Raw genomic sequence first — 98,358 nt, forward strand, 5'->3', positions numbered from 1 at the left:
GGGGCCTGTGGTCATCTACACCTCGGATGACGGCCCGTGGCGGGGGTCTTTGTTCCCGCACGACACCAAGGCCCCGAGGGATTTGTAACACCACCGACCGGCTAATGCGATGCCGGCCTTCTGTTTCCGCACCGGCCCCCGACGGGGGGCGGAGAGTGCGGGGATCGCGGATGCGTGACCGTGTGACCACCTTCCGTTCCGGGGCCTGCGGTACCCGGGCGGACCGTTCTCGCCCGGGCGATCCTGATGGCGTACGCCTCCTTCTCTCTTCCTGCTGCTGAACCTCTTGGTACTGCTGGTACTGCTGGTACTGCGGAACTGCGTACTGCCGGCGGCCCTGACGAGGCCACCCGCCCGGCGGTCAGCGAGGGGACCCCGGTACCTGCTCCGGCCCCGCCACTCCACCGCCGTGCACAACCTCTGTCCTGCATGCGGGCAGTTCGTGTCTGCCACGCCTCACTGACTTCCTGGCTACAACAGACACGTTAAACCCATCCCTGCCGCATGTCTACAGCAGCCATGACAGATTTCGGTCCGTACGAGTGACAGCTTGTACGCCGGTACCGTCCCCGGACCCGCCTGGGTCACGGCTGTCGCCGGATCGCGCTGAGGTCGAACTCCAGCACCACCTTGGGGCTGACCAGGGCACCGGTCGCGGCGTTCCAGTTCACGCCCCAGTCGTTGCGGTCGATGGTGGCGCCGCCCTTGAGGGCGACCCGGAGGTTGCCCTGGGGATCGCTGCCGTCGCCGGTCACCTCGACGTCCACGGTGACCGGGGCGGTCACGCCGCGGATGTCCAGGTCGCCGGTGACCTTGTAGTGGGTCTGGTCGACCTGTTCCACCTCGGTCGAGGCGAAGGTGATGGCCGGGTGGTGTGCGGCGGCGAGGAACTTGCCGCGCAGCATGTCGTCGCGCTGCGGGTTGCCGGTCCGGATGCTCTCCGCCCGGATCACGAGCCGTGCGCCGGACCTCGACGGGTGATCGCCGTCCAGTCGCGCACCGCCCTCGAACTCGTCGAACCGTCCGCGCACCCTGGTGGCCAGCGTGTGCCGGGCGACGAACCCGATGCGGGTGCGGGCGGTGTCGAGGACGTAGTCGCCGGTCAGGTCACTGAGGCTGGTGGTGGCTGTCATGCTCGGTCCCTCCTGTCTTCGCGCGCCGGTTCGGGGCGTAGGGGTACGGGTCCGCCGGTCACGCGAACTGGCCGGGCCGGTAGTCGCCCGCGGGCCGCTGGGCGATGACGTTCAGGCGGTTGAGGGCGTTGATCAGGGCGATGACCGACACCAGGGCGGCGAGCTGGTCCTCGTCGTAGTGCTTGGCCGCGTTCGCCCAGACCTCGTCGGGGACGCCGCCGGCGGCGTCGGCGACGCGGGTGCCCTGCTCGGCCAGCTCCAGGGCGGCGCGCTCGGCGTCGCTGTACACCGTGGCCTCCCGCCAAACGGCCACCAGGTTGACGCGCTGCGGGGTCTCCCCGGCGTGCACGGCGTCCTTGGTGTGCATGTCGACGCAGAAGCCGCAGCCGTTGATCTGGCTGACGCGGAGCAGCACCAGTTCCCGTGTCGCCGGCGGCAGCGCCGAGTCCGCGAGCGCCCTGCCCGCCGAGACGATGTGCTTCAGGAACGTGGCCGAGCCCGGGTGGGCGAAGAAGTCGAGACGGGCGGTCATGGTGATCTCCCTTTTTTGCCGCGTAGCCGTTTCACCCCGTGGCGACGGGGTGTGCGGGACCGTGCCGGTCCTGGCAGTACGACGAGGCAGCCCCGCGGAATGTGAGGTGACGCCCCCGCCTCACATTCCGGAGGGCTGTCTCGTCGTACTGGTGACGGCGGACGCGGCCAAAGGAGCGGCAACACCATGAAGACCCAGTCGGAGCCAGGAGACGGACCGCTCGATCCGGGCCTGGGCGCGGTCATGAGCGAGCGGCGCCGGCTGATGAATCTCGCGTACCGGCTGCTCGGCTCGCTGACCGACGCCGAGGACGTCGTGCAGGAGACGTACACCCGCTGGTACGCCATGTCCCCGGAGCAGCAGAAGGCCGTCGAAGCCCCCGGCGGCTGGCTGACGAAGGTCGCGAGCCGCATCTGCCTCGACCAGCTCGGCTCGGCCCGGGCCCGGCGCGAGCGCTACGTGGGCGAGTGGGTCCCGGAGCCGCTGCCGGACGCCGCGGAGTGGGCCGACGGTCGGCCCGGCGGCAGGGCCGCCGACCCGGCCGACCACGTCACGCTCGACGAGTCGATCACCATGGCCTTCCTCGTCGTGCTCGACTCGATGACCCCCGCCGAACGTGTCGCGTTCGTCCTGCACGACGTGTTCCGCTACCCCTTCACCGAAGTGGCGGAGATCGTCGGCCGTACGCCGGCGGCCTGCCGACAGCTGGCCACCTCGGCCCGCCGCCGCCTGCGCGCGTCGCGGGCTCCGGCGACTCCGGCGACTCCGGCCGCCCAGCGCGCCCGTGTCGTCCGGGACTTCCGGCAGGCCTGGGACGCCAAGGACATCGACGCCCTCATCGGCCTCCTCGACCCCGGGGTGTCGGCGATCAGCGACGGCGGCGGCCGCGTCAGGGCGGCGCTCGCCCCGGTCGAAGGCGGTGAACGGGTCGCGCACTACCTCGTCGAGCTCGCCGAGCGGGCGCCCGGCCTGGTGCTTCTGGAGCGTACGGTCAACGGCCGGCCCGGTCTGGTGCTGCGGCTGGAGGATGCCACCGTGGCGGTGATGTCGTTCGACGTCAGCGGTGACCGGATCACCCGCATCTGGGGGGTGCGGAACCCCGAGAAGCTCCGGCCCTGGACCGGGTTCTAGGGGGGTGCCGTTCGGATCAGGCCGCCCGGGCAACGGTGCCGTGCGACAGACCCCGCGACCCCGGCAAAATCCGAACGGCACCCCCTAGGACCGCCCGTAGTCCGCGAGGGCCGGTGCCAGCAGGTCGAAGGCGCGCGGTGCCTCCCGTGCCAGGACCTCCGCGATCTCCGGATTGGTGTGCCCGGCCAGCGTCAGTTCCTGGATGCGGGTGAACAGGACGCGGTGGACTCCGCCCAGCAGGGCCGCGGCCGTGCGGGGCGTGATGTCGTCGGGTGGGGTGGCCGTCGATTCGGCCAGGACCGCGGCCAGCGCGTCCTCCCGCCGGTCGTGGAGGCCGCGCAGGCAGGCGGTGAGGGTGGGGCTGTCGGCGATCATGCGGGTGAAGGCCGGGCCGGCGAAGCCCGCGACGGGGTCCTGGGCCTCCACGGCCGCCAGGAAGGCGCCGCGCAGGGCCGTCAGCGGGGTCTCGCCCGGCTCGCGCGCGGCGACCGTGCCGGCCAGGGCGGCGACGAACTCCTCCTGGTGGTCGAGGGCCAGGTCCTCCTTGTGCGGGAAGTAGTTCGTCACCGTCTTCTTGGCGACGCGGGCGGCGTCGGCGATCTCGGCGATGGTCGTGCGCTCGAAGCCCCGCTCGATGAAGAGCCTGGTCGCCCGGTCGGAGATCAGCTGCCGTGTCTCGCGCTTCTTGGTCTCACGGAGGCCCAGCGCCGCCGGTGTGTTCGGATCCATGAGGGAATCTTACCTCCGTTGTACTTTTATGTTGACAGTCAGAGTAGCTCGTGCGTAAAGTTACTCCCGATGAATGAATTAATCGAGGGGAAGGGCACCGGCGACGGCGCCGTCATCTACGTACACGGGGGCGGGTTCGCCCACACCGCGCCGGAGGCCGAGCGAGCCCTCGCCCGCCGGCTGTCGCGGGCCACCGGCCGTCCCGTACTGCGGGTGGACTACCGGCTGGCGCCCGCCCATCCGTACCCGGCGGCCCTGGAGGACGTCCTCGCCGCCTGGCGGAGTGTGCTGGCGCGGGGGGTTCCGGCCGAGCGCGTGGCGTTCTTCGGCGAGTCGGCCGGGGGGACGCTCGTCCTGTCCGCCCTGTTGGAGATCGAGCGGACCGGCGGGCCCCGGCCCGGCGCCGCGGTCGTCGTCTCACCCGTCACCGACCTGGCACTCACCAGCACCTCCCTGACGGCCAACGACGGCAAGGACGTCATCGACCGGACCGTCCTCACGTCCGTCTGCGCCCAGTACCTCGCGGGCGCGGACCCCCAGGAGGCGCCGCAGTCACCGCTGTACGGCGATCTGCGCGGACTGCCGCCGCTGCTCGTCGCGGCCGGCGGGGACGAGGTGCTGCTGGACGACGCCCGCCGGTTCGCGCGGGCCGCTGAGGCCGCCGGGGTGAGCGTGCGCCTGCGCGTCCACGAGGGCATGAAGCACGCCTTCCACCTCTCCGAGGAGGACGGCGCCGCGCTGTTCGAGGAGGCCGGACAGCTGCTCGCCGACCTCGCCGACCTCGGCGACGGAGCCGGCACCAGCACCACGGGGACCGGCACCGGGGCTGGTCCCGTACGGGAGTTCAGCGTCGGCGGCCCGGACGCCGGCCCCTACGCCCTCGCCGAAGGGCCGGACGGCGCCCTCTGGTTCACCCTCGTCCACCGGGGCGCCGTGGCCCGCCGGGATCCGGGCGACGGGAGCGTCACCGTCCACCCGGTCGGTGCCGGGCCGACGGTGATCGCGCCGGGCCCGGACGGGGCGATGTGGTTCACCGAGTACCAGGCGCACCGCATCGGCCGGATCGCCCCCGACGGCTCCTACTCCTCGTTCGCGCCCCTGACCGCCGAGGGCGGGCCGTTCGGGATCACCGCCGGCCCGGACGGTGCCATGTGGTTCACGCTCTCGGCGGCCGACCGCGTCGGCCGCGTCACCATGGACGGCGTCGTCACCGAGTTCCCGGCGCCCGGTGCCTTCCCGTCCGCGATCACCGTCGGCCCGGACGGGGCCCTGTGGTGCACCCTCAACCAGCAGAACGCCGTCGGCCGGATCGCCACGGACGGCCACGGCGCCGTCCACCCCCTGCCGACCGGGGGCGCCGCTCCGGTGGGCATCGCCGCGGGGCCCGACGGGGCGCTGTGGTTCACCGAGATCGGGGCCGGGCGGATCGGCCGGATCACCGTGGACGGCGAGATCACCGAGTACCCGCTGCCCGACCCCGCGGCCCGGCCGCACGCGGTCACGGCCGGCCCCGACGGCGCGCTGTGGTTCACCGAGTGGGGCAGCGGGCGGGTCGGCCGGATCACCGTCGACGGCCGCGTCACCTCGTACGCGCTCTCCCGCCCCGACAGCGAACCGCACGGCATCACCCAGCACGGCGGCGCCCTGTGGTGCGCCCTGGAAACCGGCTCCCTGGCCAGAATCGAGGTCCCCGCATGACCGGCCCCGGTGCGATTCCCGACCCCGGCGTCCTCCACCCGCTCGCCCAGCATCCGCGGGTCGTCCTCCTCAAGCCGCTCGTCACCGACGAACGCATCCAGGTCGGCGACTTCACCTACTACGACGATCCCGACGACGCCACCGCCTTCGAGACCCGCAACGTGCTCTACGCCTACGGTCCGGAGAAGCTGGTCATCGGCAAGTACTGCGCGATCGCCTCCGGCACCCGCTTCCTGATGGCCGGGGCGGAGCACCCGACCATGGGCGTGTCGACGTTCCCGTTCACCATGTTCGGCGGCGCCTGGGCCGAGGCCACCCTCGACCTCGTCACCGGCATGCCCAGCCGTGGCGACACGGTCGTCGGCAACGACGTGTGGTTCGGCTACGGCGCCACCGTCATGCCCGGCGTGCGCATCGGGGACGGGGCGATCGTCGCCGCGGGCTCGGTGGTCACCGGGGACGTTCCGCCGTACACGATCGTCGGCGGCAATCCGGCCCGGCCCATCCGCGCCCGGTACGACGCCGAGGACATCGCGCGGCTCCAGCGGGCCGCGTGGTGGGACTGGCCGGTCGAGCTGGTCACCCGCCACGCCCGGACGATCATGTCGGGCAGCCCGGCCGACATCGAGACCATCGCCACGAAGGAGAACCTCGCTTGACCGACCGGACGCACCTCCCCGCCTCCAGCACGCCCGCCTCCAACACCCCCGCCCCCAGCGCCCCCTCCTCCAGCACCCCCGCCTTCGACGCCGCCGCCGAGTTCGACCGGCAGGTCCGCACGCTCACCGCGCTCGGCTACCCGGCGTTCTCCGGGCGCACTCCGGAGCAGTTCGCCGAGCTGGTGGCGCCGCTGCGCGCCGAGGCCGTGACCCACACCGGTGACCCGGGCCGGGAGTACGACCCCGCAGGCACGGGCCGGGTGCCCTTCGTCCTGGTCGTCACCCGCGCACTCGCCCCCATCGAGCAGGCCATGCCGCTGACCACCCTGCACGGCGGCCGGCTGCCCGGGTTCGTCGACCGCACCTTCGAGCCCGGCTCCCTGGAGCGGTTCGTCGCCACCGAGGAGGCCGCGCCGCCCGGCCGCGACGGTGTCCACCTGCTGTTCGACGTCGAGCGCGGGGAGGAGTTCTGCGGAGTCGTCCCCCACGACGCGATGGCCGCCGTCGCCGGGCGGGGCCGAAGCCTGCTCACCATCGAGGAGGGCGTCGCGCTGATGACGCACACGCCGCAGATCCTGGTCAAGAACAAGTGCTTCTCGCTGGGCGGTTCACGCTGCGGTGACCGCCGGGTCCCGGCGATCTGGATCAGCCAGAAGGCCCCGAAACTCGGCTGGTGCTGGGAGGGCAACCCGCACACCTGGCTCGGGATGGCGTCCGCCGGGACGCGCCGCGCCTGAGCCGGGCCGGGGGCCGCCCTTTCGGGCCGTCACGGGCGGGCCGCTCCTGCTCCGTCGTGGTCCTGGTACCGCAGCAGCAGCATCGCCGCGTCGTCGTGGTGCGGCCCCGCCGCGTGCCGTACCAGGTCCTCGCGGAGGGCGTCCAGGGCGCGGTGGACGTCGGGGTCCTTCAAGAGGTGGGCGCGTTCGGCGAGCGGGTAGAAGCCGCCCTCCTCGTCCCGGGCCTCCGTGACGCCGTCGGTGTAGAGGAGCAGCTGGTCGCCGGGGGTGAAGGGCACCGGGTACGGCTCCGGGCCGGGGCCGCCGTGTACGGCCAGCCCCAGCGGGAGGGCGTAGGCCGGCGGCTCCGGGAAGTCGGCGGTGCCGTCGCGGTGGACGACCATCGGGGCCGGGTGGCCGTAGTTGAGGAGGACGACCCGGTGGTCGTGGCCGATCTCGGCGAGGATCGCGGTCACGAACTTCTCGTCCTCCAGCTCGCGGGCGACGCTGCGTTCGAGCCGCTCGCCGAGCCCGACCAGGTCCTTCTCGTCGTAGGCCGCCTCCCGGAAGGCGCCGAGGACCCTGGCCGCGGTCTCCACCGCGGCCAGTCCCTTGCCCTGCACGTCGCCCACGATCACCCGGACGCCGTGCGGGGAGGCCACCACCTCGTACAGGTCCCCGCCGATCCGTGCCTCGGCGAGCGCCGAGGTGTACGAGACGGCCGCGTGCAGCGGGCCCGCGGTCAGTGGCACCGGGCGCAGCAGAACCCGCTGGGCCGCTTCCGCGATCGACCGCACGCTGGCCAGCTCCGCCTCCCGGCGCGTACGCATCACGGCCGCCGCGATGCCGACGCCGGTCACCCCGGTCACGGAGGCCATGGCGGTGTAGCCGCGGGGGCGGTCGAAGAGCCCGTTGTACAGGCCGAGGCTGACGCAGAGCAGCAGCGCGACCAGTCCGATCACGGCCGTGCGCCGCCAGCCGCCGACCAGACCGGCGAACGCCGGGCCCAGCGACACCAGGGGCAGGAGCCCCACCCCCGGGCCGGCCGTGACGTCCACGACGGCGACCACGGCCATGGCCGCCACAGGCATCCAGGACAGCGCCCTGGAACTGGCCGGCGGCTTCTTCACGGTCATGACTACTCCGGTGTCGCAGCGCTCAGGAGTCGCCTTCTCCCTGTTCTCAGGCGCCCCTCCCAGTCTCTTAGACTATGCAAGGGTTTGCTCGCGCAGGTGTTCCGGAGCAGTCCTTAACCCAATCGAGGCCGAGAGTCCGGTGCGGTGCGGTCCGGTGCGGTCCGCCGCAGTCCGGCCCGGTCCGGTCCGGCCCGGTCCGCGGGATCACGCCGCTCCTGCCACCCGCCTCGGCAGCAGGCCTCCGTCGGCCGCGCCCCGTCGGCTCGCCGCCGTCAGCGTGAGTGTCACCGCGAGCGATGCGGCCGCCATCACGGTCATCGCCGTCGCCGGGGAGCTGAACTGGGCCACCGTGCCCGCCAGGGCGGCGGCGACCCCCTGCATCGTGAGCATCCCGGCGGAGTGCAGCCCGAGGGCGTGTCCGGACAGTTCGCCGGGGGTCAGGGCGACCAGGCGCTCCTGCTGCACCAGGCTCGCGCCGAAGCCGACGGAGGCCAGGCCGACCAGCACGGCCGTCAGCGGCAGCGGCGGGCGCAGGAAGAGGACGAGGTAGGGGGCGGCCAGCAGCACCAGCAGCGGCACGCCGAGGCGCGGGCGCAGCCCCGCCGGCAGCAGGCGGCCGATCGCCACGTCCCCGGCCAGCATGCCCAGCGCGGCGCAGGCGAACAGCGTGCCCGCGGCGCGGGGGTCGTAGGAGACGTACAGCGATTCGCAGCCGACGACGAGGCCGTTGGGGATCCACAGCGCGAGGTAGACGTGCCGTCGCGGTGCGGAGGACCACAGCCGGGCGTTGGTGCGCCAGGTGGCGGCCACGGAGGGGCGGCCGGTGACGCGTGGCGGGCGGCGGGTCAGCCGGAGGGCGAGGCCGGCCGCGGTGCCGTACAGGACGGCCGCGAGCAGCAGGCACAGCCGCGGTGACAGCAGGGTCACCAGGACGCCGCCGGCCGCGTATCCGGCGATCTGCATGACGCCGCTCATCATGTTGAAGAGCGAACGCCCCGTCAGGTACCCGTTCTCGCCGCCCTTGGAGAGGATCTCGTTCAGCAGGCCCCAGCGGACTCCGCCGCCGAGCGAGGCGATCAGCCCCTCGGCGAGGACGATGGCGAACATCGCCCAGACCGGCAGGCCGGGCAGCGCGAGGGCCGCGGTGGCGGCGGCGAAGGCGAGCGAGAGGCCCGCCAGCGTCGCGCGCGGGGCCAGCCGGTCGGCGCCGGAGAGGAAGAACGTGGCGCCCAGCACCTGTGCCAGCGAGGGGCCGAACATGCTCACCGCGGACAGCAGCGGCGAGTCGGTCGCCCGCAACACCAGTGTGCCGAGCGCCAGTCCGCTCACCGTCTGGGCGGCGATGCCGGCCGAGGAGGAGAGGAAGAGAGGGCTGAACTCCGGGGTGCGGAAGAGGTCCGCGTAGCTTTTGCGGCTCGTGTCTGGCATGCGGGGAGTCTGCGGCGGCACGGAGAGCCGCCGTTATCGTTTCGCGCGGACGCGAAAGGTGACGGGGAAGAGCCGAGGGGGTGGGGCGGTATGGGCTGGTGGCAGCTCAGCGCCGACACGCTCGCCCGCAGCCGATTCGTCCTCTCGCCGCTCGCCGAGACCTTCGCCTGTCTGAAGCTGCTGCACGCCGACGTGGCCGGGCATCCGGGCGAGCGGGCCTGGCTGGACGCCCACCTGCCCGCCTACCGGCGTCGGCTGGCGGGCGATCCGGTGACCGCGCTGCTCGTCCGCTCGGGGATCGCCCGGGAGTGGATCGCCGACTTCCTCACCCCCGCCCCGCGCGAGGGCGAGACCTTCGAGGAGGGCGTCGCCAGGGTACGGGCGGCCCGGCCCGGCGAGGCCAGGGCGGATCTCCGCGTCTCCCTCGCCGGGACGCTCCCCGCCGCACTGGACCGCGACGACCTGCCCGAACGCGCCGCCGCGCTACTGGAGTACGTCTGGGACGAGGCCGTACGGCCGGACTGGGACCGGCGCCGCCGTGTCCTGGAGGCCGATGTCGTCGCGCGGATCGCGCAGGTGAGCCGGGGAGGCTGGGCGGCCGCGCTGGACACCCTGCGGCCGGGCACGCGCTGGCTCGGTGACAGCCGGCTCCAGATCAACCTGAACGCGTATCCGCCGCGCGAGCTCTCCGGGGCGGAGCTGGTCCTCGTACCGATCACCCCGCAGCGGCACGGCTGGGTGTCGTGGGAGGAGGCGGAGCGGTACGCGGTGGTCTATCCGTGCGCCGGTGTCCTCGCGGACGGCGGCGCACGGGCCGTGCCCGCGGCCCTGGGCGCGCTGCTCGGGCCGGCCCGGGCGGGCGTGCTGGTGCTGCTCGGCTCCCCGATGAGCACCAGTCAGCTGGTCGGGGTGACCGGGCAGGGCCTCGGTTCGGTCGGACGGCATCTGCGGGTGCTGCTGGACGCGGGGCTGGTGGAGCGGCGGCGGGCGGGCCGGTCGGTGCTGTACTCGCGGACGGCGGCCGGGGAGGTGCTCGTCGAGGCGGGCGAACGAGGGGGATGACACGGCCGGGAGGGGACGCGGCCGGGAGGGAATGCTGCCGGAGCGGGTAGGCGGGACGCGGGCCGGAGCGGGTAGGCGGGACGCGGGCCGGAGCAGGTGGGCGGGACGCGGGCCGGAGCAGGTAGGCAGGACGCGGGCCGGAGCAGGTAGGCAGGACGCGGGCCGGAGCAGGTAGGCGGGACGCGGGCCGGAGCAGGTGGGCGGGACGCGGGCCGGAGCGGGTAGGCGGGACGCGGGCCGGAGCGGGTAGGCGCGGGGCTAGCATCCGTTCATGACGACCTCCGAAAAGAACGCGCAGCACCACGACGGCCTCCCCCTCGACGTCGAGATCGGCGCCCTCCAGGGCGGGTCCGCCGACCTCGCCCAGTACGCGGGCCGGGTCGTACTGGTGGTCAACGTGGCTTCCAAGTGCGGGCTCACCCCGCAGTACGCCGGTCTGGAGCGGCTGCACGAGCGGTACGCGGAGCGGGGCTTCACCGTGCTCGGCGTGCCCTGCAACCAGTTCATGGGCCAGGAGCCGGGCAGCGCCGACGAGATCGCCGAGTTCTGCTCGGCGACGTACGGCGTCACCTTCCCGATGACCGAGAAGGCGGAGGTCAACGGGGAGGGCCGGCATCCGCTGTACGACCGGCTGACCGGCTTCGCCGATGCCGGCGGGCACAGCGGGGACATCCGCTGGAACTTCGAGAAGTTCCTGATCGGGCGGGACGGCAAGGTCGCCGCGAGGTTCTCGCCGCAGACCGAGCCGGAGTCGGCCGAGGTCGTGGCGGCCGTGGAGGAACGGCTGGCGGGCTGATCGGACGGGTCCGGGCCGGCTGGTTGACCTTGCCCCTGGGGCAGGCACGAGCGTCGTCGTCGCCGGGCGGAAGGGCCGCCCGGTGACGGAGGATGACGACGTGGACGATGCACGCGACGACGAGTTGCTGGCCATCGGGGCGTTCGCCGCGCGGGCCCGGCTGTCGGCCAAGGCACTCAGGCTGTACGACCGTATGGGCCTGCTGGTGCCCGACCATGTGGACGAGGTCACCGGTTACCGCTACTACCGCACCCGCCAGACCGAACGCGCCCGGCTCGTGGCCCTGCTGCGCCAGCTGGACATGCCGCTCGTGAAGGTCGCGGAGGTGGTACGGGCGGACGGGCCCGGGGCCGCGGGTCTGCTCGACGCCTACTGGGCGGGAGTGGAGGCCCGGGTGGCCGGGCAGCGGACGCTCGCCGAGTACCTCCGTGGACGTCTTTCGGGGAGGAGCTCCGAGGTGTACGGAAAGTTCGTGGTCGAGACGGTGGACGTGCCCGGGCAGGTGGTGATCAGCGAGACCCGGCACACGCTGGCGGACGAGCTGCCGGCGTGGATCGGTGCCTCGCTGACCCGGCTGGAGGAGGCGGCCCGGGGCTGCGGGGGTGTGACGGCGGCGCCGTTCGTCGTGTACCACGCCGAGGTGTCGATGGAGAGTGACGGCCCGGCGGAGTCGTGCGTGCCGGTCGCCGACGAGGCGGCGGCCCGGGCGTGGTGCGAGGAGCGGGGGCGGGCCTGGCAGACGCGGGTGCGGGTGGAGCCGGCCCGGCGGCTGGCCCGCACCCGGATCACCAAGGCGCAGGTGGCCCATCCGCAGATCCTGGCCGCCTTCGAGGCGGTGGAGGAGTGGATCGCCGCTCAGGGCCTGACGGTGGCGGGGCCGTGCCGTGAGGTGTACTTCGCCGACTGGGACGCGGCGGGCCCCGAGGACCCGGTGTGTGACATCGCCTTCCCCGTGCGCTGAGGCGGGGGCAAGGCCGGGTGACGGAAGGTCAGGACTGAACAGAGCCCTCTCGGCAAGGTCGGCGAGCTGGTCGAGAGGGCTCCGTCGGCGGTGCCGGCGGACGGCGCGCGGAGTCGTTACTTCTTGACCGAGGTCACGAAGGCGTTCCACGCGTCGGCGGGGAACGCCAGGACCGGGCCCTCGGTGACCTTCGAGTCGCGGACGGCGAGTGCCGCCACAAGCGGTGACCGGACCTCGACGCACGCACCGTTTCCTCCGGAGTAGGAGGACTTGGTCCATGATTCCGTGGCGCCCTGAAGAATTGCCATGTCTGCTCCGATGGCGAGTTGCTGAGTACTGTCGCCGTGCCGCGCGCCCACTGGGCCGCGGCGCGGTTCACGCCAATGACACGTGATCTTTGGCGTGATCGACGCTACTCGCTGACCTCGCCGATCGGCGCAGCCATTCACCCGACCGGATGGCATATCCGGACGACACTTCCAGTACCGCCCACCGGGGTGTAGCATCCCGCCGCCATGTCAGCGGGCGTACTCCTTGGCCACGTCCTCGATGAGTTGCCGCGACTGTTCCACGTTCAGCGCCTGGGCCCGCAGGTGCTCGTACATCACCGTGTACTTCTGCACGTCCTGCGCCTTCTCCAGGTACAGGTCGCTGGTCACGCCCTCGATGTACACGACGCTGGAGTCGGCCGCGTCGGCGAACTCCAGGATCGAGTACTGACCGTTGATACCGGGGTGCGCCCCGACGTCGAACGGCAGCACCTGCACGGTGATGTGCGGCAGCTGCGACATCTCGGCGACGTGCTCCAACTGCTCGCGCATCACCTGCTTGCCGCCCACCACCCGGCGCAGGCTGGCCTCGTCGAGGACGACCCACAGCCGCAGCGGGTTGTTGTCGGCGCAGATGCGTTCCTGGCGCCGTATGCGGACCTGGACCCGTTTCTCGATGTCCGCGACCGACGTCTCGGGCAGGGCGCCCTGGATGAGCGCCTCGGCGTACGGCCGGGTCTGCAACAGGCCGGTGATGATCTGGGGTTCGTACGTCCGCAGCGACTCCGCGTCGGTCTCCAGACCGATGTAGACGCTGTACGGGATGTCCCCGAACGCGTGCCACCAGCCCTGCTGGCGCGAGTCCTTCGCCATCTGCATCAGCGAATCGACGACCCGCTGGTCCTCGACCTCGTACACCCCGCACAGGTCGCGGACGTCGCGCTGGCTGATACTGCGCCGGCCGTTCTCCAGGCGGCTGATCTTCGACTGCGAGACCAGCAGCCGCTCCGCCACCTCCTCGGCCGTCATGCCCTTGAGCTCACGGAGCCGGCGCAGCTCCTGGCCCAGCCGGCGCCGCCTGACGGTGGGATTGACATTGGACGCCACGGGACGTGCACCTCCGGCTGCGTGACTCATGACTGCCACTTTGCGTATCTGCTGCTGAGCAGACTGCCACCAAGGTGCTTTCTACCGCTGGGAAACGGTCTATATGCGCCGCGTACACGCCAGTTCGGGGTGCCACCCGCACACATGGCCGCGCGGGGCGGCGGGAGCCTTCCGTCGTCCGGGCGCGCCGGACGTACGGTCGGCCCCGCCACCCCGCGCGAACCCGCGGCTCCCGTGACCGGGTCCAGGGGACTGGTGGTGCGGCGGTGCGTTACTGCGGTGCGTTGCGTTACTGCGGTGCGGTGCGGCTCAGTGGGCGACCGCGCGCGCCATGGATCCGTGGCGCGGTTGCGCCGGAACACCGCGGGCGGGTTCCGGGGCGGGCCTGGCTCCCGGTCCCGCGGCCTGGCGGCCGGCCGGGGCCGGGCTGCGGCGTGGCTGGGCCGCAACGCCGTTCTGGACGTCCATCACCGCGTGCGCCACCAGTCCGCCCATGGGGTCGTGCCTGATGAGGTCCCGCAGGCGGGACCGTGACGAGCGTCCTTCGTTGCCCGGGTAGAGGTGCTTGCCGAGACCGACCGCGTGGGCCAGCGCGGCGAGCGCCGCGGTCCGCGGGTCCGGCGGTACGCCGGTGCGGATCGCCGAGTCCAGCCGGGCCTTGATCTCCCTGCTGATCGCCGTGTCCGTCGCCTGATAGCGAGTTGTCGGCAGCACCCCGCACATCTGGCCCTCCACGGCATGCACCATGCCGCATCGCTCCAGATGCGAGAGGTAGGTCTGGCGCAGCCCCAGGCGGGGCCCGCCGATCCAGTTGACCGCCCGTACCGGAGCGCCACGCCTTCGCAGCAACTCCAACGCGCAGTCCAGTGTTGGATCTCCTGTCGGCCGTGGTGCCACCACGGCGATACGATCCCCGTCTGGGGCTATCCGTCCGGCCAGCGCCAGCTCCACCAGCTGTGCTCCGGCCAGACCGAGGTCGAGCGACTGCGGCTGTGCGGTGGTACCCGTGGTCGGGTCCAACGCCAGCAGCAGAAGCTCCTCCGGAAGTGTTCTGCGGCTCCTGCCCATCCATGCCTCCCCGCGTGGATGACAGACAGGGTGACCCCTCTCACATTGGTCTGTCGAGGGTGCGTGACCGCTTCGTAGTGGAACCAGTAGGTATGTCGTTCTCGTCTACCGCGTGGGTTCTACCCGTACACAGGACACTGGTACATGGTTCGGTAGCGCACACAGAACGTGCGCGGCGCGTGGAGGAGGCATCGGTGGCGGGCGAGTCCCCCGACAGGTCGAAGCAGTGCGAGTCGTCGGAAGAACCGACGTCGGGGAGCGTGGGCCCGGTTCCCGAAGCCAGGACCGAGGCGAGCGAGACGCGTGATCCGCGGCTGGCGGTGGCACGGGAGGACGCGAAGTCCTCGGCGTCCTCGGCGTCCACGGGGTCCGCCGGGTCCCGTGGGAGCGTCGATACGGCGACCCGGGTGCTCTCGGTCCGCGAGACGGAGGCGGAGGCGGCCGCCGGCCCGGAGAGCCCCGCCGAGGACGAGGCAGAGACCGAGGCCGAGGCCGAGGCCGAGGCCGCCGGCCGGGTGAACTCCGCCGAGGACGATGCCGCCGAGCCTGCCGCTCCGACCGACGGCCGGCTGCGGGACGCGGTAGCCGCCTGGGTGTCGACCGCGGACGAGCGGGCCGCCGCGAACGAGCGGCTCGGGGACGCGAGGGACGCGGAAGACGCGGAGGACTCGGTAGAGGCCGAGGACTCGGTAGAGGCCGAGGCGAGCGCCGAGGACGCGGGGGCCGCGGAGGAGAGCCGGCGGGACTCGGAAGCGCCCAAGGACGGGCGCGGCGCCACGGCCACGGACGCCGGCACGGCTTCCGGGGCGGACACGGGCGCGCCCGACGCGCGCGCGGACGCCGAGCAGCCCGCCGACGGCGGGACCGACGGCCGCGCCGACAGGCCGCAGGACACGGAGAAGCGCGCGGACGGTGCTGCCCCCGCCGGGGGCGGGCCGGGCCGCTCCGAGGACGACGGCGACGACGACTCCGACAGCGACGCCGACGAGCAGCCCGTCGATCAGCCCACCGCCGTCTTCAAGGCCCCGCGGCCCTCCGCGCCCGCCGTCGACCAGCCGACGACCATGCTGAAGCTGGGCGACGCCGCACCCGCGCCCAAGAAGACCGCACCCGCGAAGGCCGGTGGGAGCGCCGAGACCGACTCCGAGCGGACCAGCAAGTTCGTCGCCCTCCGGAACCCGGACGACCCGGCGACGCGCAAGCCCCCGCAGCCCCCGTCCAAGGCTTCGAAGGCATCCGAGGCGTCCGAGGCCTCCAAGGCCGCCCCCAAGGCGCCGCAGGCGCCCCGTACCGGCGCCACCGCCGCCGTACCGCAGGTCGGGCCCGAGCTGACCAGGCAGCAGCCGCTGCCGCCGAAGCCGCCGCTGGATCTGCTGGCGGAGCTGACGAACACCCCGCCGCCCCCGGAGACCCCGCTGCGGGCGACGGTGCGCCGGGTCAAGATCTGGACTCCGCTGGTCGTCCTGCTGGTGATCGTCCTCGGTGTCGTGCAGTCCATGCGTGCGCTGCCGACGCCGACCCTCGACCTCACGGCGCAGGACAGCTTCACCTTCGAGGGCGGCAAGCCCGAGATCCCGTGGCCGTCCAGCGGGCAGGCCGCGCTCGACGTGCAGGGCATCGGCACGTTCGGTTCGTCCGGCGAGCAGAAGCCGGTGCCGATCGCGAGTGTCGCCAAGGTCATGACCGCGTACGTCGTGCTGCGCGACCACCCGCTGGGCAGCGGCGCCGAGGGGCCGAAGATCCCGATCGACCAGGCCGCCGAGGACCAGTCGGACGCGGGAGACGAGTCGACCGTCCAGGTCTACGCGGGCGACTCGATCTCCGAGCGCGAGGCGCTGGAGGCCATCCTGATCGCGTCCGCGAACAACGTGGCGCGGCTGCTCGCCCGCTGGGACGCGGGGTCCGAGGAGGCGTTCGTGGCGAAGATGAACGCCGCCGCGAAGGACCTCGGCATGACGAACACGACGTACACCGACCCGTCGGGGCTGAACGACACGACGGTGAGCACGGCCGTGGACCAGGTGAAGCTGGCCAAGGAGGCGATGAAGTCGCCCGCGTTCCGCGAGGTCGCCGCGAAGATGTCGTACGACGACTACAAGGGCGAGAACCACCCCAACTGGAACCAGCTGGTGGGCTCCAACAACGTCGTCGGCATCAAGACCGGCACCACCACCTCCGCGCTCGGCAACCTCGTCTTCGCGGCGAAGAAGGAGATCGGCGGCGAGACCCGGACCATCGTCGGTGCCGTGGTGCGCCAGCCGGCCGGCGGCAAGGACAACACCATCCTCGGTGCCGCGCTGGCCTCCAGCGACAAGCTGATCCGGGCCGCGCAGGACACGCTGGAGTCGTCGACGATCCTGAAGAAGGGGTCCGTCGTCGGGTACGTCGACGACGGTCTCGGCGGCCGGACGCCGGTCGTCGCCACGAACGACGTCAAGGCGGTCGGCTGGTCCGGGCTGACCGTGAAGCTGACGTTCACGGCGGACGAGGTGCCGCACACGGCCGCGGCCGGCACGAAGGTCGGCACGCTCACGGTGGGCGACGGCGGAGCCGCCGGCGCGGTGCAGGTGCCGGTCGCCCTGCAGGAGGACCTCGTGGAGCCCGCCCTCATGGACAAGCTGACCCGCCTGGGCTGACCCGCCCGGGCTGACGCCCGGCCCACCCGTCCCTTCCGGGCCGGACCGGCCCTCCCGTCCCCGCGGCCCCCCGGCCGCGGGGACGTTCGCGTCCCGGAGGGTCGTGGAAGGTCCGGAAGGGGCCCGGAGGGCCGCCGAGGGGAGGAAGCCACGGTGCGGGGGTGCGTGCTAGCGTCACGAAACGGGGCAGGTCGCCGGTCGCGGGAACGGGACTCGGCCGTAAGCAGAAGACGGGACACGGGGAGTGCCTTCAGGTGGCCACTACGGAGCCGACACGCGCCGACGACGCCGATCCGGGCTCGGGAGCCGGCCCGCGACCACACGTACCCGCTCCCCGCAAGGACGCCGGGAAGAGCGGCAGCGCCGCTCACGGCCCGGTGGACGGCGGCCGTGAGCCGGACCGTACCGGCCCGGAGCGCGCCGAACCCGCCAGTGCGGGACCGGAGGAGCCGTCCGCGATGAAGGCCGCCTTCCTGGCCCTGCGCGAGCGCATGCTGCGCCATCCCGTGCTGTCCGTGACCGCCCTGGCCGGGGTGCTCCACATCGCCTGGTTCTTCACGTTCGCGAACAGCGGTGGCGATCTCGCGGCGCAGGACGCGTGGGCGGAGTTCGTCGGCCGGCATCCGGACTCGGCGTACAACCTCGCCTGGTACGGCGGCATGCACCCGGTGTCGTACAGCGTGGTCTCGCCGTATCTGATGTCGGCGCTCGGCGTGCGGACGACGATGATGATCGCGGGGACGCTGTCGGCCGGGCTGCTGACGATGATCCTGATCCGCAGCCGGGTGGTCCGCAACCCGCTGTGGGCGTCGCTGGCGGGCCTGTTCGGGCTGCTGGGCAACGCGGCGTCGGGGCGGGTGACGTTCGGGCTGGGCATGATGTTCGGGCTGGGCGCGGTCGCAGCGGTGTTCTGCTGGCCGTACCGCTGGCGGTACGAGCGCTGGGCCAAGGGGCTGTGCGCGGCGCCGCTGGCCGCGTTGGCCACCATGTCCTCGCCGGTCGCGGGCCTGTTCGTGGGCCTGGTGGCGGTGGCCCTGTTCCTGCAGAAGCGCCGCCCGGGCGCCTGGTCGCTGGGTCTCGCCCCGGCGGCGGTGGTCGCGCTGTCGGCGGTGCTGTTCCCCTTCTCCGGCACGCAGCCGATGGGCTTCGGCTCGGCGGTCCTGCCGATCGTGTACGCGGGTCTGGTGTACGCGTTCGTGCCGCGCACCTGGACGACCGTACGGATCACGTCGGCGGTCTACGGCCTGTCCGTGCTGCTGGTGTGGCTGATCAGCTCGCAGATCGGGTCCAACATCACGCGCCTCGCGATGCTCTTCGCCGGGGTGGCGCTGGTGGCGGCGCTGCCGTTCACGGTGCCGAGGACGCGCAAGTGGTACGCGCTCGTCGTCTCCTTCGTCGGCTTCGTCGGCTGGATCGGTTTCAAGTCGGCCGACGACATCGTCCACACCCAGCCGACCGCCTCCTGGGCGCGGGAGCTGGCGCCGCTCGTCAACGAGTTGCAGGAGGTCGGCGCGGAGAAGGGCCGGGTGGAGGCGGTACCCGCGCGCTCCCACCGGGAGGCTTCGGCGCTCGCGCCCTACGTGAACCTGGCCCGCGGCTGGACCCGCCAGGCCGACATGGAGCGCAACCCGCTCTTCTACGACGACACGCTCAACTCGGCGAACTACCACGAGTGGCTGAAGCGCTGGGCCGTGCACTACGTGGTGCTGCCCAAGGGTGAACCGGACGGCGACGGCGGCAAACGCGAGCGGGAGCTGCTGCAGCGGGGGCTGCCGTATCTGAAGCAGGTGTGGGGGGACGCCAACTGGCAGCTGTTCGAGGTGATCGACCCGACGCCGCTGGCGGAGCCCCACGCGGTCGTCCAGCGGGCCGAGCAGGACGAGTGGACGATCGACGTGAAGCAGCCCGGCCGCATCCTGGTCCGGATGCCGTACTCGCCGTGGCTGAGCCTCGTCGACGCCGAGGGCAAGAAGCTGGAACCGCCGCAGGAGACGGAGGCCTCCGAGAACAGGTCGGAGGGCACGCCGAAGACGTACGACAACGTCAACGGCTGCCTGACGGAGACCGAGGAGACCGCCGAGGGCGACACGTGGACGACGCTGATCGCCCCCGAGGCGGGCACGTACCGGCTGGCGTCGCCGTACGGGCTGAAGCGCGGCACACCCTGCCCGGACGAGCTGAAGTAGACGGCCTCGGGACACCTGCCGAGATGTTCATGTAGGTGAACCGAGGTCAGTAAGCCGAACATTTTTACTTCCTCTTGACCTTCCCCTTCCTTGTCGTGCCCTCGTCGACGCAACCACGATGAGCGGGCACTTCGCGGCCTGCCTCGCCCCTACCCCGCTCGTGCGAAGTGCCAGCCAGCTGAGCGGAGTTCACAAGGCGGACCCCGGAAGGGGGCACATGAACGGTCTCGACTGGTCCGTGCTCATCGGCTACTTCGCCGTCATGGTGGCGATCGGCGTCTGGTCGCACAAACGCGTCGACGACGTCAGCGACTTCTTCACGGCCGGCGGCAAGATGCCCTGGTGGCTCTCCGGCATCTCGCACCACATGTCGGGCTACAGCGCGGTGATGTTCACCGGGTACGCGGGCATCGCCTACACCTACGGCGTCACGTCCTTCGTGACCTGGTCCTTCCCCATCGCGCTCGGCATCGCCATCGGCTCCAAGCTGTTCGCGCCGCGCATCAACCGGCTGCGCTCACGGCTGCACGTGGCCTCTCCCCTGGAGTACCTGAAGAACCGGTACAACCTGCCCACCCAGCAGGCCCTGGCCTGGTCCGGCATGCTGCTGAAGATCGTGGACGTGGCCGCGAAGTGGGCCGCCATCGCCACGCTGCTGTCGGTGTTCACCGGTATCTCGCTGAACCAGGGCATTCTGATCACGGGTGTCGTCACGGGCATCTACTGCACGATCGGCGGTCTGTGGGCGGACGCGCTGACCGAGCTGGGGCAGTTCATCATCCAGCTGCTGGCCGGTATCGCCATGTTCGTCACGGTGGTCGTGGAACTCGGCGACCACGGCGGCTTCTTCGGCGTCTGGGACGAGCCCGAGCTGCAGGGCCACGGCGATCCCCTGGTCGGCCCGTACGGCACGGTGTTCCTGCTCGCCTATCTGTTCATCAAGCTCTTCGAGTACAACGGCGGCATGCTCAACCAGGCCCAGCGTTACATGGCCACGCCCAACGCCCGCGAGGCCGAGCGGTCGGCGCGGCTGTCGGCGGTGCTGTGGCTGGTCTGGCCGCTGGTGCTGTTCTTCCCGATGTGGATGTCGCCGCTGCTGGTGGAGTCACAGAAGCCGGACGGTTCCGACTCCTACGCCCTGATGACCGAGCAGCTGCTGCCGCACGGCCTGCTGGGGCTGGTCGTGGTCGGTTTCTTCTCGCACACCATGGCCATGTGCTCCTCGGACGCCAACGCCATCGCGGCCGTGTTCACCCGTGACGTGGCGCCGGTGCTCTCGGTGCGGGCGCGCTCGTGGGGCCGGCGGTCCGGGCTGCTGGCGGCGCGGCTGACGACGGTGGTCTTCCTCGCCCTGTCGATGGCGGTGGCGACGCAGGTCGACTCGCCGACGTTCAAGGACATCATCACCGTCGTCATCAAGTGGGTGGCCGGACTGATGGGTCCGATCGCGATCCCGATGATGCTCGGCCTGCTCCGGCCCTTCCGCCGCTCGGGCCCGACGGCGGCGCTCACCAGCTGGGCGATGGGCCTGCTCGCGTTCTGGCTGGTCAACTACCCGATCAACTGGAACGTGGAGGGCGGGGTGCCGCTGGAGTACCAGGTGTCGATCCCGCTGGCCGTGTCGCTGGTCCTGTACGTCGTGATCGGCTTCCTGAAGCCGGAGGACACCCCGGAACGGCTCGCGATCATCGAGCGGGTCAACACGGACGGCGACGACGACGCCTACGGCGCGGCGGCCGCGGTTCCGGCGCCTGCGGGCGGCGCGGACGACGCGGTGGGGCGGAGCCGGGTGGGTGACTAGTCGGTGACCGGTCGGTGACCGGTCGGTGACCAGGGCCGGGGCCTGCCCTGGCCGGGTGTGAGCGGCCGGTGCCCCGGCGGTCGGGCGCCGGCCGTCGGGGCATCGGTCGTCGGGGCATCGGTCGGGATCAGCGCAGTTCCTGGATGCGGATCTGGTTGCCGGCGGGGTCGCGGAAGGCGCAGTCGCGGACTCCGTACGGTTGCTCGGTCGGTTCCTGGACGATCTCGGCGTTCTGGGCGCTCACCCTTTCGAAGACGCCGTCGAGGTCCTTGGTGGCCAGGAGGAGCCAGCCGTAGGTGCCCTTGGCCATCATCTCGCTGATGGTGCGGCGCTCGGTGTCGGTGATGCCGGGGTCGACGGCGGGCGGCGCGAGGAGGAGGGAGGTGCCGGGCTGGTCGGCGGGGCCGACCGTGATCCAGCGCATCTTGCCGTTCCCGACGTCCTTGCGCACCTCGAAACCGAGGGCGTCGCGGTAGAAGGCCACGGCCGCGTCCGGGTCGTCGTGCGGGAGGACGCTCGTGTGAATGGTGATGTCCATGGCCGTCAGGCTAGCGGCGGCCCGGTGACCGGAGCTTCTCGGAATCCGACCGGTTTCCGGCGGTCTTCCGACCGGGTTTCCGACCCGTCCCCTCGACCCGTCGTCCCCTCGGCCTGTTCCTCCGGCCCGCTCCTCCGCCCCGTCCCCTCGACCCGCTCCCCCAGCCCGCTCCACCGGCCCGCCCCCTCGACCCGTCCCCCCGGCCTGCTCCACCGGCCCGCTCCACCGGCCCGTCCCCTCGACCCGTCGTCCCCTCGGCCTGTTCCTCCGGCCCGCTCCACCGCCCCGCCCCCTCGACCCGTCCCCCCGGCCTGCTCCACCGGTCCGCTCCCCCGACCTGCTCCATCGACCCGCTCCCCCAGCCCGCTCCACCGGCCCGTCCCCTCGACCCGTCGTCCCCTCGGCCTGTTCCTCCGGCCCGCTCCTCCGCCCCGTCCCCTCGACCCGCTCCCCTCGACCCGCTCCCCCAGCCCGCTCCACCGGCCCGCCCCCTCGACCCGTCCCCCCGGCCTGCTCCACCGGCCCGCTCCTCCGACCCGCCCCCTCGACCCGCTCCCCTCGACCCGCTCCCCCAGCCCGCTCCACCGACCCGCTCCCCCGACCCGCTCCCCCGACCCGCGCCCTCGACCCGTCCTCCCGGCCCGCTCCACCGGCCTGTTGCCGGGCGTGTCGCCGGGCCTGTTGCCGGGCGTGGGCGGCTACGCCCGCGGGTATCGGGCCAGCCAGCCCGGGGACGAGCCCGCTGGGCCGTGCAGGGCGGGGCCCTGGGTCATTTCCATGGCGAAGTCGTCGGCCAGTTCCAGGATGGTCGGGCGGCCCTCCAGTTCGGCCAGCCAGGCCGGGGGGAGCGCGGTCTCGCCGTGCAGGGCGCCGAGCAGCCCGCCGGTCAGTGCCCCGGTCGCGGCGGAGGGCCCGCCGTGGTTGACGGCGAGTCGCAGCCCGTGCCGTACGTCCTCGCCGACGAGGGCGCAGTACACGGCGGCGGCCACCAGGCCCTCCGCCGTCCCCTCGCCGATCAGCTCGGTCACGCGCCCCGGCGTGGGCAGCCCTTGCCGTACCGCGCCCAGCGCGTGCTGCAGGGCGTCCGCCACGACCTGGTGCCCCGGGCGGACGGCGAGCAGGGCGAGCCCTCGTTGCACCGCACCGTCCAGGCTCTCCCCGCGCGCCAGCCCGTGCACGATCACGGCGTACGCGCCCGCCGACAGGTAGCCGGTGGGGTGGCCGTGGGTCTGCGCCGCGCACTCCACGGCGAGCTGGGCGACCAGTTGCGGCTCCCAGCCGACCAGGAGCCCGAACGGCGCCGACCTGGCCGCGGCCTCGGGCCCGCGTTCGCCGGGGTTCTTCGGGGCGTCCGGCGTTCCCATCGTGTCGTCGCCGAGCCCGAGCAGCAGCGCGCGGGTCGCGCTCCGGCGGGCGTACAGCCACTCCTCGCGGGCCAGCCAGCCGTCCTCCTCGCGCCGCAGGTCGGGCCCCCAGTCGCGCTGGGTGGCGGCCCAGCGCCGGTACGCCCGGTGCAGGTCGGTCGGCGGGTGCCAGGCGCCGGTGTCCCGCCGTACCTGCGCGCGGATCAGCCCGTCCACGGAGAACAGCGTGAGTTGCGTGAGGTGGGTGACGGCACCGCGCCGGCCGTAGGCGGAGGCGAGGTCGGCCAGGCCCTCCGGGCCGTGTGCCGCGCGGATGCCGTCGAGGTCCAGCCCGGCGACGGGCGCGCCGAGGGCGTCTCCGAGGGCCGCTCCGAGCAGCGTCCCGCGTACCCGGCTGCGGAAGTCCTGCTGCTCGGCACGCCCCCAGACGGCACCGGCTGTCGCGCCCATCTGGACCTCCGTTCGGCACTGTCCGTACGTACGACGTGCAGCACTGTATTCGAACGGGGCGGCCGGTTCAGGGGTGGAACGGTGTGGATACGTTCACGTGGCGGTGTGCGTCTCCCGGCAGCAGCGGACGAAGTCCTGGATGACGGGGTTGGCGTCGTCCACGGGGGCCCACGCGACACCGACCCGGCTGGGGCTCACGCCGGTGACGGGACGGTAGACGACTCCGGGGCGGGTGTAGAAGCGGGCCGCGGACCGGGGGGCGAGGGCGACGCCGTATCCGTTGGCGATCGCGCTGAGCCAGTCGTCCGGCTGCTCGGTGACCGCGCCGACGTGTACCGGGTGGCCGTCGCGCTCGTCCGCGGCCAGCCAGTACTCACGCCACCGGCCCGTCTCGGCCGGGGCGGCGACGAAGGGCTCGTCCCACAGGTCGTGGAAGGGGATCGTGTCCCGGGCAGCCAAGGGGTGGGCTTCGGGCAGCGCGACCCAGCGGGGTTCGCCGAACAGGTCCGTCACCCGCAGCCCGTCCTGGCCGGGGAACGGCAGTCGTACCAGGGCTACGTCGACGTCCGAGTCCGCGAGTCCGGCGGTCGGGTCCGACCAGGCGGCCTGCCGCATCTCGGCCCTCCAGCCGGGCCGGCGCCGGGCGAACTCCGCGACGATCGGCTGGGTCGCCTCGTTGGCGGCACTGGCGATGAATCCGACCCGCAGGACGCGGGCCGCACGGTTCGCCGCGGTTCTCGTCTCGCGCCGTGCAGCCTCCCACCCGTCCAGCAGGGCCGGGACCCGTTGCGCCAGCGCCCGCCCCGGCTCGGTGAGGGTCATGCCGGTCCTCGACCGCGTGAACAGCTCCACCCCGAGCCCGGCCTCCAGCTGCCGGATCTGCTTGGTCAGCGCGGGCTGGGAGACGAACAGCCGCTCGGCGGCCCGGGTCAGGCCCCCTTCCTCCGCCACGGCGGCGAAGTACCGCAGCAACCGCGTGTCGACATCCATGCCGCCAGGTTATGGGCGCGGGTATTGGACGCCGCGGCGGGCCACGGCGAGGCTTGACGGCAGGGAAGCGGCCCGGGTCGTGCCGGGCTCGCGAGGGAGCCGGCCGGAAGGAGAGGCACGTGTTCACGGCCTACGTGATCGTCACCGTCGTCGCCATCGCGGCGAACGCCGGGATCGCCGTCGCGGACCTGGCGCGGGCCCGGTTCGTCCTCGCCAACTCCGCCGAGGTGGGCGTCCCCCCGGCGTGGATTCCAGGGCTCGCCGCGCTCAAGGCCGCCGGAGCCGCCGGGCTTCTCATCGGCCTCCTGGGCGTCCGGCCGCTCGGCGTGGCCGCCGCGGTCGGTCTCGTCCTCTTCTTCGTCGGCGCCGTGGCCGCGCACGTTCGCACGCGGGTCTGGCACAACATCGCGTTCCCCATCGGCTACCTGGGCGTGAACGCAGCCGCGCTCCTCCTGGCCGCGGGGGCACTGTCTTGAACTTTTTGGGCCTTGCGTACTCGGTGAGCTCATTTGAGCGGCTGGAGGACGATTCGGTTCGAAAGTTCACGTGATGGGGGGAGGGGTGGGCCTACGCGGCGCTGTGCCCCGCCGCCCGGGCCTCACGGCAGTCGCGGCAGTGGCCCGGTCGCGGGGCGCGGAAGGCTCGGTCGCAGTCGTCGCAGGTCTGGAGGGGGTCGGGGCGGGCGGCGGGGGCCGAGTGCCTCGGCGCGGGCAGGACCGGGGGAAGACCGTCGGTGAGTCGGCGCTCCAGAAAGGCCGCCGGGTGGCGGATCGGCTCCTGGGGCAGGCAGGTCGTCAGGGCCCGTTCCACGGCGTCCGCGGGGACGCCGCGCTCCAGCCAGACAGTGACGGACGGCGCGAGCCGACGAACGTCCCGTTCGGTGAGCAGCAGCCGGGAGTCACTGACGCGAAGGCCGACGAGCAGATCGGTGGCCGGGTTCCGGTCGAGCAGGCCGGTGGCCGGGGAACGGTCGAGCAGGCCGGCCACCGGGGAACGGTCCAACACGTCGGCCACCGGCAACGGGTCCGACACCTCGACCACCCGGGCTCGGCCGGTCACCGGCGCCGGTACCCGCCCGGTCGGAGACGCCGGTACCCGCCCGGTCGGAGACGCCGGTACCCGCCCGGTCGGGGATGCCGGTACCCGCCCGGTCGGGGATGCCGGTACCCGGCCGGTCTCCGCCGCCAGGGCGACAGCCTCCTCCGCAGCCGGCCGGGCAGGCGGCAGCCTCCTCCGCAGCCGGCCGGGCAGGCGGCAGCGGCAGCGCGGCCGCCGGCAGCGCGCCGGGCTTGTTGCGGGAAACCGTCCGGGTCACGACTCGCCCCGTTGGAAGACGCTCCTTGGTACGTGCGAGGTACCCGTGTTCCTCCAGCTCCCGCAGGGCCGCGGCGATACGGACCTCGCCCTCGGGGAACTTGCCCGCCAGTGTCTTGATCCCGACGGATGCCCCGGCGGGCAGCGACTGGATGTGGACCGCCAGACCGATCGCCGCCAGGGACAGCTCGGGGTGCTGGAGGAGGTGGTTCCCGACCACGGTGAAGTTCTCGTGGTGGGCGTGGTTCTCGTGCTCGACACCGCCCGGGTAACGGCCGGACGAGGGGCGCGCGGGCGCGCTAGGGTTCTGCTCAGTCATCGGGAAGCCTCATTCTTCCTGGGTGATCAGGCCCTCGCAGTGGGATGGCAGTCCCGGCGGGGGCCGAATCATGTCTGGGGTTGCTGCGGCTGACGCTGCACCACGAACGTCCCTCCGCGCCAGCCGAGTTGGCCAGATTCACCCCGGAGGGTGATCGACGGGGGCGGTAGGGGCGGGTTGGTTCTTTCCCCGGTTCTTTGGTTCTTGGCGTCGCGCGTCACCGGGTCACAACCGGCCACGACCCGGTGACAACTCGGCCCAGACCGTCTTCCCGTGGGCCGGTGCCTCGTCGACGCCCCAGCGATCCGCGTACGCCGCCACGACGAGCAGTCCGCGCCCGCCTTCCACGTCGTCGGCGACCGGGTCGGGGATACACGGAACCCGGTCACCCCGGGGCGTCGGTCACCTCGACACGGAGAGTGCCGTCGGCACGCAGTCGCAGCGCCAGCCGGAAGTCCCGCCCCGGCACCCGCCCATGCAGTACGGCGTTGGCCGCCAGCTCGGCCACGACCTGCGCCGCCTCCGCCGACGGCACGCCCCAGTCGTCGAGTTGCCGCTCCGCGAGCAGCCGCGCGAGCCGGGCACCTCTGCGCCTCGCGGACAACTGGAAAGGAAGGCCTTGTAGAGGTGATCTGCTCGTCCAATTTCGCATTCACGTCACCCAGAGTGGCCGCCTGTCCCTACTCGAACAGCAGCGGCCACAGCACCGAGCGTGACTGTCCGGGTGCGCGTGGTGGTCGTACGGTTCGTACGCCGGGAGGGGAAGACATGGAGGACGAGGAGGCCGCGGCCGTGCTCAAGGCGGTCGGCAGGCAGATCAAGATGTGGCGCGAGGCCGCCGGGATGCGGCAGGCGGAACTCGGTGCCGCCATCGGGTACGGCGAGGACATGGTCTCGTCGGTCGAGCGCGGCCGCCGGGTACCGAAGCCGGACTTCCTGGACAAGGCCGACGAATTACTGGGCGCGGGCGGAAAGCTCTCGACCATGAAGGAGGACGTGGAGAAGGCCCGTTACCCGAAGAAGGTGCGGGACCTGACCAAACTGGAGGAGGAGGCGGCCGAGTTGGGCGCCTACGCAAGCCTTCAGATTCACGGATTGCTGCAGACACCGGAATACGCACAGGCTCTGTACGAGACGCGGCGGCCCGCGTACACGGAGGATGAGATCGAGCGACACGTTGCCGCCCGAATGGCACGGAAGGCCGTGTTCGAGCGGGTGCCGAGGCCAATGATCACCTTCGTTCAGGAGGAAGTGGCACTGCGGCGTCCGGTAGGCGGCGGTACGGTGCTGCGCCGACAGCTTGAACACCTTTTGGAGTTCAGCCAGATGAGGCACGTCGACATCCAGGTGATGCCGACGGACCGGGAAGATCACGCGGGCCTGAGCGGTTCGTTCCGAGTGCTGAAACTCCGCAACGGCACGACACTCGGATACACGGCGGCCCAGCTGCACGGTCGAGTGATCAGCGAACCTCGGGAGGTACTGACCTTGGAGATGCGCCATGGAATGATCCGGGCACAGGCGCTCTCACCTCGCGAGTCGCGGGACTTCATCGAGAAGGTATGGGGAGAACAGGCATGACCTCTGCGCTGGAATGGTTCAAGAGCAGCTACAGCGGCAGCGACGAGCCCGACTGCGTCGAGATCGCCACAGCCTCCTCCGACGCCACTGTCCACGTCCGCGACTCCAAGAACAGGTCGGGCGCCCGACTGGCGTTCACAGACGCCTCCTGGGCTGACTTCGTCGCATTCACCCGCAGGCCGGCGTAGCCGTTCAGCGACGAAGGGACTCACGCCAGGCGTCGGCCAGCGCGTCGAGGTCCCTGCGCCGCTCGTTCCTCAGGTCACGTGCCTCGCTGGTTCGGGGGTCCAGGACGTATCCGAGAGGGCTGACGTGACGCCGGAAGCCGACGCTCTCCCACAACGCCGTGATCTTCTCACCGGCCTGCCGATACTCCTCTTCGGCCATGGGGAGGTCCGGAAACTCCGTAATATGGGTGGCCGTGATGACGGCACTACAGCCGTCGGCCAGGGCCCAGATGGCCTCGGAGGCGAGGACCGGCCCCAGGCCGAACCCCCTCCAGGCCTTGTCCAGCCGTATGTCGAAGAGGACGAGCAGGTCGCCGTCGGAGGACGTCATGGCGTCCCGGAACTCCTCACGGTAGCCGCCCCCGGCCAGATCGTAGACGCCGAGGACCAGGTTGGAGAGGCCCGTGTCGTAGCTCTCCGCGTCGGAGAACGGGAAAGGGCTGAACCTGTCGTCCATCCGCATGCGGAAGAGCCTCATCGAACCGATGTCGTCCTGCGCGGTCTTCGCCGCCGACCACTTCGCCCGGTGCAGGAAGCGGTTCGCCCGGATGGACACGTCCCACTCGTCGAGGCCGTTCTCGTCCCCCTCCGAGCCGACGAAGTGCCAGGAGCGGTACTCCAGGTTCAAACGGCACGGATCGCCCGGCAGATCGTCGATGGAACGCTTCAAAGAGATCACGTTCCCGGACCCTACCTACTAAGAACGTTCCGGGCTTCGGGATAGTGCTGCCATGACCACATCCCCTCGCGCGCTCTCTCTCGCGGCCACCGTGCTGACCGCGGTCCTCGCCCTCTACATCGCCCTCGTCGCCTTCGGGAACATCACCGATTTCGGCACCAACCGGGACTTCGTACGTCATGTCCTCGCGATGGACACGACCTTCAAGGACGACGACCTGATGTGGCGGGCGATCACCAGCAAGGGCGTTCAGGACGCCGCCTACGTCGCGATCATCGTGTGGGAGACGGTGGCCGCACTGGTGCTGATCTACGCGACCTGGCTGTGGATACGCCGCGACCACGCGCCCGCACGGCGCATGACCACCTACGGCACGCTCATGCTGATGCTGCTCTTCGGGGCCGGGTTCATCGGCATCGGCGGGGAGTGGTTCGCGATGTGGCAGTCGGCTGACTGGAACGGGCTGGAAGCGGCGACCCGGGTCTTCCTGCTCAGCGGGGTCGTGCTGATCGTCGCGCACCTGCCGTTCGGACAGGAGGACGCTAGCCGACGACCGTGACCTTCGTGCCGGTCGTCGCGAACGCCCAGACCGCCGAGCCGTCGGCCTTCTGCAACCGTATGCCGCCCGTCTTCGCACCGGAGGCGGGCGGAGGCGGCGAGGAGCCGTCGACGGCGTTGGAGAAGGCGACCGAGACGCCGTCCTCCTGGGCGAAGTAGACGATCTGCTCGATCCGCACACCGTCCGAGCCGGTCGTGGCCCCCTTGCTGCGGGTGCCGACCGTGTAGGTGCCCGGGTCGGGGCTGACCGTGCCCGGCCACACGGTGAACGTCCGCCGCGCGGCGTCGCTCGCGTCGACCAGCCAGACCCGCTTCTGGTCGAGCGAGTACACGATGCGGCGTCCGGTGCCGGAGCCGTCCGGTACCCGGGCCGGCGCGGTCTGCTTCGGCGTCGGCCGCGCGTCCGCCGACACCGAAGGGCTCGGCTTGGCGACCGAGGCGGTGGGGTGGGGGCCCTGGTCCGCCTGTACGGCCAGGACGGTCACCGCCGCGATCGCCCCCACGGTCAGGCCGGAGATCCAGGCCCACGAGGGAAGTCGGGCTGGCACGGGCACGCATCTCCTCAGCTACGAGAACCCCGACACACCGGGGGCCCGATCATCGTACTGCGGGCGGCCCGTGCCCCTGCCGCTGCCCGGGATTCAGTCCAGTACCGGCAGCAGCTCCGGCAGGTGGCCGTCCGACGCCGTCGCCGCCAGCTGCCGCTCCCGCGGCACCTCGCCGTACAGCGTCGTCCGGGGCTTCGCCGGTCGGCCCGCCGCGTCCGCGACCGCGATCAGGTCCTTGACCGACTTGTACGAGCCGTACGACGAGCCCGCCATGCGGGAGATCGTCTCCTCCATCAGCGTGCCGCCGAGGTCGTTGGCGCCGGAGCGGAGCATCTCCGCCGCACCCTCCGTGCCCAGTTTCACCCAGCTCGTCTGGATGTTGGGGATGTGCGGGTGGAGGAGGAGGCGGGCCATCGCCGTGACCGCGCGGTTGTCGCGCATGGAGGGACCCGGCCGCGCGATGCCCGCCAGGTACACCGGCGCGTTGGTGTGGATGAAGGGGAGCGTCACGAACTCCGTGAAGCCGCCCGTGCGCTGCTGGATGCCGGCGAGGGTGCGCAGGTGGCCCAGCCAGTGGCGGGGCTGGTCGACGTGGCCGTACATCATGGTGGAGGAGGAGCGGATGCCCAGCTCGTGCGCGGTCTCGACGACCTCGATCCACGTCGCCGTCGGCAGCTTGCCCTTGGTCAGGATCCAGCGGACCTCGTCGTCGAGGATCTCCGCCGCCGTGCCCGGGATCGAGTCCAGGCCCGCCTCCTTCGCCGCGCTCAGCCACTCGCGGACGGACATCCCGGTGCGGGTCGCGCCGTTGACGACCTCCATGGGCGAGAAGGCGTGCACGTGCATGCCGGGGACGCGTTCCTTGACGGCCTTCGCGATGTCGAAGTACGCCGTGCCCGGCAGGTCCGGGTGGATGCCGCCCTGCATGCAGACCTCGACCGCGCCCACGTCCCAGGCCTGCTGCGCGCGGTCGGCGACCTGCTCCAGGGACAGCGTGTACGCGTCGGCGTCCGTGCGGCGCTGGGCGAAGGCGCAGAAGCGGCAGCCGGTGTAGCAGACGTTGGTGAAGTTGATGTTCCGGGTGACGATGTACGTGACGTCGTCGCCCGAGACGGACTTCCGCACGTCGTCGGCCACCTCGCACAGGGCGTCCAGCGCCGGGCCGTCGGCGTGCAGCAGGGCGAGGGCCTCGTCGTCCGTGAGCTTCGTCGGGTCGTCGGCCGCCGTGGCCAGGGCGGCGCGTACGTCGGTGTCGATGCGCTCCGGGGCCATGCCGGGGGCGGCGGCCTCGCGCAGGGCGCCCCAGTCGCCGTACACCTCGTCGAAGTCGTCGCGGCGGTCCAACGTACGGCCCTCGGTGTCGATGGTCGCGTGCAGGTCGGTGCGGCCGGTCGCGGTGAACGCCTCGTCCGGCTCCTGCCACGGGTGGCCCTCGACCTTCGCGTCCTCGCGGGCCAGCCCCGTCGCCGGGTCGGCGAGGGCCGCGACGTGCGGGCGCAGGCGCGGGTCCAGCCAGGGTTCGCCGCGCCGCACGAACTCCGGGTACACGCAGAGACGTTCACGCAGTTCGAAGCCGGCCGTGCGGGACTTGGCGGCGAGTTCGTCGATCTGCGGCCAGGGGCGCTCGGGGTTGACGTGGTCGATGGTGAGCGGGGAGACCCCGCCCCAGTCGTCGATGCCGGCGCCGATCAGGCGCTCGTACTCCGAGTCCACCAGGTTGGGCGGGGCCTGGAGACAGGCGGACGGGCCCATGATGAGGCGGGCGACGGCCACCGTGGCGACCAGCTCGTCCAGTTCCGCGTCCGGCATGCCGCGCATCGCGGTGTCCGGCTTGGCGCGGAAGTTCTGGATGATCAGCTCCTGGATGCCGTGGTAGGCGCGGGAGACCTTGCGGAGGGCGAACAGCGACTCGGCGCGCTCCTCGTAGGTCTCGCCGATGCCGATGAGGACACCGGAGGTGAAGGGGACCGAGGAGCGGCCGGCGTCCTCCAGGACGCGCAGGCGTACGGCCGGTTCCTTGTCCGGGGAGCCGTGGTGGGGGCCGCCGGGCTCGGACCACAGGCGGGTCGCGGTGGTCTCCAGCATCATGCCCATGGACGGCGCCACGGGCTTGAGCCGCTGGAAGTCCGTCCAGGTCATGACGCCGGGGTTGAGGTGCGGGAGGAGACCCGTCTCCTCCAGGATGCGGATCGAGACGGCGCGGACGTAGGCGATCGTGTCGTCGTAGCCGTGCGCGTCGAGCCACTCGCGCGCCTGGGGCCAGCGGTCCTCGGGCTTGTCGCCGAGGGTGATCAGCGCTTCCTTGCAGCCGAGGGCGGCGCCGCGCCGGGCGATGTCGAGGACCTCGTCGGGGGACATGAACATCCCGTGGCCCTCGCGGCGCAGCTTGCCGGGGACGGTGACGAAGGTGCAGTAGTGGCACTTGTCCCGGCACAGCCGGGTCAGCGGGATGAAGACGCTCTTCGAGTACGTGATGACGCCGGCGCGCCCGGCGGCCTCCAGGCCCGCGTCCCGGACCCGGGCGGCGGACGCGGTGAGCGCGTCGAGGTGCTCGCCGCGGGCCTGGAGCAGCACCGCGGCCTCGGACACGTCGAGGGCGACGCCGTCCCGCGCGCGTTTGAGGGCGCGGCGCAGGGAGTTCTCGGTCGGGCCGGCCGGGCCGGTGCGGCCGGTGTGGCCGGTCGGACCGGTCGGGCCGGTCGGGCCGGAGGAGCCGGTTCCGGGGGTCTCGGAAGTCGTCATCCTTCGAGCATACGAGCGGGGTGATCAATAGGGTGGGGCCCGTCGCACCGGCCCGCCTCGCGGCCCCGGTCGCCACCGCGCGGTCTGCCGCTCCCCCACCGCGCGGTTTCTCGCTCTCAATCCGCCGACCCCCTTTTCTTGCACGGGAGTTCACGGCTCAATACGAGGGTTGCACGCACCACCCCTGCACCACCGATGTCATGTCACTGACGACGCAGAAGACACATGGGAGCAGCAGCATGTGCGAGGACGACCACGCCGGGATCGGCAGACGCGCGGTGTTCGTGACGGGAGCCGCCGCGGCGCTTACGTTGGGAAGCGTGAGCTTCGCCTCGGCGGCACCCCGGGAGCAGCGGAAGAGGACGGTGCGCGGCACCCTGCCCGTCGGCTCGCCCGATTTCGTGTACATCCCCGTCGAGGTCCCGGCGGGTGTCCGGGAGATCCACGTCGCCTACACCTACGAGCGCCCCGCCGTCCCGGCCGGCACCGCGGGCAACGCCCTCGACATCGGCCTCTTCGACGACCGCGGCACCGACCTCGGGGGCCGGGGTTTCAGGGGCTGGTCGGGCGGGGCGCGCACGGAGTTCTTCGTACGCGCGGACGACGCGACCCCCGGCTACATCCCCGGGCCGGTGCGGGCGGGCGTGTGGCACATCGCGCTCGGCCCGTACACGGTGGCTCCGCAGGGACTGCCGTACGAGATCACGGTCACGCTGACGTACGGGGAGCAGGGCGAGACCGTACGGCCGGTGTATCCGCCCGAGCGCGCCAAGGGGCGGGGCCGTGCCTGGTACCGGGGCGACTGCCACCTGCACTCCGTGTACTCCGACGGCCGCTACACCCTCGCCGAGATCGCGGCGCTCGCGCGCGCGGCCGGCCTGGACTTCATCAACTCCTCCGAGCACAACACGCACGCGGCGCACGCGCACTGGGCGCCGGAGGCCGGGGACGACCTGCTGATCATGCTCGGCGAGGAGGTGACGACCCGCAACGGCCACGTCGTCGCCCTCGGCACCGACCCCGGCACCTTCGTCGACTGGCGCTACCGGGCCCGCGACAACCGCTTCGGCCGTTTCGCCCGGCAGATCCGCCGCGCCGGCGGCCTGGTCGTCCCGGCCCACCCGCACGCCACCTGCATCGGCTGCAACTGGAAGTTCGGGTTCGGGGAGGCGGACGCGGTCGAGGTGTGGAACGGGGCCTACACGCCCGACGACGAGGTGGCGCTGGCCGACTGGGACGGCATGCTGGTCGCCGCCGTGCGGGACGGGCGCGGCGGACGGGGCGGCGGGGACTGGATCCCGGCGATGGGCAGCAGCGACTCCCACCGCTCCCCGGACCCGATCGGGCGCCCGCAGACCGTCGTCCTCGCCGACGACCTGACGCGGGAGGCGATCCAGGAGGGCATCCGGGCCGGGCGGTCGTACGTCGCCGAGTCGGCGAAGGTGTCGCTGGCCTTCACCGCGTCCGGCGGCCGGGGCGAGCACGCCGGCATCGGCGAGCGGCTGCGCGTGGACGACGACACCCCGGTCACCGTCCGCCTGGAGGTGACGGGCGCCCCGCGCTGCACGGTCCGGTTCGTCACGGACCAGGGCGTGCTGTTCACCAGCGCCCCGCTGCCCGTGTCCGGTTCGGACGTCGTGGAGTGGCGGACGACCGCGTCGTACGCGGCGTACGTACGGGCGGAACTGCGCCACGAGGCGGCGGCGGGACCGCTGCCGGGGGCACTGGCGGCGTTCACCAACCCGATTTTCCTGGGGCGTTAGCCTCCCCGCCGTGCGCGACCAGGTCCGCGACGACCGCCGCGTGGTCGGAGGGCCACACGCCGTCCACGGGGCCGTCGCCCGCCCGCCTCGCGGCACGTACGCGGCCGAGGCCGCCCGGACCGGGAGGGCCCACGTGGACGTAGTCGATCCGGGCGCCCGGCACCGGCCCGTCGGGGATGTACGGGTTGGCCCCGTCCCAGGTGGCGGACGGGGCAGCCGGGTCGGCGTACTCCCAGGCGTCCTGGAGCCGTCCCGCACGCAGGAGGCGTACCTCCGGCGACCGGGGGGTGGCGTTGAAGTCCCCGGTGACGACGGGCGGGAAGGCGGTGCCGCGGCGGTGTCCGGCGACGAAGTCCGCCAGGGCGGCGGCCTGTTCGCGGCGCACCGCCGAGGCGTGGCCGCCCGAGTTCAGGTGGGCGGTGAAGAACGGGACCTGGTGGCCGGGCGCGTCCAGGCGGGCGTAGAGCGCGAGGCGTCCGTCGTCGATCTCCTCGGGGGCGGGCAGCCGCAGCGCGGCCCGCTCCACGACGGGCCAGCGGCTGAGTACCGCGGTGCCGATACCGACCGTGTCGTCCCCGATCCGCCGCTGCCACCGCTCGGGGGCCTCGGAGGCGGACCAGGCGCAGTGCAGGCCGAGCTCGCCGGCCAGCCACTCGGCGAGGTTCGCGCCGTCGTCGGCGGCCCACACCTCCTGGAGGCCGACGACGTCCGGCCGCAGCTCCCGCAGTACGGAGAGGATCGCCTTCTGACGGTCGGCCCACGGCCCGAACCGCCACCACAGATTCCAGGTCACGACCCGCACACCGCACCACCCGTTTCTTGACCCTGTCCTCACTTTCCCCCTGAGGTTTTCCGTGGAACATGGAGGCACACGAGACGGGAGCGTGAACGAACGATGTCGATGTCGTCCAACGCCGGAAGACCGCCGTTCGCCGAGCGGAAGTACCGGGCGGTCACAGCCGTCCAGCGCCGCCTCAACGCCGTCCTGCGCCGCCTGCCCACCCAGACCCTGCTGGAGACCACCGGCCGCGTCTCCGGCCTGCCCCGCCGCACGCCGGTGGGCGGCCGCCTGGTGGGAGACTCCTTCTGGCTGGTGTCGGAGTTCGGTGAGCGGTCCCAGTACGTCCGCAACATCCGGGCCGATCCGCGGGTACGGGTACGGGTCCGGGGCCGCTGGCACACGGGAACGGCGCACCCCCTGCCCGACGACGACCCGGTCGCCCGCCTGCGGCGCCTCCCCCGGTTCAACAGCCTCGCGGTGCGGGCCATGGGGGTGGGCAAGGGGCTGCTGACGGTGCGGGTGGACCTGGAGAGGTGAGGAGCCAGGTGAGGGACCTGTGATCGGTGTCTCCCACGGCTGACGAGGTCGGCATGAACAAGGCAAACTGACGTAGTTGCTCAGGATGTCTAGGGGGACTGCATGGACGGTGTACCGCTCGTACCGGAGCAACGGCGTCCCGGATCCCCGGTGGAACCGGACGGGACGCCGGCGCTGCGCTTCGGCGTGCTCGGACCCGTACGCGCCTGGCGCGGCGACGAGCCGCTGGCCACCGGCTCCCCGCAGCAGCGCGCCCTGCTGGCCGCCCTGCTGCTCCGCGAGGGACGCACGGCCACGGCGGCCGAACTGATCGACGCCCTGTGGGGCGAGGAACCGCCGTCGCAGGCGCTCGCGGCGGTACGGACGTACGCGTCCCGGCTGCGGAAGGTCCTGGACCCCGGGGTCCTGGTGAGCGAGTCCGGTGGATACGCCGTGCGGGGCCTGGACGACGGGGCGCTGGACCTCGCGGCGGTCCAGGACCTGGCCGCCGATGCCGAGAAGGCACGCGGCGCCGGGGACCTGTGCCACGCCCGCGACCTGCTGCGCCGGGCGCTGGCACGGTGGGACGGCGAGGTACTGGCCGGCGTCCCCGGCCCCTACGCTCAGGCCCAGCGCGTCCGCCTGGAGGAGTGGCGGCTCCAACTCCTCGAAAGCCGCATCGACATGGACCTGGAGCAGGGCTGCCACGCGGAGACCGTCTCGGAACTGACGGCGCTCACCGCGGCGCACCCCCTCCGGGAACGCCTGCGGGAACTGCTGATGCTGGCCCTGTACCGCAGCGGACGCCAGGCGGAGGCCCTCGCCGTCTACGCGGACACCCGGCGCCTGCTCGCCGACGAACTCGGCGTCGACCCGCGCCCCGGCCTCCAGGAACTCCAGCAGCGCATCCTCCGGGCCGACCCGGGCCTGGCCGAGCCGTCGGCGCCGGCCCCGGAAACGGCGGCAGCCCCGGTGCGGCCTGCCCAACTGCCCGCAACCGTCCCGGACTTCACCGGGCGCGCGTCCTTCGTCCGCGAGCTGAGCGACGAACTGTCCGCCGCCTCCCGGGACGGCGCCACGGGCCGCGTGATGGCGGTCTCCGCACTCGCGGGCATCGGCGGCGTCGGCAAGACGACCCTCGCGGTGCACGTCGCCCACCAGGCGCGGGCCGCCTTCCCGGACGGGCAGCTGTACGTCGACCTCCAGGGCGCGGGCGCGCGGGCGGCGGAACCCGAGACGGTACTGGGCTCCTTCCTCCGCGCCCTGGGCACACCCGACTCGGCCATCCCCGACTCCCTGGAGGAGCGGGCCGCCCTGTACCGCTCGGTCCTGGACGGCCGCCGCGTTCTCGTCCTCCTCGACAACGCCCGGGACGCCGCCCAGGTACGCCCGCTGCTGCCCGGCACGGAGGGCAGCGCCGCACTGGTGACGGCACGGGTGCGGATGGTGGACCTCGCCGGGGCGCACCTGGTCGACCTGGACGTGATGTCCCCGGAGGAGGCGCTGGCGCTCTTCACGAAGATCGTGGGCGAGGAGCGGGTGGCCTCGGAGCGGGAAGCGGCGCTGGACGTGGTCGGGGCGTGCGGTTTCCTGCCCCTGGCGATCCGCATCGCGGCGTCCCGCCTCGCGGCCCGCCGCACGTGGACCGTGTCGGTCCTCGCCGCGAAACTGGCGGACGAACGGCGCCGGCTGGACGAGCTGCAGGCCGGGGACCTGGCCGTCAAGGCCACCTTCGAGCTGGGCTACGGCCAGCTCGAACGGGCTCAGGCCCGCGCCTTCCGCCTGCTCGGACTGGCCGACGGACCGGACATCTCCCTCGCGGCGGCAGCGGCGGTGCTGGACCTCCCCGCGCAGGACACGGAGGACCTGCTGGAGTCCCTGGTGGACACGTCGCTGCTCGAATCGGCGGCGCCGGGCCGGTACCGGTTCCACGACCTGGTGCGGCTCTACGCGCGTGCGTGCGCGGAGCGGGACGAGCATCCGCCGAGCGAGCGGGGGGCCGCGCTGTCGCGGCTGCTGGACTTCTACCTGGCCACGGCCGCGGGGGTCTACGCGATCGAACGGCCGGGCGACCGGCTGGTGGACGGCCTGGAGGCGACCGAGTACCCCGGGCTGACGTTCACCGAAGGCTCGGCGGCACTGGACTGGCTGTACACGGAGGCGGCGTCCCTGCTGGCGTGCGTGCGGCAGACGGCTGCCTCGGACCGGCTGCGGCGGGGCGTCGACCTCCTCTGGGCCGCCAAGGACCTCACCGAGTCCGGTGCCAACTCCCACCAGTACGAGACGACGGCCAGGAGCATGTGCGAAGCGACGCGCACGGCGGGCGACCCCCGGGCCGAGGGACGGGCGCGGACGGTGCTCACCGACGTCCTCCTGGTGACCGGCCGCATCCCGCAGGCGGAGGAGGAGTCACGGCTGGCGATGCGGCTCGCGGAGTCCATCCAGGACGCCGTCGCGGTGAGCTGGGTCGCCAACAGCCAGGGACTCATCTGCCTGCACCAGGGACGCCACGGGGACAGCAAACCGTTCTTCGAGCGGGCCATCGACGGCTTCCGGGCCCTGTGCAACCGGCCCCCGGAGGCGACGGCCCTGTGCAACCTCTCGCGCGCGCACCTGGGAGTCGGCGACGTCACGCAGGCCGTCGACTTCGCACGGCGGGGGCTGGACGCGCACGCCGAGTTCGGCAGGACCGTCCGCCTCGCCAACAGCCACTACGCGCTGGGCATCGCCCTCAACCGGGCCGGCCGGCACACGGAGGCGCTCGGACACTTCTCCGAGGCCCTGACGGTCTTCACCGCGCACCGGCAGCGGCTGTGGGAGGGAACGACGAACTTCCGCGTCGCCGAGGTGCACTTCGCGGCCGGGCGGCCCGCCCAGGCGGCCCAGCACGCCGAACAGGCCCTCGCCCTCGGCTGCATCGGCGGTGACCGGATGCAGGGCAACGTGCTGACCCTGCTGGGCCGCGCCCTGTCCCGCCTGGGAGAGACGGACCGGGCCAGGGCCTGCTGGAGCAAGGCCCTCCGGCTCTACGAGCAGGAAGGCGCCGACGAGGCGAACGAGGCACGAGCGCTGCTCTCCCCCGCGTCGGCCGCCTGAACGGCGCCCGGGAAAGGCCTGCACAGGGCCCGGGCACGGACGCACAGGGCCCGGGCACGGACGTACAGGGCCCGGGCACGGGCTTGCACAGCACCCGGGCACGGGCTTGAACCGCGCCCGGGCAAGGGCCTGAACCGCGCCCGGGGAACGGGGCGTTCAGTATTCGTTTATCGCCCCACGACATGCTCGTACCCGTCACACCGTCGCGTCGGGGGGCAGGCGGTCTGACCAGGAGACCCACCGGTTATGGTGCGGCTCCACACGCCCGTCCGGCGAGCCACGGGGGAGTCCCGGGCGGGCGTTCGTCACATGCCATCACAGCGGAGGGACCAAGCCCATGAGCGAGAACCAGAAGGACACGGAAGCGACGGCCACGGGCGAGGCGTCCACCGACGACACCATCAGGACGCTCGGGGAGAACCCCATGCCCGCGCCGCCGAAGGACGGGGTCGCCGCCACGCGGGAGAACCCGATGCCCAGCGGCCCGGCCGAGGCCGCGGTCAGGACGATGGCGGAGAACCCCATGCCAGCGCCGCCCGCCCTGGACCTGGACGGCAAGTAGACCTTCTGACCACACGGGATCGGCCGCGGCGGCGCGGAGGGGAGCCGCCGCGGCCGCCGTGTGTCCGCGATCAGCTCCGTACGGCGTGAGGACCGGCCCGATCCTCCCGGCGGGGACCCTGGAGACCAGGGGCCCCGGGCGGGACGGACGCGCCGGTCCTCACGTCGTACGGGCCGTACCCGTGCCCTTCTCCGCGTCCAGGGCGTAGACGCAGCGGTCCTTGCTGCACGCGTACACGATGCCGTCCCGCACCACCGGGGAGCCGGTGATCTCGCCGCCGGTGGCCAGCTTCCAGCGGAGGCGGCCGTCGTCGGCCTTCAGGGTGTAGAGCAGGTGGTCGGTCGAACCGAAGTGGATGCGGCCCTCGGCGACCGCGGGGGCGCCCACGATCTCGCCGCCCGCCTGGAAGCGCCACTTGGGCGTCCCCGTGACCGCGTCCAGCGTGTACAGGCCCTTGCCGCTGCCCACGTGGACGTGGCCGGCGGCCACCAGGACCGGGTCGGTCGAGGAACGGGCCTCCGTGGCGATCCGCCAGCGGTCGCGGCCGTCGGTGGCGTCGAGGGCGTAGACCGTGCCGAGGTAGTCGACGAGGTAGACGCCGCCGCCGGTCACCGCGGGGCCGGGGACGAAGGCGGGCGGGGCGAGGAAGACCGCCGGGGCCTCGAAGTGCCAGCGGACGTGGCCGGTGGTGACCTCCAGGGCGAGGACCCTGGTGCCGGCCGAGACGTAGACGTAGCCGTCGGGGGCGTGCGCGACCCGGACCGGCACCCCGCCGCAGGAAGCGGCGTCACCGATCGGGTACGACCAGCGCTCGTCACCGGTACGGGCGTCCAGCGCGCGCAGCCGGGCGTCCTGCCAGACGTACACCGTGCCGTCGTAGAGCGCGGCGCCCGCCTCCGGGGACTCGAAGTCCGTCTGGGCGCCGGTGATCTCCCACAGCTTCTGGCCGCCCGAGGACTCGTAGGCCTGGACGCCGCCGCCTCGGGTGGCGGTGACGACCGTCCCCCGGTCGGCCTGGAGGGAGTACACCCAGGCGTCGGTCTGCACGCGCCACAGGTCGGCGCCCCCGCGGGCGTCCAGGGCGAAGAGGGTGGGGCCGTCGGAGGCGTGGATACGGCCGTCCGCGACCGCCATCGACCAGGCGACGTCCCGGGTCTTGAAGCGGCGGCGCCCGGTGGCCACGTCCAGGGCGTGCACCTCGAACGAGGTGACGTAGACGAGGTCCCCGGCGACGGACGGCGTGCCCCAGACGTCGTTGGACATGCGGAAACGCCACGGGCGCCAGCCCGCCGGCGACGCCTCGGGAGGTGCGGCGGGCACGGGCGGGGCCGCCGTCGGCAGGGCGGGGTCGGCGCCGTTGACGCCCGGGCGCGGACGGGACCAGGACGCGGCGAGCGCGGCCTCCGGCGGGGGTGCCGCGACGGCCGCGGAACGCATGTCGGCGACGCGCGGGCCGGGGCCGATGGGCACCGAGGCCCCGGCCAGCCGGACCGGACCGGCGTCGGGGGCGCCGACGGGCGCGGGCACCGGTGGCGCGTGGACGGGCGGCGCCGGTACGACGGGATCGTGCGAGGGCGGGGGCGGGAGCGGAGGAGCGGGTACCGCGGGGCGGGCACCGGCCGGGCCGGCACCGCCACTGCCGCCCATGCCGCTTCCGCCCATGCCACCGCCGCGACCACCGGCCGTCGTGGCGAGCTTGGCCGCGGGACGGCCGCCGCGGCGGCTCTCGATCAGGCCCACCGCCCGCTCGGGCAGCCAGGCCGACGCCGTACCGCTGTCGTCGGAGCCGGAGCCGAACAGGTGCGGGGCGAGCTGCGACTGGAGGTCGGCGGGGTTGGGGCGGCCGGTCGCCTCCATCTGCATGCAGGACTCGATCAGCGGACGCAGCTCGTCCGGGAGGCCTTCGAGGTCGGGGCCCTCGCGCAGCAGCATGAAGACCGTCTCGACCGGGTTGGCGCCGTGGAACGGCGGGTGCCCGGTGGCGGCGAAGACCAGCATGGAGCCGAGCGAGAACACGTCGCTCGCGCCGGTGACGCTGCGGGAGTCCTTCGCCTGCTCCGGGGACATGTAGGCGGGGGTGCCGACGGCGACGTTCGTCATCGTCAGACGGGTGTTCGAAACGCCGGACGCGATGCCGAAGTCGATCACCCGGGGGCCGTCCTCGACGACGAGGACGTTGGAGGGCTTCAGGTCGCGGTGGACGAGTCCGGCGCCGTGGATCGACTGCAGCGCCTCCGCCACGCCCGCCGCCAGCCAGCGCACCGCCTGGGCCGGCAGCGGCCCGCACTCGTTCACTATCTCCTCGAGGGAGGGCGCGGGAACGTACGCCGTGGCCAGCCACGGGACCGCGGCACGCGGGTCGGCGTCGACCACCGCCGCCGTGTAGAAGCCGGAGACCGCGCGGGCCGCCTCCACCTCGCGGGTGAAGCGGACGCGGAACAGCTGGTCCTCCGCCAGCTCCGTCCGGACCGTCTTGATCGCCACCCGCCGGCCGGACGCCGAACGCGCGAGATAGACCAGCCCCATGCCGCCGGCGCCGAGCCGCCCCAGCACCTCGAACGGCCCGATCCGCCGCGGATCGTGCTGCGTCAGCTGATCCACCACTTGCCTGCCACCTCCCCGTACGAGCCGCGCCACCCACATATGTACGCGACCGAAGTGCAGCGTCTCACCACCGCACCTCCGTGGCGCCACGCACCCCGATTCTTCCTGTCCGAGTCGCTGCTGGCGAACCTGAGGACAATCAGGGTGTCCAGCCTGATCCCGGGCAAAAGGGTAGAGGGTGGTGGGTGGAAGGCGGCGGGTGGAGAGTGGAGGGGGACCTTCGAGCACCGCCCCGCGGACCGTTCAGCGTTGCAGCAGCGCGAACGAGGCCCCCTGGCCGTCCGAGACGACGGCCACCCTCCCGTACGACGTCTCGAACGGCGGCACCCGCACCCGCCCGCCGAGCCGGGCCACCGCACCGAGCGCGGCCTCGCAGTCCTCGACCTGGAAGTGGACGAGGAAATGCGGCGGCATCTCGGCCGGGAACACGTCGGAGACCGGGGCGCGCCCGAAGTCGGGGGAGGCGTCCGGGCCGAAGAGAGCCTCGTGGAAGAGGTCGCCGTAGAAGGCGTTGGCGGCCTCCGTGTTCCGGGTGTACAGCTCGGCCCAGGCGAAGGCACCCGGCTCGTGCCGGCGTCCGAAGCCGGGGTGGCGGCCCGGCTGCCAGAGGGCGAAGACGGCACCGTCGGGGTCGGCGGCGAGCGCGGCGGTGCCCAGGTCACCGACCGGGTGGGGCGGCGTGACGACCTGGCCGCCGCCCGCCCGGATCCGCTCGGCCAGTGCCGCGGCGTCCGGGGTGTGGAAGTACACGGACCACACGGTGGGCATCCGCCCGTCCGTCTTGCGGGTCAGCGCGGCGACGGGAACACCGCCCAGCCGCGCCCATACGGCCCCTCCTTCCGCTGCCTCTCGCGCGCTCTCGCGCGCGCCCTCGCGCGCTGCCTCCCGTTCCTCTTCCGCTTCCTCGAAGGTCCAGCCGAAGAGTCCGCCGTAGAAGCGCTTGCCGGCCGCTACGTCGGAGAGTTGGGCGTCCACCCAGCAGGGGGCGCCCTCCGGGTACGCGGAGGGAGGTGAGGGTGACGCGGACGGGTCGCTGGATGTCCGCTTCTCGGATGCCCCGTTTTCGGCCATGCCGCCAAAGTAACCGCGCCGCCCGCACCGCGCAGACCAGGCACACCAGCCTCTTTCCGCACGCGCACCCCATTTGCAGTCGGCCGAATCGCGCTCGGATCACCCGTCGGTAAGCTGACGGCATGACAGGACAAGTGCGTACCGTTGACGGCCGCGTGGCCGGTCGACGTGGGCAGGCGACCCGGCAGAAACTGCTCGACTGCCTCAGCGACATGCTCAGCTCCTCCCCCTATCGCGATGTCAAAGTCATCGATGTCGCCCGCAAGGCAGGCACGTCGCCCGCGACCTTCTACCAGTACTTCCCGGACGTCGAGGGCGCCGTCCTGGAGATCGCCGAGCGCATGGCCGCCGAGAGTTCCGGGCTGGCCGAGCTGACGGCGGGACGCTCGTGGGTCGGCAAGGCCGGCTGGCAGACGGCGCAGGAACTCGTCGACGGGTTCATGGAGTTCTGGCGGAAGAACGACGCGATCCTGCGCGTCGTCGATCTGGGCGCGGCCGAGGGCGACAAGCGGTTCTCCAAGATCCGCATGCGGATCCTGAACTCGGTCAACTCCTCCCTCGCCGACTCGGTCGCCGAACTGCAGGCCAAGGGCAAGGTCGACAAGGACGTGAACCCCGCGGCGATCGCCGGTTCCCTGGTCGTGATGCTCGCGGCCGCCGCATCGCACCAGAAGGGTTTCTCCTCCTGGGGCGTCAAGCAGGCCGAACTCAAGCCGCACCTGGCCTTGTTGGTGTACCTGGGCATCACCGGCAAGAAGCCCGCCAAGTAGCACACCACCCACAGCCGAACCTGTCATCCCCGCGGCCCCGCGCCCCGCGTGACGTCGGCAGCGGCCGGTCACGCACCACGTGCTCCACATGCTCCATCACGCCTCAACAGGCCTCACCAGGCCTCACCAGGCCTCACCACGCCGTATCACGCTTCATCACCAGCGCCGACGTCAGCCGCCGCGCCCGCACCACCTCGCTGACCGCCCGCTCGAACTCGGCGACCGTGTCCCGGCCCTCCTGCCGCATCGACACGATGACCAGCGCCTCGACGTTCAGCGCCTCTGCATTCCAGGCCTCGGCATTCCACGTCTCGGCGTTCCACGTCTCGGCGTTCCACGTCTCGGCATTCCACGTCTCGGCATTCCACGTCTCGGCGGCCAGCGCCTCCATGTCCAGCGCCTCCATGTCCAGCGCCTCGATGCCCAGCTCCCGCGATGGACGGGCCGCCACCGCCCGCCACCGCCCGGCAGCCACCGGCCGCCCCCGCCCACTCCGGCTCGCGCAGCCGCCGGTGCCCGTGCAGACTGGCGTCCTGGGGCTGCCGCGCACGGTCCGCCGTGCCGCCGTCCACCCCACGGCCGGCATCGGCGCGCGTTTCCGTCGGTGCGGCGCCCGGCATCCGCCGAACGGGGAACAGCGGGCTGCCCGACCGGTGTTGTGTTCCACATCGACGCCCGTACCCGCTGGAGGAGACCGGAATGGCCCTGACCCGCGAAGAGCGTGAGAAGTTCCTGGCCGAGCCCCACATCGCCGCGCTCGCGGTCGACGCGGGAGCGGGCCGCGCCCCGCTGACCCTGCCGATCTGGTACCAGTACGAACCGGGCGGCGAAGCGTGGATCATGACCGGCCTCGACAGCCGCAAGAACGAACTGATCAAGGCGGCGGGCCGGTTCTCCCTGATGGTCGACCGGCTGGAGCCCACCATCCGTTACGTGTCGGTGGAGGGGCCGGTCGTCGAGACGGCCCCCGCCACCGAGGAGCGTCTGCGGGAGATGGCGGCCCGCTATCTGCCGGCCGAGAAGGTCGACGGTTACGTCGACTTCGCCTCCGCGAACCACGGCGAGCAGGTCGTCGTCCGGATGCGGCCCGAACGCTGGGTCTCCTCCGACCTCGGCTCCCTGTGAAGCCCTGCCGCCCCTGACCCCGGCCCCCGTACACCCCGCTCTCCCATGCCCCGGCACCCCGGCACCCCGGCACCCCGGCACCCCGGCACCCGTGACAATCGGAGCATGGGAACCGACCTTCACGAGCTGCTGAGGTCACTGCGGGTGTGGGATCCCGCGGTCACCGACCTGCCGCCCTTCGACCCGGCCACCGCGCCCGGCGATCCCCTGCCCCTGTTCACGCGGTGGCTCGCCGACGCGGTGGCGGCCGGTCAGACCGAGCCGCACACGATGTCGCTGGCGACGTCGGACGCGGCGGGCCTGCCGGACGTCCGCATCGTGATGCTGCACGGTGCGGACGCGGACGGCTGGTCCTTCGCCACGCACGCCGACAGCCGCAAGGGCCGCCACCTCGCCGCCCGCCCGTACGCCGCCCTCGTCTTCTACTGGCCGGCGCTGGGCCGCCAGGTGCGCCTGCGCGGCCCGGTCGCCGTCGCACCGGCCGAGGAGGCACAGGCCGACCTGCACGCGCGGTCGACCGGCGCCCTGGCCGCCGCCCTCACCGGCCGGCAGAGCGCGGACCTGCACTCGCCGGACGAACTGGCCCGGGCGTCGGAGGCCGCCTGGGAACGGGCCGGACGGGAGCCGACGGCTCCCGTCCCGTCGTGGACGCTGTACCGGCTGCTCCCCGACGAGGTGGAGTTCTTCCAGGGGGACGCCCGCCGCCGCCACGTACGGCTGGCCTACCGGCGGACGGAGGACGGCGGCTGGAGCACACGGTCGCTGTGGCCGTGAGCGGCGCTCACCGCCCGTCGCCGGGCCCCGCCGGCTCCTCGTCCGTCGCCAGCCGCGCGTGCAGGTGCACGTCCCGGAACGCGTCCTGCCGACCGGCCTCGAACATCGCGCCGCGCAGCGTGCCCTCGCAGGCGTAGCCGCAGCGCTCGGCCGTCCGGCAGGACGCGTGGTGGCCCACCGCGTGGCCCAGCTCCAGGCGGTGCAGGCCGAGTTCCGCGAAGGCCCAGCGCGTGGCGAGGAGCAGGGCCCGGGTGGCGACCCCCTGGCCGCGGGCCTCCGGGAGCACCCAGTAGCCGACCCGTGCCAGCTTCAGCGGCCGGTTGATGTCCCCGACACCGATGTGGCCCAGCGTCGTGCCGCTCTGCGCGTCCGTGACCCGGAACGACACGGATGTGCCCTCCGCGGCCTCCCGTGCCCGCGCCCGCAGCGCCTCACGGGCACCGCCGAGGTCCGTCCACAGCTTCAGCGGGGTGTTCCAGCGCTGGAACTCGGGGTCGAGGTGACCGCGCAGCCACGTCTGCGCGTCGTCCTCGGAGCCGGCGTCCCAGGGCCGGAGGTGGAGGGCGTGTCCGCGCGGTTCGGTGTGCGCGGGGGCGAGGGTGTGCATGCGTGTCTGAGCCATCGGGCCATTCAATCCGACCGGCGTGGTGGACGGGGGCGGAGCGGCGGGGGCGGGCTCATGCACGGGTGAGGATCCTCAGCTCCCCCGCGTCCGGGTCACCGAGCAGCACGAACAGCTCCGGGTCCTGCTCGGTGCCGCCGATCGTCCAGTCCATCTCCTGCCCGCAGTCGCCGTTCAGCCGGACGAGGACCCCGTCGCGATACCGGCCGGCCCCGCCCGCCCGCTCGACGGCCCAGGTGCCGGTGCCGTCGCACGCCGTGACGCCGTCGAAGTCCTCGGAGACCGGTATCCGGCCGGCTTCGGCCGCACCGTCCGGACGCAGCGTCAGCACGGCCCCGTCGGCGCCGTGCCACGACCCGGCGAGCTGCCCGGCGGAGAGCACGGGGGGCGTGTAGGAGTCGATCAGGACGAAGCCGCACGCGCCGGTCAGGACGAGCAGCCCCGCGCCGGCACCCGCCGAGCGCAGCCAGATACCCCGCTCCCACGCACGTCCGCGCAGGTACGCCAGCCCGAGAACCGGCAGGACCCCGCCGCCGGCGCACCACAGGGCCGCCTCGACGAGGGGCGCCCCCCACAGCGCGCCGGCCGCCACCGCCCCGGCCGTGCCGACCAGTACGGACGCCGACAGGTGCCAGACCCACTCGGGTCCCCGGCAGTGCCGCGGCCGCAGGCGGGCCAGGGCGGCGGCCGGCATGACCTGCAGCGTGGCGTGCAGCAGGCCGAGGCACGGCACGATCACCGGCGCGGTCACCAGCAGGCAGGCCACGCCCAGGGCGCCCCCGTACGCGCCGTGGTCGTCCGCGCTCGTCGCGACGATCCACCACCACAGCCCGACCGCCGGAAACTGCGCCGCGCACAGCGCCGCCGCCTGACTCCACTCACCGTTCGACCAGGTCGGGCGCCTGCGCCCGCTTCGCTCCCCCGCCGTCGCCCACCCCATGCGCGGCAGCCTACGGCCCGGTCACGACAGGGCGGCCGCCGGAGCCGCCGGCCGCCGGATCACCAGTGCCATCAGCGCCGCCGCCGCGCACAGGGCGCCGGACGCGACCCAGACCACGTCGTACGACCCGAAGTGGTCGCGGGCGACGCCGCCGAGGAAGGCGACGAGGGCGGCGCCGATCTGGTGGGAGGCGAGGACCCAGCCGAAGACGATCGCGCTGTCGTCGCCGTAGTGCTCGCGGCACAGGGCGAGGGTGGGCGGGACGGTGGCGACCCAGTCGAGGCCGTAGAAGACGATGAAGAAGACCATCGGCGGGTGGATGCTGGGCGCGAGCAGCATGGGGAGGAAGAGGAGGGAGACGCCGCGCAGGGCGTAGTAGACGGCGAGCAGGCGGCGCGGTTCGAAGCGGTCGGTGAACCAGCCGGAGGCGACCGTGCCGACCACGTCGAACACGCCGATCACGGCGAGCATCGAGGCGGCGGCCGTCAGCGGCATGCCGTGGTCGTGGGCGGCGGGCACGAAGTGGGTCTGGATCAGGCCGTTGGTCGAGGCGCCGCAGATCGCGAAGGTGCCGGCGAGCAGCCAGAACGGGCCGGTGCGCACGGCGGAGAAGAGGACCGTCAGCGCGCGGCGGGCGGCACCGGGCACGGGGGCGGGCTTGGGAACGAACTCCGCGGCGCCGTACGGCTTCTGGCCCACGTCCGCCGGGTGGTCGTGGAGGAGCAGCCAGACGAAGGGGACGACGGCGAGGGCGGCCAGGGCGACGGTGACGGCCGCGGGGCGCCAGTCGTACGTCTCCACGATCCAGGACAGCAGCGGCAGGAAGACCAGTTGTCCGGAGGCCGCGGCGGCGGTGAGCACGCCGGTGACCAGGCCGCGCCGCTCGGTGAACCAGCGGTTGGTGACGGTGGCGGCGAAGGCCAGCGCCATCGAGCCGGAGCCGAGACCGACGAGCAGGCCCCAGCAGAGGATCAGTTGCCAGGCGGAGTCCATCCACACCGTCAGGCCCGAGCCTAGGGAGATCACGACCAGGGCGACCGCGACCACGCGGCGGATGCCGAAGCGGTCCATCAGCGCCGCCGCGAAGGGGGCCGTCAGTCCGTAGAGCGCGAGGTTGACGGAGACGGCGGCGCCGACCGTGCCGCGCGACCAGCCGAATTCCTCGTGGAGCGGGTCGACGAGGATGCCCGGCAGGGAGCGGAAGGCGGCGGCGCCGATGATCGTCACGAAGGTGACGGCGGCGACCCACCAGGCGCGGTGCACCCGGGTGCGGCGGCGCGGGAGGACGGGCTCCGGCTGGGGCACGGGTGCTGGGGCGGCATCGGTGGTCCGGGTCATACCAAGGAGCTTCCGGTTGGGGACCCGTCCGATCGAGTGGCCCGAAGGACACGGTTCGCTAGGATCGGGCCATGGCGTCCGACCGCACGTACCGCCCGACCCGGCCGCACCCGCAGAACCCGCAGAACCCGCCGCACCCGCAGAACCCGCAGAACCCGCTACGCCCGCCGCACCGGCCGCACCGCGTCGTCGTCCTCGCCCTCGACGGCCTGCTCCCCTTCGAACTGGGCATCCCGCAGCGGATCTTCGGGCGCGCCCGGGACGAACACGCGTGCCCGCTGTACGAGGTCGTCACCTGCTCGGTCCGCCCGCCGGGCCCGGTCGACACCGACGCGGATTTCGCGATCCTGGTCGAGAACGGCCCCGAGGCCCTGGCCACCGCCGACACGGTCGTCGTCCCGACCTCCTACGAACTGGGTCCGGTGCACGAGGAGGGCGTGCTGACCGAGGAGCTGGCGGCCGCGCTCGCGCTCGTCCGGCCGGGCACCCGGCTCGTCGCGATCTGCACGGGCGGGTACGTCCTGGCCGCCGCCGGGTACCTCGACGGCCGGCCGGCGACCACGCACTGGGCCTCCGCCGAGCACTTCCAGCGGCTGTTCCCGAAGGTGCGGGTGGACGCGGACGTGCTGTTCGTCGACGACGGCGACGTGCTCACCTCGGCCGGGGTCGCGGCCGGGATCGACCTGTGCGTGCACATCGTGCGCCGGGACCACGGCACCGCCGTCGCCAACGACGTGGCCCGTCGCACCGTCGTGCCGCCCCACCGCGACGGCGGGCAGGCGCAGTACATCGAGCGGCCGGTGCCCGATCCGCGGCAGTCCTCCACGGCCAACGCCCGCGCCTGGGCGCTCGGCCGCCTCCAGGACCCCATCCAGCTGCGGGACATGGCCGCCCAGGAGTCGATGTCCGTACGCACCTTCACCCGCCGCTTCCGCGAGGAGGTCGGTGTCAGCCCGGGCCAGTGGCTCACCGGGCAGCGTGTCGAACGGGCCCGGCACCTGCTGGAGTCCACCGCCCTGTCCGTCGACCGGGTGGCCCGCGACGCGGGCTTCGGCACGGCCCAGTCGATGCGGCAGCACCTGCAGGCGACGCTCGGGGTCACCCCGACCGCGTACCGGCGAACCTTCCGGGCCGAGTTGTCCACAGCCTGTGGACAGTGAGCGGACGTTCCAGCACTCTCCCCCGGACTCGTCGGAACGGCGGCGCGGTGCTGTCCGCCCCGAGCATGGCACCGCGCGCCGCCACCCGACTCCGGCGCTCCCGCCCGGCTCCCGTCGCCCCCCGGGGGAACCGCCGCCGAATCACGACCCACACTCGTCGAGGGCTCCGTCACCGACCCCTCGTCGTCCCCTCGCGGCGAATCGTTGCCTACAAGCGTGAGGAAGCGGTCACGATCCGTCAACCAGTCGAGGGGGATTCATCACTTACGTCCCCTTCGCGCGGGACGCGCACGGAAGCACGTCCGGCGCACGGCCGCACCGGCCCCGGAGAAAGGGGGGCCTCATTGCACCCGGCGCATCCCGCGCCGTCGCTACACCACTTCGTACGCGAACCCGTCGCACGCCACCGTGCCGCCGCCGCTCCCGCAGGCCGGGGCGGCGTCCTCGCGGTCGCCGCAGCGGTCGAGTTCGCACCAGATGCGTTTGCCGGTGCCTTCCCGGCTCCATCCCCAGCGGTCGGCGAGGCCGTCGACCAGGGCCAGGCCCCGGCCGCCCGTCGCCTCACCGTTCACGCAGCGGGGCACCGGTGCCAGGTCGCTGGTGTCGTCCACCTCGAGGCGGACCGTGGCCTCCTCGGTCTCCTCGGTCACCGTTCCCGGCAGCACCAGCCGCAGCACGGCCGAACGGCCGGTGTGAACGACGGCGTTGGTGACGAGTTCGGAGACGAGCAGGACCAGCGTCTCGGCGAGTGGCTCATCCGCCTGTATCCCGGCCCCTGCGAGCCGTGAGCGCGCCCACCGCCTCGCACGCCCCACTTCCGAGGGGTCGGGCCGGACCTCCAGTTGCACTTGAAGCACCTGCACCGCTCACACCATCCGAACCGGCGGACACAAAGGCTCGCGCCTCATGAGGGCCACGATCGTAGCCATTCTCTGCATGGCCAGAACAACGGCCGGGTCACGGGTCACAGAACGTGAATCCCTTGCGACACAGCATGGTTGACGTACAGTCACGCCAACAAGCGCTTCGGGCATATTCCAGCGCGAAGGAGTACCGGTGCGGCATACTGTGCGACGCTCGTTCCGGGAAGCCGGACCGGTGGCGGCCGAACGCCGTTCCACCCTGCGGGGCAAGGCGCACACCGCCGGTTCCGGAGCCGCCCCAGGGGCAACTCCGGCACGGCCGGCGCTCAGGACCACTCGCATCCCACACAAGGTACCGGAGTGTGGCACCGACTCCGGGCCGTGACGGGTCACGCGGCGGACACAACCCGGTATCAACGCTCCGTGACGCTCCTCTGCCACGATCCGCGACATCCGTCACGCCGCCGGCGCCCGCGGGGCCGTCCCGTCGCCTTCGGGGCGCGTTACTCGGGCACGGTGAAGTAGCGGGCGAACGCCGAGACGATCTCCGCCTCCCCCACCTTGCCGTCGCCGTCCGTGTCGAGCGCGGCGGCGACCGACCGGGCGGTGTCCCCGGGCACGCCGAGCACGGTGAGCACGCGTGCGGCGTCCTCGACGGTGGCGGCTCCGTCGCCGTCGGTGTCGGCGACGTCCAGGGCCGCGTGCAGGAAGGGGCGCGCGATCTCGGCGAACCGGTCCGGGGTGTCGCGCAGCCGCTTGACCGCCGCGGTGACGAACTCCTCGCGGGTGATGCGCTGGTCGCCGTCCCGGTCGGCGATGCCCGCCATGCCCTGCCAGAGCGCTTCCGCACCGCCGTACAGGGCCTGCCCCTTGTCGGAGCGGGCGGTGGTGCCGAACTCGGCGAGCAGCGCCTTGGCCGCTTCACTGAAGTCCGCGCGGTCGATGTAGCCGTTGCCGTCCTGGTCGAAGGTGGCGAACCTCGCGGCGATCCTGCGCTCGTACTCGCTGTTGACCATTGTTTCCTCCGGCCGCCTCACGTCGTGTCGGTGCTCTGCGCCTCTCGCTCGGAGCGTACGACGCGGGGTGCGGCCGCGGGCGGCATCTACGCGGAGAGCGAGCGCGGCCCGTCGCCGGTCGCCGAGGCGAGATCGGGGTGGACGTCGAAGAGCCGGCGCACCCCGAGCGCGCCGAGGACACGGTTGACGTGGGAGCCGTCGACGGCACCCTGGGCCGGCAGTATCAGCCGCAGCCGGCCCTGGCAGGAGCGGATGAGCCGGCGGGAGGCGATGAGCACGCCGACCCCGCTGGAGTCGCAGAAGAGGACCTCGGAAAGATCCAGGACAAGACTGTGCCGCCCCTCGGCCACCTCGTCGTGCACGCGCTGCCGCAGCACCGGTGACGTCACCAGGTCCAGTTCGCCCGACACCTGGAGCACGGCCCACTGGCCCCGCTCGCCGCCGGTCACTTTGAACGTCACCACCATGCCCTTCATTCGTCGGAACGTCCGGAATCACCCGAAACGGAAGCCGTGCATACGCTTCCTGGGCGCGCGCCTGCCCACCGGCCGTTCCCGCAAACACCCGGCCGGAAACAGTGCTCGGCCAGAAGAGGCTTGTTTCAGACGGTTTCGATCCTGTTCGTTCGAAAGTAATCGAATCCGGTCGCACGGTAGAGGGTAGGGGAGGCGGACCGGCGCGTTTACCACCTGCGGGCCGTCGGGGGCGTGCATTGACACAAAGGGGCGTGCGGTGTCGGACCCGCCGACTACATTCGGGAACACGGTGGCCGAAGCCTGGTGACCGGTGCGGGCGGGACGACCATGGAACGACCACGAAACGACCATGGAACGACCAGGAGACCGAGCAGGGGGTGAAGGGCCGGATGGCGAGAAGCGACGTACCACTGAGGTGGGACCGCAAGATGCAGCAGCGGCTCGCGCGCGGCGAGGCCGCCGCCCTGGGGGAGTTCTACGACCGGTTCGCCTCACTCGTGCACGGCCTCGCGCACCGTGTGCTCGGTGACGAGCGGGCCGCCGACCACCTCACACGCGACGTCTTCGCGTACGTCTGGGAGCATCCGGACGCCTACGACCCCCGGCAGGGCCCGCTGCGCACGTGGGTGGCCGCGCTGACCCACCGCCTGGCCGTGCAGCGGCTGCGCGCCACCGAGACGGCCGCTCTCGCCCGCGGCGGTCCCGGCACCGCCGAGGAGCTGGAGAGCAGGGTGCGCCACGCCTCGGTCGCCGCCCGCGCCGACTACATCGTCCAGTCCATGCCGGCCCCGCTGCGCGCCGCCCTGGAACTGGCCTACTTCCAGCGCCGCGACTACCGCCAGACCGCCGCCGACCTGGGCGTCACGGAGGACGAAGCCCGCCGCCGCCTCCGCCTGGGCCTCCAGCTCCTGTCCACCGCCCGGGAAGCCGCCTCCCCGGACACACCCGGGACCCCGCCGGGATACGGGGGTGCGGCATGAAGGAGGCGCGCGACGAGACCGGGGGCCAGGGCCGTGACCCGGGCGGCCCACATGACCCCAGGCCGCCGAGTGACCCCGGTGAACCGGCGGCCCTCGGTGGCCTTGAGGGAGTCGGTGGACCCGGTGGGTCCGGTGGGTCCGGTGGGTCCGGTGGGTCCGGTGGGCCCGGTGGGCCCGGTGGGCCCGGTGGGCCCGGCGGGTCCGGTGGGCCCGGCGGGTCCGGTGGGCCCGGCGGGTCCGGTGGGCCCGGCGGGTCCGGTGGGTCCGGTGATCCCGGCGGACCGGGTGGGCCTGGTGAGCCTGGCGGACCCGATGGGTCCGGCGGACCGGGCGGGCCCGGCGGACCCGGTGAGCCCGACGGACCCAGCAGGCCCGGCGGACCCGGTGAGCCCGACGGACCCAGCAGGCCCGGTGAACCCGGTGAGCCCGACGGACCCAGCAGGCCCGGCGGACCCGGTGAGCCCGACGGACCCGGTGAGCCCGACGGACCAGACGGGCCGGACGGGACCAGCGAGGTCGTTAGGCCCGGTGAGCCCGACGGACCCGGTGAGCCCAGCGGAACCACTGCGCCCGGCGGACTCGGTGAGCCCAGGGGGCTCGGTGGGCCTGGTGGGCCTGGTGGGCCCAGCGGGCCCGCGTCCTTCGGCGGAGGGGAAGGGGGCGGGGCCGCGCCCCGTATACCGCTCCCCCGGGTGTCCGTCGAGGACGGTGGGCGGGCCCTGCCCGATGTGGTGCCGGGTGGGCCGGTCGCGTTGGAGCACCAGGTGCTGACGTCGCTGCTCGGGGCGTGGGCGCTGGCCGCCTGCTCGGCGGAGGAGGCGGCGTCCGTCGAGGAGCATCTCGATGAGTGCGACGCCTGCGCCGACGAGGCACTGCGGCTGCGCGAGGCCGTCGCTCTGCTGCAGCGGCCGGAGAGCCTCGATCTGGACCCCGCCCTGCGCAACCGCGTCCTGGACGGCTGCCTGGAACGGCGCCCGCCGAAAATCCCGGTACCCGAGTGGGCCAGACCGTACGACGCCGAGGTCGCGCGGCTGGACGCCCTGCTCCAGGACATCGGCGACGCCGAGTGGCACGCCCCGGTCCGGCTGCGCTGGTTCGAGGCCGACGGCGCCACCAGCCGCCGTACCACCGTCGCCGGGGTCATCTCGCACCTGCTGACCGTCGACGGGCTGGTCGCGGTCGCCCTGGGCCTCGCCGACCCGCTGGACGACATCACCGCGCCCACCTCCGCCCCGGCCGACCGTACGGAGGCGTACTGGCGGGCCTCGCACGCCCCGCCCACCCGCGCGATGCGGGCACCGTGGCGCGAGCAGAGCCACGGGATCGTCCGGACGGTGTCGTTCACCGGTGACGCGGGCCGGATGCCGGTCTCGTACGGCGACTTCGAGCTGCCGCTGCACGACGCGATGCTGGACCGGGCATTCGAGTGCTGGGTGCACGCCGAGGACATCGCCGACGCGGTGGACTACCCGTACGAGCCGCCCTCCGGGCGTCATCTGAACCGCATGATCGACCTCGCTGCCCGGATGCTGCCGGCCGTCCTGGCTGCCCGCCGCCGGGACGGGCTGGCCGCGCCCGCGACCCGGCCGCACCTGGTCACGGCGGGCGAGCCGGGTCGCAGCCTGCGGCTGGAGATCGAGGGCTCGGGCGGCGGCGAGTGGCTCATCCCGCTCGACTCCCCCGGCGCGGTGGGCTCCGCCGAGCACGAGGTGGCGCATGTCGCCCTGGACGGCGTGGAGTTCTGCCGGCTGGCCGCGGGCCACGTGCCTCCGGCGGAGGCAGCGGCGGGTCAGGTGGGCGACCGGGACGCGATCAGGGACGTGCTGTTCGCGGCGGCGAGCATGAGCCGGATGTAGGGGCGCAGGGTGGCCGGTCGCGGCATCGACGGCGGCTGCGGGGTGCGCGGGGGCCGGTCGCGCAGTCCCCGGCACCTCCGGGGACGCGTTCGCCGCACGCCCTCAAGGGGCGCGGGGAACTGCGCGACCAGCCACCCACCACCCGCAGCCGCCCGCCGGACAGAACCCCCCGAGCTCCCCCGCGGAGCCCGCGCGGAGCCCTACGCGAAGACCACCGTCCGCCGCCCGTTCAGCAGAATCCGCCGCTCGGCGTGCCACTTCACGGCCCGCGCCAGCGCCTGGCACTCCACGTCCCGCCCGACGGCGACCAGCTGGTCCGGCGTGACGTCGTGGCCGACCCGCTCGACCTCCTGCTCGATGATCGGCCCCTCGTCGAGGTCGGCCGTCACGTAGTGCGCGGTCGCGCCGATCAGCTTCACGCCCCGCGCGTGCGCCTGGTGGTACGGCTTCGCGCCCTTGAAGCTCGGCAGGAAGGAGTGGTGGATGTTGATGATCCGGCCGCTGAGCTGCTTGCACAGGTCGTCCGAGAGGACCTGCATGTAGCGGGCCAGCACGACGAGTTCGACGTTCTCCTCGCGCACGATCTCCAGGACCCGCGCCTCGGCCTGGGGCTTGGTGTCCTTCGTCACGGGGATGTGGTGGAAGGGGATGCCGTACGACCCCACGAGCTCGGCGAAGTCCGTGTGGTTGGACACCACGGCCGCGATCTCCACCGGCAGCGCGCCGGTCCGGGCCCGGAAGAGCAGGTCGTTCAGGCAGTGCCCGAACCTGCTGACCATGAGGACGATGCGCATCTTCTCGTCGGCCCGGTTGATCTGCCAGTCCATGTGGAAGGCGTCACCGATGGCCGTGAAGCTGGCGCGCAGCTTGTCCACCGTCACCGGGGCGTCGCCCGAGAAGTGGACACGCATGAAGAACAGTCCCGTGTCGTGGTCGCCGAACTGCTGGCTGTCCTCGATGTTGCAGCCGGTCATGAACAGGTAGCTCGACACGGCGTGCACGATGCCCTGCTTGTCGGGGCAGGACAGGGTGAGGACGTACTGGTCGGCGGGGGCGGCGGCCTGGGGGACGGCCGCGGAGGACTGCTCATTCATGCAGGACAGGGTCCCATATCCGGGCTCCCGGCCCGAGTGCCGTCCCGCCAGGCGGACCCGGGACGACGTCGTCGGACGGACCCGGGACGACGTCGTCAGGCGGAGCGGGTCAGCAGCCGCAGCAGATCGAGCGAGCGGGGCTCCGCCTCCGGGTCCTCGCCGTCACCGGTGGCCAGCCGCACATGCGCGTCCCGCGCCGCCCGTACCGCCTCCGGCCAGTCCGGGTGGTCGAGGTACGCGTTCACCGGCGCGTCCGGGCCCACCTGGTGCATGATGCGCAGTACCCGCAGTACGGCGCTGTCGACGAGCGCCGCCTCCTGCGAGTCGCGGAAGACCGTGCCCACGTACTTCTCGGCGGACCAGTGGTCCAGCCAGGTGTCCTCCACCAGCCGGTACACCGCGTCGGTGACGTCTCCGTAGCCGTCCACACCGGCCAGCCAGACGTTCCGCTGGAAGGCGGGGGCGGAGAGCATGTGCAGCGCGGAGCGCACCTGGCTGCGCCAGCGCCACCACGGCATGTCGTTGAGTGGCATACCGCCCATGGTGGAGGAGCGACGGCCGCGACGAGAGGAGTTCTCCGAATCTTGCACGGTCATCGATCGTACGTTCCCCTTCACCCGCACCTCACCGGCCCCCGCAATTCACCCCGGCGTCACCACACGTTGACCACAGGTCACTTCCAGGTTAGCCGTGTGACGGAATCGTGCGGGTACATGACCGGAAGGCGACGCACGCGCAGCAGCTTCCTCCGCGGCCTCCGTGGCCGCTCCCGGGCCGCCCGCACCGGCGCGCTGTCGGCGGGTGCACTGGTGGCGGCGTGTGCGTCGCTCACCACCGGCTGTGGGCTCGTCCCCGGTACCACGGGGGGTTCCGGGGACGACTCGATCACCGTCATGACCTGGGCGCCGCAGGACACGGGCGCGACCAACAAACCCGGCATGCCCGCCTTCGCGCAGGCCTACGCCCGCTGGATCAACGACCAGGGCGGCCTCGGCGGCCGTACGCTGAACGTCCTGACCTGCAACGACCACAACGACAGCGTGACCGCCGCGAAGTGCGCCCGCCGCGCCGTCAAGGAGGACGCGGTCGCCGTCGTCGGCTCCTACAGCCAGCACGCCGACGCCTTCCTGCCCGTACTGGAGGGCGCCGGCATCCCGTACATCGGCGGCTACGGCCTCACCAACCTGGAGTTCACCAGCCCGCTGTCCTACCCGGTCAACGGCGGTCAGCCCGCGCTGCTGGCCGGTCTCGGCAGCGCGCTCGCCGACTCCTGCGGGCCGGTCACGCTCGTCCGCCCCGACACCATCGTGGGTGACCAGCTGCCCACGCTGCTCGACTCGGGACTGACCTCGGGCGGCCACGGCCGGGCCCACGACCAGCGGGCGGCGGAGGACGCGACCGAGTACGACGGCCAGTCCGAGCGCGCGCTGGAACGGACGACCACCGACCCGGCGGAACCGGGGTGCGTGGTGCCCGTCCTCGGCGACCGCACCGGCACCTTCATGGACTCCTTCCGGCGGGCCCGCGAGGACTACCCCGACGTGCGGACCGCGACCGTGCTCGGCAGCGTCGACCAGTCCACGGTCAACGCGAGCGGCGGCGCGTCGGGGCCCTACGAGGGGGCCTACGTCACCGGCTGGTACCCGGCGGTGAGCGATCCGGCCTGGGACGGGATGAAGAAGGTGATCAAGGAGGAGGCGTTCGGTGACAACCGCGTCGACGCGGCCGACGCCGGGGTGCAGACCACCTGGATCGCGTACACCGTCCTCAAGGAGGTCGTCGAGGCGCTCGGCGACGGCGAGGTCAGCGCCCACACCGTCACCCGCGCCCTCGACGACGGACTGGAGGTCGGCACGGGCGGGCTCACGCCGCCGCTCCAGTGGAGGTTCCAGGGCAAGCTGGCCTCGGTCGGCTTCCCCCGCCTGGTCAACACGGAGGTCACCCTGCAGGTCGTCCGGCAGGGCCGCCTGGTCTCGGCCCGCGAGGGCGCCCTGGACACCACCCGCACCCTGCGGAACACCGACGTGACCTGAGCGAGCCGCCGGCCCGAGGGCGCCCGACGGCGCGTTGACCGGGCAGAGGCCGCCCGCCGGCGCCTTGCCCGGGCCGAGGCGACCCGGCCGGGTCACAGCTGGGTCGGCTGGCGCTGTGTCAGGCCGTACTGCTTGGCGATGGCGTTCCAGAGCCGGGCGGCCGTGGCCTTCTCCTTGCTCGCCGTGCCGCTCGCCCGGTTGCCGGCCTGGGTCTCGCTGGTCGTGCGGGCCTTGCCCTTCTTGCAGCCCTTCTTGCCGGCCGTCTGGTCGGCCCAGGCCGCGTAGTGGTTGTCGGCCGACGCCGAGGCCTGCCACGCCTTGGTGAGGGCGGTGGTCAGCTCGGCGTGCTGCGGCAGCTTGTCCACGGACAGCTGGGAGAGGCTGGTGACCAGCCCGGTGCGCTGCTTGGCGGCCTCGCGCAGGTCCTTGGCCGCCTGGGGCAGGTTGTCGCAGGACTTCACGTCGGCGACGGCGTTGATCACCGTGGTCCGGCCGGTGCCGCTGTGGGCCAGCAGCTTGTCCAGCTCGACGGCCTGCTGCCGGACCGGATCGACGGACGGCGACGCGGAGGCCGACGCGGACGCGGACTCGGACACCGGAGCCGTGGCGGACACGGTCTGGTTGCCGCCCTTGTCCTCCTCGCCACCGCCGCCGGCCATCATCGCGCCGGCGCCGACCCCGACGACGGCGATACCGACGCCCACCGCCGCGAACAGCGGCAGGCGCGACCCGGTCCGCCCGCCACCGCGGCCGCCCCGGCCGCCGCCGTCGTCGTACCCGCGCCGCCTGCCGCCGCCGCCCGGGCCCTGCGGGGCGTACGGGGAGGGGGCGCCGGGGCGCGGGGGCTGCGGCTCGTCGAAGCGGGGCATCTGCTGGGTGGACGAGGCCGGACCGTCGGCGCCCGGGGCGCCGCGGAAGAGGCTGTCGAACTCGGCGGGCGGCTGCCGCCCCTCCTCACCGCCGGGCGCGGCACCGAACGGGGCCGGGGCGGGGCCACCGGGCACGGGCGCGATGTACTGCGTGGCCTCGGCGTCGGGACCGGGAACGGGCGCGGCGGGTGAGGCGGGGGCGGCGGGCTGGTGTCCGGCCCCGGGCTGCCCGGGGTACTGCGGGGCCCGGCCGAGGAACTGCGTCGACTCCGCCTGCGTCGGCGCGGGTCTCTCCGGAGGCAGCGCTCCCGGTGCCACGGGGGGTATGTACTGCGTCGCGCCCTCGTCCGCGGGCAACCCCACGGGGGGCACGGGGGGTATGTACTGCGTCACGCCCTCGTCCGCGGGCATCCCGACCGGCGGCAGGTACTGGGTGGCGCCCTCGTCCACGGGCGGAAGAGGCGCGGACGGCTGGGACGCGTGCGAGTGGGACCCGTGCGGATGGGACGCGTGCGGATGGGACGCGTGCGGATGGGACGCGTGCGGATGGGACGCGTGCGGATGGGACGCGTGTGCGTGGGACGCGTGCGGCTGAGGCACGTCCGGCCGGCCGTGCTGCGCGTACGGCGGCTGGGAGCCGTAGGGGTGGTGGCCGTCGGCCGCCGGTCCGCCGTACGCCGGGGCCTGCGCGCCCTCCGGCGGCAGGGGGCCCGGTCCGGCCTGGGGCGGCAGGGCGCCGGGCGCCTGAGCCGGGCCGCTCTGCGCCGGCCAGGCGTGCGGAGCGGGCGGCTGGGCGGTCTGAGGGGATCCCCAGGGCTGGGCGCCGGGCGACGCGGGCCAGCCCTGGTCCGGGGGCGGGCTCTGCTGCTGCCCGGGACCCCACGGCTGGTCCCAGGCCTGTCCGCCGGGCGGCGCCGAGGTGGGCACGGGGCGTCCTGCCTGCGGGCCGGCGAGTCCGCCCGCCGGCCCCGGCAGCACGGGCTCGCCACCGTCCGAGGGCAGCACGATGCCTTCGTGCGCTTGCCGCGCCGAGGGCTCCTCGCCCTGTCCACTCTGCGTCACCGGGACTCCTACGAATGGGGGACCTTCGGAATCGTCGGCTCACGCTACCGGGTCCCCGGAGCCCACTGCCACGCAGCACCGGGCGACAACTCCTTCCCCGCGACCGCAGTAACAAAACCGGGCCGCGGCACGCTGTTTACGGCCTTTTCCGCTCACCACGCCGGTTCTTCCCGCCCGTTCCGCGTCCGCGGGACCGTTCTTTCACGCGGCGACCTGCAGGTCGAGCCGCGCCCCGAACTCCCTTACCACCGCTTCCTCCCGGTACGGTTCCAGCCGGGCCTGGAAGTCGTCCAGATACTCGGCGCCCCGGTTCGAGCGCAGCGTCTCGAGGAGTTCCACGGCCTTCGTCGCGGTGTTGCAGGCCTGCTCGATCTCGCGCTGCTGCACCTGCGCGGTGGCGAGCAGCACATGCCCGATGGCCCGCCTGCGCGCCCGCGACTCGGGGTGTCCGTCCAGGGACTGCCGCGCGTACCGGGCCGCCGCGTCGGCCTGCCCGAGGTCCCGGTGGCAGTGCGCCAACTCGTCGGCGAGATAGGCCTCGTCGAAGTGCGCGATCCACACCGGGTCGTCCCCGGAGTCCGGATCGGCCGTCTCCATCGCGCCGACCGCCCGGCCGGCCGCCTCATGGGCCGCCCGCACATCGCCGAGCAGCGCGTGGCCGCGGGCCTCGGCCGCGTGGAACATCGCCTCCGCGCGCGGTGTCACCCGTCCGCGCGCGCCCTCCTGAGCCGCGCGCGCCAACTGGGCGATCTCGCGCGGGTTCCCGAGCTGCGCGGCCAGGTGGCTCATGGACGCGGCGAGGACGTACCCGCCGTACCCGCGGTCCCCGGCCGCCTGTGCCAGCCGCAGCGACTGGATGTAGTACCGCTGGGCGAGGCCCGGTTGCCCGGTGTCGACGGCCATGTATCCGGCCAGTTCGGTCAGTCGGGCGACCGTGGCGAACAGGTCCCGGCCGACCGCCTCCCGGTAGGAACCCGACAGCAGCCCGGACACGACGCTGTTCAGGTAGTGCACGACCACCGGGCGCACGTGCCCGCTGCCGTACTGGTGGTCCAGGTCCACCAGCGCCTGCGTCGTCGCCCGCACCGCCGCCACGTCGGACTGGCCCACCCGCGGCCCGGCCGAGCGCGAGACCTGCGGGTCGGGGGCGGAAATCAGCCAGTCGCGGCTGGGTTCGACGAGCGCGGACGCGGCGACGGAGGAGCCCGACAGGAAGTCCCGGCGTCCCACGTCACTGCGCCACAGCTCGCAGACCTGCTCGATGGCCCCCAGTACCGTCGGCGAGAACTGGAGGCCGACGCCCGACGCGAGGTTCTTGCCGTTGGCCATGCCGATCTCGTCGATCGTGACCGTGCGGCCGAGCTTGCGTCCGAGCGCCTCGGCGATGATCGCCGGTGCCCGGCCGCGCGGTTGCTGTCCGCGCAGCCAGCGGGCCACCGACGTCTTGTCGTACCGCAGGTCGAGACCGTGCTCGACCCCACAGATGTTGACCCGGCGGGCGAGGCCCGCGTTCGAGCAGCCCGCTTCCTGAATGAGCGCCTGCAGCCGTTCGTTCGGCTGCCGCGCGACGAGAGGCCTTGCGGCCATGGCGTACCCCCATGCGGTCTCATGCGGTTCGATGCGGTCCCGGCGGACGAGAAGGTCCGGCCGTGAAGATCAATGCCCCGTCGATGTGCCGACAATGCGAGACTTGCGAAGTTTGCGAGGATTGCCGGGGTGTTGGTCGGTGCGCCCCCAGACGTGGCTACCCAGCTCCGCGGCGAATCCTCCTGCGCGCCCCCGCACATGCACCCATGCGCCCCGGATGCGGAATCGATGCTCCTCCCCGCGCGCGCAACCCCCCGTAACCCCCGGTGAGCGCGGGAGTTGAGTTCCACGTGGAAGAGACCATCCCCGGCACCGAAGCCGCTCAGATCCCCCAGCAGCGCGGTATGTCGCTGCTGGAGACCGCCGTACGCTATGCCGAGGAACGCCACTGGGACGTGTTTCCCGGCACCTGGCTGGAGGCCGGTGACGGGGTGCAGCGCTGCTCGTGCGCGGACCCGGCGTGCGCCGCCCCGGGCGCGCACCCGGCGCGCGAGGACTGGGTGACGCAGGCGACGGGCAGTGCGACCGTCGCCCGCCGGATGTGGCAGAAGCAGCCGACCGCGTCGATCCTGCTCCCCACCGGCCGTACGTTCGACGCCGTCGACGTGCCCGAGACGGCGGGGTTCCTGGCGCTGGCCCGGATGGAGCGGATGGAGCTGACGCTCGGGCCGGTGACGCTGACGCCGGACCGGCGGATGCGGTTCTTCGTCCTGCCGGGGGCCGCGGTGAAGATGCCGGATCTGGTGCGGCGGTTGGGGTGGTCGCCGTCGTCCCTCGACCTGGCCGCGCTGGGGGAAGGCACGTATGTGGCCGCGCCGCCCACCCGTTACGGGACGCGGGGGGCCGTGCAGTGGGTGTGCCGCCCCACGGCGGCGAATCGGTGGCTGCCGGACGTGGAGGAGTTGATCTCGGCGTTGGCGTACGCGTGCGGCAGGGATCGTTAGGGCCGGCTTGCCGTCTGCCGGGCCGCCGTCTCGTCTGCCGGGCCGCCTTGTCGTCTGCCGGGCCGCCTTGTCGTCTGCCGGGCCGCCTTGTCGTCTGCCGGGCCGCCTTGTCGTCTGCCGGGCCGCTGTCCGGTCGGCGGCCGCGGGTCCGCCGTGGTTGATCGCGCGGTGGATCGCGCGGTTCCCCGCGCCCCTCGCGTGCGCTTTCCCCCGTAGGGTCTGAATCCGACGGAGGGAGACGTGGTGAGCGCGAACGCCGTGCGTGTGCAAGGGCTCTGGAAGCGGTTCGGGCAGCAGGTCGCCGTGGGCGGGATCGACCTCGAGCTGCCCGCGGGAAAGTTCATCGGCCTCGTCGGGCCGAACGGGGCCGGGAAGACCACCACCCTGTCCATGGTGACCGGGCTGCTCCGGCCGGACCAGGGGTCGGTCGAGGTCGTCGGGCGCGACGTGTGGCGCGATCCGGCCGAGGTGAAGGCCAGGATCGGGGTGCTGCCCGAGGGGCTGCGGCTGTTCGAGCGGCTGTCGGGGCGGGAACTGCTCGCCTACACGGGGCGGTTGCGGGGGCTTCCGGGGGCGGAGGTCGACAAGCGGGCCACGCAGCTGCTCGACGTGCTGGACCTGTCCGGGGCCCAGCACAAGCTGGTCGTCGACTACTCGACCGGCATGCGGAAGAAGACCGGGCTGGCGGCCGCACTGCTGCACAACCCGGAAGTGCTGTTCCTGGACGAGCCGTTCGAGGGCGTGGACCCCGTCTCCGCGCAGACGATCCGGGGCGTGCTGGAGCGCTACACCGCCTCGGGGGCCACCGTCGTCTTCTCCTCCCACGTCATGGAGCTGGTGGAGTCGCTGTGCGACTGGGTGGCCGTCATGGCCGCCGGCCGCATCCGCGCCACCGGCACCCTGGCCGAGGTGCGTGGCGAGGCTGCCTCGTTGCAGCAGGCGTTCCTCGAACTCGTCGGTGCCGGGGGCCGGGACACGGGCTCCGACCTGGACTGGCTGGGCGGCGGGTCCCGATGAGCGCGGAGGCCGCACCCTTCGGCTCCGGCACTCCGGGCACACCCGGCACGCCGGACGCGTCCGCCACGTCCGCCGCGTCCGCCGCGCCCCTCACGTCCGTCTTCGTGCGGCTGAAGCTGTCCCTGCTGCGCAACGGCCTGCGGCAGTCCGGCGGACGGCGGGCCGCCTACGTCGCGTCGGCCGTCGTCGTGCTGCTCTTCGCCGCGCTCCAGCTGATCGGCCTGGTCGCGCTGCGCGGACACGCGCACGTGGACTCCCTCGTCGTCCTGCTGGCGGCGGTGCTGGGCCTCGGCTGGGCGGTGATGCCGCTGTTCTTCCCGGGTGGGGACGAGACCCTCGACCCCACCCGGCTGGTGATGCTGCCGCTGCGGCCCCGCCCGCTGGTCCGGGCCCTGCTCACGGCCTCGCTGGTGGGCATCGGGCCGCTGTTCACGCTGTGCATGTTCGCCGGTTCCGTGGTCGCGGTCGCGCACGGCGGGGCGGCGTACGCCGTCGGCGTCGTCGGCGCGATCCTCGCGCTGATGGTGTGCGTGACGCTCGCGCGGGCCGTCGCCGCCGCCAACGTACGGCTGCTGACCAGCCGCAAGGGCCGCGACCTGGCGGTACTGAGCGGACTGGTCGTCGCGGTCGGCGCGCAGCTCGTCAACTTCGGCGCGCAGCGGCTGGGCTCGTCGGGGCTGGAGCAGCTCGACCCGGCGGCCGGCGTGCTGCGCTGGGTGCCGCCCGCGTCGGCGATCGGCGCGATGGACGCGGCGAGCGAGGGCTCGTACGGTGTCGCGTTCGGCCAGCTGGCGGTGACCGCGGCGGCCCTCGTCCTGCTGCTGTGGGTGTGGGAGCGGCATCTGACGCGGCTGATGACCACGCCGGACGGATCGACGCTGCGGAGCGACACGCGCCCGGTGCGCGAGCGCGGCTCGTCGGGACTCGCCCGGCTGCTGCCCGCGGGCCGCACGGGTACGACGATGGAACGCACCCTGCGCTACGTGTGGCGCGACCCGAAGACCAAGGCGGCGTGGGTGACGTCGCTGGCCATCGGCCTGATCGTGCCGGTGTTCAACGCCTGGCAGGGCACCGGCTCGGTGTACTTCGCGTGCTTCGCCGCCGGGATGCTCGGCATCCAGATGTACAACCAGTTCGGGCAGGACACGTCGGCGTTCTGGATGGTCGCGATGACGATCTCGTCGACGCGGGACGCGTACGTCGAGCTGCGGGCCCGTGCGCTGGCCCTGCTGCTGATCACCCTGCCGTACGCCACCCTCGTCACGGTCCTGACCACGGCGATCCTCGACGACTGGCGGACGCTGCCCGAGGCCCTGGGCCTGTCCTTCGCCCTGCTGGGCGCGATGCTGGCGACCGGCGCGTGGACCTCGGCGCGCTTCCCGTACTCCATCCCGCAGGAGGGGTACAAGAACGTCGCGCCCGGTCAGGTCGGACTCGCCTGGATCTCGATCCTCGGCGGCATGGCCGGCGCGGCCCTGCTGTGCGCTCCCGTGATCGCGCTGACGCTCTGGCTGAACCTCAGCGGGGGCGGCGACGCGTCGAGCCTGCTGCTGCTGCCGGTGGGCGCGGCGTACGGCGCGGCGCTGACGCTGCTCGGCCTGCGGCTGGCCGCACCCCGCACGGCGGGGCGGCTGCCGGAGATCCTCACGGCGGTCAGCAAGGGGTGACGGGCCGCCGGGGAGGGCCTGCGGCGGCCGACGGCCGACGACCGGCGGCAGGGGACCGACGACCGGCAGCAAGGGACCGGCCGCCGAAGAGCCGGCGGCAGCCGGTGAAGCGGCACCGGCCACCTGGGAGAACCGGCGGTGACCGGCAAAGGGGACCCGGCCGCCAAGGAAGGCCGTCGGCGACCGGCGAGGGGGCCGGCGGTGGCCTGCAAAGAGGACCCGGCCGCCAAGGAGAACCGACGGCAACCGGCAAAGGCGACCCGGCCGCCAAGGAGGCCCGACGGCAACCGGCAAAGGCGACCCGGCCGCCAAGGAGGCCGCCCGTGGTCAGCTTTCCCGGAGGCTGTCCAGGAAGGGCTCGATGGCCGCCCGCCACGCCTCCGGCTGGTCGTAGTGGACGAGGTGGCCGGCGTCGGCGACCTCCGCGTACTGGCCGTGCGGCAGCACACGGACCATCTCCTGGGCCTCGGCGCGGCCCAGCTCGCCGTCGAGGCCGCGGACGACCAGGGTCGGGCAGCGGACCTGGGCCAGCTCCTCCCAGTGGGCGTCGTAGATCCAGGTCTCGCGGGACCGGAGCATCTGCTCCGGCTCGAAGACGGGCCGCCAGCCGTCCGCGGACTCGGCCATCACCTCGGCGTAGAAATCGCCCCGGGCCGGATTCGGGCGCTCCACCCACGGGTCGTCCTCGCCGAACCACTTGCGTACGTCGGCGAGCGTGGCGAAGGGGACCGGCCAGGCGCGGAACCACTCGGTCCAGGTGTGCTGCGAGGCGGCGCCGAGCGCGGAGGCCCGCATGTCGCAGATGATCAGGCCGCGGACCAGGTCAGGGCGTTTGGCGGCGAGCTGCCAGGCGGTCAGCGCGCCCATGGCGTGGCCGATCAGGACGGCCGGGCCGAGGCCGAGCTGTTCCAGGGCGGCCTCGACGTCCTCGATGTAGGCCTCCCGGGTGTAGGCCGCCCGCGGGGGCTTGTCGCTGCGGCCGTGGCCGCGCTGGTCGAGGGCGACGGCCCGGTGGCGGGCGGAGAGCCAGCGGGCCGTGGGGGCCCAGTGCGAGGCGCGGCCCATCAGACCGTGCAGTAACAGCACGCCCGGGAGGTCACCGGCCTTGCCGTGCGTCCCTGCCCGTGTCCCGTCATGCGTCCGGTCGGTTTTGGGAGGGTCGCCGAACTCCCAGGCCGCGAGGCGTACGCCGCCCGCGCCGGTCACGTCGATGCGCCGCGCCATAGGTTGGCACCCCCAAGCTCCGCTCGGACCGCTCGCCCCTCACGAGTCGGCCGGTCCTGTGAACCGTGTCCTGCCTGCCGTACCTGCCGTACCTCGTCGTTCCTGCCGCCGTGCCCGCCGCCGGGTCAACGGCCCTTCGACGTCCGCAGAGTATCGAATACTCATTCGAAACTGCTGCCTCGGCGGGCAACACCCCTCATTCGAGTGACACCCTTCAGGGATTGATCGCCGTCGCCGGGGGGAGATCTTCATCGGGAGGCGGACCGCTCGGGGAAAACGGTCCGAGGGGATTGACCCTGAGAGCTCGGGGCTCCGGGTCAGCACAGGGGAGGACAGGCCCCGGCGCCACACGGCGCCGGGGCCCTCTCGATCTCTCCGGCAACGCCCTCCCCCTCTCCGACCGGCGACATCGCTGTCACGCCACCGCGGCCAAGCGGCCAAGAGCCCCTTACGTCATATGCCTCACACCACAGCCTTGCACGCGAAGCGTCCGGACGCTGCTGTTCGGCTCACTGAACCCGGAATCGGCGCGATCGCGCGGTGCCGCGCGGTCCCCCGGGTGGTGGGACGCCGCCGCTCCCCCGACCGCCGCTCAGCGCTTGGCGACGAACACGTGGGAGGCGACGTCCGACTCCAGCTCGGCCGCCTCGCCGCCGCTGCCCACGAGCACACCGCCCGCCGACTCCGTCACGCTCACCACCGAGCCGGGCTGCACACCCGCCCGGCGCAGCGTGTACATCAGCTGCGCGTCCGTCTGGATCGGCTCGCCGATGCGGCGCACGACGACCGTCTTGCCCTCGAGACCGGGGTCCAGGTCGGCGAGCGACACCATGCCCTCGTCCAGGAACGGATCGGCGCCGTCCGTCTCACCCAGCTCCTCCAGGCCCGGGATCGGGTTGCCGTACGGCGACTCGGTCGGGTGCCGCAGCAGCTCCAGCACGCGGCGCTCGACGGCCTCGCTCATCACGTGCTCCCAGCGGCACGCCTCGGCGTGCACCTGCTCCCACTCCAGCCCGATCACGTCGACGAGCAGGCACTCCGCGAGCCGGTGCTTGCGCATCACGCGGGTGGCCAGCCGACGGCCCTCCTCCGTCAGCTCCAGATGCCGGTCGGCCGCCACGGACACCAGTCCGTCGCGCTCCATCCGCGCCACCGTCTGGCTGACCGTCGGACCGCTCTGATCGAGCCGTTCGGCGATCCGGGCGCGCATCGGGACCACACCTTCCTCCTCCAGCTCGAGGATGGTGCGGAGATACATCTCCGTGGTGTCGATCAGTCCGGACATACGTGCCCCTTGATGAGATTGCCGGAGGCTACGGCCCACCGGCGCGTGCGCTGGCCCTGTGTTCAATTCTGACGCATACCACCGACAACCGTGCCTCGCCGCGGAAACCCGGGCCCGTGCGGCCCACCCCGCCGTATTGACACCGCACTGGTCCAGACCGCACGGTGATCCGCGACGCAGCCACAGCCGCCACACCGAAGGGGCCCCGCATGAGCGACCGCAAGCCGGCCGGCCAGTTCATCGACGCGGCGATCGACCTCCTGCGACGCGTCCGCGACGAGGAGGCCGACACCATCGAGGCGGCCGGCACACTGCTCGCCGACACCGTGCGGAACGGCGGCCGGCTCTTCGCCTTCGGCGCCGGTCACTCCTCCCTCGCCGCCCAGGACGTCGTCTACCGCGCCGGCGGACTCGCCCTGATGAACCTGCTCGCCGTGCCCGGCGTCGTCGGCGTCGACGTGATGCCGGCCACGCTCGGCTCCGCGCTGGAACGCGTGGACGGTCTCGCGAGCGCCGTACTCGACTCCTCGCCGCTCCGCGAGGGCGACGCGCTGGTGATCATCTCCCTCTCCGGGCGCAACGCCCTGCCCGTGGAAATGGCCGTGAACGCCCGCGCGCTCGGCGTGCGGGTCATCGGTGTGACCTCGGTGGCGTACGCCTCCGAGACCAGGTCGCGGCACGCCTCCGGCACCTTCCTCAAGGACCACTGCGACATCGTGCTGGACTCCAAGATCGCCGTCGGCGACGCGGAACTCACCCTCGACACCGTCCCGGCGCCCTTCGCCCCCGCCTCCACGGTCGTCACCAGCGCCCTCCTCCAGGCCGTGATGGCCACGGCGGCCGCCGCCCTCGCCGACCGCGGCATCGAACCGCCGCTGCTGCGCTCGGGCAACGTGGACGGCGGCCACGAATGGAACGGGCGGGTCATGGAGCAGTACGGGGACCGGATCTTCTACCGCCACTGAGACCGGGGCGGGCGGACGCGATCGCCACCGCTGGGACCGGGGGCGGACGCGATCGCCCGGCACCGCCCGCCGGCGCCCCGCTACCGCTTCTCGACCGCGCCGGCCAGATCCAGGGCCGTCGCGATCCGGACCGCCACGTCCTCGGCGTACATCGCGTCGGACCTCTCGAACGCGCTCCGCCCCGAGCCCCGCAGGAACGTCACGACGCCCAGCGTCCGGCCCCGGCTGCGCAGCACGGCGCACAGGCCGTGCACCGTGTCCGCCGGCCACTGCCTAGCCGCGGCCCACTCACGCACCCGCTCCGCCGGCAGCTCCCGGACACCGGCACTGGCCCGCACCGAACCCGCCCGCTCCACGCACTGCACCGCCGGATGCCCCTCGCCGTAGCGCACCGGCATCCCGGCCGTCCCGGCCGGCAGGCTCGGCCCCGGCGCGCCGGACGGCGTGGCCGCGACCCGCACCAGCCGGACCGGCTCCGCCGCGTCGGTGTCGGCCACCGCCCCGCCCACGACCCGGTCGATCAGGGCGTGGTCGGCGAACCCGGCGAGCGCGAAGTCGAGGTGGACGACCGCCGCCTCCGCCGGGTCCTCGCACTCGGCCGCCGCCCGCGCCGCGCGGTGCAGCTGGTTGGCCCGGAACCGCAGCAGCGACGCCTCCTGCTCACCCTGCTTCGACTCCGTGACGTCCTGGAACAGCCAGCCGACGCCCAACGGCACCGGCTCCTCCGCGAGCGGCGACGCCAGCCGCACGAACCCGCTGCGCCAGCACCGGCGCCGCTCCCCCTCCGGAGACCGCACGCTCACCCACACCTCGGCGGGCGCGGGCGGCGCGCCCTCCGCCAGCACATGCGTCAGCGCGTTCTCCAGCTCCTCCACACCCTGGGCGAGCAGATCGCCGAGCGGGCGGCCCAGTACGGACGTGCGCCCGGTACCCAGCGCCCGCGCCGCGTGGGCGTTCACGACGGCGGGACGCAGATCCACGTCCACCAGCACGACGCCCCAGCTCGCGTCCTCCAGCAGGGCCTCGCTCAGCGCGATGGACCGCTCCAGGTCGATCTGCGCGTGCACCTCGCTGAACGCGCAGTACACCCCCGCGGGCCGGCCGTCGGGACCGCGTACGGCCGCGGACTGGGTGCGTACCAGCACCCGCCCGCCGTCCTTGGTCAGCAGCGCGAACTCGTGCACCTGCCGTCCCGGGGCCCGCATCACGGACAGCAGCCGCTCCTCGACCTCCCCGGCGTCCGCCCTGCGCACGGCCCATCCGGCGAAGCCCTGCCGCCCGACGGCCTCGGCCGCGGTCCAGCCGAGGATCCGCTCCGCCTCGCGGTTCCAGTGCGTGACGACACCGTCCGCGTCGAACGCGCACAGCGCGGCGTCCATCCCGTCGAGCAGCGCGGCCAACAGGTCCGCGCCGTCCCGCTCGGGCTGTGCCGGCTCGTCCGGTCCCAGCTCGTCGGTGGTCCCTCTACGCCGGGAAGCACTCACCTGGACCCCCTGCAGGCTGCGTCCGCCGCACCGTACGCCGGTTCGCTCACTGGCCATCACTGGCCTTCATTCAACTCGAACGTGATGCAGCACACATCTAGTTCCCGCAAGATTGCGGAAATCGTTGTGCTGCGGAAACTCGGCATACGCCCCCGTCATGAGGGGTGCGGTGCGAGCCGCGGCCCGCTCCTTCCTCCCCCTCGGGCGGACGCACGGTGGGGCAGCCGACGAGCGCGTCACCGGGGCAGGCGTTCTCCGGCCGGTGCCGCCCGCCGCGCGTACACCTCGATCTCGATCCGCATCCGCTCGTCGGCGAGCCCGCACACCATCATGGTCGCCGCGGGCCGCACGTCCCCGAACGCCCGTCGCAGCACGGGCCAGCACGGCTCGAAGTCCTCCCGCGCGGGCAGCAGGTACCGCACCCGCACCACGTCGGCGAAGCCGCACCCCGCCTCGGCCAGCGCCGCCCCGATGTTCCGCAGACACTGCTCGGCCTGCTCCACCACGCCCTCGGCGATGGTCATCGACGCGTAGTCGAACCCGGTCGTCCCGGACACGTGCACCCAGTCCCCGTCGACGACGGCCCGGGCGTACCCGATTCGCTCCTCGAAGGTCGAACCGCTGATGATCGCCCGCCGGACCGGCGGCTCCCCCTGTCGCTTCGTCATGGGCGGAACGGTAGGTGACCAGCGAAGACGCGTCCACGGTGGATCGACGGCGAATCGACTCGGAAAATCGGTTGATCGGGCGGCCGACCGGTTCCTAGGGTGGGCGGTACACGAGAAGGGAGGTGGTTCGGCAGATGTATGAGAACCGGACGCGTGAGGTGGCTGCGGGCTAGCGGCCCGTCACCACACGGAGTGCGGTGCCGGACCAGTGCGTGACAGACGCGTGCAGCCGGCCCAATCCCAGCAGTCACCCGACCCGCGAGTCGCCGGTACGTCCGGCCGGCTCCTCCTTCCGGAGGAACCAGACTCGCGGGTCGTCTGCGTTCACGGGCCCCTGAGGGTCGGTCTGCCGGCGTCAGTTCGCCATGTCGGCGTAGCCCTCGATCTCGCGCGGGTCGCGGGAGCCGGGGCCGACGTAGCGGGCGGAGGGGCGGACCAGGCGGCCGGTGCGCTTCTGTTCCAGGATGTGCGCGGACCAGCCGGCCGTGCGGGCGCAGGTGAACATCGAGGTGAACATGTGCGCCGGGACCTCGGCGAAGTCCAGCATGATGGCCGCCCAGAACTCGACGTTGGTGGCCAGGACCCGGTCGGGGCGGCGGGCGTGGAGCTCGGCCAGGGCGGCCTTCTCCAGGGCCTCGGCGACCTCGAAGCGCGGGGCGCCCAGTTCGCGGGCGGTGCGGCGCAGGACGCGGGCGCGGGGGTCCTCGGCGCGGTAGACGCGGTGGCCGAAGCCCATGAGGCGCTCGCCCGCGTCGAGGGTCTTCTTGACGTAGGCCTCGGCGTCCCCGGTGCGCTCGATCTCCTCGATCATGTGCAGGACGCGGGAGGGGGCGCCGCCGTGCAGCGGGCCGGACATGGCGCCGACGGCTCCGGAGAGGGCGGCGGCCACGTCGGCGCCGGTGGAGGCGATGACGCGGGCGGTGAAGGTGGAGGCGTTCATGCCGTGCTCGGCGGCGGAGGTCCAGTAGGCGTCGACGGCGGCGACGTGCTTGGGGTCGGGTTCGCCGCGCCAGCGGATCATGAAGCGTTCGACGACGGACCGGGCCTTGTCGATCTCGCGCTGCGGGACCATGGGCAGGCCCTGGCCGCGGGCGGACTGGGCGACGTAGGACAGGGCCATGACGGCGGCGCGGGCGAGGTCGGCGCGGGCCTGCTCGGCGTCGATGTCGAGGAGGGGTTTGAGGCCCCAGACCGGCGCGAGCATGGCGAGGGCGGACTGGACGTCGACGCGGATGTCGCCGGAGTGGACGGGGATCGGGAAGGGTTCGGCGGGCGGCAGGCCGGGGTTGAAGGCGCCGTCGACGAGCAGGCCCCAGACGTTGCCGAAGGAGACGTGCCCGACGAGGTCCTCGATGTCGACGCCGCGGTAGCGGAGGGCGCCGCCTTCCTTGTCGGGTTCGGCGATCTCCGTCTCGAACGCGACGACTCCTTCGAGCCCGGGTACGAAGTCGGACATCAGGCGGCTCCTCGTGATCGTATGTGTGGCGACCGGCCCGTCTCGGATCACCGGGTCCTGCGGATCCACGGTCGTACGACGACTCGCGGTCCTGGTCTGCGGTCACCCCTGTGATGCCCCGTCCGGCCGGAGGTCATCCAACCGGGACGGGACCAGCACGATATCTCCGAGTGCCACCTTTGGGGAGGGGTCGCGGCACTGAGTGCCACATGGTGACGAAGGACGCAGTGGAGGGCGCGGTGGATACGGCAGGATGGCCGGTGTGACCGACCGCGATGCCGTCCCCTTCGATCTCGCCTCGATGCGCAAGCAGTACCGGGCCGAGGGGCTTTCCGAGTCCGAGCTGGCCGCCACGCCCGTGGAGCAGTTCGCGCGCTGGTTCAAGCAGGCCGCGACGGAGGGCGGACTGTTCGAGCCGAACGCCATGGTCGTCTCCACGGCGGACGCCGAGGGCCGGCCCAGTTCCCGCACGGTGCTGCTGAAGCACTTCGACGAGCAGGGGTTCGTCTTCTACACCAACTACGACTCCCGCAAGGGGCGCGAGCTGGACGAGAACCCGCACGCCTCGCTGCTGTTCCCGTGGCATCCGATGGCCCGGCAGGTCATCGTGACGGGGACGGCGCGGCGCACCGGGCGGGACGAGACCGCCGGGTACTTCCGGACGAGGCCGCACGGCTCGCAGCTGGGCGCGTGGGCCAGCGCCCAGTCCTCGGTGGTGGCGGGCCGGGACGCCCTGGACGCCGCGTACGCCGAGCTGGCGGCGCGCTATCCGGAGGGCGAGCGGGTGCCGGTGCCGCCGCACTGGGGCGGGTTCCGGGTGGTGCCGGACGCGGTGGAGTTCTGGCAGGGGCGGGAGAACCGGCTGCACGACCGGCTGCGGTACGTGGCGGAGGGGGACGGGAAGTGGCGGGTGGAGCGGCTCAGTCCGTGACGCGCCGCCGCTGGAAACGCCCCACCCGTACGCCGTGCGGTGGCCGTCGAGGAGTGTGTTCACACACCGCCCGGTCGGGCGGTCGGCGGGATCACCGTACGTCGGCCTCCGGCCCCGGAAGCTCACGCTTCCCCCTGCTCCCCCGTCCCACCTGGGTCCGCACCGCCCCCATGCTGGCCGCGATGACCAGGGCGATGGCGGCGGACTGAGCGGCGGACAGGGCCTGGTCGAGGACGAGGAATCCGGCCGCCGCGGCGATGGCGGGCTCCAGGCTCATGAGGATGGCGAAGGTGGGTGCGGGCAGCCGGCGCAGGGCGAGGAGTTCGAGGGTGTAGGGCAGCACGGAGGAGAGCAGGGCGACCCCGGCGCCCAGCGCGAGCGTGGACGGTTCGATGAGCTTGCCGCCCGACTCGGCGATGCCCAGCGGCAGGAACAGCACCGCCCCGACCGCCATCGCGAGGGCCAGCCCGTCGGCCTGCGGGAAGCGGCGGCCCGTACGGGCGCTGAAGACGATGTACGCCGCCCACATCACGCCCGCCCCCAGCGCGAAGGCGGCACCGGCCGGGTCGAGGCTGTCGAAGCCTCCGCCGCCGAGGAGGAAGACGCCGGCGAGGGCGAGCGCGGCCCAGACCAGGTTGATCGCGCGGCGGGAGGCGAAGACGGACAGGGCGAGCGGGCCGAGCACCTCCAGGGTGACGGCGGGGCCGAGGGGGATGCGGTCGACGGCCTGGTAGAAGAGGCCGTTCATGCCGGCCATGGCGATACCGAAGACGACGACCGTTCCCCAGTCGGCCCGGGAGTGGCCGCGCAGCCGGGGCCTGCAGACGAGCAGCAGGACGACGGCGGCCACGGCCAGCCGCAGGGTCACCACGCCGAGCGCACCGGCCCGGGGCATGAGGCTCACCGCCAGTGCGGCGCCGAACTGCACGGAGAGGCCACCGGCGAGGACCAGGCCGACCGGTCCCAGGGTGCCGCGGCCGCTCGGGGCGCCCGTCGGGGCGGACGGAAACCCCGGGCCCGTCCCGGATGCGGCGGCGGCCGGGGTGGACGGGGTGGCGGCGCTGGGGGTGGTCACGGGGCCTTCCTGGGGGCTTGGCACGGGAACGGGACTCCTGCCGGGCGTCGGGCGGCGCACTGCACCTGCACTGCGCCTGCACTGCACCGACCGCTCCAGGGTAATGACCTCCGGACAGGACCGTGCAATGTTTACGCACCTGACGATGGGTCCCTCGCCCCGCCCGGGTCAACCCCGTCCGGCATCCGGACCGGACGCCCTGCCCTCCGGGCCGGTGACGCCGGGCCGGTGACGCCGGGCCGGGCACCGCCGCCGTCGGCGAGGCCGGGGCGGGACGGGGCGGGGCGGGGCGGGGCGGGGCGGGACGCGAACGAGTGCGGGGGGACGGCCGGTCGGCCGGGCGCCGCGGCGGGTACCGTCCCCTTGGCTGATGCCGCTGCCCGCCGCCCCACCACCACACTCCCGAGGTCCCGTGCGACGACTCCTTGCCCGTCTCTGGCGGCTCCTGCGCCCCTTCCAGAGCCGCGTCATGTGGTTCCTGAACGCCAAGTTCGTCGTCGGCGTGACCGGCGTCGTGCGCGACGACGAGGGGCGCGTCCTGCTGCTGAAGCACCGGATGTGGCCGCCGGGCCGCCAGTGGGGTCTGCCGAGCGGCTTCGCGCACAAGGGCGAGGACTTCCGGCAGACCGTGGTCCGCGAGGTCAGGGAGGAAACGAACCTCGACGTGGAGGCGGGCCGCCTGGTCATGCTGAACAGCGGCTTCCGCACCCGCCTCGAAGTGGCCTACGAGGCCCGTCTGCTGGGCGGCGAGCTGCGCATCGACCCGTTCGAGATCCTGGAGGCCCGCTGGTGCCGCCCGGACGAACTCCCCGAGGGCGTCCAGCCGGTGTGCCATCCGCTGATACGGGGCGAGACGGTGCCCTGAACCGCCCACGCGGACGGTGTCGAGAACGTGCTCTCCCGATCGACGTGAGGGTGAAGGCAGCACACCCCACGACCTCGGGAGCACCCCTCATGACCGTGACCGCGGACCTGGCCATCACCCTCGACGGCTACGTCGCCGGCCCGAACGTCACCCTCGACAACCCGGGCGGCGACGGCGCCGAACCGGTCTTCGACTGGATCCACACCCTGGCGAGCTGGCGGGAGCGCCAGGGCATGTCCGGCGGGGTGGAGAACCGCGACTCGGAGCTGATCCGCGAGTGGTTCGACGCCACCGGAGCCGTGGTCATGGGCCGGATGATGTACGACACGGGCGAGGAGTTCTGGGGCGACAACCCGCCGTTCCGCACCCCGGTCTTCGTCCTCACCCACCGGCCCCGCCCCACCCTGGTGAAGGAGGGCGGCACCACCTTCACCTTCGTCACCGACGGCATCCACAGTGCCCTGGAGCAGGCGAAGGCCGCCGCCGGGGACCGGAACGTCGACATCGCGGGCGGGGCGAGCACGGTGCGGCAGTACCTCGGAGCCGGGCTCATCGACGAACTCCAGCTGCACGTGGTGCCCGTGCTCCTCGGCGACGGGCTGCGCCTCTTCGAGGGGCCGGGCGCGGTGCGGCACGGCCTCGAACAGCTCAGGGTCGTCGAGACGCCCCTGGCCACCCACCTGAAGTACCGCTTTCCGAAGTGACCCGTCCGGACCGGCCGGGCGACTTCCAGTAGCCGTACGACGGCCGTACGACAGCCGAACGACCGGACGCCGCCGGTCAGCCCATGCTTTTGGCACCGTCCAGGGACTCGCGGATGATGTCGGCATGGCCGGCGTGCTGGGCGGTCTCGGCGACGATGTGCATCAGCACCCGGCGGGCCGACCACTGCCTGTCGGCCTCGAACCACGGGGCCTTCGGCAACGGCTGCGTGGCCCCCAGGTCGGGCAGCGTGGCGACCAGTTCGTCGGTCCGGCGGGCCGCCTCGGCGTAGTCGGCCAGGACGCCGGCCAGCGTCTCACCGGGCAGCAACCGGAACTCGTCGGCCCGCTGGGCCCAGTCGGCCTCGGTCATGGCCGTGAAGTCTCCCATCGCCGACGGGCCGGTCACGATGAAGTCCGCCCAGCTCCGCTCGACCGAGGACACGTGCTTGATCAAGCCGCCCAGGCAGAGCTCACTCGCGGTGGTCCGGAGTCCGGCCTGCTCGTCGGTGAGGTCACGGGTGGTGAAGCGCAGGAAGTGCCGTTGGTGGGCCAGCATCTCCAGCAGGTCGGCGCGCTCACCGGTGACGGCCGGGGCCTCGGCCGGGTCGCCGGTGGTCAGGTCGCCGGTGGTCAGGTCGCCGGTGGTCAGGTCGCGGGTGGTCGACTCGTCGAGAGTGGTCATGGTCTCCGCCTTCCGGTGTTCTGCTCCGTCGGTCGAGACCACGCTATGAGTCATATAGGTCCGATCGTGTCCTAGATCACCCGTGGCGGCGAGGACGGAGGCGCCTGGAGGGCGATCCCACCGCCGCCCATCAGCAGGGGTATCCCGGCATCGTCCTGGGTGAGGTACTGGCACCGGCCAACCCCCGTCCCGTACGCGACCTCGACACTCCCGCCCCCGCTCCCGCCCTTCACACTCCCCATCGAGCCGAAGGCCAGGTCGGCATGACCGTCACCGTCGAAATCGGCGGCGCCCTCCGGGGCGGGCCGTCCCGACGCGGGCGCGGCGGTGGCGGGGGCCGGGGCCCGGCACGCGTACGGCGCGGCGAGGCCGGCCGGCTCGCTGTTCGCGGTCACCACACCCACGGCGACCGCCAACGCGACGACGGCCGCCCCACCGCCGATCACCCAGGGTCGCTTGCCGATGCGTCGCCGTGGCGCTTCCGCTCGATCGTCCGAACCGTCCACACGGACGATCACGCTCCGGCCGCGCCACGCGGTTCCGATCACGCACCCGGGCCGGGCCCCTCGCCTTCCGCCGCCGTCCGCTCCGCGACGAAGGAGCCGAGGCCGGGCTCCGTGTAAGTCAGCCCCTCCTCGCGCAGCGCCCGCAGGACCTTGTGCGCCGTCGCGTTGGCGATCCCGAACTCCGCGGTGAGCTGTACGACGGAAGGCACGCGTGTACGCGGCGGGTAGGTGCCGTCGGCGATGCGGCCGCGCACCACCTCGGCGACCTGACGCCAGCGGGGGATGTCGGGAACGAACTCGATCACCGATTCAGCATGAGCATTCTTGGCGCGATAGGCGATACGTAGAATCCCTAGCATGCTTAGAATGCTTCGAGTAACGTGCAGAGCTGTCAGACCCCCGCGACGGGTGGAGCCGTCCGGGGGCACGGCCACCAGCTGTACCTGATCGGAGCTGATGACATGACCGACCTTATCGGCCGCCTCGTCGAACGGCTGATGCCCAAACCCCGTGGCACCCACCGCCACGCCGGCCGCCCGCACCCGGCGGCCCGCCCCGCACCGCACCATCCGGCCGCAGCCGGCGTCATCCCCCTCCCCACCCACCGCAGCCCGTACAGCCTGCCCACCACCCTCGACGGCACCGAGACCGTGGCCGTACGCCCGTACCTCCTCGCGTGCGCGCCGTACGAACTGGAGGTGGCGGCATGACCCGACCACCCGAGCCGCGTCTGCTGCCCTGGGCCGGCCCCGAGGGCAAGCCCTGCTACCTGATCACCGACAACGACGGCGGGCCCGTGTCACGGCTGGCCGACACCACCGAGTCCACCCAGCTCGGCATGGGCGCCGAACTCCTCGGTCACGCCCGAGCCCTCCTCCCGGACACCCCGCACGGCGAGCTCCGCTTCCTCGCCGAGCGCCTCACCGAAGCCCTCGCGGACGCACTGCGGGTGGCCGACAGCCGAGGACGGAGGCTGCGCGGGCTCAACTGAGCGGGCCGAGGACACTCGGGCGGTTCTGTCCTCCGTTTCCGGGGACCGCCCCAGCCCCGGGGCGGCAGCCCTTGCAGGACAGGCACAGGTCGAGGGCGTCCCGGACCTCCGTACGGCCGGGGTCAGCCCAGGGACTTCCAGAAGTCGTACTGGTGGTCCTTCGCGAAGTCGACCGGGCGGATGCCGCCCGGCCCCGAAGCGAGCGACTGCGCGTTCAGCGCGGCCGGGGTGGTCGCCTTCCACGGGGCTTCGCCGCTGCGGGCGAAGTCGGACCAGATGCGGATCATCGCGTCGGACAGGGCCCGCTGGGCGTCGTCGAGCTGCTCGAACTCGGTGAGCTCGAAGAGGTAGGGGAGCTCGAAGGTGTGCGCGGCGCCCATCGGGAAGGAGGGCTTGGCGTACGTTTCGGCGTCGGCGTACCAGGGGGTCTCCCGGTCGGCGAACTCGTAGGTGTGGGTCCTGGCACCACCGCGGGCGAGCGCGCGGCCGGTGTCGACGGTGTACCGGGCCTGGCCGGCGTCGGTGAGGGCCGCCGACAGGGCGAGGGCCGCGCTGCCGTCGTACGCGGAGACGGGGTACCGGGCGGCGATGGCGGCGGCCTTCTCCGGGCCGAAGTCCTTCTCCAGGCGGTCGCGGTAGTCGACCTCGTCGAGGGTGGCCTGGGGGTCCTGGGTGGCGTACCTCTTGGCCAGCTCCGCCCCGTACACCATCGCGCGGTCCTCGTCGCGGTTGATGCCCTGCAGTACGGGCACCTTGTTGTACCGGCCGGTGGCGAAGGCCTCCTGCGGAGTGCGCGGCAGCAGCTCGCCGCCGTAGACCGGCCCGTACGGGAAGGGGCTCTGCCCGAAGTCGTACACCAGGTGCCCGGGGGCCGCCGTACGCCAGTCGGCCGTCCCGCCGCTGCCCGTGATCCTCTCCTCGATCGCCTCGGCGGCGTCCACGCCGTCGCCCAGGGCGTCGGCGCGCTCGCGCGTCGCACCGGGGCGCAGGCAGGCACCGCTCTGCAGGACGACCCGGTCGAAGAGGCCGGCCGAGGACGGGGCGACCAGATGCGCGCAGGTGCTGGTGGCCCCGGCGGACTCGCCGAAGAGCGTCACCTTCCGGGGGTCTCCGCCGAAGGCCGCGGCGTTGCGCTCCACCCAGCGCAGTGCCGCCTGCTGGTCGAGGAAGCCGTAGTTGCCGGACTCGCCCCGGCGTTCCAGGTCCGGGTGGGCCAGGTAGCCGAGGGCGCCGAGGCGGTAGTTGACCGTCACCACGATCACGTCGCCCTGGGCGGCCAGCCGCCGGGCGCCGTGCATGGCACCCGAGCCGTCGGTGTGGTCGCCACCGTGCAGGTAGACCATCACGGCCCGCGGCCTGTCGGACGCGGCGCGCGGCGTGGTGACGTCGACGAAGAGGCAGTCCTCGGTGGAGGACGCGGGACCGGCCGGCGGGACGGCCCCGGTCTGGGGGCAGGCGGCGCCCGGTTCGGTGGCGTCCCGCACCCCGTGCCAGCGTCTCGCGGGCGCCGGGGGAGCCCAGCGGCGTTCACCGGTGGGCGGGGCGGCGTACGGGATGCCCTGGAACGTGCGTACCGCGCCGGCGGCCGTCCCGCGCACCGGGCCCTTGTCGGTGCGTACGACGACCCGGTCGCCGTGTCCTGCCGCCGCGGCGGCGGTGCCCGCCGCGGCCACGGTGCCCGCGGTCACAGCGAGGGCGATGACTGTGTGCGCTGTCCTCTTCCACATGAGGCAGACACTAGGAAGTTGCGGATCTCGGCAGCAGCCGGGCAGCCACCGCCCCTGGGGTGGTGCCGGCACCACCCCGGAGCGTCCCGCGGGCCCTACCGGGCGACCCCTCCGCCGCCCATCAGAAAGCCCAGCCCCTCGGTGTCGTCGAAGGTCTCCCCGGACAGCCGGTTGACGCCCCCGGTGTCCGGGGAGACGAGGACCGTGTTCTCGTCCTGCGGTTCCTCACCGGGCACGCCCGGCGTGCCGTGGCCGGAGGTCGATCGGCACCCTGCCGAGCGGCCGGCCTCCCTCACTCCTGCCGACGCCCCACCGCCAGCAGATGCGAACTCGCGGCCAGCAACTCCGGGTACGGCTCGGCCATACGGGCGGCGGTGAGGACGGACTCGAACAGGCTCGACTCACGGAACGACTGGCCGGTGTTCCGCTCCGCCGCCGCCAGCAGCGACCAGGCAGGCCCCTCGATCCCGAAGACGTCCGCGCCGACGAAGCCTGCCGCCGCCACCTCGTCGCGCAACTGCTCCCCGCTGTGGAAGTACGCGGTGGTGAAAGCCTTCTTCCCGTCATGGATCTGAGTCGCGAGGATCGCCCCGATGCTCTCCCGCATCGGCTCCTCGTGCAGATGCGCGTACGCGGCGTGCTCGAAGAGGGACGCGTACCGGTTGATACCGGCGACCGCCAGCAGCCCGCCGGGCTTGAGCACGCGGCGGGCCTCTGCCAGCGCACGGTCCCGATCCGCCCGCTCCGGCAGGTGGTACATCGGGCCCAGCATGAGGACGACGTCGTAGGAACCGGCGTCGGCCATGAGGCTTCTGGCATCACCGAGTTCGACGCTCGCGCCCGTGGACCTGGCCTGTTCCACGTGCCGTGGAATGGGATCGACCAAGTGCACCGCGTACCCGTCTTCGACGAGCCACCGCGCGTGGGTGCCGGGACCGCCGCCGACGTCGAGCACGCGAACCGGTGCCGAGGGGAGGTGACGGCGCAGCAACTCCTGCGTACGTACCATCTCCAGATGCCCGTCGGCAGTGCTGCTCAGCCGGTCCGCCTCGTCGACGGCCTCGCTGTAGAACCTCACGATCTCCGGGGTTACCTCAAGGCTTGTCATCCGCGCATTCTGGTGACCGCCCGGCGAAGCGGTCCATACGGCGCGGACCTGCTGCTACGCCTCGCCGCTGCCGCCAGGCCGATGGGCCACGAAGGAACCGAGGCCGACCTCGGCGCGGATCAGCCCTTCCACTTTGAGATGGGCCAGCGCCTTCTGAGCAGTCGACGCGGCGATACCGAACTCGGCCGACAACTCGACCACCGACGGAACCCGAGCACCCACGGGATAGGTGCCGTCCGCGATACGCGCCTCGATGGCAGCGGCGACCTGCCGCCAGACGGGCCGGGTGCGGTCAAGCTCGGGAGTCATGCAGTGGACGCTAAAACTCTGCGGTAGACTGCGGTAGACCGAGTTGACGGCCCAACTGAAGACCCCCGCGACGGGTGGAGCCGTCCGGGGGCGTGGCCACCAGCCGAACCAGAAGGAGCTGATGACATGACCGAGCCTATCGGCCGCCTCGTCACGTGGTTGAGCCTGCTGCTCAGACCCCGAGGCACTCACCGCCGCACCAGCCTGCGACCGACGACCCGCACCGCACCGCACCACCCGGCCACCGTCGGCATGGTGCCCCTCCCCCTCCACCGCAGCCCCTACGGTCTCCCCTTCGTCCTCGACGGAGCCGAGACAGTGGCCGTACGCCCGTACGTCCTCGTAGACGCGCCGTACGAGCTGGAGGTGGCGGCATGACGCAACCACGCGAACCCCGCCTGCTCCCCTGGTCCGGCCCCGAGGGCAAGCCCTGTTACCTGATCACCGACGACGCCGGCGGCCCCGTCTCGCGGCTGGCCGACACCACGGAGTCCACCCAGCTCGGGATGGGCCTCGAACTCCTGGCCCACGCCCGCTGTCTCCTCCCGGACACCCCGCACGGCGAGCTCCGCCACCTCGCCGAGCGACTGGCGGAGTGCCTCGCCGACGTCCTGCGGGTGGCCGAGAGTCGCGGCCGGCGGCTGGAAGCCTTCGACTCGGCGAGCTGAGAAGCCGACGAGGGGTGGCGGCCCCGGCTCCTCCCCGGGGCCGCCCCGGCTCGGCCACATGTTGAGCGAGGGTGAGCCGCTGCCTCTACGGTGTCCGCGGGAAGGTTCACCGATCGGCTCGGAGATGCCATGGCGCCGCAGATGAAGTTGGCCGCGATCACCCTCGACTGCCCCGACCCGTCGACTTTGGCGGCGTTCTATCAGCAGGCCACCGGTCTTGAGCTCCACCCGGATACGGATGCCGACTTCGCGGGTCTCAACCGTGAGGACGGCCTCTTCATCGGATTCCAGCGGGTCGACGACTACCGGGCGCCGGTCTGGCCCGGCCAGAGCGTTCCCCAGCAGCTGCACCTCTGCTTCGACGTCGCGGACCTGGACGAGGCGGAGGCCCGGCTGCTGGAGCTGGGTGCGGGGAAGCCGGATCACCAGCCTCATGAGGCTGCCAGGGCGCGTGTACTCACCGACCCGGCCGGTCATCCCTTCTGCATCTGCCGGGGCTGATCAGCACTCTCCCCTGGCCGGCTGTGCCAGCTGGACCGGCAGGGGGCTCTCGGGCCCGCCGGTCCGCTCTCAGACGAGCGCGGTAAGTACATCAACCCGACTTCGTTCGCCCCTTCTTCGACCTCACCTGGCGGAGGGACCGCCGCCACCCGCCCGGCGCTCCGCCTCCAACGCCTCCGCCAGCACCTCCGCCAGATGCCGCCCCCGCACCCCGCCCAACTGCTCCAGCTGCGTCCGGCAGGAGAAGCCGTCCGCCAGGACCACCGCCCCGTCCGGCGCCTCGCGCACCGCCGGGAGCAGCTGGTCCTCCGCGCAGGCGGCCGACACCTCGTAGTGGCCCTTCTCGAAGCCGAAGTTGCCCGCGAGGCCGCAGCAGCCGCCGCTCAGCTCGCCGGTCAGGCCGGCTGCCTCGCGCAGGCGGCGGTCGGCCGCGTCGCCCAGGACCGCGTGCTGGTGGCAGTGGGTCTGACCGGTGGCCGGGCGGTCCACGGCGGGCGGGGTCCAGTCGGGGGCGTGGCGCTCCAGGGCCTCCGCGAAGGTCAGGACGCGGGCGGCGAGCCGGGCCGCCCGCGGGTCGTCGTGCAGCAGCTCGGGCAGGTCCGTGCGCAGGGCGGCGGCGCAGCTCGGTTCCAGGACGACGACCGGCGCGGACGTCTCCAGCATCGGGGCCATCAGGTCCAGGGTGTGGCGCATCACCGCGCGGGCGCGGTCCAGTTGGCCCGTGGAGACGTACGTCAGGCCGCAGCAGACCCGGCCCCGGCGGGCGGTCAGGAGCGAGGCCGCCGACCTCGACGTACCGTCACCGACCACGGCGCGTCCCCGCAGCGTCGGTGGCAGCACCACCCGCAGCCCCGCCGCCTCCAGCACCCGTACGGCCGCCCGGCCCACGGATGGTGAGAGGTGCTCGGTGAAGGTGTCGGGCCACAGGACCACCAGCTCGCCGGAGCCTGCGGCGACGGGCCGCCGCCCGCGCCACCACCGGCTGAACGTCTCCCGCGCCAGCCTCGGCACCTCCCGCTCACCCGCGATGCCGCCGAGCCGTTTCGCCACCGCCGCCAACGGCCGGACGGAGGCCAGTGCGTTGACGACCGGCGCCACCCGCGCCCGCGCCGCCCAGCGCAGCCACACGGGCAGCCACCCCATCGCGTAGTGGGCGGCGGGACGGCGGCGGCCGGCGTAGTGGTGGTGCAGGAACTCCGCCTTGTACGTGGCCATGTCGACGTCGACCGGGCAGTCGGAGCGGCAGCCCTTGCAGGACAGGCACAGGTCGAGGGCGTCGCGGACCTCCGTGGAGCGCCAGCCGTCGGTCACCAGCTCACCGGCGAGCATCTCGTGCAGCAGCCGGGCCCGTCCGCGGGTGGAGTGCGCCTCGTCCCCCGTCGCCCGGAACGACGGGCACATCACGCCCGAGCCGGCCACCGACGTCGTACGGCACTTGGCGACGCCGACGCAGCGCCGTACCGCCGCCGAGAAGTCGCCGCCGTCGGACGGATAGCCGAACGCCACGTCCACCGGCTCACGCGGCAGGACGGCGAAGCGGAGGTTCGCGTCGAGCGGGGCCGGGCGGACCAGCATCCCCGGGTTGAGGAGGTCGTCCGGGTCCCAGACGGCCTTCGCCCGCTCGAAGAGGGCGACGGTCTCCTCGCCGTACATCCTCGGCAGCAGTTCCGCCCGTGCCTGCCCGTCCCCGTGCTCCCCGGACAGCGAGCCGCCGTGCGCCACGACGAGGTCCGCCAGTTCCTCGGAGAAGCGGCGGAAGCGGGCGACGCCGGCCGCCGTCAGCAGGTCGAAGTCGATGCGTACGTGGATGCAGCCGTCGCCGAAGTGCCCGTACGGCGTGCCGCGCAGGCCGTGGGCGGCGAGCAGGCTCCGGAAGTCCCGCAGATAGTCGCCCAGCCGGGCCGGCGGCACCGCGCAGTCCTCCCACCCGGGCCACGCCTCCGCACCTCCCCCGGACCCCGTCCGGGAGGCGCCCACAGGCACCCGCGTCGCCGTACCGCTCGCGTCCTCCCGGATCCGCCACAGCGCCCGCTGCCCGGCCGGGTCGGTCACCACCAGGGCGTCCACGACGTCCGCCGCCCGGACCACCGCCTCCGCCCGCGCGCGTGCGTCCGCCTCCGTCTCCCCGCCCGTCTCCACGAACAGCCACGCCCCGCCCCGGGGCAGTCCCGCCGCGGCCGTCGGCGGCACCAGGTCCACCGCCATGCCCTCCACCGTCAGCGGCCCGAGCGGCAGCAGCCCGGCCGCCGCACGGGCCGCCCCGGACTCGTCGGCGTATCCGAGCACCGCCAGCGCCCGCGCGCGCGGCGCCTCGACCAGCCGGACCACCGCCTCGGTCAGCACGCCCAGCGTGCCCTCCGAACCGCAGAAGGAACGGGCCACGTCCGCGCCCCGCTCCGGCAGCAGCGCGTCCAGCGCGTATCCGGAGATACGGCGGGGCAGGTCGGGGAAGCCGGTGCGCAGGCGCGCCAGGTCGCCGTCGACCAGCTCGCGCAGGCCCTCCGGTGCCCCGGCCCAGTTCCGCCCGAGCCGCAGCCGCCGGCCGCGCGCGGTGAGCACCGTCAGCTCGCGCACACTGTCCGCCGTCGTGCCCCACGCCACCGAGTGGGAGCCGCACGAGTTGTTGCCGATCATTCCGCCGAGCGTGCACCGGCTGTGGGTGGACGGGTCGGGGCCGAAGCGCAGGCCGTGCGGGGCGGCGGCCCGCTGGAGGCCGTCGAGGACCAGACCCGGCTGGACGACGGCCGTGCGCGCCTCCGGGTCGAGCGAGACCAGCCGGTTCATGTGCCGGGTGAAGTCCAGGACGACGCCCGTGCCGGTCGCCTGCCCCGCGATCGACGTCCCCCCGCCCCGCGCCACCACCGGCACGCCCCGCGCCCGGCACACCTCCAGCACGGCCGCCACGTCGTCGGCGTCCACCGGCGCCACCACCCCGAGCGGGACCCGGCGGTAGTTGGACGCGTCCATGGTGGTCAGTGCCCGGGACGTGGTGTCGAATCCGACCTCGCCGCGTACGGCGCCGCGCAGTGCTGCCTCCAGATCGGTCATGTCCTCCAGCATGAGCGCTTGTGGCTTGGCACAGGTCCGCACGGCGGAGATCTCGTCTCATCGGACGGACATGTCTCCGTCCGGTTTGGCCGAGGGGATACGCTCCCGCACGTGGCTGAGATCCAGATTCCTGCTGACATCAAGCCCGCGGACGGTCGATTCGGCGCGGGTCCCTCCAAGGTGCGGGTGGAGGCGCTGGACGCCCTGGCCGCCACCGGTACGTCCCTCCTCGGCACCTCCCACCGCCAGGCCCCCGTCAAGAACCTGGTCGGCAAGGTCCGTGAGGGCATCTCCGAGCTGTTCCGGCTCCCCGACGGCTACGAGGTGGTCCTCGGCAACGGCGGCTCCACCGCGTTCTGGGACGTCGCGACCCACGGCCTGATCGAGAACAAGTCGCAGCACCTGAGCTTCGGCGAGTTCTCCTCCAAGTTCGCCAAGGCCGCCAAGCTCGCCCCGTGGCTGGCCGAGCCGACGGTCGTCTCCTCCGACCCGGGCACGCACCCCGAGGCGCGGGCCGAGGCCGGCGTGGACGTGTACGCGTTCACCCACAACGAGACCTCGACCGGTGTCGCCATGCCCGTCAAGCGCGTGGCCGGGGCCGACGAGGGCTCCCTCGTCCTGGTCGACGCGACGTCCGGCGCGGGCGGCCTGCCCGTGGACATCGCCGAGACCGACGTCTACTACTTCGCCCCGCAGAAGTCCTTCGCCTCCGACGGCGGCCTGTGGATCGGCGTCTTCTCCCCGGCCGCGATCGAGCGCGCCGAGCGGATCCACGCGAGCGGCCGGCACGTCCCGGAGTTCTTCTCGCTGCCGACGGCGATCGACAACTCCCGCAAGAACCAGACGTACAACACCCCGGCCCTCGCCACCCTGTTCCTGCTGAACGAGCAGCTGGAGTGGATGAACGGCCAGGGCGGCCTGGACTTCACCACCGGCCGCACCAAGGACTCCTCGTCCCGCCTGTACGCCTGGGCGGAGGAGGCCAAGTACGCCACCCCGTTCGTCTCGGACCCGGCCAAGCGCTCCCAGGTCATCGGCACCATCGACTTCTCCGACGACATCGACGCCGCCGCCGTCGCCAAGGTGCTGCGCGCCAACGGCGTCGTCGACACCGAGCCGTACCGCAAGCTCGGCCGCAACCAGCTGCGCGTCGCGATGTTCCCGGCGATCGACCCGGCGGACGTCGAGGCGCTGACCAAGTGCGTCGACTACGTGATCGAGAAGCTGTAGCAACAGCGGTCGTACGACGATGAGGGGCGCCCGGCGTTACGCCGGGCGCCCCTCATCGTTCCCCCGCCCTACCGGCTGAGCCGCTGGAAGCGCCGCACCGACAGCGGCAGGAAGATCGCCGTCAGCACCACCGGCCACACCCCGGCCATCAGCAGCGCGTGCTGTTCGACCCACGAGTCGCCGCCGCCCACCGGCGTGCCGAACAGCTCGCGGGCCGCGGCCGCCGTGGACGAGATGGGGTTCCAGGCGGCCACCCAGCCCAGCCAGTCCGGCATGAGCTGCGGGGCGACGAAGATGCTGGAGATCATCGTCAGCGGGAACGCCACCGCGAACAGACCGCCCGCCGCCTCCGGGTTCGGGACCAGCAGCCCCAGCCACACCCCGACCCAGATCAGCGCGAACCGGAGCCACAGCAGCAGCCCGAACGCGGCCAGGAAGTTCCAGCCCCCGTCCGGCCGCCAGCCCATGGCGAGCGCCGTCAGCACCAGGATCGTGAGCTCGGCGCAGGCGACGACCAGGTCGGTCACACCGCGCCCCGCCACCACCGCGGAGGAGGACATCGGCATGGAGCGGAACCGGTCGATGACGCCCTTGGTGGCGTCGTAGACGACGACGGTCGCGGTGTTGATGAAGCCGAACGCCATGGTCATCACGAACATGCCCGGCATCAGGAAGTCCTTGTAGTCCCCGCCGCCCGGCACGGTCATCGCGCTGCCGAAGACATAGCCGTAGAGGAGGACGGACAGGATCGGGAAACCGAGCTGCCAGACGATGTTGACGGGCTGGCGCTTGTAGTGGGTCAGGCCGCGGCGGACGATGTTGCCGCAGTCGGCGACCGCCCAGTACAGCCGCCCGCGGTCACGCGTGCCTCCCGTGGTCAGGTCCAGGGCGCTCATGCCGCCGCCTCCTGCTTCTCCGCACTCGTACGGTGTCCGGTCAGGCGCAGGAACACGTCGTCGAGGCTCGGCCTGCGCAGCCCGATGTCCTCCACCCGGACGCCCTCGTCCTGGAGGGTGCGCGCCACCTCGGTGAGCGCCGCCACCCGGTCGGTGACCGGGGCGTGCACCCGCAGCGTCTCCTCGTCGGCCTCGGGTTCGCCGTCACAGACGCGGGCGACCACCTTCACCACCCTCGGTATCTCGGCCCGCTCGGCGACCTGGACCTCGACGCGGTCGCCGCCGACCCGGTCCTTCAGCCCGTCCGGGGTGTCGTCGGCGATGGACCTGCCCCGGTCGATGACGGTGATGCGCGAGGCGAGCTTGTCGGCCTCCTCCAGGTACTGCGTGGTCAGCAGTACGGTCGTGCCGCTCGCCACCAGCGCCCGCACCGAGTCCCAGACCTCGCCGCGGCTGCGGGGGTCCAGGCCCGTCGTCGGCTCGTCCAGGAACAGGACGGCCGGGGCGAGGATCATCGACGCGGCGAGGTCGAGGCGGCGCCGCATGCCGCCGCTGTACTTGCCGACACCCCGGTCGGCGGCGTCGGTCAGGTCGAACTGCTCCAGCAGCTCGACGGCGCGGGCCCGGGCCCGCCGGCCGCCCAGGTGGAACAGGCGCCCGAACATCTCCAGGTTCTGCCGGCCGGTGAGCACCTCGTCCACGGCCGCGTACTGCCCGGTGAGGCCGATCCGCGCCCGTACCCCGCGCGCCTGCCGCCCGACGTCGAGGCCGGCCACCACCGCCCGTCCCCCGTCCAGCCGGACCAGCGTGGACAGGATGCGCACGGCCGTGGTCTTGCCGGCGCCGTTCGGCCCCAGCAGGCCGTGCACGGTGCCCTCGCGGACGGCCAGGTCGAAGCCGTCGAGGGCGCGTTTGTCGCCGTACCGCTTCTCCAGGCCCTCGGCCCGTACCGCGTACGCGTCGCTCATGGGTCCCCCTCTCACTCCCTCACTGAGTACACCGTACCCGATTACGAGTACACCGTACCCAGTTCGACGCGTACGCCGTACCCAATTTTCTGCCGCGGATTTAAACTGACCGCATGGCAAGCGGCACGGAGAGCAGCGGCAGCGGCGACATCGGCCGCACCCTCGACCTGTTGTGGGACACCGGCAAGCGGCCCAGCCGGGGACCCAAACCGGGTCTGACGCTGGAGCGGATCGTCGAGACCGCCGTCGAGGTCGCGGACCGGGACGGACTGGGCGCGGTCTCGATGCGCCGGATCGCCACCGAGCTGGGCACCGGGACCATGTCCCTGTACCGCTACGTCCCCGGCAAGGGCGAGCTGATCGACCTGATGCTGGACCGCGTGCAGCGCCCGTCCGAGAACCCCGGCGACCTCGGCGGCCTCGGCGACGGCGACTGGCGCACCGCGCTGGAGGAGCTCGGCCGCGCCACCCTCGCCCTCTACCGCCGCCACACCTGGCTGCTGGAGGTCAACCAGTCCCGCCCGATCCTCGGCCCGAGCGCCCTGGACGGCTTGGAGAAGGTGCTCACCCGGATCAAACCGATGGGCCTGACCGACCCCGAGCTGGTGTCGGCGATCATCATGATCGACGGGTACGTCGTCGGCGCCGCCCGCACGCAGGTGCACGGGGAGGAGGCCGAGCGAAGTTCCGGACTGACGGACGCACAGTTCTGGCAGGCCCAGGAGCCGGCGCTGGAGAAGGCCATGGCCAGCGGCCGCTACCCGGTCCTGGCCTCCCTCTCCGAGGACACCTTCGGCACCGGCTTCGACCACTTCGAGTTCGGCCTGCAGCGCATCCTGGACGGGCTGGAGGTACTGGTGGCCGCGCGGCGCGCGGCGTCCGGCTCAGCGGCGGCGGAAGAGCCGTCGTAGCCCGAAGAACGCGGCGCCGCACGCGACGACCAGCCCGACCGTCCCGATCTTGAGGGTGTCCCCGCCGGACCCGCCGGACCCGTCATCCCCTCCGGAGCCCCCACCGGAGGCGCCGGAACCCGCCCCGCCCGACCCGCCGCCGCCCCCGGGCGCGTCCTGGGCCTTCACGGGGCTGCTCTCGCCCTCCATTCCGAGCAGCAGCTTCTCGCCGTCGGTGGTGTAGGTGACGGACTCGCCCTGCCCGAGCGGCACGCTGATCCGCCCCTTGCGCTCGATCTTCCCGCCGTTCCAGTCGTACCAGATGCCCCCCATGTAGCCGCGCACGGCGAGCCGCTCGCCGTCCGGGGAGAAGGCGGCGTCGGTGGCCCAGAGCTCGACGGGGGCGGCACGCCGGAAGACGTTGGTGCCGGAGGCGGACAGCTTCTCCGGGCCCTCGTACAGGTGCCCGCCGTCCTCCTTCTTGTCGATGACGTAGACCCGCCCGGTCTTCGGGTGGACGACCATCGACTCCGCGTCACGGGCGCCGTCCGCGTACTTCACGACGTACTGCGTCGCCTTGACCGTCTGGTCCTTGAGCTCCTCCGGCTCGGGCAGCTCGTAGATCCACACGTGCGGCCAGGTGCCGCCGAGGTTGTCGCCGATGTCACCGACGAAGATCCGGTTGCCGGGCCCGATCGAGATCGCCTCGACGTCGCGGGGCGTACCGACGCCGGAGAGCGCGACGCGGGCGACGGTCTCGCCGGTGGAGCCGTCCACGGCGTAGAGGTACGGCCCGGTGTCCTGGTCGTTGTGCGTCCAGTAGATGCCGGGGTGCAGGCGGGAGGCGGCGAGGCCGCTGGACTCGGTGATGCGCGGGTCCTTGATCGTGAAGCCGTCGCTCCCGGCGACCCCGTCGGCGGCGGAGGCGGGCACGGCGAACACGCCCACGAGAAGGGCCGAGGCAAGGAGGGCGAAAGAACGGCGCATGCGCCAAGACTGCCATCCCGCACGGGCGTTCACGGTACGGGCCTCCCAGGTGGTCGGGCTCACATCGCGCCGACCAGGCCCATCGTCCATGATGAGCGGATGCTCAGGTTCATGTTTGTCGGTGACTCCATGACGATCGGGAGCGCGGGCGAACACACGTGGCGCTACCGGATGTGGCAGCACCTGCGCGACTCCTACGGCCGTCCCTTCGCGATCGTCGGCCCCCGCGAGACGCTGCACGACCAGTCAACGGACGCCCCCACCTCGTACGCCTACGCCGACCCCGACTTCCCCCGCGCCCACCTGGCCGGCTGGGGCGAGGGCTGGCACCACATGACCCCGCTGATAGGCGAGACGGTACGCGCCTGCCGCGCGGACGTGCTCCTGGTCTCGCTCGGCCTGATCGACCTCGGCTTCTACACGAACGCGGAGCAGACGGCCGCCAACGTCCGGGCCTTCGTCGCCGAGGCGCGCTCGGCCAACCCGCGCGTGCGCACGGCCGTGATGCCGGTGATCCCCAACATCCGCGTGGAGGCCGACGCGTCCTTCGCCGAGCAGGTCACCCGCTTCAACGAACTCCTCGTGAAGACCACCGCCGACCTCGACGAACCCCGCTCCTCGCTGCTCCTGGTCCCACCACCGGTGTCGTACGACTTCCACACGGACACGTACGACGGCACGCATCCCAACGAGAGCGGCGAGCACAAGATCGCGGAGGCCTTCGCGGAGGCGATGGACGAGGAGTGGGGGCTGGGCGGGCCCTACTCCCCCGCCCCGTAGGCCGTCTCCGCCACCCCGTAGGCCGTCTCCGCCACCCCGTGGACCGTCTCTCCCACCCCGTGGACCGTCTCTCCCACCCCGTGGGCCGCCCGGACCACCCGGGCCAAGTGGTCGGTACTGTCCCGCTCTGGCATATGCGCGTCCTCCCGTGTCCTGGTCGCCGTGCGTATCGTTGTGCCGCGCGGCTGTACTCGTCGTTGGGGCAGCCGGGGAGAAGCGCCACGATGACCGTCCTCGAAGACAGGATCGCCATGGCCGACGCCAACACGGAACGCTTGGACGAATGGTTCGAGCGCCTGGAGCGGATGCCCGTCCCCGAAGGATTTAGGGTCGAGATCGTCGGGGGCAACGTCCACATGACACCGCAGCGCGACACGCACTGGGCGATCATCCGCCGGATCGTACGGCCCATCGAGGACCGGTTCGGCATGGACGTACTGGTCCTCTCGGACGTCCGCATCGACTTCCCCGGCCACGAGAACGGCTTCTGCCCGGACGTGGCCAAACTTCGCGACGGAGCGAAGCAGGACGACACGGGCCACTGGCGTCACGAGGACGTCGAATTCGTCGCCGAGGTCATCTCCCAGGGCACCGCCGCCAACGACTACGGTCCCAAGAAGCTCGCGTACGCCGCCGCCGAGGTCCCCCTCTACCTCATCGCCGACCCGTACCAGGGCCGCTGCCACATCTTCACGCAGCCCAAGGACGGCGACTACACGACCGAGACCCGGGTCGCCTTCGGGCAGGAGCTGGATCTCACGGACACCGTTCTCGGCCTCACGCTCAGGACCGACGCCTTCCCCCGCGACTGACCGCACGGACCGCTTGCCTGGAGCGCACTCCAAGCCGTTGGCTTGGGGACCATGAAGTACACGCAGCTGGGACGCACAGGACTCAAGGTCAGCCGGCTCGTCCTCGGGACGATGAACTTCGGTCCGCAGACCGACGAGGCCGACAGCCACGCGATCATGGACGCGGCGCTCGACGCCGGCATCAACTTCTTCGACACCGCCAACGTGTACGGCTGGGGCGAGAACAAGGGCCGCACCGAGGAGATCATCGGCAACTGGTTCGCCAAGGGCGGCGACCGGCGGGACAAGACCGTCATCGCCACCAAGGTGTACGGCAACATGGGCGCCGACGGCGAGGCCTGGCCCAACCACGACAAGCTCTCCGCCGTGAACATCCGGCGCGCGGTCGACGCCAGCCTCAAGCGGCTCCGGACCGACCGCATCGACCTGTACCAGTTCCACCACATCGACCGCGCCACCGGATTCGACGAGATCTGGCAGGCCGTCGACACGCTGGTCCAGCAGGGCAAGATCCTCTACGCCGGGTCCTCGAACTTCCCCGGCTACAAGATCGCCCAGGCCAACGAGACCGCCGCCCGGCGCGGCGGCACCATCGGCCTGGTCAGCGAGCAGTGCCTGTACAACCTGGCCGAGCGCCGCGCCGAGATGGAGGTCATCCCGGCCGCTCAGGACTACGGCCTCGGTGTCATCCCCTGGTCGCCGCTGCACGGCGGACTGCTCGGCGGCGTGATCAAGAAGGAGGTCCAGGGCGGACGCCGCGCCTCCGGCCGGGCGGCCGACGCCCTGGCCGACCCCGCGAAGCGGGCGCAGATCCAGGCCTACGAGGACCTGCTCGACAAGCACGGTGTCGAGCCCGGCGAGGCCGCCCTGGCCTGGCTGCTGACCCGCCCCGGCGTGACCGGTCCGATCGTGGGTCCGCGCACGGCCGAGCAGCTCGCGTCGGCGCTGCGGGCCGTGGAGCTCGAGCTGCCGGAGGAGCTGCTGACCGGGCTGGACGAGATCTTCCCGGGGCCGGGCCCGTCGCCGGAGGCGTTCGCCTGGTGACGGCGTGAACGGGGCGGCGGCCGCCTCACTGCTGCTCAGCCGAGCGCCGCCGCCACCGCCACCACGAGCATCATCAGTACGAGTACACCGGCCATGATCCGGTTACGGGTCTTCGGGTCCACGCCCCCGAGCCTAACCGGAGGCGCCGAGCGGCCAACGGCCGACCGTCTCGTAACGGGGCTGCTCGCCCGGCACGCCGGACCTCGGCAGGTTGCTGCGCACCAGCGCCAGGTCCGTGACGGTCCAGGCGGGGCTGGTGAAGCCGGCCAGGGCCTCGACGTACGGCCGCACGTCGTACGCCGTCCGGCCGCGGGCCACCGTCAGATGGGGCTTGTAGCGCCGGTGCTCGCCCATCTCGACGCCCGCCTTGCGCCCCGCCGACTCCGCGCGGTCGGCCAGCAGACGCAGGAGGGTGAGGTCCCCCTCCGCGCCCGCCCACAGTGCCCGTCCGTGCCCGAAGTGGCCGCCCCCGCGCAAGGCCAGCCCGAAGGGCTCGGTGCGGTGGGCGGCCCGCTCCAGGCGGGCCGACAGGTCCGGTACGAGGTCGTCGTCGACTTCCCCGTAGAAGGCGAGGGTGAAGTGCCAATCAGCGGCTCCGCCGCGGTGCCGGCCGGGGCGGCCGGTCCAGCGCAGTCCGTCCGCGCCGGGCAGCCTCCGCAGCGCGGCCACCTCGGCGGCGAGGGCGGCGGTGACGTCGTCCGGGGGCAGTACGGCGGCGAACAGTCTCATGGCGGCCAGTCTCCCTGGAGAACACGTGTACGTCCGCGCGTGTCCTGGTCACCGTGCGTATCGTTGTACCGCGCGGCTGCACTCGCGTCGGGGGCAGCCGGGGAGGAACGCCACGATGACCGTCCTTGACGACAGGATCGAGATGGCCGAGGAGAGCGCCGAGCTGACTCTGGACGTCATGTTCGAGTGGCTGGAGATGTTGCCCGTCCCCGAGGGGTACAAGACCGAGATCGTCGGGGGGCACGTCTTCATGTCGCCGCAGCGGCACCAGCACTTCGAGATCATCTTCGACATCCTGGAACAACTGCGCTCCAAGTACGCGCGTCGGCAGCTGGCGTCGGACGTGCGGATCGACTTCCCGGGCCGGCTGAACGGATTCGCATGCGATGTCGCGGCCATCGCCGAGCGGTCGGTGAGGGACGGCAGCGGCCACTGGCGCTACCAGGACATCGAGTTCGTCGCCGAGGTCATCTCGAAGGACACCGCGGCCAACGACTACGGCCCCAAGAGGGACGCCTACGCCACCGCCGAAGTCCCGGTCTACCTGATCGTCGACCCGTACACCGGCGAGTGGCACCTCCACACCCTCCCCAAGGACGGCACGTACCACGCCGCCGTCAGCTTCGGCTTCGGCGAGGACATCGACCTGACCGGCACCGTCGTCGGCCTCACCCTCAAGACCGACGACTTCCCCCGCGACTGACCCGGGGACCGGCTACGCCGCCGGCGCCAGCTCCTCCCGCCGCTCCCGCGGCACGAAGCGGACCTTGGGGTGCCCCCGGTGCCAGCCGACCGACAGCCGCAGGTTGCCGACGCGGGCCAGGACCAGGCCGATGACGATCGCGGCCGTGGCGGCCACGGCGCCGCCCGCGGCGAAGCCGATCCGGGCGCCGTAGGTGTCCGTGACCCAGCCGACGATCGGGGCGCCGACCGGGGAGCCGCCGAGGAAGACCATCATGTACAGGGCCATGACGCGGCCCCGCATGGCCGGGTCGGTGGACATCTGGATGCTGGTGTTGGCGGTGACGTTGACCGTCATGCTGCAGACGCCTATCGGGACCATCAGCAGCGCGAACAGCCACAGCTCGGGTGCCGCCGCCGCCACGATCTCCAGCGTGCCGAAGGCGAGGGCCGCCGCGATCAGCACGCGCAGCCGCGCCGTGCCGCGCCGGGCGGCGAGCAGCGCGCCGGCGACCGAGCCGACGGCCATGAGGGTGTTGAAGAGGCTGTAGGCGCCGGCGCCCGCGTCGAAGACGTCGTCGGCGAAGGCGGACAGGAAGACCGGGAAGTTGAAGCCGAAAGTGCCGATGAACCCGACCAGGGTGATCGTCCAGATCAGCTCGGGGCGTCCGGCGACGTAGTGCAGGCCCTCGCGCAGCTGGCCCTTGCCGCGCGGGGCGCGCTCGACGGCGTGCAGGTCGCGGGAGCGCATCAGCAGCAGGCAGGTGAGCGGCGCGACGAAGGACAGGCCGTTGGCGAGGAACGCCCAGCCGGTGCCCACGCCGGTGATCATCAGTCCGGCGACGGCGGGGCCGACCAGGCGGGCGGACTGGAAGTTGGCCGAGTTGAGGCTGACCGCGTTCTGCAGCTGGTCCCGGCCGACCAGCTCGGCGACGAAGGACTGGCGGGCGGGGTTGTCGACGACGGTGGCCAGGCCCATCGCGAAGGCGGCGACGTAGACGTGCCAGACCTGGACGTGGCCGGTCAGGGTGAGGACGGCGAGGAAGAGCGCGGTGACGGCCATCGCGGACTGGGTGACCAGCAGCGTGGGCCGCTTGCGCAGGCGGTCGACGAGGACGCCGCCGTAGAGGCCGAAGAGCAGCATCGGCAGGAACTGCAGGGCCGTGGTGATGCCGACGGCGGCCGAGGAGCCGGTGAGGCTGAGCACCAGCCAGTCCTGGGCGATGCGCTGCATCCACGTGCCGATGTTGGAGACGACCTGGCCCAGGAAGAACAGGCGGTAGTTCCTGACCTTCAGGGAGGCGAACATCGAGGTCTTGCGAGTCTTGCGAGGGGCGTCGGGAGCGGTCGGGTCGTCGTGGCCGTCAGGTGCGGGGGCGGAAGCTGCTCCGGGTCCCGTACTCAAAAGGGTTCGCCTCCTCGCGATTGCTGCTTACCGGTGTGCGAGCTTCTCCAGCACGGGGGCGGCGGCGCGCAGTTTCGCCCACTCGTCCTCGTCGAGTCCCTCGGCCAGCGTGGCCAGGAACGCGTTCCGCTTGCGGCGGCTCTCCTCGAGCATGACCACCGCCTGCTCGGTCTGCGTCACGACCTTCTGGCGCCGGTCCTCGGGATGTGGCTCCAGTCGGACCAGTCCCTTCGCCTCCAGGAGCGCCACGATGCGGGTCATCGACGGCGGCTGGACGTGTTCCTTGCGGGCGAGCTCGCCCGGGGTCGCGCTGCCGCAGTTGGACAGGGTGCCCAGCACCGACATCTCGGTGGGGCTCAGTGACTCGTCGACCCTCTGGTGCTTGAGCCGACGGGACAGCCGCATCACGGCGGAGCGCAGGGAGTTCACGGCGGCGGCGTCGTCGCCATGGTTGAGGTCCGGCATGTTCCTTAGCGTAACTCATTAGTCTCGCGAAATACCACCGCTCACCCGCCCGCGTGCCCGTGACGCCCGCCACTGAAACCCGAAGTTCACCCGTACGAGTGAGCAATTTCCGGAAAACGGAGCATCGTCCGGCCGGTGGGGGTGACCCTCGTGCCCATGGGGACCACTGTGCTCAGCCTGCGGATGGACGGGGAGCTGCTCGACCGGCTCCGGCACCACGCGGCGAAAAGAGGAATGAGCGTCCAGGACTATGTCGTCCGGACGCTCATCCGTGATGACTTCGACGAGCGGTTCCAGTCCGCCGTGGAGGAGACGGAGCGCTTCTACGGGGTCACCTGAGCCCCACCGGTCAGGCGCCGGTCACGCCGGTCAGGTGAGCCCCAGGGCCGGCATGAGGTAGTAGAAGGCGAAGACCGCGGACACCACGTACATGGTGACCGGGACCTCCCGGCCCCGCCCGACCGCCAGGCGCAGCACCGAGAAGGTGATGAAGCCCATGCCGATGCCATTGGTGATCGAGTAGCTGAACGGCATCATCAGCATCGTCACGAAGGCCGGGATCGCGATCGTGAAGTCGCTCCAGTCGATCTCCCTGATCGAGCCGGCCAGGATCAGGAAGCCGACCGCGACCAGCGCCGGGGTGGCCGCCTGGGAGGGCACCATCGTGGCGACCGGCGTGAGGAACAGGGCCACGGCGAACAGCGCGCCGCTGACGATGTTCGCGAAGCCGGTGCGCGCGCCCTCGCCGACGCCGGCCGTGGACTCCACGAAGCAGGTCGTGGCCGAGGCGGAGCTGGCACCGCCCGCGGCGACCGCGATGCCGTCGACGAACAGGACCTTGTTGATGCCCGGCATCTGGCCCTCGCCGTCGGTCAGCTTCGCCTCGTCGCTGACGGCCATGATCGTGCCCATCGCGTCGAAGAAGCACGACAGCAGGACGGTGAACACGAACAGCACGCCGGTCAGGACGCCGACCTTCTCGAACCCGCCGAACAGGCTGACCTCGCCGACCAGGCCGAAGTCGGGGGTGGCGACGGGGTTGCCGGGCCACTCCGGGGTGGTCAGACCCCAGGACGGGATGTCGGCGACCGCGTTGATGATCATCGCGACGACGGTCATCACCACGATGGAGATCAGGATCGCGCCGGGGGTCCTTCGGACGATCAGCGCCAGGGTGAGCAGCACCCCGAGGGCGAAGACCAGCACCGGCCAGCCCAGCAGATGACCGCCGGTACCCAGCTGGAGCGGGACGGTGGTCTGGGCGGCGTCCGGCATCCGGGTGATGAACCCGGAGTCGACGAGGCCGATCAGCATGATGAACAGGCCGATGCCGATGGCGATGGCCTTGCGTAGGCCGTAGGGCACGGCGTTCATCACGCGCTCGCGCAGGCCGGTGGCGACCAGCAGCATCACGACGAAGCCGGCCAGCACCACCATGCCCATGGCGTCCGGCCAGGACATCCGCGGGGCGAGCTGGAGGGCGACGACGGAGTTCACGCCGAGGCCGGCGGCGAGCGCGATCGGGACGTTGCCGATGACGCCCATCAGAAGCGTGGTGAACGCCGCCGTCAGGGCGGTCGCGGTGACCAGCTGGCCGTTGTCGAGCTGGTTGCCGTACATGTCCTTCGCGCTGCCCAGGATGATCGGGTTCAGCACGATGATGTAGGCCATCGCGAAGAAGGTGGCGAAGCCGCCGCGGATCTCGCGGGGCAGCGTGCTGCCGCGCTCGGAGATCTTGAAGTAGCGGTCGAGGCCGTTCTGCGGGGGCCGCCGGTCTTCCGGCGACTCGGGGGACGGGGGGACCTTGGCGGAGGCCGAGGTGGACATGCGGGACCTCATCACCAACAGGTTCCCCCACGGCCTTATTGGTGCTTCCTACGAATGAAAATGGTCAGAGACAAACGGATTCAGTATGAACGTATGAGCCACAGGATGCTATCTCCGCGCGTAGACCCGGGGTGGCGCCGTGCTGTCACCCCACCGGCGCCCTCTCGTAAGCTGTACGCATGACGAAGTGGACACCCACGCACGAGGCGCCGGAGCCCCTGGAGGGCCCCGTGGTCGCGACCATCGTCGGCGGCACCGTCCTCTGGTTCGTCCTCTTCCTCGTGCAGCTGCCCTTCTACGGCTGGTTCGACGACCGCGGGCACGCCTGGTGGGTGTGGACCTGCCTGGCCGGCGCCGGGCTCGGACTGATCGGCATCTGGTACGTGCGGGGGCGGGGGGGGGGGGGGGGGGGGGGGGGGGGGGGGGGGGGGGGGGGGGGGGGGGGGGAGGGGGAGGGGGGGGGGGAACGAACGAAGGGAAGGGAGACGAGGCCGACCGAAAAC

93 protein-coding genes and 4 pseudogenes are annotated in these 98,358 nt (G+C 72.7%); 45 read left to right on the forward strand and 52 right to left on the reverse strand.

The annotated features are described in order from the left end of the window. Positions 1-584 precede the first annotated feature (584 nt). Both ACZ7G3_RS20935 and ACZ7G3_RS20940 read right to left on the reverse strand, forming a co-directional pair. Positions 585-1,133 (reverse strand): YceI family protein, encoded by a 549-nt coding sequence (locus ACZ7G3_RS20935; protein WP_470927430.1) that lies wholly within the window; start codon positions 1,131-1,133, stop codon positions 585-587. A gap of 58 nt (positions 1,134-1,191) precedes the next feature. Continuing rightward, the gene (locus tag ACZ7G3_RS20940; RefSeq protein ID WP_470927431.1) at positions 1,192-1,665 is read right to left on the reverse strand and encodes a carboxymuconolactone decarboxylase family protein; all 474 of its coding nucleotides are present in this window, start codon (positions 1,663-1,665) and stop codon (positions 1,192-1,194) included. A 186-nt stretch (positions 1,666-1,851) separates the two neighbouring features. On the opposite strand from ACZ7G3_RS20940, the gene sigJ reads away from it, so the two are divergent. Then, positions 1,852-2,796 carry an RNA polymerase sigma factor SigJ gene (gene sigJ / locus ACZ7G3_RS20945; RefSeq protein WP_426596711.1) on the forward strand — a complete coding sequence of 315 codons (945 nt, stop codon included), beginning with the start codon at positions 1,852-1,854 and terminating at the stop codon, positions 2,794-2,796. An 84-nt stretch (positions 2,797-2,880) separates the two neighbouring features. Here the strand turns inward: sigJ and ACZ7G3_RS20950 are convergent, their stop codons facing one another. Then, positions 2,881-3,525 carry a TetR family transcriptional regulator gene (locus ACZ7G3_RS20950; protein WP_470927433.1) on the reverse strand — a complete coding sequence of 215 codons (645 nt, stop codon included), beginning with the start codon at positions 3,523-3,525 and terminating at the stop codon, positions 2,881-2,883. A 69-nt stretch (positions 3,526-3,594) separates the two neighbouring features. On the opposite strand from ACZ7G3_RS20950, the pseudogene ACZ7G3_RS20955 reads away from it, so the two are divergent. From ACZ7G3_RS20955 to ACZ7G3_RS20970, 4 genes and pseudogenes are all read left to right on the forward strand, one after another. Further along, positions 3,595-4,227: pseudogene (locus ACZ7G3_RS20955) on the forward strand (alpha/beta hydrolase); the annotation flags it as partial. Between the two features lie 132 nt (positions 4,228-4,359). Further along, a pseudogene (locus tag ACZ7G3_RS20960) lies at positions 4,360-5,223 on the forward strand (Vgb family protein); the annotation flags it as partial. Further along, positions 5,220-5,882, forward strand: coding sequence for a CatB-related O-acetyltransferase (locus ACZ7G3_RS20965; RefSeq protein ID WP_426596713.1), 663 nt, complete (start codon positions 5,220-5,222; stop codon positions 5,880-5,882). The pseudogene ACZ7G3_RS20960 and the gene ACZ7G3_RS20965, both read left to right, overlap by 4 nt. After that, positions 5,879-6,619, forward strand: coding sequence for a DUF5701 family protein (locus ACZ7G3_RS20970; protein WP_470927435.1), 741 nt, complete (start codon positions 5,879-5,881; stop codon positions 6,617-6,619). Before ACZ7G3_RS20965 ends, ACZ7G3_RS20970 begins: the two co-directional genes overlap by 4 nt. Positions 6,620-6,648: 29 nt before the next feature. Here ACZ7G3_RS20970 and ACZ7G3_RS20975 read toward each other — a convergent pair whose 3' ends face one another. Beyond that, positions 6,649-7,734, reverse strand: coding sequence for a PP2C family protein-serine/threonine phosphatase (locus ACZ7G3_RS20975; RefSeq protein ID WP_470927437.1), 1,086 nt, complete (start codon positions 7,732-7,734; stop codon positions 6,649-6,651). A 204-nt stretch (positions 7,735-7,938) separates the two neighbouring features. Beyond that, positions 7,939-9,162, reverse strand: coding sequence for an MFS transporter (locus ACZ7G3_RS20980; RefSeq protein WP_470927439.1), 1,224 nt, complete (start codon positions 9,160-9,162; stop codon positions 7,939-7,941). 90 nt (positions 9,163-9,252) lie between these two features. Here ACZ7G3_RS20980 and ACZ7G3_RS20985 point away from each other — a divergent pair, with 90 nt between their 5' ends. The 3 genes from ACZ7G3_RS20985 (at position 9,253) to ACZ7G3_RS20995 (ending at position 11,981) form a co-directional block, all read left to right on the forward strand. Further along, positions 9,253-10,224, forward strand: coding sequence for an ArsR/SmtB family transcription factor (locus ACZ7G3_RS20985; RefSeq protein ID WP_470927441.1), 972 nt, complete (start codon positions 9,253-9,255; stop codon positions 10,222-10,224). 271 nt (positions 10,225-10,495) lie between these two features. Beyond that, a complete protein-coding gene (locus ACZ7G3_RS20990; protein ID WP_426596718.1) occupies positions 10,496-11,020 on the forward strand; it encodes a glutathione peroxidase in 525 nt (174 codons plus the stop codon). A gap of 100 nt (positions 11,021-11,120) precedes the next feature. Continuing rightward, positions 11,121-11,981 carry a MerR family transcriptional regulator gene (locus ACZ7G3_RS20995; protein WP_470927443.1) on the forward strand — a complete coding sequence of 287 codons (861 nt, stop codon included), beginning with the start codon at positions 11,121-11,123 and terminating at the stop codon, positions 11,979-11,981. Positions 11,982-12,097: 116 nt separating this feature from the next. On the opposite strand, the gene ACZ7G3_RS21000 is transcribed toward ACZ7G3_RS20995, so the two are convergent. The 3 genes from ACZ7G3_RS21000 to ACZ7G3_RS21010 form a co-directional block, all read right to left on the reverse strand. After that, a complete protein-coding gene (locus ACZ7G3_RS21000) occupies positions 12,098-12,289 on the reverse strand; it encodes a DUF397 domain-containing protein (protein ID WP_398133892.1) in 192 nt (63 codons plus the stop codon). Between the two features lie 210 nt (positions 12,290-12,499). Beyond that, positions 12,500-13,357 carry a helix-turn-helix domain-containing protein gene (locus tag ACZ7G3_RS21005; protein ID WP_426596720.1) on the reverse strand — a complete coding sequence of 286 codons (858 nt, stop codon included), beginning with the start codon at positions 13,355-13,357 and terminating at the stop codon, positions 12,500-12,502. A gap of 309 nt (positions 13,358-13,666) precedes the next feature. Next, positions 13,667-14,425, reverse strand: a complete 759-nt coding sequence (locus ACZ7G3_RS21010; protein ID WP_426596721.1) for a GOLPH3/VPS74 family protein — start codon at positions 14,423-14,425, stop codon at positions 13,667-13,669. 194 nt (positions 14,426-14,619) lie between these two features. Here ACZ7G3_RS21010 and ACZ7G3_RS21015 point away from each other — a divergent pair, with 194 nt between their 5' ends. From ACZ7G3_RS21015 to ACZ7G3_RS21025, 3 genes are all read left to right on the forward strand, one after another. Next, a complete protein-coding gene (locus ACZ7G3_RS21015; protein ID WP_470927445.1) occupies positions 14,620-17,061 on the forward strand; it encodes a D-alanyl-D-alanine carboxypeptidase in 2,442 nt (813 codons plus the stop codon). Between the two features lie 254 nt (positions 17,062-17,315). Continuing rightward, the gene (locus ACZ7G3_RS21020; protein ID WP_470927447.1) at positions 17,316-19,247 is read left to right on the forward strand and encodes an MFS transporter; all 1,932 of its coding nucleotides are present in this window, start codon (positions 17,316-17,318) and stop codon (positions 19,245-19,247) included. Positions 19,248-19,464: 217 nt separating this feature from the next. After that, the gene (locus ACZ7G3_RS21025; protein ID WP_426596724.1) at positions 19,465-21,048 is read left to right on the forward strand and encodes a sodium:solute symporter family protein; all 1,584 of its coding nucleotides are present in this window, start codon (positions 19,465-19,467) and stop codon (positions 21,046-21,048) included. Between the two features lie 127 nt (positions 21,049-21,175). Here ACZ7G3_RS21025 and ACZ7G3_RS21030 read toward each other — a convergent pair whose 3' ends face one another. The 3 genes from ACZ7G3_RS21030 to ACZ7G3_RS21040 all read right to left on the reverse strand — a co-directional run bounded on the left by ACZ7G3_RS21030 (position 21,176) and on the right by ACZ7G3_RS21040 (position 24,390). Continuing rightward, the gene (locus ACZ7G3_RS21030; protein ID WP_426596725.1) at positions 21,176-21,586 is read right to left on the reverse strand and encodes a VOC family protein; all 411 of its coding nucleotides are present in this window, start codon (positions 21,584-21,586) and stop codon (positions 21,176-21,178) included. Between the two features lie 698 nt (positions 21,587-22,284). Beyond that, positions 22,285-23,400: an ADP-ribosylglycohydrolase family protein gene (locus ACZ7G3_RS21035; RefSeq protein ID WP_470927449.1), complete on the reverse strand. Its 1,116-nt coding sequence runs from the start codon at positions 23,398-23,400 to the stop codon at positions 22,285-22,287. Between the two features lie 93 nt (positions 23,401-23,493). Continuing rightward, a complete protein-coding gene (locus tag ACZ7G3_RS21040; RefSeq protein ID WP_470927451.1) occupies positions 23,494-24,390 on the reverse strand; it encodes a LysR family transcriptional regulator in 897 nt (298 codons plus the stop codon). Between the two features lie 119 nt (positions 24,391-24,509). Between ACZ7G3_RS21040 and ACZ7G3_RS21045 the strand changes: the two genes are divergently transcribed. After that, the gene (locus ACZ7G3_RS21045; RefSeq protein WP_470927453.1) at positions 24,510-24,866 is read left to right on the forward strand and encodes a DoxX family protein; all 357 of its coding nucleotides are present in this window, start codon (positions 24,510-24,512) and stop codon (positions 24,864-24,866) included. 91 nt (positions 24,867-24,957) lie between these two features. On the opposite strand, the gene ACZ7G3_RS21050 is transcribed toward ACZ7G3_RS21045, so the two are convergent. From ACZ7G3_RS21050 to ACZ7G3_RS21060, 3 genes and pseudogenes are all read right to left on the reverse strand, one after another. Beyond that, positions 24,958-25,449 (reverse strand): hypothetical protein, encoded by a 492-nt coding sequence (locus tag ACZ7G3_RS21050; RefSeq protein WP_470927708.1) that lies wholly within the window; start codon positions 25,447-25,449, stop codon positions 24,958-24,960. A 172-nt stretch (positions 25,450-25,621) separates the two neighbouring features. Next, positions 25,622-26,023 (reverse strand): annotated as a pseudogene (locus ACZ7G3_RS21055) (helix-turn-helix domain-containing protein); the annotation flags it as partial. 225 nt (positions 26,024-26,248) lie between these two features. Then, positions 26,249-26,675 (reverse strand): annotated as a pseudogene (locus ACZ7G3_RS21060) (ATP-binding protein). Positions 26,676-26,791: 116 nt separating this feature from the next. Here ACZ7G3_RS21060 and ACZ7G3_RS21065 point away from each other — a divergent pair. Both ACZ7G3_RS21065 and ACZ7G3_RS21070 read left to right on the forward strand, forming a co-directional pair. Then, entirely contained in the window at positions 26,792-27,604 is an 813-nt protein-coding gene (locus tag ACZ7G3_RS21065) for a helix-turn-helix domain-containing protein (protein ID WP_470927455.1), read from the forward strand. Beyond that, positions 27,601-27,792 (forward strand): DUF397 domain-containing protein, encoded by a 192-nt coding sequence (locus ACZ7G3_RS21070; protein ID WP_470927456.1) that lies wholly within the window; start codon positions 27,601-27,603, stop codon positions 27,790-27,792. The genes ACZ7G3_RS21065 and ACZ7G3_RS21070 overlap by 4 nt, the downstream gene beginning before the upstream one ends. A 4-nt stretch (positions 27,793-27,796) precedes the next feature. Here ACZ7G3_RS21070 and ACZ7G3_RS21075 read toward each other — a convergent pair whose 3' ends face one another. Further along, a complete protein-coding gene (locus tag ACZ7G3_RS21075) occupies positions 27,797-28,510 on the reverse strand; it encodes a hypothetical protein (protein WP_470927458.1) in 714 nt (237 codons plus the stop codon). A 52-nt stretch (positions 28,511-28,562) separates the two neighbouring features. Here ACZ7G3_RS21075 and ACZ7G3_RS21080 point away from each other — a divergent pair, with 52 nt between their 5' ends. After that, on the forward strand, positions 28,563-29,069 hold the full coding sequence (locus ACZ7G3_RS21080; RefSeq protein ID WP_470927460.1) for a DUF2165 domain-containing protein: 507 nt from the start codon (positions 28,563-28,565) through the stop codon (positions 29,067-29,069). Here ACZ7G3_RS21080 and ACZ7G3_RS21085 read toward each other — a convergent pair. Both ACZ7G3_RS21085 and ACZ7G3_RS21090 read right to left on the reverse strand, forming a co-directional pair. Then, on the reverse strand, positions 29,053-29,616 hold the full coding sequence (locus tag ACZ7G3_RS21085) for a hypothetical protein (protein WP_426596732.1): 564 nt from the start codon (positions 29,614-29,616) through the stop codon (positions 29,053-29,055). The two genes, ACZ7G3_RS21080 and ACZ7G3_RS21085, sit on opposite strands and share 17 nt — an antisense overlap. A gap of 93 nt (positions 29,617-29,709) precedes the next feature. After that, positions 29,710-32,358 carry a bifunctional FO biosynthesis protein CofGH gene (locus tag ACZ7G3_RS21090; protein WP_470927462.1) on the reverse strand — a complete coding sequence of 883 codons (2,649 nt, stop codon included), beginning with the start codon at positions 32,356-32,358 and terminating at the stop codon, positions 29,710-29,712. A gap of 239 nt (positions 32,359-32,597) precedes the next feature. Between ACZ7G3_RS21090 and ACZ7G3_RS21095 the strand changes: the two genes are divergently transcribed. Beyond that, positions 32,598-34,121 (forward strand): CehA/McbA family metallohydrolase, encoded by a 1,524-nt coding sequence (locus ACZ7G3_RS21095; RefSeq protein WP_426596907.1) that lies wholly within the window; start codon positions 32,598-32,600, stop codon positions 34,119-34,121. Here ACZ7G3_RS21095 and ACZ7G3_RS21100 read toward each other — a convergent pair. Continuing rightward, complete coding sequence (locus ACZ7G3_RS21100) at positions 34,093-34,923, reverse strand: endonuclease/exonuclease/phosphatase family protein (RefSeq protein WP_470927464.1); 831 nt, start codon at positions 34,921-34,923, stop codon at positions 34,093-34,095. The genes ACZ7G3_RS21095 and ACZ7G3_RS21100 overlap by 29 nt on opposite strands. A gap of 99 nt (positions 34,924-35,022) precedes the next feature. On the opposite strand from ACZ7G3_RS21100, the gene ACZ7G3_RS21105 reads away from it, so the two are divergent. From ACZ7G3_RS21105 to ACZ7G3_RS21115, 3 genes are all read left to right on the forward strand, one after another. Continuing rightward, positions 35,023-35,439 carry a nitroreductase/quinone reductase family protein gene (locus ACZ7G3_RS21105; protein WP_470927466.1) on the forward strand — a complete coding sequence of 139 codons (417 nt, stop codon included), beginning with the start codon at positions 35,023-35,025 and terminating at the stop codon, positions 35,437-35,439. 102 nt (positions 35,440-35,541) lie between these two features. Beyond that, positions 35,542-38,514, forward strand: a complete 2,973-nt coding sequence (gene afsR / locus ACZ7G3_RS21110; protein ID WP_470927468.1) for an SARP-family global regulator AfsR — start codon at positions 35,542-35,544, stop codon at positions 38,512-38,514. Positions 38,515-38,851: 337 nt separating this feature from the next. Then, positions 38,852-39,076 carry a hypothetical protein gene (locus tag ACZ7G3_RS21115; protein ID WP_470927470.1) on the forward strand — a complete coding sequence of 75 codons (225 nt, stop codon included), beginning with the start codon at positions 38,852-38,854 and terminating at the stop codon, positions 39,074-39,076. Between the two features lie 159 nt (positions 39,077-39,235). Here ACZ7G3_RS21115 and afsK read toward each other — a convergent pair whose 3' ends face one another. Together afsK and kbpA are read right to left on the reverse strand one after the other, a co-directional pair. After that, complete coding sequence (gene afsK / locus ACZ7G3_RS21120; protein WP_470927472.1) at positions 39,236-41,680, reverse strand: protein serine/threonine kinase AfsK; 2,445 nt, start codon at positions 41,678-41,680, stop codon at positions 39,236-39,238. A gap of 243 nt (positions 41,681-41,923) precedes the next feature. After that, complete coding sequence (kbpA, locus tag ACZ7G3_RS21125) at positions 41,924-42,751, reverse strand: AfsK-binding protein KbpA (protein WP_470927474.1); 828 nt, start codon at positions 42,749-42,751, stop codon at positions 41,924-41,926. Between the two features lie 134 nt (positions 42,752-42,885). Between kbpA and ACZ7G3_RS21130 the strand changes: the two genes are divergently transcribed. Continuing rightward, the gene (locus tag ACZ7G3_RS21130) at positions 42,886-43,521 is read left to right on the forward strand and encodes a TetR family transcriptional regulator (RefSeq protein WP_470927697.1); all 636 of its coding nucleotides are present in this window, start codon (positions 42,886-42,888) and stop codon (positions 43,519-43,521) included. Between the two features lie 133 nt (positions 43,522-43,654). Here the strand turns inward: ACZ7G3_RS21130 and ACZ7G3_RS21135 are convergent, their stop codons facing one another. Next, on the reverse strand, positions 43,655-43,972 hold the full coding sequence (locus ACZ7G3_RS21135; protein ID WP_470927476.1) for a hypothetical protein: 318 nt from the start codon (positions 43,970-43,972) through the stop codon (positions 43,655-43,657). Between the two features lie 248 nt (positions 43,973-44,220). Between ACZ7G3_RS21135 and ACZ7G3_RS21140 the strand changes: the two genes are divergently transcribed. Both ACZ7G3_RS21140 and ACZ7G3_RS21145 read left to right on the forward strand, forming a co-directional pair. Then, positions 44,221-44,646 (forward strand): pyridoxamine 5'-phosphate oxidase family protein, encoded by a 426-nt coding sequence (locus ACZ7G3_RS21140; protein ID WP_426596741.1) that lies wholly within the window; start codon positions 44,221-44,223, stop codon positions 44,644-44,646. A 105-nt stretch (positions 44,647-44,751) separates the two neighbouring features. Next, positions 44,752-45,420 carry a pyridoxine/pyridoxamine 5'-phosphate oxidase gene (locus tag ACZ7G3_RS21145; protein ID WP_470927478.1) on the forward strand — a complete coding sequence of 223 codons (669 nt, stop codon included), beginning with the start codon at positions 44,752-44,754 and terminating at the stop codon, positions 45,418-45,420. 7 nt (positions 45,421-45,427) lie between these two features. On the opposite strand, the gene ACZ7G3_RS21150 is transcribed toward ACZ7G3_RS21145, so the two are convergent. From ACZ7G3_RS21150 to ACZ7G3_RS21160, 3 genes are read right to left on the reverse strand one after another with little or no spacing between them, the layout of a single operon-like run. Then, entirely contained in the window at positions 45,428-46,042 is a 615-nt protein-coding gene (locus tag ACZ7G3_RS21150; RefSeq protein WP_426596743.1) for a GNAT family N-acetyltransferase, read from the reverse strand. Positions 46,043-46,097: 55 nt separating this feature from the next. Continuing rightward, complete coding sequence (locus tag ACZ7G3_RS21155) at positions 46,098-46,982, reverse strand: hypothetical protein (protein WP_470927480.1); 885 nt, start codon at positions 46,980-46,982, stop codon at positions 46,098-46,100. Positions 46,983-47,003: 21 nt separating this feature from the next. Continuing rightward, positions 47,004-48,320 carry an MFS transporter gene (locus tag ACZ7G3_RS21160; protein ID WP_426596745.1) on the reverse strand — a complete coding sequence of 439 codons (1,317 nt, stop codon included), beginning with the start codon at positions 48,318-48,320 and terminating at the stop codon, positions 47,004-47,006. A 71-nt stretch (positions 48,321-48,391) separates the two neighbouring features. Here ACZ7G3_RS21160 and ACZ7G3_RS21165 point away from each other — a divergent pair, with 71 nt between their 5' ends. Beyond that, entirely contained in the window at positions 48,392-49,480 is a 1,089-nt protein-coding gene (locus tag ACZ7G3_RS21165; protein ID WP_470927482.1) for a GlxA family transcriptional regulator, read from the forward strand. Between the two features lie 371 nt (positions 49,481-49,851). Here the strand turns inward: ACZ7G3_RS21165 and ACZ7G3_RS21170 are convergent, their stop codons facing one another. The 3 genes from ACZ7G3_RS21170 to ACZ7G3_RS21180 all read right to left on the reverse strand — a co-directional run bounded on the left by ACZ7G3_RS21170 (position 49,852) and on the right by ACZ7G3_RS21180 (position 51,826). After that, on the reverse strand, positions 49,852-50,328 hold the full coding sequence (locus tag ACZ7G3_RS21170) for an ATP-binding protein (RefSeq protein ID WP_426596909.1): 477 nt from the start codon (positions 50,326-50,328) through the stop codon (positions 49,852-49,854). Between the two features lie 518 nt (positions 50,329-50,846). After that, a complete protein-coding gene (locus tag ACZ7G3_RS21175; protein WP_426596747.1) occupies positions 50,847-51,359 on the reverse strand; it encodes an EF-hand domain-containing protein in 513 nt (170 codons plus the stop codon). Between the two features lie 86 nt (positions 51,360-51,445). Next, the gene (locus ACZ7G3_RS21180) at positions 51,446-51,826 is read right to left on the reverse strand and encodes an STAS domain-containing protein (protein ID WP_426596910.1); all 381 of its coding nucleotides are present in this window, start codon (positions 51,824-51,826) and stop codon (positions 51,446-51,448) included. Between the two features lie 398 nt (positions 51,827-52,224). Between ACZ7G3_RS21180 and ACZ7G3_RS21185 the strand changes: the two genes are divergently transcribed. Both ACZ7G3_RS21185 and ACZ7G3_RS21190 read left to right on the forward strand, forming a co-directional pair. Continuing rightward, on the forward strand, positions 52,225-52,815 hold the full coding sequence (locus tag ACZ7G3_RS21185) for a sigma-70 family RNA polymerase sigma factor (protein ID WP_470927484.1): 591 nt from the start codon (positions 52,225-52,227) through the stop codon (positions 52,813-52,815). Positions 52,816-53,507: 692 nt separating this feature from the next. Then, the gene (locus ACZ7G3_RS21190; protein ID WP_470927486.1) at positions 53,508-54,671 is read left to right on the forward strand and encodes a maleylpyruvate isomerase N-terminal domain-containing protein; all 1,164 of its coding nucleotides are present in this window, start codon (positions 53,508-53,510) and stop codon (positions 54,669-54,671) included. A gap of 200 nt (positions 54,672-54,871) precedes the next feature. On the opposite strand, the gene purU is transcribed toward ACZ7G3_RS21190, so the two are convergent. Both purU and ACZ7G3_RS21200 read right to left on the reverse strand, forming a co-directional pair. Then, the gene (purU, locus tag ACZ7G3_RS21195) at positions 54,872-55,765 is read right to left on the reverse strand and encodes a formyltetrahydrofolate deformylase (RefSeq protein WP_426596749.1); all 894 of its coding nucleotides are present in this window, start codon (positions 55,763-55,765) and stop codon (positions 54,872-54,874) included. 95 nt (positions 55,766-55,860) lie between these two features. Continuing rightward, the gene (locus tag ACZ7G3_RS21200) at positions 55,861-56,361 is read right to left on the reverse strand and encodes an SCO4402 family protein (RefSeq protein WP_426596750.1); all 501 of its coding nucleotides are present in this window, start codon (positions 56,359-56,361) and stop codon (positions 55,861-55,863) included. A gap of 117 nt (positions 56,362-56,478) precedes the next feature. On the opposite strand from ACZ7G3_RS21200, the gene ACZ7G3_RS21205 reads away from it, so the two are divergent. After that, a complete protein-coding gene (locus tag ACZ7G3_RS21205; protein WP_470927488.1) occupies positions 56,479-57,798 on the forward strand; it encodes an ABC transporter substrate-binding protein in 1,320 nt (439 codons plus the stop codon). A gap of 92 nt (positions 57,799-57,890) precedes the next feature. On the opposite strand, the gene ACZ7G3_RS21210 is transcribed toward ACZ7G3_RS21205, so the two are convergent. Beyond that, positions 57,891-59,729: a hypothetical protein gene (locus tag ACZ7G3_RS21210; protein ID WP_470927489.1), complete on the reverse strand. Its 1,839-nt coding sequence runs from the start codon at positions 59,727-59,729 to the stop codon at positions 57,891-57,893. 201 nt (positions 59,730-59,930) lie between these two features. After that, complete coding sequence (locus ACZ7G3_RS21215; RefSeq protein WP_470927491.1) at positions 59,931-61,316, reverse strand: transcriptional regulator; 1,386 nt, start codon at positions 61,314-61,316, stop codon at positions 59,931-59,933. Between the two features lie 290 nt (positions 61,317-61,606). Here ACZ7G3_RS21215 and ACZ7G3_RS21220 point away from each other — a divergent pair, with 290 nt between their 5' ends. The 3 genes from ACZ7G3_RS21220 (at position 61,607) to ACZ7G3_RS21230 (ending at position 64,944) form a co-directional block, all read left to right on the forward strand. Further along, positions 61,607-62,260, forward strand: coding sequence for a bifunctional DNA primase/polymerase (locus ACZ7G3_RS21220; RefSeq protein WP_426596754.1), 654 nt, complete (start codon positions 61,607-61,609; stop codon positions 62,258-62,260). Positions 62,261-62,500: 240 nt separating this feature from the next. Continuing rightward, positions 62,501-63,277 (forward strand): ABC transporter ATP-binding protein, encoded by a 777-nt coding sequence (locus ACZ7G3_RS21225; RefSeq protein WP_470927493.1) that lies wholly within the window; start codon positions 62,501-62,503, stop codon positions 63,275-63,277. Then, positions 63,274-64,944, forward strand: coding sequence for a transporter (locus ACZ7G3_RS21230; RefSeq protein WP_470927495.1), 1,671 nt, complete (start codon positions 63,274-63,276; stop codon positions 64,942-64,944). The genes ACZ7G3_RS21225 and ACZ7G3_RS21230 overlap by 4 nt, the downstream gene beginning before the upstream one ends. 327 nt (positions 64,945-65,271) lie before the next feature. Here the strand turns inward: ACZ7G3_RS21230 and ACZ7G3_RS21235 are convergent, their stop codons facing one another. After that, the gene (locus ACZ7G3_RS21235) at positions 65,272-66,168 is read right to left on the reverse strand and encodes an alpha/beta fold hydrolase (protein WP_470927497.1); all 897 of its coding nucleotides are present in this window, start codon (positions 66,166-66,168) and stop codon (positions 65,272-65,274) included. A gap of 592 nt (positions 66,169-66,760) precedes the next feature. Further along, complete coding sequence (locus ACZ7G3_RS21240) at positions 66,761-67,453, reverse strand: metal-dependent transcriptional regulator (RefSeq protein WP_279565498.1); 693 nt, start codon at positions 67,451-67,453, stop codon at positions 66,761-66,763. 209 nt (positions 67,454-67,662) lie between these two features. Between ACZ7G3_RS21240 and ACZ7G3_RS21245 the strand changes: the two genes are divergently transcribed. Beyond that, the gene (locus ACZ7G3_RS21245) at positions 67,663-68,418 is read left to right on the forward strand and encodes an SIS domain-containing protein (protein ID WP_426596758.1); all 756 of its coding nucleotides are present in this window, start codon (positions 67,663-67,665) and stop codon (positions 68,416-68,418) included. Positions 68,419-68,498: 80 nt separating this feature from the next. On the opposite strand, the gene ACZ7G3_RS21250 is transcribed toward ACZ7G3_RS21245, so the two are convergent. The 3 genes from ACZ7G3_RS21250 to ACZ7G3_RS21260 all read right to left on the reverse strand — a co-directional run bounded on the left by ACZ7G3_RS21250 (position 68,499) and on the right by ACZ7G3_RS21260 (position 72,026). Continuing rightward, positions 68,499-69,959: a PAS domain-containing protein gene (locus tag ACZ7G3_RS21250; RefSeq protein ID WP_470927499.1), complete on the reverse strand. Its 1,461-nt coding sequence runs from the start codon at positions 69,957-69,959 to the stop codon at positions 68,499-68,501. Positions 69,960-70,138: 179 nt separating this feature from the next. Then, a complete protein-coding gene (locus ACZ7G3_RS21255; RefSeq protein WP_470927501.1) occupies positions 70,139-70,570 on the reverse strand; it encodes a RidA family protein in 432 nt (143 codons plus the stop codon). 355 nt (positions 70,571-70,925) lie between these two features. Continuing rightward, positions 70,926-72,026 (reverse strand): citrate synthase 2, encoded by a 1,101-nt coding sequence (locus ACZ7G3_RS21260; RefSeq protein ID WP_470927503.1) that lies wholly within the window; start codon positions 72,024-72,026, stop codon positions 70,926-70,928. A gap of 253 nt (positions 72,027-72,279) precedes the next feature. Between ACZ7G3_RS21260 and pdxH the strand changes: the two genes are divergently transcribed. Next, positions 72,280-72,957 (forward strand): pyridoxamine 5'-phosphate oxidase, encoded by a 678-nt coding sequence (gene pdxH / locus ACZ7G3_RS21265; protein ID WP_470927505.1) that lies wholly within the window; start codon positions 72,280-72,282, stop codon positions 72,955-72,957. Between the two features lie 91 nt (positions 72,958-73,048). Here the strand turns inward: pdxH and ACZ7G3_RS21270 are convergent, their stop codons facing one another. Continuing rightward, positions 73,049-74,032 carry an EamA family transporter gene (locus tag ACZ7G3_RS21270; protein WP_470927507.1) on the reverse strand — a complete coding sequence of 328 codons (984 nt, stop codon included), beginning with the start codon at positions 74,030-74,032 and terminating at the stop codon, positions 73,049-73,051. 412 nt (positions 74,033-74,444) lie between these two features. On the opposite strand from ACZ7G3_RS21270, the gene ACZ7G3_RS21275 reads away from it, so the two are divergent. After that, positions 74,445-74,897, forward strand: a complete 453-nt coding sequence (locus ACZ7G3_RS21275) for an NUDIX hydrolase (RefSeq protein ID WP_470927509.1) — start codon at positions 74,445-74,447, stop codon at positions 74,895-74,897. 89 nt (positions 74,898-74,986) lie between these two features. Beyond that, complete coding sequence (locus tag ACZ7G3_RS21280; RefSeq protein WP_426555660.1) at positions 74,987-75,601, forward strand: dihydrofolate reductase family protein; 615 nt, start codon at positions 74,987-74,989, stop codon at positions 75,599-75,601. 76 nt (positions 75,602-75,677) lie between these two features. Here ACZ7G3_RS21280 and ACZ7G3_RS21285 read toward each other — a convergent pair whose 3' ends face one another. From ACZ7G3_RS21285 to ACZ7G3_RS21295, 3 genes are all read right to left on the reverse strand, one after another. Continuing rightward, positions 75,678-76,157 carry a DinB family protein gene (locus tag ACZ7G3_RS21285; protein WP_470927699.1) on the reverse strand — a complete coding sequence of 160 codons (480 nt, stop codon included), beginning with the start codon at positions 76,155-76,157 and terminating at the stop codon, positions 75,678-75,680. A gap of 197 nt (positions 76,158-76,354) precedes the next feature. Continuing rightward, positions 76,355-76,831 (reverse strand): hypothetical protein, encoded by a 477-nt coding sequence (locus tag ACZ7G3_RS21290; protein ID WP_470927511.1) that lies wholly within the window; start codon positions 76,829-76,831, stop codon positions 76,355-76,357. Then, the gene (locus ACZ7G3_RS21295) at positions 76,828-77,094 is read right to left on the reverse strand and encodes a GntR family transcriptional regulator (RefSeq protein ID WP_470927513.1); all 267 of its coding nucleotides are present in this window, start codon (positions 77,092-77,094) and stop codon (positions 76,828-76,830) included. The genes ACZ7G3_RS21290 and ACZ7G3_RS21295 overlap by 4 nt, the downstream gene beginning before the upstream one ends. Before the next feature lie 156 nt (positions 77,095-77,250). Here ACZ7G3_RS21295 and ACZ7G3_RS21300 point away from each other — a divergent pair, with 156 nt between their 5' ends. Together ACZ7G3_RS21300 and ACZ7G3_RS21305 are read left to right on the forward strand one after the other, a co-directional pair. After that, positions 77,251-77,499 (forward strand): hypothetical protein, encoded by a 249-nt coding sequence (locus ACZ7G3_RS21300; RefSeq protein WP_470927515.1) that lies wholly within the window; start codon positions 77,251-77,253, stop codon positions 77,497-77,499. Continuing rightward, on the forward strand, positions 77,496-77,780 hold the full coding sequence (locus tag ACZ7G3_RS21305; RefSeq protein WP_470927517.1) for a hypothetical protein: 285 nt from the start codon (positions 77,496-77,498) through the stop codon (positions 77,778-77,780). The genes ACZ7G3_RS21300 and ACZ7G3_RS21305 overlap by 4 nt, the downstream gene beginning before the upstream one ends. Positions 77,781-77,902: 122 nt before the next feature. Here ACZ7G3_RS21305 and ACZ7G3_RS21310 read toward each other — a convergent pair whose 3' ends face one another. The 4 genes from ACZ7G3_RS21310 to ACZ7G3_RS21325 all read right to left on the reverse strand — a co-directional run bounded on the left by ACZ7G3_RS21310 (position 77,903) and on the right by ACZ7G3_RS21325 (position 80,924). Further along, complete coding sequence (locus ACZ7G3_RS21310; protein WP_470927519.1) at positions 77,903-79,507, reverse strand: carboxylesterase/lipase family protein; 1,605 nt, start codon at positions 79,505-79,507, stop codon at positions 77,903-77,905. Between the two features lie 95 nt (positions 79,508-79,602). Next, positions 79,603-79,743: a hypothetical protein gene (locus tag ACZ7G3_RS21315; RefSeq protein ID WP_426555656.1), complete on the reverse strand. Its 141-nt coding sequence runs from the start codon at positions 79,741-79,743 to the stop codon at positions 79,603-79,605. 56 nt (positions 79,744-79,799) lie between these two features. Further along, positions 79,800-80,615: a class I SAM-dependent methyltransferase gene (locus tag ACZ7G3_RS21320; RefSeq protein WP_470927521.1), complete on the reverse strand. Its 816-nt coding sequence runs from the start codon at positions 80,613-80,615 to the stop codon at positions 79,800-79,802. A 54-nt stretch (positions 80,616-80,669) separates the two neighbouring features. Next, positions 80,670-80,924 carry a GntR family transcriptional regulator gene (locus tag ACZ7G3_RS21325; RefSeq protein ID WP_279565479.1) on the reverse strand — a complete coding sequence of 85 codons (255 nt, stop codon included), beginning with the start codon at positions 80,922-80,924 and terminating at the stop codon, positions 80,670-80,672. A gap of 126 nt (positions 80,925-81,050) precedes the next feature. Between ACZ7G3_RS21325 and ACZ7G3_RS21330 the strand changes: the two genes are divergently transcribed. From ACZ7G3_RS21330 to ACZ7G3_RS21340, 3 genes are all read left to right on the forward strand, one after another. Then, positions 81,051-81,302 carry a hypothetical protein gene (locus ACZ7G3_RS21330; protein WP_470927523.1) on the forward strand — a complete coding sequence of 84 codons (252 nt, stop codon included), beginning with the start codon at positions 81,051-81,053 and terminating at the stop codon, positions 81,300-81,302. Continuing rightward, positions 81,299-81,592 carry a hypothetical protein gene (locus tag ACZ7G3_RS21335; RefSeq protein WP_470927525.1) on the forward strand — a complete coding sequence of 98 codons (294 nt, stop codon included), beginning with the start codon at positions 81,299-81,301 and terminating at the stop codon, positions 81,590-81,592. The genes ACZ7G3_RS21330 and ACZ7G3_RS21335 overlap by 4 nt, the downstream gene beginning before the upstream one ends. Before the next feature lie 129 nt (positions 81,593-81,721). Continuing rightward, a complete protein-coding gene (locus ACZ7G3_RS21340; protein WP_426520482.1) occupies positions 81,722-82,093 on the forward strand; it encodes a VOC family protein in 372 nt (123 codons plus the stop codon). A gap of 123 nt (positions 82,094-82,216) precedes the next feature. Here ACZ7G3_RS21340 and ACZ7G3_RS21345 read toward each other — a convergent pair whose 3' ends face one another. Continuing rightward, positions 82,217-85,141 (reverse strand): FAD-binding and (Fe-S)-binding domain-containing protein, encoded by a 2,925-nt coding sequence (locus tag ACZ7G3_RS21345; RefSeq protein WP_470927527.1) that lies wholly within the window; start codon positions 85,139-85,141, stop codon positions 82,217-82,219. Between the two features lie 111 nt (positions 85,142-85,252). Between ACZ7G3_RS21345 and serC the strand changes: the two genes are divergently transcribed. After that, positions 85,253-86,371: a phosphoserine transaminase gene (gene serC / locus ACZ7G3_RS21350; protein WP_426596776.1), complete on the forward strand. Its 1,119-nt coding sequence runs from the start codon at positions 85,253-85,255 to the stop codon at positions 86,369-86,371. Positions 86,372-86,439: 68 nt separating this feature from the next. On the opposite strand, the gene ACZ7G3_RS21355 is transcribed toward serC, so the two are convergent. Further along, on the reverse strand, positions 86,440-87,267 hold the full coding sequence (locus tag ACZ7G3_RS21355; protein WP_470927529.1) for an ABC transporter permease: 828 nt from the start codon (positions 87,265-87,267) through the stop codon (positions 86,440-86,442). Then, a complete protein-coding gene (locus ACZ7G3_RS21360) occupies positions 87,264-88,235 on the reverse strand; it encodes an ATP-binding cassette domain-containing protein (RefSeq protein ID WP_470927531.1) in 972 nt (323 codons plus the stop codon). The genes ACZ7G3_RS21355 and ACZ7G3_RS21360 overlap by 4 nt, the downstream gene beginning before the upstream one ends. A 113-nt stretch (positions 88,236-88,348) precedes the next feature. Between ACZ7G3_RS21360 and ACZ7G3_RS21365 the strand changes: the two genes are divergently transcribed. After that, positions 88,349-89,146: a TetR/AcrR family transcriptional regulator gene (locus ACZ7G3_RS21365; protein WP_470927533.1), complete on the forward strand. Its 798-nt coding sequence runs from the start codon at positions 88,349-88,351 to the stop codon at positions 89,144-89,146. On the opposite strand, the gene ACZ7G3_RS21370 is transcribed toward ACZ7G3_RS21365, so the two are convergent. Further along, entirely contained in the window at positions 89,120-90,112 is a 993-nt protein-coding gene (locus ACZ7G3_RS21370) for a WD40 repeat domain-containing protein (protein WP_470927535.1), read from the reverse strand. The genes ACZ7G3_RS21365 and ACZ7G3_RS21370 overlap by 27 nt on opposite strands. Positions 90,113-90,211: 99 nt before the next feature. Here ACZ7G3_RS21370 and ACZ7G3_RS21375 point away from each other — a divergent pair, with 99 nt between their 5' ends. The 3 genes from ACZ7G3_RS21375 (at position 90,212) to ACZ7G3_RS21385 (ending at position 92,748) form a co-directional block, all read left to right on the forward strand. Beyond that, positions 90,212-90,892: a GDSL-type esterase/lipase family protein gene (locus ACZ7G3_RS21375; RefSeq protein WP_470927537.1), complete on the forward strand. Its 681-nt coding sequence runs from the start codon at positions 90,212-90,214 to the stop codon at positions 90,890-90,892. Between the two features lie 224 nt (positions 90,893-91,116). Beyond that, positions 91,117-91,704 carry a Uma2 family endonuclease gene (locus ACZ7G3_RS21380; RefSeq protein WP_470927539.1) on the forward strand — a complete coding sequence of 196 codons (588 nt, stop codon included), beginning with the start codon at positions 91,117-91,119 and terminating at the stop codon, positions 91,702-91,704. Positions 91,705-91,755: 51 nt separating this feature from the next. Beyond that, positions 91,756-92,748 (forward strand): aldo/keto reductase, encoded by a 993-nt coding sequence (locus ACZ7G3_RS21385; RefSeq protein ID WP_470927541.1) that lies wholly within the window; start codon positions 91,756-91,758, stop codon positions 92,746-92,748. A gap of 132 nt (positions 92,749-92,880) precedes the next feature. Here the strand turns inward: ACZ7G3_RS21385 and thpR are convergent, their stop codons facing one another. Further along, positions 92,881-93,477 carry an RNA 2',3'-cyclic phosphodiesterase gene (thpR, locus tag ACZ7G3_RS21390; RefSeq protein ID WP_470927543.1) on the reverse strand — a complete coding sequence of 199 codons (597 nt, stop codon included), beginning with the start codon at positions 93,475-93,477 and terminating at the stop codon, positions 92,881-92,883. A gap of 115 nt (positions 93,478-93,592) precedes the next feature. On the opposite strand from thpR, the gene ACZ7G3_RS21395 reads away from it, so the two are divergent. Further along, the gene (locus tag ACZ7G3_RS21395) at positions 93,593-94,180 is read left to right on the forward strand and encodes a Uma2 family endonuclease (protein ID WP_470927545.1); all 588 of its coding nucleotides are present in this window, start codon (positions 93,593-93,595) and stop codon (positions 94,178-94,180) included. Between the two features lie 12 nt (positions 94,181-94,192). Here ACZ7G3_RS21395 and ACZ7G3_RS21400 read toward each other — a convergent pair whose 3' ends face one another. Both ACZ7G3_RS21400 and ACZ7G3_RS21405 read right to left on the reverse strand, forming a co-directional pair. Next, positions 94,193-95,563: an MFS transporter gene (locus ACZ7G3_RS21400; protein ID WP_426596785.1), complete on the reverse strand. Its 1,371-nt coding sequence runs from the start codon at positions 95,561-95,563 to the stop codon at positions 94,193-94,195. A gap of 27 nt (positions 95,564-95,590) precedes the next feature. Continuing rightward, positions 95,591-96,028, reverse strand: coding sequence for a MarR family winged helix-turn-helix transcriptional regulator (locus ACZ7G3_RS21405; protein WP_470927547.1), 438 nt, complete (start codon positions 96,026-96,028; stop codon positions 95,591-95,593). A gap of 150 nt (positions 96,029-96,178) precedes the next feature. On the opposite strand from ACZ7G3_RS21405, the gene ACZ7G3_RS21410 reads away from it, so the two are divergent. Next, positions 96,179-96,367, forward strand: coding sequence for a ribbon-helix-helix protein, CopG family (locus ACZ7G3_RS21410; protein ID WP_426596913.1), 189 nt, complete (start codon positions 96,179-96,181; stop codon positions 96,365-96,367). A gap of 30 nt (positions 96,368-96,397) precedes the next feature. Here ACZ7G3_RS21410 and ACZ7G3_RS21415 read toward each other — a convergent pair whose 3' ends face one another. Further along, positions 96,398-97,855, reverse strand: a complete 1,458-nt coding sequence (locus tag ACZ7G3_RS21415; protein ID WP_470927549.1) for an NCS2 family permease — start codon at positions 97,853-97,855, stop codon at positions 96,398-96,400. Between the last annotated feature and the right edge of the window lie 503 nt (positions 97,856-98,358).

The organism is Streptomyces sp. NPDC037271 (assembly GCF_055603605.1).

What these genes read in the sequence shown, in the direction of transcription:
- pdxH (WP_470927505.1), top strand. Translation starts at nt 72,280, where the DNA reads ATGGCCGGTGTGACCGACCGCGATGCCGTCCCCTTCGATCTCGCCTCG.
- ACZ7G3_RS21370 (WP_470927535.1), bottom strand. Translation starts at nt 90,112, where the DNA reads ATGCGCCGTTCTTTCGCCCTCCTTGCCTCGGCCCTTCTCGTGGGCGTG.
- ACZ7G3_RS21105 (WP_470927466.1), top strand. Translation starts at nt 35,023, where the DNA reads ATGTCGTCCAACGCCGGAAGACCGCCGTTCGCCGAGCGGAAGTACCGG.
- afsR (WP_470927468.1), top strand. Translation starts at nt 35,542, where the DNA reads ATGGACGGTGTACCGCTCGTACCGGAGCAACGGCGTCCCGGATCCCCG.
- ACZ7G3_RS21255 (WP_470927501.1), bottom strand. Translation starts at nt 70,570, where the DNA reads ATGACGAAGCGACAGGGGGAGCCGCCGGTCCGGCGGGCGATCATCAGC.
- ACZ7G3_RS21330 (WP_470927523.1), top strand. Translation starts at nt 81,051, where the DNA reads ATGACCGAGCCTATCGGCCGCCTCGTCACGTGGTTGAGCCTGCTGCTC.
- ACZ7G3_RS21250 (WP_470927499.1), bottom strand. Translation starts at nt 69,959, where the DNA reads ATGGCCAGTGAGCGAACCGGCGTACGGTGCGGCGGACGCAGCCTGCAG.
- ACZ7G3_RS21260 (WP_470927503.1), bottom strand. Translation starts at nt 72,026, where the DNA reads ATGTCCGACTTCGTACCCGGGCTCGAAGGAGTCGTCGCGTTCGAGACG.
- ACZ7G3_RS21090 (WP_470927462.1), bottom strand. Translation starts at nt 32,358, where the DNA reads ATGACGACTTCCGAGACCCCCGGAACCGGCTCCTCCGGCCCGACCGGC.
- ACZ7G3_RS21000 (WP_398133892.1), bottom strand. Translation starts at nt 12,289, where the DNA reads ATGGCAATTCTTCAGGGCGCCACGGAATCATGGACCAAGTCCTCCTAC.
- ACZ7G3_RS21300 (WP_470927515.1), top strand. Translation starts at nt 77,251, where the DNA reads ATGACCGACCTTATCGGCCGCCTCGTCGAACGGCTGATGCCCAAACCC.
- ACZ7G3_RS21215 (WP_470927491.1), bottom strand. Translation starts at nt 61,316, where the DNA reads ATGGCCGCAAGGCCTCTCGTCGCGCGGCAGCCGAACGAACGGCTGCAG.
- ACZ7G3_RS21405 (WP_470927547.1), bottom strand. Translation starts at nt 96,028, where the DNA reads ATGCCGGACCTCAACCATGGCGACGACGCCGCCGCCGTGAACTCCCTG.
- ACZ7G3_RS21035 (WP_470927449.1), bottom strand. Translation starts at nt 23,400, where the DNA reads ATGGGCGCGACAGCCGGTGCCGTCTGGGGGCGTGCCGAGCAGCAGGAC.
- ACZ7G3_RS21380 (WP_470927539.1), top strand. Translation starts at nt 91,117, where the DNA reads ATGACCGTCCTCGAAGACAGGATCGCCATGGCCGACGCCAACACGGAA.
- ACZ7G3_RS21325 (WP_279565479.1), bottom strand. Translation starts at nt 80,924, where the DNA reads ATGACTCCCGAGCTTGACCGCACCCGGCCCGTCTGGCGGCAGGTCGCC.
- ACZ7G3_RS21175 (WP_426596747.1), bottom strand. Translation starts at nt 51,359, where the DNA reads ATGGTCAACAGCGAGTACGAGCGCAGGATCGCCGCGAGGTTCGCCACC.
- ACZ7G3_RS21040 (WP_470927451.1), bottom strand. Translation starts at nt 24,390, where the DNA reads ATGGATGTCGACACGCGGTTGCTGCGGTACTTCGCCGCCGTGGCGGAG.
- ACZ7G3_RS20965 (WP_426596713.1), top strand. Translation starts at nt 5,220, where the DNA reads ATGACCGGCCCCGGTGCGATTCCCGACCCCGGCGTCCTCCACCCGCTC.
- ACZ7G3_RS20935 (WP_470927430.1), bottom strand. Translation starts at nt 1,133, where the DNA reads ATGACAGCCACCACCAGCCTCAGTGACCTGACCGGCGACTACGTCCTC.
- ACZ7G3_RS20990 (WP_426596718.1), top strand. Translation starts at nt 10,496, where the DNA reads ATGACGACCTCCGAAAAGAACGCGCAGCACCACGACGGCCTCCCCCTC.
- ACZ7G3_RS20975 (WP_470927437.1), bottom strand. Translation starts at nt 7,734, where the DNA reads ATGACCGTGAAGAAGCCGCCGGCCAGTTCCAGGGCGCTGTCCTGGATG.
- ACZ7G3_RS21360 (WP_470927531.1), bottom strand. Translation starts at nt 88,235, where the DNA reads ATGAGCGACGCGTACGCGGTACGGGCCGAGGGCCTGGAGAAGCGGTAC.
- ACZ7G3_RS21285 (WP_470927699.1), bottom strand. Translation starts at nt 76,157, where the DNA reads ATGCTGGCCCACCAACGGCACTTCCTGCGCTTCACCACCCGTGACCTC.
- ACZ7G3_RS21395 (WP_470927545.1), top strand. Translation starts at nt 93,593, where the DNA reads ATGACCGTCCTTGACGACAGGATCGAGATGGCCGAGGAGAGCGCCGAG.
- ACZ7G3_RS21340 (WP_426520482.1), top strand. Translation starts at nt 81,722, where the DNA reads ATGGCGCCGCAGATGAAGTTGGCCGCGATCACCCTCGACTGCCCCGAC.
- kbpA (WP_470927474.1), bottom strand. Translation starts at nt 42,751, where the DNA reads ATGGCCGAAAACGGGGCATCCGAGAAGCGGACATCCAGCGACCCGTCC.
- ACZ7G3_RS21240 (WP_279565498.1), bottom strand. Translation starts at nt 67,453, where the DNA reads ATGTCCGGACTGATCGACACCACGGAGATGTATCTCCGCACCATCCTC.
- ACZ7G3_RS20985 (WP_470927441.1), top strand. Translation starts at nt 9,253, where the DNA reads ATGGGCTGGTGGCAGCTCAGCGCCGACACGCTCGCCCGCAGCCGATTC.
- ACZ7G3_RS21415 (WP_470927549.1), bottom strand. Translation starts at nt 97,855, where the DNA reads ATGTCCACCTCGGCCTCCGCCAAGGTCCCCCCGTCCCCCGAGTCGCCG.
- ACZ7G3_RS21235 (WP_470927497.1), bottom strand. Translation starts at nt 66,168, where the DNA reads ATGGCGCGGCGCATCGACGTGACCGGCGCGGGCGGCGTACGCCTCGCG.
- ACZ7G3_RS21070 (WP_470927456.1), top strand. Translation starts at nt 27,601, where the DNA reads ATGACCTCTGCGCTGGAATGGTTCAAGAGCAGCTACAGCGGCAGCGAC.
- ACZ7G3_RS21385 (WP_470927541.1), top strand. Translation starts at nt 91,756, where the DNA reads ATGAAGTACACGCAGCTGGGACGCACAGGACTCAAGGTCAGCCGGCTC.
- ACZ7G3_RS21320 (WP_470927521.1), bottom strand. Translation starts at nt 80,615, where the DNA reads ATGACAAGCCTTGAGGTAACCCCGGAGATCGTGAGGTTCTACAGCGAG.
- thpR (WP_470927543.1), bottom strand. Translation starts at nt 93,477, where the DNA reads ATGAGACTGTTCGCCGCCGTACTGCCCCCGGACGACGTCACCGCCGCC.
- ACZ7G3_RS21310 (WP_470927519.1), bottom strand. Translation starts at nt 79,507, where the DNA reads ATGTGGAAGAGGACAGCGCACACAGTCATCGCCCTCGCTGTGACCGCG.
- ACZ7G3_RS21245 (WP_426596758.1), top strand. Translation starts at nt 67,663, where the DNA reads ATGAGCGACCGCAAGCCGGCCGGCCAGTTCATCGACGCGGCGATCGAC.
- ACZ7G3_RS20980 (WP_470927439.1), bottom strand. Translation starts at nt 9,162, where the DNA reads ATGCCAGACACGAGCCGCAAAAGCTACGCGGACCTCTTCCGCACCCCG.
- ACZ7G3_RS21185 (WP_470927484.1), top strand. Translation starts at nt 52,225, where the DNA reads ATGGCGAGAAGCGACGTACCACTGAGGTGGGACCGCAAGATGCAGCAG.
- ACZ7G3_RS21205 (WP_470927488.1), top strand. Translation starts at nt 56,479, where the DNA reads ATGACCGGAAGGCGACGCACGCGCAGCAGCTTCCTCCGCGGCCTCCGT.
- ACZ7G3_RS21080 (WP_470927460.1), top strand. Translation starts at nt 28,563, where the DNA reads ATGACCACATCCCCTCGCGCGCTCTCTCTCGCGGCCACCGTGCTGACC.
- ACZ7G3_RS21010 (WP_426596721.1), bottom strand. Translation starts at nt 14,425, where the DNA reads ATGGGCAGGAGCCGCAGAACACTTCCGGAGGAGCTTCTGCTGCTGGCG.
- ACZ7G3_RS21025 (WP_426596724.1), top strand. Translation starts at nt 19,465, where the DNA reads ATGAACGGTCTCGACTGGTCCGTGCTCATCGGCTACTTCGCCGTCATG.
- ACZ7G3_RS21150 (WP_426596743.1), bottom strand. Translation starts at nt 46,042, where the DNA reads ATGGCTCAGACACGCATGCACACCCTCGCCCCCGCGCACACCGAACCG.
- ACZ7G3_RS21280 (WP_426555660.1), top strand. Translation starts at nt 74,987, where the DNA reads ATGACCGTGACCGCGGACCTGGCCATCACCCTCGACGGCTACGTCGCC.
- ACZ7G3_RS21305 (WP_470927517.1), top strand. Translation starts at nt 77,496, where the DNA reads ATGACCCGACCACCCGAGCCGCGTCTGCTGCCCTGGGCCGGCCCCGAG.
- ACZ7G3_RS20940 (WP_470927431.1), bottom strand. Translation starts at nt 1,665, where the DNA reads ATGACCGCCCGTCTCGACTTCTTCGCCCACCCGGGCTCGGCCACGTTC.
- ACZ7G3_RS21345 (WP_470927527.1), bottom strand. Translation starts at nt 85,141, where the DNA reads ATGACCGATCTGGAGGCAGCACTGCGCGGCGCCGTACGCGGCGAGGTC.
- ACZ7G3_RS21145 (WP_470927478.1), top strand. Translation starts at nt 44,752, where the DNA reads ATGGGAACCGACCTTCACGAGCTGCTGAGGTCACTGCGGGTGTGGGAT.
- sigJ (WP_426596711.1), top strand. Translation starts at nt 1,852, where the DNA reads ATGAAGACCCAGTCGGAGCCAGGAGACGGACCGCTCGATCCGGGCCTG.
- ACZ7G3_RS21355 (WP_470927529.1), bottom strand. Translation starts at nt 87,267, where the DNA reads ATGAGCGCCCTGGACCTGACCACGGGAGGCACGCGTGACCGCGGGCGG.
- ACZ7G3_RS21180 (WP_426596910.1), bottom strand. Translation starts at nt 51,826, where the DNA reads ATGGTGGTGACGTTCAAAGTGACCGGCGGCGAGCGGGGCCAGTGGGCC.
- ACZ7G3_RS21160 (WP_426596745.1), bottom strand. Translation starts at nt 48,320, where the DNA reads ATGACCCGGACCACCGATGCCGCCCCAGCACCCGTGCCCCAGCCGGAG.
- ACZ7G3_RS21030 (WP_426596725.1), bottom strand. Translation starts at nt 21,586, where the DNA reads ATGGACATCACCATTCACACGAGCGTCCTCCCGCACGACGACCCGGAC.
- ACZ7G3_RS21230 (WP_470927495.1), top strand. Translation starts at nt 63,274, where the DNA reads ATGAGCGCGGAGGCCGCACCCTTCGGCTCCGGCACTCCGGGCACACCC.
- ACZ7G3_RS21095 (WP_426596907.1), top strand. Translation starts at nt 32,598, where the DNA reads ATGTGCGAGGACGACCACGCCGGGATCGGCAGACGCGCGGTGTTCGTG.
- ACZ7G3_RS21200 (WP_426596750.1), bottom strand. Translation starts at nt 56,361, where the DNA reads ATGACCGTGCAAGATTCGGAGAACTCCTCTCGTCGCGGCCGTCGCTCC.
- ACZ7G3_RS21375 (WP_470927537.1), top strand. Translation starts at nt 90,212, where the DNA reads ATGCTCAGGTTCATGTTTGTCGGTGACTCCATGACGATCGGGAGCGCG.
- ACZ7G3_RS21155 (WP_470927480.1), bottom strand. Translation starts at nt 46,982, where the DNA reads ATGGGGTGGGCGACGGCGGGGGAGCGAAGCGGGCGCAGGCGCCCGACC.
- purU (WP_426596749.1), bottom strand. Translation starts at nt 55,765, where the DNA reads ATGAATGAGCAGTCCTCCGCGGCCGTCCCCCAGGCCGCCGCCCCCGCC.
- ACZ7G3_RS21335 (WP_470927525.1), top strand. Translation starts at nt 81,299, where the DNA reads ATGACGCAACCACGCGAACCCCGCCTGCTCCCCTGGTCCGGCCCCGAG.
- ACZ7G3_RS21165 (WP_470927482.1), top strand. Translation starts at nt 48,392, where the DNA reads ATGGCGTCCGACCGCACGTACCGCCCGACCCGGCCGCACCCGCAGAAC.
- ACZ7G3_RS21115 (WP_470927470.1), top strand. Translation starts at nt 38,852, where the DNA reads ATGAGCGAGAACCAGAAGGACACGGAAGCGACGGCCACGGGCGAGGCG.
- ACZ7G3_RS21140 (WP_426596741.1), top strand. Translation starts at nt 44,221, where the DNA reads ATGGCCCTGACCCGCGAAGAGCGTGAGAAGTTCCTGGCCGAGCCCCAC.
- ACZ7G3_RS21065 (WP_470927455.1), top strand. Translation starts at nt 26,792, where the DNA reads ATGGAGGACGAGGAGGCCGCGGCCGTGCTCAAGGCGGTCGGCAGGCAG.
- ACZ7G3_RS20950 (WP_470927433.1), bottom strand. Translation starts at nt 3,525, where the DNA reads ATGGATCCGAACACACCGGCGGCGCTGGGCCTCCGTGAGACCAAGAAG.
- ACZ7G3_RS21365 (WP_470927533.1), top strand. Translation starts at nt 88,349, where the DNA reads ATGGCAAGCGGCACGGAGAGCAGCGGCAGCGGCGACATCGGCCGCACC.